72 protein-coding genes, 3 tRNA genes and 1 riboswitch (1 of these 76 only partly in view) are annotated in these 90,374 nt (G+C 45.1%); of the genes, 6 read left to right on the forward strand and 69 right to left on the reverse strand.

Annotation, left to right across the window (positions count from 1 at the left end; genetic code table 11):
• The 15 genes from HMPREF1039_RS00980 to HMPREF1039_RS01050 all read right to left on the reverse strand — a co-directional run.
• A protein-coding gene (locus tag HMPREF1039_RS00980; RefSeq protein ID WP_007390564.1) for a PolC-type DNA polymerase III crosses the window boundary here: on the reverse strand, window positions 1-2,162 show its 5' portion. 1,438 nt of this gene lie to the left of the window's left edge; only the first 2,162 of its 3,600 coding nucleotides appear in the window; it begins with the start codon at window positions 2,160-2,162; the stop codon falls past the left edge of the window.
• 31 nt (window positions 2,163-2,193) lie between these two features.
• Entirely contained in the window at window positions 2,194-3,207 is a 1,014-nt protein-coding gene (gene holA / locus HMPREF1039_RS00985; protein WP_007390578.1) for a DNA polymerase III subunit delta, read from the reverse strand.
• Complete coding sequence (locus HMPREF1039_RS00990; protein ID WP_007390502.1) at window positions 3,204-5,324, reverse strand: ComEC/Rec2 family competence protein; 2,121 nt, start codon at window positions 5,322-5,324, stop codon at window positions 3,204-3,206. The genes holA and HMPREF1039_RS00990 overlap by 4 nt, the downstream gene beginning before the upstream one ends.
• Window positions 5,321-5,857, reverse strand: coding sequence for a helix-hairpin-helix domain-containing protein (locus HMPREF1039_RS00995; RefSeq protein ID WP_007390542.1), 537 nt, complete (start codon window positions 5,855-5,857; stop codon window positions 5,321-5,323). The genes HMPREF1039_RS00990 and HMPREF1039_RS00995 overlap by 4 nt, the downstream gene beginning before the upstream one ends.
• 146 nt (window positions 5,858-6,003) lie before the next feature.
• Entirely contained in the window at window positions 6,004-7,458 is a 1,455-nt protein-coding gene (locus tag HMPREF1039_RS01000; protein WP_007390506.1) for a TrkH family potassium uptake protein, read from the reverse strand.
• Between the two features lie 8 nt (window positions 7,459-7,466).
• A complete protein-coding gene (locus HMPREF1039_RS01005) occupies window positions 7,467-8,915 on the reverse strand; it encodes a TrkH family potassium uptake protein (protein ID WP_007390526.1) in 1,449 nt (482 codons plus the stop codon).
• A gap of 1 nt (window position 8,916) precedes the next feature.
• Window positions 8,917-10,263, reverse strand: a complete 1,347-nt coding sequence (gene trkA, locus HMPREF1039_RS01010) for a Trk system potassium transporter TrkA (protein ID WP_039891620.1) — start codon at window positions 10,261-10,263, stop codon at window positions 8,917-8,919.
• A 191-nt stretch (window positions 10,264-10,454) separates the two neighbouring features.
• A complete protein-coding gene (locus tag HMPREF1039_RS01015; RefSeq protein WP_176603327.1) occupies window positions 10,455-12,362 on the reverse strand; it encodes a heavy metal translocating P-type ATPase in 1,908 nt (635 codons plus the stop codon).
• An 82-nt stretch (window positions 12,363-12,444) separates the two neighbouring features.
• Window positions 12,445-12,696 (reverse strand): cation transporter, encoded by a 252-nt coding sequence (locus HMPREF1039_RS01020; RefSeq protein WP_007390459.1) that lies wholly within the window; start codon window positions 12,694-12,696, stop codon window positions 12,445-12,447.
• Window positions 12,697-12,830: 134 nt separating this feature from the next.
• Window positions 12,831-13,028: a cold shock domain-containing protein gene (locus HMPREF1039_RS01025; RefSeq protein ID WP_007390535.1), complete on the reverse strand. Its 198-nt coding sequence runs from the start codon at window positions 13,026-13,028 to the stop codon at window positions 12,831-12,833.
• A 134-nt stretch (window positions 13,029-13,162) separates the two neighbouring features.
• The gene (locus HMPREF1039_RS01030; protein WP_007390525.1) at window positions 13,163-13,660 is read right to left on the reverse strand and encodes a dihydrofolate reductase; all 498 of its coding nucleotides are present in this window, start codon (window positions 13,658-13,660) and stop codon (window positions 13,163-13,165) included.
• Window positions 13,660-14,451: a thymidylate synthase gene (locus HMPREF1039_RS01035; protein ID WP_007390474.1), complete on the reverse strand. Its 792-nt coding sequence runs from the start codon at window positions 14,449-14,451 to the stop codon at window positions 13,660-13,662. The genes HMPREF1039_RS01030 and HMPREF1039_RS01035 overlap by 1 nt, the downstream gene beginning before the upstream one ends.
• Window positions 14,444-16,258, reverse strand: coding sequence for a DNA helicase RecQ (recQ, locus tag HMPREF1039_RS01040; RefSeq protein ID WP_007390581.1), 1,815 nt, complete (start codon window positions 16,256-16,258; stop codon window positions 14,444-14,446). Before recQ ends, HMPREF1039_RS01035 begins: the two co-directional genes overlap by 8 nt.
• Window positions 16,259-16,331: 73 nt before the next feature.
• Window positions 16,332-17,519, reverse strand: coding sequence for an aminotransferase-like domain-containing protein (locus HMPREF1039_RS01045; RefSeq protein ID WP_007390576.1), 1,188 nt, complete (start codon window positions 17,517-17,519; stop codon window positions 16,332-16,334).
• A gap of 371 nt (window positions 17,520-17,890) precedes the next feature.
• Complete coding sequence (locus HMPREF1039_RS01050) at window positions 17,891-18,325, reverse strand: RrF2 family transcriptional regulator (RefSeq protein WP_007390574.1); 435 nt, start codon at window positions 18,323-18,325, stop codon at window positions 17,891-17,893.
• A gap of 240 nt (window positions 18,326-18,565) precedes the next feature.
• On the opposite strand from HMPREF1039_RS01050, the gene HMPREF1039_RS01055 reads away from it, so the two are divergent.
• Window positions 18,566-20,161, forward strand: a complete 1,596-nt coding sequence (locus tag HMPREF1039_RS01055; protein WP_007390485.1) for a peptide chain release factor 3 — start codon at window positions 18,566-18,568, stop codon at window positions 20,159-20,161.
• 106 nt (window positions 20,162-20,267) lie between these two features.
• On the opposite strand, the gene HMPREF1039_RS01060 is transcribed toward HMPREF1039_RS01055, so the two are convergent.
• The 32 genes from HMPREF1039_RS01060 to secA all read right to left on the reverse strand — a co-directional run bounded on the left by HMPREF1039_RS01060 (window position 20,268) and on the right by secA (window position 55,861).
• Window positions 20,268-20,654: a RidA family protein gene (locus HMPREF1039_RS01060; protein ID WP_007390471.1), complete on the reverse strand. Its 387-nt coding sequence runs from the start codon at window positions 20,652-20,654 to the stop codon at window positions 20,268-20,270.
• An 81-nt stretch (window positions 20,655-20,735) separates the two neighbouring features.
• Window positions 20,736-21,131, reverse strand: a complete 396-nt coding sequence (locus HMPREF1039_RS01065) for a hypothetical protein (protein WP_007390579.1) — start codon at window positions 21,129-21,131, stop codon at window positions 20,736-20,738.
• A 123-nt stretch (window positions 21,132-21,254) separates the two neighbouring features.
• A complete protein-coding gene (nth, locus tag HMPREF1039_RS01070; protein WP_007390515.1) occupies window positions 21,255-21,899 on the reverse strand; it encodes an endonuclease III in 645 nt (214 codons plus the stop codon).
• A gap of 68 nt (window positions 21,900-21,967) precedes the next feature.
• Complete coding sequence (locus HMPREF1039_RS01075; RefSeq protein WP_007390565.1) at window positions 21,968-22,339, reverse strand: hypothetical protein; 372 nt, start codon at window positions 22,337-22,339, stop codon at window positions 21,968-21,970.
• Window positions 22,340-22,402: 63 nt separating this feature from the next.
• The gene (gene queF / locus HMPREF1039_RS01080) at window positions 22,403-22,903 is read right to left on the reverse strand and encodes a preQ(1) synthase (protein WP_039891608.1); all 501 of its coding nucleotides are present in this window, start codon (window positions 22,901-22,903) and stop codon (window positions 22,403-22,405) included.
• Between the two features lie 165 nt (window positions 22,904-23,068).
• The gene (lepB, locus tag HMPREF1039_RS01085; RefSeq protein ID WP_007390577.1) at window positions 23,069-23,629 is read right to left on the reverse strand and encodes a signal peptidase I; all 561 of its coding nucleotides are present in this window, start codon (window positions 23,627-23,629) and stop codon (window positions 23,069-23,071) included.
• A 104-nt stretch (window positions 23,630-23,733) separates the two neighbouring features.
• Window positions 23,734-25,527, reverse strand: coding sequence for an aspartate--tRNA ligase (gene aspS / locus HMPREF1039_RS01090; RefSeq protein WP_007390552.1), 1,794 nt, complete (start codon window positions 25,525-25,527; stop codon window positions 23,734-23,736).
• A gap of 3 nt (window positions 25,528-25,530) precedes the next feature.
• Window positions 25,531-26,799 (reverse strand): histidine--tRNA ligase, encoded by a 1,269-nt coding sequence (gene hisS / locus HMPREF1039_RS01095; protein ID WP_007390544.1) that lies wholly within the window; start codon window positions 26,797-26,799, stop codon window positions 25,531-25,533.
• Complete coding sequence (hemZ, locus tag HMPREF1039_RS01100) at window positions 26,799-28,250, reverse strand: coproporphyrinogen dehydrogenase HemZ (protein ID WP_007390555.1); 1,452 nt, start codon at window positions 28,248-28,250, stop codon at window positions 26,799-26,801. Before hemZ ends, hisS begins: the two co-directional genes overlap by 1 nt.
• Window positions 28,243-28,758 (reverse strand): Fur family transcriptional regulator, encoded by a 516-nt coding sequence (locus HMPREF1039_RS01105; RefSeq protein ID WP_007390468.1) that lies wholly within the window; start codon window positions 28,756-28,758, stop codon window positions 28,243-28,245. Before HMPREF1039_RS01105 ends, hemZ begins: the two co-directional genes overlap by 8 nt.
• Window positions 28,745-29,824: an AI-2E family transporter gene (locus HMPREF1039_RS01110; protein ID WP_007390561.1), complete on the reverse strand. Its 1,080-nt coding sequence runs from the start codon at window positions 29,822-29,824 to the stop codon at window positions 28,745-28,747. Before HMPREF1039_RS01110 ends, HMPREF1039_RS01105 begins: the two co-directional genes overlap by 14 nt.
• A gap of 3 nt (window positions 29,825-29,827) precedes the next feature.
• The gene (locus HMPREF1039_RS01115) at window positions 29,828-30,469 is read right to left on the reverse strand and encodes an MBL fold metallo-hydrolase (protein ID WP_007390516.1); all 642 of its coding nucleotides are present in this window, start codon (window positions 30,467-30,469) and stop codon (window positions 29,828-29,830) included.
• Window positions 30,470-30,499: 30 nt separating this feature from the next.
• Window positions 30,500-30,949: a D-aminoacyl-tRNA deacylase gene (dtd, locus tag HMPREF1039_RS01120; RefSeq protein ID WP_007390580.1), complete on the reverse strand. Its 450-nt coding sequence runs from the start codon at window positions 30,947-30,949 to the stop codon at window positions 30,500-30,502.
• Window positions 30,946-33,147 (reverse strand): RelA/SpoT family protein, encoded by a 2,202-nt coding sequence (locus tag HMPREF1039_RS01125; RefSeq protein ID WP_007390513.1) that lies wholly within the window; start codon window positions 33,145-33,147, stop codon window positions 30,946-30,948. Before HMPREF1039_RS01125 ends, dtd begins: the two co-directional genes overlap by 4 nt.
• A gap of 13 nt (window positions 33,148-33,160) precedes the next feature.
• Entirely contained in the window at window positions 33,161-35,137 is a 1,977-nt protein-coding gene (recJ, locus tag HMPREF1039_RS01130; RefSeq protein WP_007390551.1) for a single-stranded-DNA-specific exonuclease RecJ, read from the reverse strand.
• 365 nt (window positions 35,138-35,502) lie between these two features.
• Window positions 35,503-36,615 carry a 4-hydroxybutyrate dehydrogenase gene (locus HMPREF1039_RS01135; protein WP_007390509.1) on the reverse strand — a complete coding sequence of 371 codons (1,113 nt, stop codon included), beginning with the start codon at window positions 36,613-36,615 and terminating at the stop codon, window positions 35,503-35,505.
• Window positions 36,616-36,639: 24 nt separating this feature from the next.
• Complete coding sequence (gene ade, locus HMPREF1039_RS01140; RefSeq protein ID WP_007390584.1) at window positions 36,640-38,376, reverse strand: adenine deaminase; 1,737 nt, start codon at window positions 38,374-38,376, stop codon at window positions 36,640-36,642.
• A 166-nt stretch (window positions 38,377-38,542) separates the two neighbouring features.
• Window positions 38,543-39,394, reverse strand: a complete 852-nt coding sequence (gene htpX, locus HMPREF1039_RS01145; protein ID WP_007390519.1) for a zinc metalloprotease HtpX — start codon at window positions 39,392-39,394, stop codon at window positions 38,543-38,545.
• Window positions 39,395-39,488: 94 nt separating this feature from the next.
• A complete protein-coding gene (locus HMPREF1039_RS01150; protein ID WP_007390537.1) occupies window positions 39,489-40,028 on the reverse strand; it encodes a hypothetical protein in 540 nt (179 codons plus the stop codon).
• Between the two features lie 11 nt (window positions 40,029-40,039).
• Window positions 40,040-40,666, reverse strand: a complete 627-nt coding sequence (locus tag HMPREF1039_RS01155) for a site-2 protease family protein (RefSeq protein WP_007390553.1) — start codon at window positions 40,664-40,666, stop codon at window positions 40,040-40,042.
• Between the two features lie 97 nt (window positions 40,667-40,763).
• Entirely contained in the window at window positions 40,764-41,636 is an 873-nt protein-coding gene (locus tag HMPREF1039_RS01160) for a MurR/RpiR family transcriptional regulator (protein WP_007390480.1), read from the reverse strand.
• Between the two features lie 26 nt (window positions 41,637-41,662).
• Window positions 41,663-43,072: an NADP-dependent phosphogluconate dehydrogenase gene (gene gndA, locus HMPREF1039_RS01165; protein WP_007390540.1), complete on the reverse strand. Its 1,410-nt coding sequence runs from the start codon at window positions 43,070-43,072 to the stop codon at window positions 41,663-41,665.
• Window positions 43,073-43,094: 22 nt separating this feature from the next.
• Window positions 43,095-44,642: a gluconokinase gene (locus HMPREF1039_RS01170; RefSeq protein WP_007390543.1), complete on the reverse strand. Its 1,548-nt coding sequence runs from the start codon at window positions 44,640-44,642 to the stop codon at window positions 43,095-43,097.
• Between the two features lie 165 nt (window positions 44,643-44,807).
• Window positions 44,808-46,079 carry a S41 family peptidase gene (locus tag HMPREF1039_RS01175; RefSeq protein ID WP_007390510.1) on the reverse strand — a complete coding sequence of 424 codons (1,272 nt, stop codon included), beginning with the start codon at window positions 46,077-46,079 and terminating at the stop codon, window positions 44,808-44,810.
• A 10-nt stretch (window positions 46,080-46,089) separates the two neighbouring features.
• Complete coding sequence (locus HMPREF1039_RS01180) at window positions 46,090-47,337, reverse strand: murein hydrolase activator EnvC family protein (RefSeq protein ID WP_007390473.1); 1,248 nt, start codon at window positions 47,335-47,337, stop codon at window positions 46,090-46,092.
• A gap of 3 nt (window positions 47,338-47,340) precedes the next feature.
• Entirely contained in the window at window positions 47,341-48,219 is an 879-nt protein-coding gene (gene ftsX / locus HMPREF1039_RS01185; protein WP_039891615.1) for a permease-like cell division protein FtsX, read from the reverse strand.
• Entirely contained in the window at window positions 48,209-48,895 is a 687-nt protein-coding gene (gene ftsE, locus HMPREF1039_RS01190) for a cell division ATP-binding protein FtsE (protein ID WP_007390587.1), read from the reverse strand. Before ftsE ends, ftsX begins: the two co-directional genes overlap by 11 nt.
• 28 nt (window positions 48,896-48,923) lie before the next feature.
• Window positions 48,924-50,057, reverse strand: coding sequence for a polysaccharide pyruvyl transferase CsaB (gene csaB, locus HMPREF1039_RS01195; RefSeq protein WP_007390486.1), 1,134 nt, complete (start codon window positions 50,055-50,057; stop codon window positions 48,924-48,926).
• Window positions 50,050-50,247 carry a DUF5693 family protein gene (locus HMPREF1039_RS08310; protein ID WP_235720014.1) on the reverse strand — a complete coding sequence of 66 codons (198 nt, stop codon included), beginning with the start codon at window positions 50,245-50,247 and terminating at the stop codon, window positions 50,050-50,052. Before HMPREF1039_RS08310 ends, csaB begins: the two co-directional genes overlap by 8 nt.
• Window positions 50,156-52,105: a DUF5693 family protein gene (locus HMPREF1039_RS01200; protein ID WP_007390501.1), complete on the reverse strand. Its 1,950-nt coding sequence runs from the start codon at window positions 52,103-52,105 to the stop codon at window positions 50,156-50,158. Before HMPREF1039_RS01200 ends, HMPREF1039_RS08310 begins: the two co-directional genes overlap by 92 nt.
• A 54-nt stretch (window positions 52,106-52,159) precedes the next feature.
• Window positions 52,160-53,294, reverse strand: a protein-coding gene (prfB, locus tag HMPREF1039_RS01205; RefSeq protein ID WP_407635198.1) for a peptide chain release factor 2 whose coding sequence is annotated in 2 segments (ribosomal slippage) — window positions 52,160-53,221 and window positions 53,223-53,294 — 1,134 coding nt in all. Because the reading frame shifts where the segments join, the coding sequence is not laid out codon by codon here.
• A 104-nt stretch (window positions 53,295-53,398) separates the two neighbouring features.
• Window positions 53,399-55,861, reverse strand: a complete 2,463-nt coding sequence (gene secA, locus HMPREF1039_RS01210) for a preprotein translocase subunit SecA (RefSeq protein WP_007390530.1) — start codon at window positions 55,859-55,861, stop codon at window positions 53,399-53,401.
• Window positions 55,862-56,070: 209 nt separating this feature from the next.
• On the opposite strand from secA, the gene HMPREF1039_RS01215 reads away from it, so the two are divergent.
• The gene (locus tag HMPREF1039_RS01215; RefSeq protein WP_007390489.1) at window positions 56,071-56,394 is read left to right on the forward strand and encodes a YnfA family protein; all 324 of its coding nucleotides are present in this window, start codon (window positions 56,071-56,073) and stop codon (window positions 56,392-56,394) included.
• Window positions 56,395-56,449: 55 nt separating this feature from the next.
• Here HMPREF1039_RS01215 and rplS read toward each other — a convergent pair whose 3' ends face one another.
• The 3 genes from rplS to thiC all read right to left on the reverse strand — a co-directional run bounded on the left by rplS (window position 56,450) and on the right by thiC (window position 61,927).
• Window positions 56,450-56,791 carry a 50S ribosomal protein L19 gene (gene rplS, locus HMPREF1039_RS01220; RefSeq protein ID WP_007390464.1) on the reverse strand — a complete coding sequence of 114 codons (342 nt, stop codon included), beginning with the start codon at window positions 56,789-56,791 and terminating at the stop codon, window positions 56,450-56,452.
• Window positions 56,792-56,971: 180 nt separating this feature from the next.
• A complete protein-coding gene (locus HMPREF1039_RS07640; protein WP_007390538.1) occupies window positions 56,972-60,154 on the reverse strand; it encodes an ESPR-type extended signal peptide-containing protein in 3,183 nt (1,060 codons plus the stop codon).
• A gap of 471 nt (window positions 60,155-60,625) precedes the next feature.
• Complete coding sequence (gene thiC / locus HMPREF1039_RS01230; RefSeq protein ID WP_007390570.1) at window positions 60,626-61,927, reverse strand: phosphomethylpyrimidine synthase ThiC; 1,302 nt, start codon at window positions 61,925-61,927, stop codon at window positions 60,626-60,628.
• A gap of 56 nt (window positions 61,928-61,983) precedes the next feature.
• Window positions 61,984-62,081, reverse strand: a riboswitch (TPP riboswitch).
• A 126-nt stretch (window positions 62,082-62,207) separates the two neighbouring features.
• Between thiC and HMPREF1039_RS01235 the strand changes: the two genes are divergently transcribed.
• The gene (locus HMPREF1039_RS01235) at window positions 62,208-62,900 is read left to right on the forward strand and encodes an SIMPL domain-containing protein (RefSeq protein WP_007390499.1); all 693 of its coding nucleotides are present in this window, start codon (window positions 62,208-62,210) and stop codon (window positions 62,898-62,900) included.
• 185 nt (window positions 62,901-63,085) lie between these two features.
• On the opposite strand, the gene HMPREF1039_RS07890 is transcribed toward HMPREF1039_RS01235, so the two are convergent.
• From HMPREF1039_RS07890 to HMPREF1039_RS01285, 10 genes are all read right to left on the reverse strand, one after another.
• A complete protein-coding gene (locus tag HMPREF1039_RS07890; protein ID WP_007390588.1) occupies window positions 63,086-66,508 on the reverse strand; it encodes an ESPR-type extended signal peptide-containing protein in 3,423 nt (1,140 codons plus the stop codon).
• A 273-nt stretch (window positions 66,509-66,781) separates the two neighbouring features.
• Complete coding sequence (locus HMPREF1039_RS01245) at window positions 66,782-67,294, reverse strand: methylated-DNA--[protein]-cysteine S-methyltransferase (RefSeq protein WP_007390461.1); 513 nt, start codon at window positions 67,292-67,294, stop codon at window positions 66,782-66,784.
• Window positions 67,294-67,497 carry a twin-arginine translocase TatA/TatE family subunit gene (tatA, locus tag HMPREF1039_RS01250; RefSeq protein ID WP_007390520.1) on the reverse strand — a complete coding sequence of 68 codons (204 nt, stop codon included), beginning with the start codon at window positions 67,495-67,497 and terminating at the stop codon, window positions 67,294-67,296. Before tatA ends, HMPREF1039_RS01245 begins: the two co-directional genes overlap by 1 nt.
• 68 nt (window positions 67,498-67,565) lie before the next feature.
• Window positions 67,566-68,309: a TIGR03943 family putative permease subunit gene (locus HMPREF1039_RS01255; protein WP_007390559.1), complete on the reverse strand. Its 744-nt coding sequence runs from the start codon at window positions 68,307-68,309 to the stop codon at window positions 67,566-67,568.
• Window positions 68,310-69,905 (reverse strand): permease, encoded by a 1,596-nt coding sequence (locus HMPREF1039_RS01260; protein ID WP_007390492.1) that lies wholly within the window; start codon window positions 69,903-69,905, stop codon window positions 68,310-68,312.
• A complete protein-coding gene (locus HMPREF1039_RS01265) occupies window positions 69,902-70,828 on the reverse strand; it encodes a CobW family GTP-binding protein (RefSeq protein ID WP_007390532.1) in 927 nt (308 codons plus the stop codon). Before HMPREF1039_RS01265 ends, HMPREF1039_RS01260 begins: the two co-directional genes overlap by 4 nt.
• A 159-nt stretch (window positions 70,829-70,987) precedes the next feature.
• Complete coding sequence (locus HMPREF1039_RS01270; RefSeq protein ID WP_007390585.1) at window positions 70,988-72,415, reverse strand: S-layer homology domain-containing protein; 1,428 nt, start codon at window positions 72,413-72,415, stop codon at window positions 70,988-70,990.
• 344 nt (window positions 72,416-72,759) lie between these two features.
• Window positions 72,760-74,238 (reverse strand): S-layer homology domain-containing protein, encoded by a 1,479-nt coding sequence (locus tag HMPREF1039_RS01275; protein WP_007390505.1) that lies wholly within the window; start codon window positions 74,236-74,238, stop codon window positions 72,760-72,762.
• 330 nt (window positions 74,239-74,568) lie between these two features.
• The gene (locus HMPREF1039_RS01280; RefSeq protein ID WP_007390528.1) at window positions 74,569-76,002 is read right to left on the reverse strand and encodes an S-layer homology domain-containing protein; all 1,434 of its coding nucleotides are present in this window, start codon (window positions 76,000-76,002) and stop codon (window positions 74,569-74,571) included.
• Window positions 76,003-76,331: 329 nt separating this feature from the next.
• Window positions 76,332-77,747 (reverse strand): S-layer homology domain-containing protein, encoded by a 1,416-nt coding sequence (locus HMPREF1039_RS01285; protein ID WP_007390488.1) that lies wholly within the window; start codon window positions 77,745-77,747, stop codon window positions 76,332-76,334.
• A 392-nt stretch (window positions 77,748-78,139) separates the two neighbouring features.
• Here HMPREF1039_RS01285 and HMPREF1039_RS01290 point away from each other — a divergent pair.
• The 3 genes from HMPREF1039_RS01290 to HMPREF1039_RS01300 all read left to right on the forward strand — a co-directional run bounded on the left by HMPREF1039_RS01290 (window position 78,140) and on the right by HMPREF1039_RS01300 (window position 78,385).
• Window positions 78,140-78,216 (forward strand) — tRNA-Pro (locus tag HMPREF1039_RS01290).
• A 10-nt stretch (window positions 78,217-78,226) separates the two neighbouring features.
• A tRNA-Gly gene (locus HMPREF1039_RS01295) sits at window positions 78,227-78,300 on the forward strand.
• An 8-nt stretch (window positions 78,301-78,308) separates the two neighbouring features.
• Window positions 78,309-78,385: transfer RNA gene (locus HMPREF1039_RS01300), tRNA-Arg, on the forward strand.
• A gap of 151 nt (window positions 78,386-78,536) precedes the next feature.
• On the opposite strand, the gene HMPREF1039_RS01305 is transcribed toward HMPREF1039_RS01300, so the two are convergent.
• From HMPREF1039_RS01305 to HMPREF1039_RS01350, 9 genes are all read right to left on the reverse strand, one after another.
• Window positions 78,537-79,508, reverse strand: a complete 972-nt coding sequence (locus HMPREF1039_RS01305; protein WP_007390524.1) for a G5 domain-containing protein — start codon at window positions 79,506-79,508, stop codon at window positions 78,537-78,539.
• A 684-nt stretch (window positions 79,509-80,192) separates the two neighbouring features.
• Entirely contained in the window at window positions 80,193-82,202 is a 2,010-nt protein-coding gene (locus tag HMPREF1039_RS01310; protein WP_007390470.1) for an LTA synthase family protein, read from the reverse strand.
• 192 nt (window positions 82,203-82,394) lie between these two features.
• Entirely contained in the window at window positions 82,395-83,438 is a 1,044-nt protein-coding gene (locus HMPREF1039_RS01320) for a glycosyltransferase family 2 protein (RefSeq protein ID WP_007390567.1), read from the reverse strand.
• A 32-nt stretch (window positions 83,439-83,470) separates the two neighbouring features.
• Complete coding sequence (locus HMPREF1039_RS01325) at window positions 83,471-84,433, reverse strand: glycosyltransferase family 9 protein (protein ID WP_235720015.1); 963 nt, start codon at window positions 84,431-84,433, stop codon at window positions 83,471-83,473.
• 169 nt (window positions 84,434-84,602) lie between these two features.
• On the reverse strand, window positions 84,603-85,475 hold the full coding sequence (locus HMPREF1039_RS01330; protein ID WP_007390566.1) for an ATP-binding cassette domain-containing protein: 873 nt from the start codon (window positions 85,473-85,475) through the stop codon (window positions 84,603-84,605).
• The gene (locus HMPREF1039_RS01335) at window positions 85,468-86,412 is read right to left on the reverse strand and encodes an ABC transporter ATP-binding protein (protein ID WP_232217203.1); all 945 of its coding nucleotides are present in this window, start codon (window positions 86,410-86,412) and stop codon (window positions 85,468-85,470) included. Before HMPREF1039_RS01335 ends, HMPREF1039_RS01330 begins: the two co-directional genes overlap by 8 nt.
• Before the next feature lie 64 nt (window positions 86,413-86,476).
• Window positions 86,477-88,045, reverse strand: coding sequence for an ABC transporter substrate-binding protein (locus HMPREF1039_RS01340; protein ID WP_007390507.1), 1,569 nt, complete (start codon window positions 88,043-88,045; stop codon window positions 86,477-86,479).
• A gap of 23 nt (window positions 88,046-88,068) precedes the next feature.
• Entirely contained in the window at window positions 88,069-88,971 is a 903-nt protein-coding gene (locus HMPREF1039_RS01345; RefSeq protein WP_007390560.1) for an ABC transporter permease, read from the reverse strand.
• Window positions 88,938-89,975 carry an ABC transporter permease gene (locus tag HMPREF1039_RS01350; RefSeq protein ID WP_083811852.1) on the reverse strand — a complete coding sequence of 346 codons (1,038 nt, stop codon included), beginning with the start codon at window positions 89,973-89,975 and terminating at the stop codon, window positions 88,938-88,940. The genes HMPREF1039_RS01345 and HMPREF1039_RS01350 overlap by 34 nt, the downstream gene beginning before the upstream one ends.
• Between the last annotated feature and the right edge of the window lie 399 nt (window positions 89,976-90,374).

Consider the following 90,374-nt stretch of genomic DNA (forward strand, 5'->3'; position numbering starts at 1 on the left):
TTCAAATCAATATCCGGAACTTTATCCCCATCGAAACCTAAGAAAATCGCAAAAGGTATATTATGCCCATCTTTATGTAAAGAAGCACCGCAATGCGGGCATTTTTTATGAGGCAAATCAAAACCGCCCCCCACTTCACCCTTGATAAAAAACTCGCTGTACTGACAAGAGGGGCATACATAATGCGGCGGCAACGGATTCACTTCCGTAATATCGGCCATCGTGGCTACAAACGACGAACCTACCGAGCCTCGCGATCCTACCAGATAACCGTCGTCATGCGAATGCTTAACCAATTTATGCGCAATATAATATAGCACACCGAAACCATTTCCTAAAATAGAAGTAAATTCTTCTGTCAGACGATCCGCAACAATCTTAGGCAACGGATTGCCATATAGTTTATAAGCCTTATCATAACACATTTTTTTCAACGCTTCTGAAGAACCTGCTATTTTCGGAAAATACAACGTTTCTTTCGGAATAGGACGTACGTCTTCAATCATTTCATTAATTTTGTTGGTATTGGTAATCACCACTTCGCGAGCCCGTTCTTCTCCTAAATAAAAAAATTCTTTTAACATTTCATCGGTTGTATGAAAATATAAATCGGGCTGATATTGAGCATCTTCAAAACCTTTACCGGTCATTAAAATTTCCCGATAAATTTTATCTTCCGGATTCAGAAAATGAGCATCTCCCGTAGCAACCGTTAATTTTCCCAGTTCATCACCGATTTTTAACACTGTGCGATTTATATTACGCAACCCTTCTTCATCTTTTACCAAGCCTTCCCGCACTAAAAAACCGTTATTGGATATAGGCTGTATTTCTAAATAATCATACCACGAAGCAATCCGTTTCAACTCTTCATACGGTAATTTTTTTTGTACCATAGAACGAATTAATTCTCCGGCTTCACATGCCGAACCCAAAATTAACCCTTCCCTATATTCATTTAATATGGCTCGGGGAATCCGCGGTCGTCCGCGATAAATATATTTCAAATGGGAAATACTCACCAATCTGTACAAATTACGAATACCCACCTGATTTTTCGCCAAAATAATAATATGATACGAACGATCAATCCGATCGTCAAATAAATACCCTTCCATGCCATAAATAACTTTTACCTGATTGGACTTATCCGTAGAAATTTCCTGTAATAACGGAAAAGATTGCACCACTCCGTGGTCGGTGACCGCCACTGCCGGATGGTGCCATTTTTTTACCGTTTTAATTAATTGTTTAACCGTAATCAACGCATCCATATCACTCATAACCGTATGCAAATGAAGTTCTACACGCGGGGTCGGATTCGTATCTTCACGAACGACCGTTTCATCGTCGGCAACTAAAATATCCTGTACATTCAATACATAATCATTTTGATACGTATCATATTGCACATCGCCACGTACGGAAACATACGAACCGACGGACAATTGTTTTTGTAATCTTTCATACGCCTCGGGGGAAATGCTTTGCTTCTTTTTAAACTTACTGTTGCCCTGATTCGCAACTTCCAAAAAACGCTTAGCCGAAATCCCGTTAGTTTTATCGGCCATTTGGAATGTTAATAAAATTCTTTTTGATTTTAACAGACGAAAATCAACATTAACAACTTTCCCCTTAAAAATCACTTGATTACGCTCTTCTCCCAGCACGCTGTTAATAGCAACGGGATCGCCGGTAAAAAATTTACCGTACAATACCTTACTGTTTTGTCCGGTCTTATTGCCCTTACCGCTGCCGGAATCCGGGAGTCGTTCCGCCGCCCGACAAGCTTTTCGATATGTTTCATCATATATATCGGGCGTTTCTTCATATAACGCTTCATAACAATCTTCATGCGGAATGTCGTATCCCTCTAAATCATCGGTATAAAAATCGGCTACAGACTGCAGTACTTCATCCGCCTCCGTTGCCGCTTCTTCCGGCATTACCGTCGCTTCTATGGTTACCGTCCCTTGCAGGCCCAATGTACGGCATACTAAAAGACGTAAGGTCTCCATATCGGTAACAGGATGTGCGGATATAGTATGCACCTGCCAGCGCGGTTCCGGTGACTGCAAACATATTTCAGTAATGCGCACTTGTTCCTTCCCCGTATTTTCTACCCATATTTCGTTTTTAGGAACAATATGCCAAACGTCCATCTTCTCTATCCCCTTTCAATGCCGACTGTCCCTATCGTTTGCCACTGCTGTATAAGCATAATAACGGCCCCATATCCGCTTCTTTGGCAATCCCTCGACGAAGATTAACCTGCAACTTAAAAATGGCGGCAATAAGTTCTCTCAGCTCTTTTATTGTCCAATACTTTTCCTTTTTTTTCAAGTGCCATACGATTCCCTTTACATTACACCCCTTATTAATTTCCTGCATAAGCGCTACAGCTTGCCGTTCACTCATTCCCATAGCCGTCAATTCTTTATATTCCAACAATATATGCAATTGGGTCAATATAGCACCGACACTTTTTAAAAATACTTTAGGGTTAAAAAGACCCGGAAAAAACGATACAATTTCCGCCGTTTTACGTGAAAAAAAGAAGTCTAAAAAAGAAAATATATTTTTTTCCACCGCCCCCGAAAACATGCCCTGCAAATCCGCTACATCCAATACCGCTTCCGCCTCCGCTTGTAAACATATACGCTGAATTTCTGTATAAATATATTGCAACGAAATATCCTGCCAAGTAGCGAATAAATTTTGTAAATATTGCGTACCTTGTGCCGTCAACGTATGTCCCTGCTCCTGAAAAAACGCGTTTACATACCGCATGATTTCCTTACTGCTTACAGGCGGACAATACCAAACCGTTGCCAACGCGGACAATGCGCGAAAAAAAGGATCTTTTTCATCCAACATACCCTCCCTATAAAAAAGCAACCCGTTTTCTTCAGGAAAATGCGCCAACCGCTGTAAAAACCATTCTTCTTCCGCCGTCATTTTTTTGCGGGAAGCCCCTTTATGTTTACCGCGTAATAATGTATCTTCCCGACAAATCGTCACGGCAGCCCGACAAAATAACCCGGTTTCTCCTATCATTTCCGCCAAACGTGACAGGGAGATATCTCGTTCCGCCGTTTGTATATCCATATCCGCCCCTGCCCGTTGTCGACAAGCTTGTAAAAATTCCCGGCGATGCCGCTCCCGCAAATACGATTCCGTACCGTATATAATAGCTATTTGCTTCATTCTCTTGCTCCTTTATAAGTTTCCCAAAGCCACCGGTTGCGTACATAAGTCATCCGCACGCGTCCGTCCGTTGCCGGCGCAAAACAGTATACGCCCTTATACGCCGCCGCCTGTTTCCATGCCGCACAAGCTTCCCGCCCCTTATAAGGACAATGCACAATCCATGCGCAAACGCCCTCCGGCATAGTAAAAAACTCTGTTTTATCCGCTTTAAAAACTTCCACACAAGCCCCTGCGGGAAATCTATCTTCCTTCCGTCCCCAGCTTAAATAATACGGCTGACGCCCGGAAAAAACAGTACATCCGGGAGGTCTGCCGAAACACTGTCGCACCTTTCCCGCAGTCAAATACGGCGCCAATTGGCGGGCCGTATTTTTCGTATCTTTGCCGCTTACAGTACAGGCATCCAAAGCAAAAATTCCTTCATATTGTAAAGCGGGGATAACCGTATACGATATATCTTCCCCTGAACTGAAATTTTCTTTATTATACCACAAGCGAACCCGATTATCTGCGGTTACGGCACAAACCGCACTGTCTCTTCCGAAATCAAAGCTATACACAGTAATCGCCGGTGCCGTCAGCCAAGCGACCATTTGACCGCTTACCCAAACGACCGAACTTAGTCCCGCGGCAATATACCCTTGCCGTTTTTTTAAAAACACCGCCCCGGCAGCAATATACCAAGCGGCTGCGGTCGTCACGGATAGTGCGCCGTGCCAATAACGACTATACGGGAAAGCCGCCAAACAGGCATTTCCCTGTATGGCCCAAGTTAATAACCATTGCAGCGGATATAAGAATATATCTCCCAACGGCGTCCATATACTGCCCGTTATGACACTTCCCAACCCTAAAAGAATGACCAAATCCAACACCGGTGCAACCAATAAATTAGCAATAAAGGAATATACAGGCAACGCTTGAAAGGAAGCCAACACCAACGGCATCACCAAAATTTGTGCAGACGCACATAACGCCAAACTTTCCCGCAAAAAGGAAGGGAACCGCTGCAAAATAAATTGAAATTTGGAATACCACAAAAGAATTCCCGCCGAAGCTCCGCAAGACAAACGAAAACTGAGATCAAATACCATAAACGGATTATATAACAACATCCCCGCTATTGCGATTCCTAAAGCTTGACACCCCATATACCGACGCTTTAAAACCACCCCGTATGCACTGATAAGCCCCATAATAAGGGAACGTACTACAGGCGCTGCAAACTCGGACAAGGCGCCATAGGTACATACAATGCCTACTAAAAAAATAAACCGCACGCGTTGAGGCCATCCCAAACGTCGACCGATAACTTGTAATGCCGCAAATAATAAAGCCATATGAGAACCGGAAACCGATAAAATATGAATCAAACCGGTAGCGGCAAACTGGCGAATTAACGCAGGCGGCAACTCATCATAATGCCCTCCGAACAATAAACTGCTTAAAATTCGCGCCTTCTCTGTCGGTAATACCCGACAAAATCGGTGATACAGCGTTTCCCGCACACGCTGTACGTAATATCTGCGTCCCTTGCCGTTCTGTAACAATTGCATATCGGCTATTTTTTTTACCCGTAACCTGCCGACGATATTACGTTCCCGATCTTTATGAAACCGATCATACGTACCGGGATTCATCGTATACGTCAAAGGACGCAATACCCCGGCAACTTGAACGGTACTGCCGATACCGATACGGGGAGAAGAGGGCAAAGTCACATATATATTGCCGCCGTTTCCGGAAGCATACGGCACTTCTCGCCCGATTCCCACCTTCTCCGCCTGCATAATATAGGTGACCATCGATCCCCGTTCATCAATATAAGAGGCACGCTTTTCGAGTATAGTTCCCATGACTTGCAACGGTTTACCGAACCGATTTTCCCATTCTTTACCATACGCATCGCCCACTTGTCCCATTCGCAACATACCGATTGCCATAGCAAGAATAGTCACCGTTACATACAAAAACAACGAGCGACGAAAGAGCACACTGCCTACGCAACCTATCCCCAATACCATCCAACCGCCTATATACGGAATTGTCATCCACGCATATCCCAGCATACCGACGGCGGTCCCGACAGCCGCTACAGGTCCCCAATATATCATACGCGTATTTTATCTTTCAGCTCTTCATATTTACTATCTCCGATGCCTTTAACTTGCCGCAAATCTTCTCCTTGCATAAACGGACCGTGTTGGTTGCGATATTTCACAATTTTTTTTGCCGTAGCCATACCGATTCCCGGAAGCGTCGCCAATTTTTCCGCCGAAGCTCCATTAATATTAATCGTATCTTCATTTTCCGGAGGCGCCGTCGGTACTCCCGTTAACGTATACGGAATATGAATATGCATACCGTCTTTAATACGAGCTGCCAAATTTACCGCATGCACATCGGCATAAGCAACAACACCGCCGGCCGCCTGTACCGCTTCCCCTTGTCGTACGGTTTCAGAAAAAGAATATAAGCCGGGATGCCGTACAGCTCCGGTAACGAATACATACACCGGCGCATCTTCCGGCACCGTCATTTGCGGCACCGGTTGTGCCATACTCTCTGTAACGTTCCACCATCGTACAGTGCCGAAAATAATTCCGAAAAACACGACGACACCGAGCATAATATTACGTGCCACCATAAAAAAGACCTCCTTCTTCATTTGCTGTTACTCTTATTGTAAGAAGAAAGAAGGTCTATGACTATAAAAATAAGACGATATTCATTTTATCATCACATAAGACTGAAAAAAATAACATTTCATGAAACGACATATGCTATGTTTCATTACCACCCCTTACGTCGCTGCCAAAAAGACGGCATCAATAATGCCAACACGGTAAATGATTCCAACCTGCCCATCAACATGGATACACAAACAATGACTTTCCCGAAGGCCGGTAACGCGGCATATGTGCAAGTTGCGCCGAAAATACCGAAAGCCGGACCGCAACTTCCCATCGTGGAAATACTCACTCCCAATGCCGCAAATAAAGGAACGCCGTTCCAAGTCAACAAGATGGTCCAAAGCAAGTCCAACATGACATATACAAAGAAAAAACGGGCTACACCTAAAATAAGATCCGAAGAAACTTCGCTGTGATTAGAACGTACTTGCACAACAACCCCGGGATGTATTTTCTGCCGTACCGCTTCCCGAATCATATGACATAGCAACATCACCCTCGTTACTTTAAACCCGCCGGCAGTAGAACCGCCGCAACCGCCTATAAACATCAATCCCAGAATAACTAATTTAGAAAAAGAAGGCCACGTATCAAAGTCGGCAGATACGAAACCGGTAGAAGAAGATAATGAGACAGCTTGAAAAGCGGCCTGTCGCAGCGCCGTCGGCGGCGCCATGCCCATTTGCCATATTAAATTCAAGGTGATAGCAATAGCCGCCGCTACTACAATCCCCAAATAACAGCGAAATTCCGTATCCTGTAACAGTACTCGTATACCTCGCTGTCGTACCGCCACATAGATGCCGAAGTTAGCACTGGACAACAGCATAAACACGATTAAGACGCCTTCGATAAGGGGACTGTGAAAATGAGCCGCGCTGTCATTATACGGAGAAAAACCGCCCGTAGCAATCGTAGAAAAAGCATGTTCCAAAGCCGCTAAAAAAGACAGTCCGCAACACTTTAACGCCGCAAAAGCCAGCATCGTAAGCCCTACATATACCCGAAAAAGCGCCCGTGCCATCTCTTTAATCCGCGGCAACGCCCGTGCAGAAGAAGGACCCGTGCTTTCTGCGTTAAACAAATGAATCGTTCCTCGACCCATTTGCGGAAATAAGGCAATAAAAATTACAATAATGCCCAATCCTCCCAGCCAATGCGTTTCCGCCCGCCAAAGCAAAATACCGGCAGGTACATGTGTCAAGTCATTAAACACGGTTGCACCCGTACCGGATAAACCGGAAATACTTTCCAATATGCCGTCCAATATAGATAAATACCCGCCGACGGTATACGGAAGCATTCCTAAAAATGTAACTAAAATCCACCCTAATGTCGTAATTGCCAGGCCCTCACGCACGGTTAAATCGGCGGTTGCGGCGCGGCCATACCGCCGTAACAGACTGCCCGTCACACCGGCTGCCGCAATCGCCGTCAAAAAAGGAGCCAAAGCCTGTTCTCCGGAACCGATTGCCGCCCCCAAAGGCAATAGTAACGCCAATGCGACCGCCCATGACAATTTCCCCAAAATATATGAAATCACTTTACTATCCATTTTTGCTCCTACCACCGCCGTCTAATGTAGCCTATCCCGGATTGCAATATAATCAAGAAAGAAAAAATTTCCATTTTTCCCACGATCATAACCAAGGCGCAGTATACTTTCGTCCAGGCCGGTAACGCCCGGATCGTTATATTCCCGAAAAGATGTGCCGTTGTCCCGCTGCCGGACAACGCGCCCGCCGCCAATCCCATAGCCGTCAACGGCTGCACACCGCTGCCGGCAATAACGACGGCCGAAATAAAAAACACCCCTATAAATAAGAAAAAATATCCGGTAATACGACTGACAATCTTTCTGTCTACAGGCACGGAATTAACTTTTAAACAGGTCACCATCTGCGGATGCAACGTACGTTTCATCTCCTGTGCCGCCAACTTAAAGAGAATAATACCGCGCATAATCCGTAAACCGCCGGCAACCGAACCGATGCAACCTCCTACTAAAGAAGATAAAAACAAAATAAATTTAGAAAAATCCGGCCACTGCTGTATATTGGTGACAAAAAAACCGGCAGTAGATAAAAAAGAAACAACTTGAAAAAAACTGTATCGTAAAGCTAATCGCAAGGTATAGCCTTGATGACAACACAAATCGGCAGTAATAAGTAATGAAAGAATCGCCAAAATACCGACAAAAACCCGACTTTCCACATCCGTATATACCGCTTTAAGGCAATGGAGAAATCCGCCTTTACTGTAAAGCAAAAAATTTCCGCCCCCCGCCAACATGCCTGCGATCCCGACTATTTCTACAGAAAACCGATGGTAATACCGAAAATCCGCCCCCGTATCACCGCCGCCCGTAGATACGGTTAATAAAGACTGATACAGTGCCTGTTGCCACGATAATCCCGCTTGACTATATAACCAAACCAATACGAGAGAAAAAAACGCATACACGAATGCCAAACGCCGTGCCCTTTCTTCCATTTGATGAATTACAGGACTGAAACTCATTCCTTGACGTGCGGACAAAAATAGCCCGAAACACCCGCTGACTTGCGGCACAACCGTCACCAATAAAATAATAAAATGAAGCCCGCCCAACCACTTCAACATACATTGCCAAGTAAACAGACACGGCATTTGTTGCCATAAATCAGGATATAAAGATAATCCCGTCGTCGTACAGGCAGATACACTTTCAAAAAATGCGTCGCTGATAGAATACGCACCCGTCAAATAAAAGGGCACCGCTCCCAGTATACTCATAATAAGCCATAGAAAAGCCATGTAAAAAGCGCTTTCCCGCACGTGAATACTACGACGATGCCGTCGGGAAACATACTGCAATATACCGGCACTTCCCAACGCCACTAACGCGGGAATACATAAATACACGGCGTGCGCCTGCCGAAACCCTTGTGCCGCCAGCCAAGTAATGCCGAACACGCCGCCGTCCACCCATAACATGCGTCCTAAGAGAAATGAAAACATCCTGCCGTTCATCTTAGTCCCTACCTTTAAAATATGCCATAACTTTTTTAGAATGTGCCGTTTCCGTGACAATAATAGCTCTATCGCCTTCCTGTAAAACAGAATTCCCATTAGGAATGTACGTTTGTCCCTCCCGTACATACGCACACACCAAACACTCTCGCGGTAAAGAAATATCCATTAATCGCCGATTAACTACAGGCGCCCCGGCACGTACCAATACCTCGACAGCTTCAGCTTTGGCGCCTTCCAATAAAGAAACGGAAATAACGCCCCCTTGCCGTGCCAAAGCCAATACTTCACTGGCCGATAACAATCGGGTAGATAATACCACATCGACGCCGACTTTTTCCATCAAATCGCTGTATTCCGTTCGCGACACACGAACAATCGTTTTTTTGGCCCCTAAATGTTTCGCAATTAATGCCAACATTAAATTAAGACGATCATCATCGGTTACACAAATCACCGCATCCGCTTCGGCAATGCCCTCTTGCTCCAACAATTCAATATCCGTACCGTCTCCGCAAATCGCCATACTGCGGGATAATTTTTCCGCTACCAACAAACTGCGTTCCTTATCTTTATCCAGTATCTTCACATATACATCCTGCTGATCCAACATAGGCGCTAAAAATCTTCCGGTACGACCGGCCCCGATAATCATTACGCGTTCCATTCGCTTCGCCTTCTTTTGCATAAAGGCCTTGCTGAATTTTTCAATTGCCTTGGGATTTCCTACAAAATACGCATTATCTTCAGGTAACAACCGATCCTCTCCGTGAGGAATCAACATTTGATGCGACCGAAAAATCATGGCGACTAAAATATCTTTAGGAATTTCCAAATCTTTAAACGGAATATGTATTAAGGAAGATTGCCCGGACATTTTCGTTTCCAACATACGCACTTTACCATTGGCAAAATCTTCTACATTTAAAGCCGCCGGCGTCATCAAAATACGATTGATTTCTTTCGCCGTAATTAATTCGGGATTCAACAAACGATCAATGTCAAAATTTTCTTTTAAATAATCTCGCGCTTCCGACAGAAACTGCATGTCGCGAATGCGGGCCGCCGTGTACTTTACGCCATGCTTTTTAGCTAAAATACACGCTACCATATTCACTTCATCAATCGCCGTAGCCGCTACCAACATATCGGCTCCCCGAATATCCGGGTCATTCATCGTAATCGGACTGGCACCATTGGCGGCAATCGTCAACACATCCAAATTATTTTTTACTACTTCCAGTCGTTCTTCATCATGATCCACAACAACTACATCAAATTGTTCATTCGATAATAACTCGGCAATGCTGTACCCGAGTTTTCCGGCGCCGATAATGACAATACGCACAATAATCACCTCAAAAAAGGACCTATCCCCTATACTCATACTGTAATATACCACAAAGGAAAAAAAGTGGCAATTTTCCCCGAATTACGTTCCTAAAAACATCGGCAGAATCGGGTTCTTACCGATTCTGCCGATGTTTTTTTGAAAAAGTAATCTACATATACTATTTACAAAGTACCTTCTGTTTTTCTTTAATTTTCCCAATCAATATACAAATATTGCTTAACAAACAACGCCCGCGTTGCATTTAAAATAGCAATAATCATTACGCCTACATCCGCAAAAATAGCCAGCCACATATTAGCAATCCCTAACGCCCCCAACAGTAAACAGAGCAATTTAATGCCGATGGCAAAATAAATATTTTGATACACAATACGCAAACATTTCTTAGCAATATTGATCGCTGACGCCACTTTACGAGGATCATCATCCATCAGCACCACATCGGCAGCTTCTATGGCGGCATCCGACCCCATAGCCCCCATGGCAATCCCTATATCGGCACGCGATAAAACAGGAGCGTCATTAATCCCGTCGCCGACAAATGCCAATTTTCCCTTTCCGTTTATGTGTTGTAAAAGGTCTTCCACTTTACGCACCTTATCTTCCGGCAATAACTCACTGTATACTTCATCCAGCGCCAAAACCCGTGCGGTTTCTTCCGCAACCGGCCGAATATCCCCTGTAAGCATAACTGTTTTTTTAACCCCGGCCTGTTTTAACGCGTCTATAGCCATTTTCGATTCTACCTTTATCGTATCGGAAATAACAATGTGTCCGGCATATGCGTGCCGAATTGCCACGTGAATAATAGTGCCTATACTGCTGCAAGCAATCGCCTTAATCCCCAATGACTGCATAAGCTTTTCATTACCGACGGCAACGGGAATCCCGTCTACTACCGCCTGTACCCCGTTACCGCTCAGTTCCTTAATATCCTTCACCCGCTTCGCATCTATTACTTTGCCGTAAGCTTTTTGCAAACTGCGACTGATAGGATGGGAAGAAGCACATTCGGCTAAAGCGGCAAATTCCAATATTTTTTCTTCTTCCAACGTCGTATGGTGTAACGCTTTCACTTCAAACGTACCGGCCGTCAAAGTCCCTGTTTTATCAAATACGGCGACTTCCGTTTTGGCCAAGGTTTCCAAATAATTGGAGCCTTTAATTAAAATACCGCCCCGACCGGCACCGCCAATTCCGGCAAAAAAGCTGAGCGGTATACTGATCACCAAGGCACAGGGGCAACTAATAACCAAAAACGTAAGTGCCCGATAAATCCATTCTTCCCATAAAGGCGTCATACCCAATATTCCCCAACGAACGAGGGGCGGAATAACGGCCAATGCTAACGCTCCATAACAGACAGCCGGCGTATATACACGGGCAAATTTAGAAATAAATGCTTCCGATTTCGACTTACGTGAACCGGCATTTTCCACTAAATCCAAAATTTTAGACGCCGTAGATTCCTCAAATTCTTTCGTCGTCCGGATTTTTAATACCCCTGTTAAATTAATACAGCCACTAATGACCTCTATTCCTTTTTCAGCCAGCCGCGGCACACTTTCACCGGTCAAGGCTCCGGTATTCAGCGTCGAAGTACCTTCTTCCACGACCCCGTCAATAGGAATCTTTTCTCCCGGTCTCACTATAATGATAGAACCCGGAGCCACTTCATCCGGATCTACTTTTACCGTATGCCCGTCCGCATCTTCTATATTGGCATAATCCGGCCGAATATCCATGAGTTCACTAATATTTTTTCTACTCTTGCCTACCGCATAATTCTGAAACAAGTCGCCGATTTGATAAAATAACATAACGGCGACCGCTTCCGTATAATCCCCCACTTTATAGACGGCAAGAATAAACGCGCCTATCGTAGCCACCGACAAGAGAAAATTTTCATCAAATACTTGTCCGTTCCGAATTCCCTTCCAGGCTTTACAGACAATGTCGCCCCCGATAATCACATAGGGAATCCCGTATAAAAGCAATCGTATCCATCCGTTCGCCGCCACTTGTGAAAGCAGCACTAATAATACGGCAGTTACTATAATACGCAATACTCGTATTTTCCGTTTCTTATTCATTGCAATCTCCTTTATCTTAATCATATGAGTATCTGTTCATATATATAGCGGAAAAAAAGGCGACATAAGCCGCCTCCATATGCTACATCAAGATTTCCCCGTCCGATGTAGCCTTCTTACAGTTCGCAATAGCGAGCGACATTACCTCTTGCGGATTCATACCGTCTTCAAATTCCACTTTCAATTTCAAGGTCATAAAATTTAATACAGCATCTTTTACACCGGCCGTATTTTTTACGGCATATTCCATCTTGTTCGCACAGTTTGCACAGTCCACATCTACTTTATACGTTTTCTTCATACTACCTACCCCTTCCGTAATAATGATAATCATGTTCAAATGAACATATGATTATGTGTTCATTTGTTGTTTATAATATACCGGAATTCTTCTATCTTGTCAATATATCCGAAAAAAAAACCGGCACCCTAATAGGAACCGGTTTACTGGTTTTATTCCAAGTATTCTTACGCTTTTACTACATTAGCAGCTTGCGGACCGCGTGCGCCTTCCTGCACATCAAATTCCACTTCTTGACCTTCTGCTAACGATTTGAAACCGTCTTCTTGGATAGCTGAAAAATGTACAAATACATCGCCGCCACCATCTTTTTCAATAAAACCGTAACCTTTTTCTGCGCTAAACCATTTTACTTTACCGTGCATGACAAATCCTCCTAAAAAAACATTTCCAGCTATCTTGTAGCTCTTGATTCAGTGTACCATACTCATTGTATAATGTCAAACGAATGTATATAAATATAATACACCTTTATCCTTGCATTTATGTAAAAGAGCTTTTATTTTCTTGCTTTTCGTTCATACCGAACAAAATCAAACGCATATTTATGTTTTTTATCCGCGTCATGATGAAACCGCTGCGTTTCTTTCCACGTATCCGGTACAATAGGCGGAAAAAATGCATCCGCTTCCGGCAACGCATCTATTTCCGTAATCCATAAGACTTGCGCCAGCTCCATACATTCTTTATATACCATAGCACCGCCGATGATAAAACAATCCGCATGACTTTGTATATATTTTTTTAATTCCCCCAAAGAAGCACATACGGTAATAGCCGGAAATTTTTTTTCATATGCAAGGTTACCTGTCAGCACCACATGATGACGTCCCGGCAACAGCCCCGGAAGACTTTCAAACGTATGACGTCCCATAATAATAGTATGACCGAACGTCAGTTCTTTAAATCGTTTTAAATCATCCGGTAAATGGCAAAGTAACCGATTATTCTTACCGATACCGCCATTTTGGGTGACTGCCGCAATGATTTGCACCATTATACTGCCACCTCCATAGGAAGTTTTCCTAAATGTTTATAATGAATTAATTGTATATCTTCCGGCGTAAACGCATAAAAATCTTTAATATTTTTATTTATTTCCAACGTAGGTGCGTCCGGCGCCAACGCCTTCCTGGCAAGTTGTGTTTGTAATGCTTCTACATGATTCTCATAAATATGTGCGTTATTAATAACATGTGTAAATAATCCCGGCGTAAGCCCCGTCACCTGCGCAATTAAATGTACCAATACGGCATATTGTGTCATGTTGAAAGGTACGCCCAATCCCATATCCCCGCTGCGCTGAATCAACAAACAATTTAATCTCCCGTCATTCACATCCCATAACGTTTGATAGGCACATGGTTCTAACGCCATGTCCGGCAAATCTTCTATATTCCACAACGATACAATCATTCTTCTATTTTGCGGATCCGTTTTTAAAGTGTGTAATAATGTATCCGTTTGCTTATATTTTCGTATTTGATATCCGTAAGCCTTTCCTATCGTACCGTCCGGACGCATCCACTCATCCCATACATGGCAATTCATCGCTTGTAAATCATGTACATTATTACTCTGTAGTTGCCAAATCCATAATAATTCTTTAACCGCCGTTTTAAACGCAACAAACTTCGTCGTCAAGATGGGAAATTCCTCCGCCAAATCAAATTGCATCACTTGATGAGGTAATTTATAGGTCGGAATTCCCGTACGATTATCCGCATAATACCCATTCTTTAAAATATTTTCTACGATGGTTAAATATTGTGTATCCGCTTTACTCACTGCTGTCACTTCCTTTGTTGATATAAGTCTGTATAACACGTATGAAATACTTGCCGTATTTATTCAACTTAAAGGTTCCCACCCCTTTAATCGTTCCCAAGGTCGCAACGGTTACGGGACGCTCATGTGCCATTTCCCAAAGCGTTGCATCCGAAAAAATGACAAAAGGCGGAATGTGAAATTTTTGAGACAATTCATGACGACATTGACACAATTGCTCAAACAATTGCTGATCCGCTTTATATACAATCGTTTGCGAATCATGAGCGGAGTTCACTTTTCCCGTTCCCCGTCGTATAGGCACGGCCCGCGACTGTCCCTGTAAAAGTTTTCTCCCTGCCGCAGTTAAAGACAAGGTCGGATACCTTCCTGCCGCTTGACGAATATACCCGTTCTCTATTGCCTGTTGTACCATATCTCGCAACTCTTCCGCCCGTATATCCGCCAACAGCCCGAACGCCGCATTGTGTTCAAATCCATATTGAAGCACCTTTCGCGTCGCATTGCCGGCAAGAATCAGGCACACCATAGTACTGCCGAACCGCCCTTTCAACTCATCTATACAAAGACAAATATTTCTAAGTTCCGGCGTGCGGTCTTCCTCAACCGTCTCTTCTTGACAATTGCCGCACCGTTCGCAGCGTTGCCACGACACGTTTTCTCCAAAATAATCCAGTATGGCATGCCGCAAACACCCATGCGATTCCCCGTACTGTACCATACGTTGCAAATTATACAGCTCTTTTTTTTCTTTCTCCGGTGTATATCTCCCTTGTTCAATTAAATACCGTTGAATCATCACATCTTGTCGGTGAAAAAGTAAAATACACTCACTCGGCGCACCGTCCCTGCCGGCACGTCCGGCTTCCTGATAATAGGATTCCAGATTTCCCGGTATTTGATAATGAATGACAAACCGCACATTACTTTTATCAATTCCCATGCCGAAAGCATTGGTCGCCACCATGACCGATATCCGATCATACGAAAAATCTTCCTGCATCCGTTTTCGTTCCTCGTCTTCCAAGCCTGCATGATATCGCCCCGCCGCATATCCTCTGCTTTTCACTTCCGCATATACCCGTTCCGCTTCTTTACGAGTGGCAACATAGATAATACCGCTTTCTCGCGGATGATTTTGCAAGTACGAAATAACAAACCGCAATTTATCCTGCGATTTTACCACTCGAAAATATAAATTGGGGCGATCAAAACTTCCTCTAAAAATACGCGGTTTATCCAAGCCCAACAATGCCAACATATCCGTTTTTACCTTTTCCGTCGCCGTCGCCGTAAAAGCGCTGATAATCGGTCGTTCCGGCAGCTTATCCACCCACGCTTTAATCATCCCGTACCCGGGACGAAAATCATGTCCCCACTGCGACACACAATGCGCTTCATCCACCACTACCTGAGCTACCGGCAAGGTTTGCATAAAATTGGTAAAAAATTCATTTTGCAACCGTTCCGGTGAAACATACACCAACCGTACACGACCGGAACGAATAGCCCCCAACCGATATTTTAAGTCTGCCAACGTGCATTGACTATTAATATATACAGCAGGAATGTGCTGTGCCGTTAACGCATCCACTTGATCCTTCATCAGAGAAATCAACGGAGAAATCACTAACGTCAAGCCCTGTAATAATAACGCGGGAATTTGAAAACAAAGAGATTTTCCGGCTCCTGTAGGCATAATCGCCAAACAATCCCGACCGGATAGAATGGTTTCAATGACCGCTTCTTGCCCCGGGCGAAAAGACGGATACCCGAAATACTTTTGCAACACCTCTACCGCCTGCACAACGAACTCCTTTCCGAGAACACGAAAACGAGGAACCGTACCCTTGGCGGTATCCTCGTTTTATCCGTACTCCCTATGCATCCAATGCAGCGTGTAACACTTCTCCCAGCCGTTTTACACCTTCTACAATACGTTCTTCCGGCATATTGGAATAATTTAACCGAAAATGATTACGCCGCCCTCCGTTGGGATAAAAAATACCTCCGGGCACATAGGCTACATTCCTTGCCAAACATTTCGGCATCAACGCGGTAGCATCTACATGTTCGGGTAATGTAACCCATGTAAAAAGTCCGCCCTTGGGATAGGTGAACGTGACACTGTCGGGGAAATACTTGGCCATCGACGCACACATGATATCCCGCCGTTTGCGATACAAATCGGTAATCTTCCGAATATGTGCTTCCATATCATACATATTGCAATAATACGCCGCCTGCCGCTGACCGAAAGTAGATGTCCCCAAGTCTACAGCTTGTTTAAATTTAACAAACTTATCTATAATTTGCGGATTGGCCACAATCCATCCCAACCGCAATCCGGGTAAAAAGATTTTGGAAAACGAGCCCATGTACACCACTTTTCCCTGTGTATCCAGCGATTTTAAGGAAGGGATGCGTTCTATATCATACCGAATTTCACCATACGGATTATCTTCCAATACGGTTACATCATATTTATTAATTACCTCTATAAAAGCTTTCCGCCGTTCTAAAGACCACGTAATGCCGGTAGGATTTTGAAACTCCGGAATGACATAAATTACCCGAATGGAATCATCGGCCGCCAAAATTTTATCCAATTCTTCCGGTATCATCCCCGCTTCATCCGTCGGTACTTCCGTATATTTAGGCCAACGAGGATTAAATGCCATAATAGCGCCCATATATGACGGACTTTCCATCAATACCGTCTGCCCTTCATCCAACAGCAACTGCGATAAAATAAATAGTGCCTGTTGCGATCCGGTAGTGACCACAATATCTTCCGTCGAACAGTCTACAAAAAATTTATCTTTCATTCTTTTTTGCAACTGTTTACGAAATTCGCCATACCCTTCCGTAAGACCATACTGCACGGCCTTACTTCCTTCCGTTTCATAAATAGCCGTATCAACGGATTTCATTTCTTCAATAGGGAATAATTCCGGTGCCGGTAAGCCGCCGGCAAACGAAATCACTTCGGGCTTTTCCGTTAATTTCAACAACGCCGCAATATCCGAAGCTTTTAAGGTCTGTGCAAAACCGGAAAGTCTCGTCATTCAAAACACCCCTTTAAATAATACATACATTTTAATGAATGTTTCAATTATATCATTTTTACGGCAATGAAACAATAAAATATATAACAAATCATCGGCGTTATTCTTAATTATTAATACCTATATTACACACACGAAATAAAAGCGAATCTTCGCCCCCTGTATATAGAGAATATGCCAACCTTTACCGCTATATGCGGAAAAGCAAAACTGTGTGCCGTCAAAAACTGCCGCCCGCAGACAATCGCACCGCATCTGTGCCATGCCGCGCCTCTTTGTATAAAAATCGACGTAATCAGTAGGGATACTGTTTACGCCGATACAGGTAACAACCGCAAATCTTCAATAAACAACGCGAAATAGTCATTTATTTATACAGTTATTTTTTTACGTTTTCGACCTTTTTTTAAGAAAATAAGATCATGAATCGTCAGAGTTTTCAAATATTTAGTGATATGCGATTGTACTTGACATAGCGAAGTATGCATAATACACCCCTCATTCACTTCCCTGTACATACAATAAAAATCTTCATTCATACAGGACGTTACCATATTTTCCCGATCTGTAATCTGAATAATTTCAAACAACGTAACCGCATGTAAATCTTTAACTAAGCGACAGCCTCCGTGGGGACCGCGAATAATTTCTATACAGCCGGCATGATCCAATTTTTTAGCAATTTTATAGGCGAATTGCAAGGGAATATATTCCGTATCACTAATTTCCCGAATGCTGCTGACATCTTTGCCCTCCAATGCACGCAGAATCCGAATCGCATAATCCGTTTCTCTTGTAATGATCAACCATACCACTCCTCTATAAAACATGACATAAAGGCTCTACTTTAATAGTATAAAAAAAGCCTTATTTTGTACATATTTCCTATGTTCATATTATTTATTATACACAATTATCAGCATTTTTCCACTATTTTTTCTTTTTTCTCTTCCCTTCTCGCCCGTCTTCTCCGGCTTGCATAAGAGAAAAAAAACTTATATAATTACTACTATGTATGTTTTCTTTATGTAAAAACGAGGTGTAATATGTCTTTTATAGATGCCATCACTCATCGTCGCACATTCGCGATTATTTCTCACCCGGATGCGGGTAAAACAACCTTAACGGAAAAACTTTTACTGTACGGAGGCGCCATTCATTTAGCCGGGTCCGTAAAAGCCAGAAAAACCGCAAAACATGCGGTGTCGGACTGGATGGAAATAGAAAAACAGCGCGGAATTTCCGTAACCAGTTCGGTCCTTCAATTTGATTATGAAGGCCATCACATCAACATTTTAGATACACCGGGACACCAAGATTTCAGTGAAGATACGTATCGCACCCTCATGGCTGCCGACAGCGCCGTAATGCTCATTGATGTTGCCAAAGGCGTGGAAGCGCAGACCAAAAAATTATTTAAAGTATGTAAAGAACGCCATATTCCCATCTTTACCTTTATCAATAAAATCGACCATTTCGGGCGTAATCCTTTCGATCTGATGGATGAAATTGAATCCGTTTTAGGCATTCATGCCTATCCGATGAATTGGCCCATCGGTTTAAACGGCAATTACCAAGGAATTTATGATCGCCGTTCCGCCTCTATTGAACTATTTGCCAAAGATACATCCCACGGCCAACAAAAATTGTCTTCCACCAAAGGTTCCGCCGCCGATCCGCGCTTTAAAGAACTCTTGGATGACGACGTGCATAAAAATTTGATTGACGATATTGAGTTGCTGGATATGGCCGGGGACGCCTTTTCTGCAGAACAAGTCGCTAACGGCGAATTGACACCGCTTTTCTTCGGTTCCGCAATGACCAATTTCGGCGTCAAGCCTTTTTTGGAATCGTTTTTACAAATGGCCCCGCCGCCACAACCTCGCCATGCGAAAGAAGGAATCGTGGAACCTGCGGACGAAGAATTTTCCGCCTTTGTGTTTAAAATTCAGGCCAATATGAATCCGCAACACCACGACCGCATGGTCTTTATGCGGATTTGTTCGGGAAAATTTACCAAAGGAATGAGTGTAACCCACTGCCAATCGGGAAAAACGGTGCGACTGATGCAACCGCAACAATTTTTAGCCACCGAAAGGACCGGAGTAGAAACTGCCTATGCAGGAGATATTATCGGTATCTTTGATTCCGGTACCATGGGGGTTGGCGACACCTTATACACCGGCAAGAAAAAAATAACCTTTAAAGATTTTCCCACTTTCCCGCCGGAACTTTTTGCCCGCATTCGTGCCAAAGATTCACTCAAACGCAAACAATTTCTCAAAGGCATGACGCAACTGGCGCAAGAAGGAGCCGTACAAATTTATGAAAATATGGGCTCTTTGGAAAGTTACATTGTCGGCGCGGTCGGGCCCTTACAGTTTGAAGTGCTTTCTTATCGCTTACAGCATGAATACGGCGTGACCTTGGAAATGAATCGTCTTCCCTATACGGTCGCCCGTTGGCTTGCTCTTCCGGATACGATGGCCTACAGTGATTTAAAAAACATAGATAGTGCCATGGCTGTAAAAGACCATAAACAACGCCTCGTGTTGCTCATTACCACTGACTGGCAAACGAATTGGATTGCCGAACGCAATCCGGAGGTCCTCTTTTGCAGTACGCCGGATGAATTGCCGTAACCTGTAAAAAAATATTTATTCCCCATAAAAAAATACGCAATCCGTTTATCGGATTGCGTATTTTTTATCCCGCTTGGAAGCTACCGCACTTATCGGTTATATTCTATTACTTACCGCAATATGCTGTTACTTCCACTTCCACCAACGCGCCCTTGGGTAAACTGCAAATTTCTACACACGAACGAGCCGGCAACGTGTTTTTAAAATATTTCCCGTAAATTTCATTGACCGTTCCGAAAAAGTCAATATTTGTAATATATACAGTTGTTTTCACTACATGATCAAACGATAACCCGGCGGCGCTTAAAATCGCTTCTACATTTTTCATACATTGTTCCGCCTGTCCGGCCACGGTAGACGCTACAATCTTACCTTTTTCCGGATTGATTGCAATTTGTCCGGAAGCAAAAAGAAAATCTCCCGCTTTAACCGCTTGTGAATACGGCCCTACCGCACCGGGGGCTTTATTCGTATTAATAACTTGTACTGCCATATACATCATCTCCTCAGTATTCTTAGTATTGCTTGTTTATTATGACGTATCTCCGCCACTTTGGCAATAGGTAAAAAAAAGTTATGCCAGCCGCATGCCTTCAAAGACATAATTTTTTCCCATATGCACAACTAATGCCCGTTCCCCGAAGAGCATACACGTATTAAAAAAAATATCAAACCCGTGAGCATAGGTGGCATGTACGGAAGTAATGTGTTGTAAACAATGTTCCACCTCTTGCAGCGATACTTTCGGTTCACCTGCGGATAACCATTTAGTATTTTTCATTTCCACTAATGCGGGAGCATAGGCCAGCACTTGTTGCCGATGCGCCAAAATCCATTGCCAAATGTCCCGGATATATTGTCGCGCTTCCCTTTCCTGTCCCGCAGCCAATCCTTCCAAAATAAATAATACCGGTCGATCATTCCATTCTATTTCATCAAGGTAACTGCCTTTTACATATTGTAAATGCATAGCCGCAACATCTCCCGCTCTTTGTATCTCCGTACGAACACTGTTAATGTTACCTTTGTTTTACATATTTGTCAATATTTTCATTACAATTTTGCATAGTCATACATAGAGTATCCCCATCGCTCAAGCCTTAGTATGCGTTGCTCCCGCAAAAGGACACAGATCCGCCAGAAAGCATTGATCACATAAGGGTTTTCTTGCCTTACAGACCTTTCTTCCATGCCAAATCAACCAATGATGCGCTCTGCTCCACCAGGGCTCGGGAATCACTTTTTGCAGCCCTTTTTCCACTGCCAACGGCGTCGTACCTACGGCCAACTGTAAGCGATTGGATACACGAAAGACATGCGTATCTACCGCAATAGCCGGGGTTTGAAATAAAATACTGATAAGTACATTTGCCGTTTTACGACCGACACCGGGCAACGTCACTAATTCTTCAAACGTACGCGGCACACACCCCTGATACTTTTCACATAACACCGCACAGGTTGCTAAAATATTTTTAGCTTTATTATGATATAATCCGCATGTATGAATTTTTTCTTCCAGCCCGGTTAATCCTAATGTAAGCATGCGTTCCGGGGTTCCATATTTCGGAAACAATCCTGCCGTAACACTATTTACCCGTTCATCGGTACATTGCGCCGACAACACCACGGCCACCAATAATTCAAACGGCGTCGTATAATGAAGTGCCGGCTTTAATATGCCGTATCGGTCTTGAAATCGTTGTAATATTTGTTGTTTTACCGCTTTTGTAATCATTCTGTATACCTTTCTTGTAACGCATAAGAGAAGAAGGAAAACGCTTCCTCAGTCGAGGAAGCGTTTTTTTAATGCCCTAAATGTTGCATAAGCATTTCCGCCATATGAGCCCGTGCTTTAATCGTGGCATTGCCCGTACGCACAGATTCAGGATAAAAGGTGCTTTCATACTGATGTGTCGGAGTTTTTGTCACCATTCGCTGCAATTGAATCGTTTGTTCCGCCGCATTATACACATACGTACAATAGGAAATAGAGTCTTCCGCCGTTTCTACGGTTCGAAACGTCAAAATTTTTTCGCCGCTTTTATACGACACTTTTGCCGATTTCATATCAATTTGTGTGTTGGCATCATATTGCCAATAGGTACCGGAAGCGCCGACCGCCGCCGTCATTAAAACAGAAAAAAATAAGGCTGTTGCTATTTTTTTTACATGCATACGCTATCCACCGCCTTTACTCTTTTGTTTCATTATACCACGTATATAAGAATCCCCCAACTCTTACCGATTATTTACCGTTTCCGGATATAAGTCATGCTGCGCCAACCGTTGCCACGCCACATTTTCCCACGGTGTATGCGGCTTACCGTAATTGCAATAGGGATCAATGCTGATACCGCCACGCGGCAGGAATTTTCCCCACACCTCTATATATTTAGGATCCAAAAGGGCACATAAATCTTTCATAATAATATTAATACAATCTTCATGAAAATCGCCATGATTGCGAAAACTGAACAGATACAGTTTCAAAGACTTGCTTTCCACCAAGCGTAGATCCGGCACATATGAAATATAAATAGTCGCATAATCCGGCTGTCCTGTCTTAGGGCATAAACTGGTAAATTCGGGGCAATTAAACTTGACAAAATAATCATGATCCCCATGTTTATTGGCAAAACTTTCCAGTACGGACGGATCGTACGTACCGGTATACGTCGTATGCTGATTCCCCAAATGTTGTATCTGTTGCAATTCATCTTTTGTTCTACTCACGGTCATTCCCTCCCAACACGCTTCCGTTGCGGTCACCGCCGCAATCTACTCCGCAGTACCTCAGTTGCAGAAAAAAGCGAGTCCGCTCTTCGCCGACTCGCTTCCTGTATGTTTCTATATCGTTTCCGAATGGTATTTACCGACAGGATGGCTTGCGAACGATCCGAGTCCTTACCAAATAACACGTCCCAATACATGATCCAAAGGAACCGGGCCGATAAACCGACAATCACTGCTGTGATTACGATTATCGCCCATACAAAATACATACCCGTCAGGAATTTTAATTTCTTTTGTACTGCTGTATTCCATAGGTTCATTAATATACGGCTCTGTCAACGCCTTACCGTTGCGCCACACTTTGCCGTCATGAAAAGCTAACGTATCGCCGGGGCGCCCGATAACCCGCTTTACCCAAACATTGTGCGTTTGTAAATCGGCATTGAAAAAAGCAAAATAATTGTGCATTGGTTCAGCCGCATCATCTTTCCACGAACGGGCATACGCCACCCGGCTGTCAATAATAACAATTTGTCCGTATTGCGGAACTTGTCGCAATACATGCGGCCACTTTGCTACGACCAAGTATTCCCCGTTATGCAACGTCGGAACCATCGACTCACCGGACACCCGTGTCGGCTGAATGAAAAAAATATGAATAACCAAAGCTATAGCCAAGGCAATAATAATAGAATAACCCCATTCATACACTTCATGTAAAAAGGTGCGCACACATAACCCTCCTAACGTACGTATCTATTTTAGCAAAGCCTATGTGCAAAAGCAAAAATGCTTGCCATAACAGGTTCCGGTAAAACCGACACCTGCCCGCCGGCTTATTTGGAAACCAGTTCTTCTTCCGTTTGAATATGTAATTCATGCAACTGCTTCCGCGTAACAACCGAAGGTGCTTCACTCATGGGATCGATCGCATTCTGTGTTTTCGGGAAGGCAATAACATCACGAATAGATTTACGCTTCAACATAAGCATGATCATACGATCCAAGCCGAAGGCCAAACCGCCGTGCGGAGGTGCGCCATATTCAAAGGCCCGCATGAGAAAACCGAATTTTTGTTCCGCTTCTTCCGGAGTCAGGCCAATCGCTTTAAATACCCGTTGTTGAATGTCCGGCTGATAAATACGCAAGGAGCCGCCGCCTAATTCAATGCCGTTTAAAACCAGGTCATACGCTTTAGCATACACATGCCCCGGATCCGTTTCCAACTTATCCAAATCTTCTTCCCGCATAGCGGTAAACGGATGATGCATTGCAACATAGCGTTTTTCTTCTTCACTGTATTCAAACATGGGGAAATCAACCACCCAAGTAAACGCGAATTGATTTTCGTCAATCAGGTGCATACGCCGTGCCATTTCTTTACGCAACTCACCCAAAGCGGCCGCCACAACCGCCGGTTTATCCGCAATCATAAGAATTAAATCGCCCGTTTCCGCTCCGCAAGCGGCACCTATTTCCCGCAATTTTTCTTCACCGAAGAATTTTTTAATTTGTGATTTCAAATTGCCGTCCGCCGTAAAACCGATCCAGGCCAGCCCTTTAGCGCCATAGTGAGAAACATATTCCACCAAGCCGTCCAATTCCCGACGCGGAATATCCGCATCCCCTTTCACATTAATCGCTTTTACTCGACCCCCATTGTCAATCACACTGCGGAAAACTTTAAAATCCGTATCTTTTACCAACTCCGTAACATCGGTAAACTTCATATCAAACCGTAAATCGGGCTTATCGGAGCCGTAATTTTCCATGGCATAATCCCAAGTCATCCGCTGAATGGGCAGCGGTAATTCATATCCCAAGGTTTCTTTGAAAATGTACTGCATCATTTCTTCCGTCAACGATAAAATATCCTCTTGATCCATAAAGGACATTTCCATATCCAACTGCGTAAATTCCGGTTGCCGATCGGCACGTAAATCTTCATCGCGGAAACAACGAGCAATTTGATAATACCGATCCATCCCGGAAATCATCAATAATTGCTTAAAAATTTGCGGTGATTGCGGTAACGCATAAAATTTACCTTCATTGACACGACTGGGTACCAAGTAATCTCTCGCACCTTCCGGCGTACTCTTACATAATTCAGGCGTTTCAATATCAATAAAGCCGTGCGTATTTAAAAACGACCGCATCGCATGTTTTACGTGATGACGCATGATAAGATTATGTTGCATTTCCGGCCGACGTAAATCCAAATAACGATATTTTAAACGAATTTTTTCATCAACATCAATATTATCTTCAATATAAAACGGCGGAGTTTTTGAAGAATTTAAAATTCTTAATTCATTACACCGCACTTCTATCGTACCTGTTTTCATTTTCGGATTGACGGTTTCCGCATCTCGCATACGTACCGTTCCGCGAACAACCAATACATATTCTGTCCGCACTTGTTCCGCTTTTTGAAACGATACCGTTTCATAATCCGGAGCTGCGACTACCTGTACAATACCCGTACGATCGCGCAAATCGATAAATATTAAGCCGCCATGATCACGACGACGTTCCACCCAACCGCATAACACCACTTCTTTTCCCTGATCCGCTTCACCGACTTCTGCACAATATTGCGTACGATGCAATCCTGCCATTGTATCCATTCTTCAATCATCCCTTCTATTGCTTTCCATATAGGTAACCAGCTCATTCATAGGCACGGCAATTTGTTCTTTTGTCATCATATTGCGAACTTGTACTTCCTGTCGCGCCAACTCTTCTTCGCCTATAATAACCGTATACCCGGCACCGGCTTTATTCGCCGCCTTCATTTGTCCCTTCATACTCCGTCCCATAAGATCGATTTCCGCCGCAATTTGTCGTGCCCGCAATGCTTGCTGTAATACAAACGCTTTGGCTCTTGCCGCTTCTCCCAACGCGACAATAAAAATCGGCGGTACTCCGACAGGTACGGTCAACAATCCCTGTTCTTTCAACGTCAACAGCAACCGTTCCATACCGACGGCAAAGCCGATTCCCGGCGTAGACGGACCGCCCACTTCGGCAATAAGTCCGTCATACCGACCGCCGCCGCACACCGTACTTTGAGCTCCTAAAGGCGCATACATGATTTCAAAAGCCGTATTAGTATAATAATCCAAGCCGCGCACCAGTCGCGGATCCTTCACAAACGGAATACCTACGGCTTGCAAATACTGTTGCACTTGTTGAAAATGAGATTGACAAGACTCGCATAAGTGCTCCGTAATAAGAGGCACTCCCATGTTCATCATTTTTTCACCGTCTGCTTTGCAATCCAATACACGTAACGGATTTTTTTCCAATCGTTCGCGACAATCGTCACACAACGATTCTTTTTTATCCGCAAAAAAATCCAATAATTTTTGTCGATATATAGGCCGACAAGACGGACATCCGACAGAATTCAAATGCAACACTAAATCATTCAGCCCCAATTCCCGAAACAGTTGAAAGGCTAACGAAATAATTTCCGCATCCACCGCCGGATCCTTGGAGCCAATCGCTTCCACGCCGAATTGATTGAATTGCCGATAACGTCCCGCCTGCGGGCGATCATGTCGGAACATGGGGCCCATATAATAAAATTTATGAACCTTCTGTTCGCCATACAATTTGTGTTCTAAAAAAGAACGTACTACAGATGCCGTATTTTCGGGGCGTAACGTCATGCTTCGACCGCCGCGATCGACAAATGTGTACATTTCTTTAGTCACTACATCCGTCGTTTCCCCGATACCGCGCAAAAACAATTCCGTGTTTTCAAATAAAGGGGTACGAATTTCACCAAATCCGTACAGTGCACAAATACGACGAATTTTCGCTTCCAACATTTGCCATTCCGCGGTTTGTTCAGGCAAAAAATCCTGCGTTCCTCGTGGTGCAGTAATGGCCATTATGTATCCTCTCCTCCATATATCCGGGCACACATGCGGTGCCTTTCCTGTATTTTATCCGGTAACGCCTGTATATAGGCGTCAATATCTTTCGGTTCATACAATTTAGCCAACGAATAAGGGCCTGTCAAAAACTTAGTGGCGCCTCCCGGTCCGGCCGCCAACACCGTCTGTCTTTCTTCCATCATTTCAATATTATATGTACTTATCGTCCCAGGTCGTGCATATCCGATATTAGCAAAATTCGTCGCCATATATTTTTGACGATACATATAATAAGGAATATAGCCGTTATGCCGCAAATATTGTCGACAAATTGCCAGCATCTTCTCCACTGTCGCCGCCTCCGGGATATACTGACGCAACGGATGTTGAAATAAGGGAGCACTTTTTTTTAAAGCTAACGTATGAATTGTAACATTTTCTGCCTGCAGTTGGCAAACAATTTTCATATTTTCTTCCATATCGACCACGGTTTGCTGCGGAAGTCCGGCGATAAAGTCCATATTAATTACGGGAAATCCCAACTGCCGGCAATGTTCATACATGTCGTATATATCTTCTACACGATGATTTCTCCCTAACCGATCAAGCAAAGATTGTTGCATCGTTTGCGGATTTACACTAATGCGATTGACGCCGCAGCGACGTAACAAGGTTAATTTTTCCAAGGTTGCCGTATCCGGTCTGCCGGCCTCTACCGTCCATTCCCCGGCAGAAGAAAAATGCTGTTGCACAACTTGCAGCAGCGGTTGTAAAAATTGCACGGATAAACACGTGGGCGTGCCGCCTCCTATATAAATCGACTGCACCTGCAAATCATATTGCGCACATAACGCCGCCCAATCTTCCACATCCTTTACCAACGCTTCCGCAAACCGCGATAATCGGGAAACAGGTTCATGCGTCACCGTACGTGAAGGAAACGAACAATATAAGCAATGTCCGGAACAATAGGGAATACCGATGTATAAAGCCGCGCGTTTCGGTTGTACCGCAACATATGGTCGCTGTAACCGTGCCATGTTCACCAAAAACCTTGCCGTTTCTTTTGCCACTTCATATTCTTCTTGTAAAATATTCTCGATAGTCTCTTCCGAGTACCCTTGATCCCATAATCGATGTACCAATTTGGTCGGTCGTACACCCGTAAGAATCCCCCAAGGGCCGCGTGTCTTCCCTTGCCATTGATCATACCAATGCAATAATTCCCGTTTTACTTGTCGCGGTATATCCGTCCCCTTCACCGTGGCGGAAAAATGCTGTGCCGTATGTCCGTTTCCATATGTACATTGCAGAAAAAAACGGCGGTTTTCTTCACGGAGTAAAACCGCCGCACCTGTCGGTGCCGGCCGATGACCGCCGACAAATCCCAAGGAAGCCATAATTTGCCCCACTAACGAATGATATGCTGCAGGGCCGCTATACCGATACGTATATATATTACTCATTTCCCGCCTGATTAACCGATTTTTTAGCTTCTTCCGCTTGCCGTTTCGTTTCACATTCTTCGCAATATCCATATACTTTTAACTGATGATCCACCGTGCGAAAATGCAACCGTTTTTGTAAAATAGATTCCAAAGTTTCCAGTAAATCATCTTTACATTCCCATACTTTTCCGCATCCTAAACAAATTAAATGATGATGGAAATGCCCTTCATTTTCCCGATCATTCAATTCATACCGACTGCACCCGTCGTCAAAATCCAATTTTTTCAACAAATCCATTTCCGTAAATAAGTCCAGCGTTCGATAAATCGTAGCCAGACCGATGTCCGGAGAAGTCTTTTTTACCAATTCAAATACTTCTTCCGCACTCATATGACGAATCGTGCTTTCTACAAACGCCCGCAAAATAACTTGGCGCTGCGTGGTCATCTTATACCGCTTATCTTTAATTTTTTCTTTCATTCGTTTCATCATAACTTCCATTAATTCCGCCTTATCTCTTTCCATGTACATCCATCTCCTTATCTTTATATAATTCATAAAACCATAAATGACTGCAAAGAATTTGCAGTACCGCCGTGATCGGCACCGTTAAAATCATTCCCGCCACGCCCATTAATGTGCCCCCGATAAGTAAAGAAATAATAATGACTACCGGATGCAAACGAATGACCGCCCCCATAACCTGCGGCATAATAACATGGCTGTCCATTTGTTGCACAATCACATAAAAAATTAAAACTTTAAGTGCCAGGGAACCGCTGACAGTAGCACCCAATAAAATCGCCGGAACCGCTCCCACAATAGGGCCTACAATGGGAATCCATTCCGTAATCGCCGCCAACAACCCGATAACCATCGGATACGGTACGCCCATAATCCACATACCGCAAAAAATAACGCCGGCAATAATACAACTCAGTATAATCTGTCCTCGAATATACCGACTCAACACCCGATGAATTTCTCCGGCAATCCCCTCCAAGCGAGGGCGATAGGTCGGCGGAAATATAGATATGAAAGATTGTACCAAATGGGCACCGTCTTTCATAAAATAAAACGTAATAAAGGGAACAACACAAAATTCCACCACCGTACCGGCTATAACCACTACGGATTTGACAACATTAGTAATACTGTCCACGCCGTAATTTCCGGCTTTGACCAACGCCTCATTAATGAGCTGCTTTACTTGCTCCGGTATATATACATGAGTTTGGTCATTTTCTAAATGATTCACCAACACGGACATTTGTAAAACAATCGTATTAAAATTGGCCGCCAATAAATTCAGCTGGTACAGTAAGGGGCGCAGAATAACATTCGCCACGCAGGCAAGAATAAGAATCAATATGACAAATGAAAAACCGATAGCCAAATTTTCCGGTAACCGGCACTTGCATATGCCATATACCAAATAACGCAATCCGTCACGAATCGGAATTAAAATAAACGTAAAAATCAGGGATACTACCAACGGCCAATACACTGCATGAATGGAAATGAACAACAGGACCGCCAAAATCACTAACGCCGTGCGCAACCAAAACTGCGTATCCTTCCCCCAAATCATAGCTTACCAGCCTCCATCCCCGTCCAAATAGGGATTTCCCGTACGTTCTTCCCCGATCGTGGTAGCCGGACCGTGTCCGGGCAAGACTAACGTACTGTCAGGTAATACCATAAGTTTATCATTAATACTCTGCAAGAGGGTTTCCCACGCTCCCCCATATAAATCCGTACGCCCTACAGAATAACGGAACAGTGTATCTCCCGAAAACAGGGTCCGACTTCCATACAGACATATTCCTCCCGGCGTATGTCCCGGCGTAGTAATCACTTTGAACTGCAGCTTCCCGACAGCAATAATATCCCCGTCCTCCGCAATATAATCCGGTGAATCGCATACAATTTCTTTGCCTACAAACAGCGACATATTATTGCGCGAATTGGTTATTAAATCCTTATCTCCGGCGCCGACATATACGGGAACCTGATACCGCTGCCGCAAATCCTGCAAAGCACCGATGTGGTCGGCATGCCCGTGGGTCAAAACAATGCGTTTCAACGTCACTCCCAACCGCTGTAAATTCGCGGCAATTGTCTCACAGCTCCAGGATGGATCAATCACCATCGCTTCCATCGTTTCCGTGTCATACACAATATAACAATTGGTCATCACCGGTCCTAAAACGGTAACATCATACTTCATACTCATACGTATACTCCTTACGCTCCTCCATAGAAGCTAAAATCCTTTTTTACTGTCCAACAAAATAGTTACCGGGCCGTCATTTTCCAGACTGACGACCATATGGGTTTGAAACCGCCCCGTTTCCACCGGAATGCCGGTAGCGCGCAACGCCTCCACCACGTTGTTATACCACCTGTCCGCCATTTCCGGCGACGCCGCCGCAGTAAATCCCGGACGCCGCCCATGACGTAAATCCCCATACAAAGTAAACTGTGAAACTACCAGTAAAGAACCGCCTACATCTTGTACGGAACAATTCATTTTTCCCGCTGCATCTTCAAAAATCCGCATGTGAATTAATTTATCCACGATGTATTGCAAATCTTTCTCCCCATCATCAGGGGCAATCCCCAAAAGAACGGTCAACCCTTTGCCGATACTTCCGGTTTGCACGCCTTCCGAAGTCACGCTTGCCGTGGCCGTGCGTTGTACTACTGCTCTCATATGCCGCCTCCTGTATACCGGGCTACCGAATACACATCTTTTAACCGTCTGATTTTAGTTGCCACAAATTCAAACTGTGCCAAATCTTTGATATGTATTCCCATATGAATCGTCGCGGTTTTCGTATCGCTTACTTTAGCATTCATACTGAGAACGGAGATTTTCATTTCCGCCAATACAGCCATGATTTCCGCCATAATTCCCGTGCGATCATACGCAATAATCTCCATGTTCACTTCAAACATTTCCTGCCCGGTGTATTCCCAATCCACATCAATTAAACGTTCCACATTTCCCTTCGCCTGCCCGATATTGGGACAATCCGCCCGATGCACAGAAACCCCGCGACCTTTTGTAATAAAGCCGATAATCGGATCGCCCGGTACGGGACTGCAACATTTAGCCAAACGAATAAGCAAGCCGGCTTCCCCTTTAACTAAAATCCCGGAGCCATATTGTTTTTCCGTCTTATGCGATTTGACCGGCGCCATGGGCACCGCCGGTTCCGGCTTATCTTTTCCCGTAACTTCTTTTTTATGCATTTTAATAAGCTTGATCAGAATCGTATTGACAGCAAAACCGCCATAACCGACTGCCGCCACCAGGTCATCTTCCGTGCCGGCATTCAATTGCCTTGCTACCCTTGCCAACCGTCCGTCCGTATGTACTTCTTTCCATTCATACCCTAATCGCTTACACTCTTTCTCTAAGGCTTCCAGACCTTTTTCTAAATTTTCTTCTCTATTTTCCCGTTTGAACCAATTGCGAATTTTGGTTCTGCTTTCCGAACTACCTACAATTTTCAGCCAGTCCATGCTGGGCTTACCGACTTTGGAGGTAATAATTTCTACAATGTCGCCGTTTTTTAACGGATAATCCAACGGTACAATCTTACCGTTTATTTTAGCTCCTACACAACGATGCCCCACATCCGTATGAATGCGATACGCAAAATCAATCGGAATAGAACCTTGCGGCAAATCAATCACATCGCCGCGCGGCGTAAACACGAACACTTCATCCGAAAACGCGTCCAATTTCAACGCATTCATAAATTCTCTCGGATTCGTCGTATCCTGCCATTCCAATAAATTGCGCAACCACCCCATTTTTTCATCAAATTCATTCGCTCCCGCATTGGCGCGACCTTCTTTATACCGCCAATGCGCCGCTACGCCGTACTCCGCCACACGATGCATTTCCCACGTACGAATTTGAATTTCTACCGGTTGTCCCCGCGTCCCGATAACCGTTGTATGTAAAGACTGATAGTTATTCGGTTTCGGCATGGCAATATAATCTTTAAAGCGATACGGCAACGGTTTCCATAAACTGTGAACAATCCCCAATACGCCGTAACAATCCTGCACCGTATCGACAATAATGCGAATCGCATATAAATCATATACTTGACTCAAATCGCGATTATCTTTTTTCATTTTTTTATAAATACTGTAAAAATGCTTGGGCCGACCATTGATTTCAAATTGAATGTGCGAGGCGGTCAACGCCTTGCGAAGGACTTCAATGGCTTCATTGACAATTTCTTCCCGCACATGGCGTTTTTGCTTCATTTGATCGACTAAATCATAATATTTATCAGGTTCCAAATACCGAAACGATAAATCTTCCAATTCCCATTTAATATTAAAAATCCCGAGACGATGTGCCAACGGTGCAAAAATTTCCAGCGTTTCCTGAGAAATACGCTTTTGCTTGTCGCTGCGCATAAATCGCAAAGTCCGCATATTATGCAAACGGTCGGCCAATTTTATGACCACCACGCGCACATCTTTAGCCATGGCCAAAAACATTTTCCGCATGCTGTTAATTTGCTGATCTTCTTTTGTCCGATAATCCAAACGATTTAATTTGGTAACCCCGTCCACTAAAAAGGCCACTTCTTTGCCGAACAATTTTTCAATATCGTCCAACATATACGCCGTATCTTCCACCACATCATGTAAAAGCGACGCCGTAATTGTAGTGGCATCAATTTTCATATCCGCTAAAATCTGAGCTACCGCCAAAGGATGAACAATATACCATTCACCGCTGACACGACGCTGATCTTTATGTGCATCCGCCGCCAAGAGAAACGCTTTTTGTAAATCCGAATCCGGCGCATCGGGCTGATACGAATGAATCGTAGCTACCAACTGTTGAAATTTTTCTTCTATTTCTTGTTGTCCTTCCACGGTATCCCTCCTTTCAGGCGGATGTATATTTGCAGTATGCAGGAGAATTTTCCAACTGCATTTTTTCTTTTATCACCGGCAAATAATACACCAACCCGCCGGCAGTATTTTCCGTTCGCAGCACGCCGATTTCCGTCAATACTTGCAGGGCCGCATAGAGAACATGCCCGTCATACCGATTTTCCAACTGCCGCAAAAGCCGCTGTTGCACTGCATAAACAGAAATTTTACATCGTTGTAAAATCACCCGTACTGCCGTATACACGTCAACCATAGTAGCACGATTCAGGTGTACGGACACTTCCGGTGCATGAATATCCTGCACCACTAATTGCGGCATTACCTGTCCGCGAAATTCATTTCGTTCCAATTGAAAAGCCAATCCTACCTGATCGCCGTCCAATAACGATCGCGCCGCTTCACTCATACTCCAGCCGATAGCCGTCAACTCCCGCTGCGGCGTATCTATGACCAGACGCAAATGCCGGTTTCCCGCACCGATGGGCTGAATGTGCTGTAATACGGCTCGCGACAGCGAAAAAATCGGTCGACTGTTTCCCATCCCGTACGGCTCCAGACAAGATAATTCCTGAATCAGTTCCAGAGAAATGTCCTGTATATCCAGTTGCATATCAATCGCCAATCGCGGAATATAGTCATCGGGACATAATTGTTGCGCCGCATATTCACATAACCGACGACGCAACGCCTCTATATTTTCAACCCGTACGGAAAACCCCGCCGCCATCGTATGACCGCCATATTGTAATAAAAGGTCTTCCGCAAATTGTAAGGCTTGATACATATTAAATCCCGGAATACTCCGACACGATCCTTTTCCGATACCGTTCTGTATACTGATGACCAACGCCGGACGATAAAATTTTTCAACTAACCGTGAGGCGGCAATGCCGATCACACCGGGATGCCAATCTTCCCCATAGGCAATAAGGACTCCGTCTTTTTCCCGCCCTTGTGCCGAGATTTGTGTTGCGGCCAACTGCGCAATGTCTTGTTCCAGCCGTTGCCGTTCTTGATTTAACGCCGTCAAACGCGCCGCAATCGTGCGCGTTTCTTCCCGGTCGTGAGACAGCAAAAGCTGTACCCCCTGCTTCGCATGACTAATCCGCCCGGCCGCATTTAACCGCGGGGCGATCGTATACGCAATACGACCGGCCGTAATTTTTTCCGCTTCTATACGGGCCTCCTGAAACAACGCTTGTAATCCCATATTGGCACCTTGCCGCATACGCTGCAGCCCGGCACGCACCAGGGCTCTATTTTCTCCCGTCAGCGGCACTAAATCGGCAATCGTACCCAAGGCGGCAATTTCGGCATAGTTTTCCAACGGTGTATGCCGTCGTTTTTGCCATAATGCCCGACATAACAAATAGGCCACGCCGGCACCGGCCAATTCTTTATACGGATAAGAGCAATCGACCTGTTTCGCATCCAATACGGCATATGCCGGCGGCACTTTCGGCGGCGGCTCATGATGATCGGTAATAATAATATCCATCGCCGTATTAAACCGGGCCACTAAATCATGCGAAGCAATCCCGCAATCTACGGTAACCAACACCTGCGTTCCTATTTGCTGTAAATATTCCAGGGCTTCTTGATGCAGTCCGTACCCTTCACTTTGCCGTTCGGGAATATAAAACTCCGGAGCGGCTCCCAGATCCCGCAGGACGGCACACATAATAGCCGTGGCCGTAATGCCGTCGACATCATAGTCCCCATAAATGACAATCCGTTCCTGTTCGTCTATGGCTTTATCCAGCCGCAATACGGCCGCTTCCAACCCTTTCATCCTATACGGATCGGCACTGTCCGCGATCGTATCCCGTAAAAAATGACGTCCTTCTTCTACCGTAGTAATACCGCGATTGACCAACATTTTGGATAATACGGGGGAAATATGAAGTTCTTTCGTAAGCTGCGCCTCCGCGGTCGGCGCCCCGGCCTGTAATTGCCATCGTTTAGTCATGCCTGCTCCCGGTTCTCATGAATAATCAGTATCAATAATTTACCTATATTCTACCACGTTGTATTCTCAAAATCAAAGAAAATATTAAAAAATATTAAAAAAAATGTGTTTATTTTATTTTTTCATCTTATCCATGCCCGTTAATCATACCCTATACTGCGTATCTTTCTTCTCCCGGCGTCCTGCCGCACGATTTTATAGTGAGTAAAATTTATACGTTTATTCGTTTCTCCTGTTTCCCTTCCCGAGCCCCACAACTTGTAAATCGTTTTCTTATATATCCTTGCCATGCGAAAACCGCCATGAAAAACACGACGAACCTCCGTTTCGGAGGCTCGTCGTGTCGTACTGACCAACGCTGCCGTTTAGAATAAATTTTTGTAAATACGATACACGTCTTCGGCTTGCAACGTAACAAAATTATGTGCCATTAACCGGCCCTGATTTTCCATAACAGATTGCGTAAAGGTCTGCAAGTCCGCTTCTGTAACGCCATATTCATGTAAGGCTTTTTGCGGCAATATACGTGCCAACAACGCATCCAATTCTTCATATACCTGCGCCGCATTACAAGATAACAACTCTGCCAAAAAGGCATTTAATACGGCAATTTCTCCGTCCTGCCGCTTTTGGAAATAATATTTTAAAACTCCTGTAAAAATAACATAATTCGATTCTCCGTGTACCACATGATAGGCACCGCCGAAGGGATAACTCATAGCATGCACGGCGGCACATCCGGCATTACCGAAAGCAATGCCGGCATAATTACTGGCAGTCAGGAAATCTTTCGTATAGCGAAAACGGGTATCCGCCCCCTCGGCGGCTACCGCCCGATAAGCGCGTATAATTTTTTCTATTGCCTTATAACTGAACATCCGGGTAATTTCATTGGCATCCGGCGATAACGCGGACTCTACTGCATGTACCAACGCATCAATAGAGCTGGTGGCAAAAACTTTATACGGCAACGTTTTTAATAATTCGGGAATCAACACCGCTTCGTCGGCATATAACGCATCTACCGCCAACCCTTTTTTCGTATGCCGTTGCAACAACGCCAACACGGAAACATTCGTCACTTCACTGCCGGTACCGCAAGTCGTAGGCACAACAATTAATTTTTTCCCTTTTTCCGGCACAATCTTGCCGTCAAATACATCCAATACGGGACGACTTGTTTTCAACGCATATAATTTAGATAAATCAATTATAGTCCCGCCACCCACTGCGATAACGCGTTGCGGATTTCCCGGAATCGACGCAAATAAAGCTTCCGCCATTTCATCCGACGGCTCTCCCAACCCGAATTCTTCCTGATATACAACCCGGCAGGGGAGATGGAGATCCGCAAAGTACGGTTCATAAATATAGCGATTGGTGATCATTACATCATCCGCCGTCACCCTACAAGCCGCTACAAATTCCCGACATGTTTCATACATTTTAATCTTCGGTTTTACCATAAATTCTTCCATATCCATACCTCCTGTACCTATTTTTTATTCCGCTTCCAAAGAAAGAAACCTGAATTTTTCTACATCAAACAGACCGGTATCCATCAACTTAATTTCCGGAATAACCGGCAGGGACATAAAACACAGGGTCATGACCATATCCACCGTATCCGGAATGCCCCATTCACGCCCAACGGCATAAAATTCTTCCATCCGTGCCGCAACCCAATCCCCGCTGTGATCACTCATCAATCCTGCGATCGGTAACGGAATGGTACAAACAACCTGTCCGTCACAAACTGCGGTCATGCCGCCGCGACTTTTTATTAACGCACGCACTGCCGTATCCATATCCGTATTATTGGTTCCGGCGACAATAATATTATGCGAATCATGCGCAATAGAAACTGCCACTGCGCCTTTTTTTAAACCATAGCCGCGTAATAATCCCAACCCCATATGGCCGGTGCCGCGATGGCGTTCCACAACCGCCACTTTGACAATATCTTCTTGCGGATTATAGATAAAATCGCCCTGTCCGTCGCGCTGTATCGTAGCCCTGCCTTTACGTGTAACCACACTGCCCGGCTGAATATCAATCGTATGAACAAGCGAAGATTTCACCTGCAGGGCAAACCGTTCCGGCGATAAGTCCCCTACCTGTACGGAACTGCTCACTTCCGTATACGGTTGACGTATAACCGGCCATAAACAAGCCCCGTTTACCGCTGCTTCTTCACCGCCGATAAGCGTCTTGGCAACATGAAAATTCGCCAAGTCGTCAAATAAAACAATATCCGCCCGTTTTCCCGGGGCCAATGCGCCCCGATCATGAAATCCGTAACATTCCGCCGCATTTAACGTAGCCATAGTCAACGCCGCTTCCGGAGAAAGACCGGCAGCCACACAAAGCCGTAACGATTCATTCAAATGTCCTCGTTCCCGAATCGTACGGGGATGTAAATCGTCGGAACACAACAGAAATCTTCGCAACGTTGCCGGCGTAACGGCCTGAATTAAACGTGGCAAGTCATGACATGCCGAACCATACCGCAATAATACATACATGCCGGCAGCCACTCTTTCTTGCGCTTCCGCCGCCGTATGACATTCATGATCCGTTTGTATCCCCGCGCCGATGTACGCTTGCAAATCCGCCCCTTGTAACCCGGGGCTGTGTCCATCTACCGGTTTACCGCTGTCGAACGCTTGGGCCAACTTTTGTAAGACATCTTTATTTCCGGCCAACACACCGGGAAAATTCATAAACTCCCCCAATCCCGATACGTTATGTTGTCGCAAAGGTCTTTCCATGTCCGCCGCCGTCAATCCCGCACCGCTGTGATCAAACGGCGTAGCCGGCACGCAGGAAGGCAACATCCAGGCAATATGCAGCGGTGTAAGCCGTGAAGCTTGTTGCATATACTGCAACCCCGCAAGACCGCAGACATTAACAATTTCATGCGGATCCGCAACAACCGCGGTAGTGCCGTAAGGAACAACCATACGGGCAAACTCTTCCGGACTCGTATAGGAAGATTCCACATGAATATGACTGTCTATCAAACCGGGGGCCGCTATATACGCGCCGGCATCCCATTCTTTTTTTCCTTCATAAGGGCCGCCTATACCGGCAATATACCCGTCCGCGCCGACAATATCGCCACGACAAATGGTTTGTGTATATACATTGACAAATCGACAATTTTTTAATACCCAGTCTCCGGGAATTTCTCCCCGTCCTACGGAAATTCGCTTTTGCAGTTTCTCTACATATGACAAAGGCGTTCTACCTCCTGTATTCTTTACCCTACTGTCGCTACTATTGTACCATAAATAAAAAGAGTACAAAATAAAAATCGGCGCCGCGTATAAAAAGATACCCCCGCATCCGAGTCGCTTACGACCCGGATGCGGGGGATACCGATATACGATATAAAGGTTTCGCTTATCCGTGCAATTCTCTATCTAACGCTTCCAATCGGGCAATTCGTTTTTCCGTAGGCGGATGCGTACTGAATAAACTCATTAACCCGCCGCGGATCCCGGCAAAGGGATTGATAATACATAAATGTGCCGTTGCTTTAGAGGCTCCGGGCATAACCCTATAATGAGCATAATTGTCTATTTTGGCCAAAGCTCGTGCCAACGCCAACGGATCATCGCATAACCGCCCGCCTTCGTCATCCGCCATATATTCCCGCGTCCGTGAAATCGCCATTTGGATTAAGGCCGCAGCTAAAGGTGCAATGATAATTGTCGCCAGTAATGCCAAGGGATTACCGCCGTCATCCTCATCACCGCGCCCGAAAATAGCCGCCCATTGCGCAATATTGGCAAGCATTGTAATAACACCGGCAAAACAAGCGACCACCGTGCTGATGAGAATATCCCGATGCAACACATGCGACATTTCATGGGCCAGTACGCCGCGCATTTCCTCTTCATCCAACATATCCATAATCCCGGCGGTAGCGGCGACGGCGGCATGAGAAGGACTTCTTCCCGTCGCAAAAGCATTCGGCACCTCCGTCGGAATAATATATACCCGCGGCATCGGCAATTCGGCACGTTCGGCCAATTCCGCCACCAACCGATACAGGCGATGATTTTCATCCACTTCTTGGGCACGATACATTTTCAAAACTACAGAATCGCTGAACCAATACGAAAAAAAATTCATACCGATCGCAATCAACAGCATCAGATACATCCCCTGCCGTCCTCCGAAAACGCTGCCGATAGCCATCATAATACAGGCCAAGAGAGTCATTAAAGCGGCTGTCTTTACACTGTTCATAAGATTCCTCTTCTTTCTTGAAATCAAAAGTCAAAAAGTAAAATTTTATACTTTTATTATACGCAATCCACTTATTCCTGTCAATGCGCAACCTCTATTGCTTCAATTCCTTATTGTTATATCTCCGTAGAATAACGGTATATAAGCCGCTTTCATCTTTTGTTCGGGAAATAGTGACCGTTACCTCTCCGGCAACCCACGTCACGGTACTGTCTGTTTGCTTAACCGGATAGCCGTCCATATTCGCATATAGCGTTGATACCAATCGCGTATACGTAGTCTTTGCCGTTTTTTTATCATTTGTCTTAAAGTAATTTTCAAATGCCAAGACACGTCCCTGCGTGCTCCCGTCGGCAGCTTGTACCCGTACTCCCTCCACAATGGTTACACCATTACGGGTAACCCTGCGTTCCGCCCGAGATTCCTGCGCGGACAGACGCTGCATGACCCAATCGGGAAGAACCGAAAAATTTAACGAAAAATCTTTTTGCGGCATACCTAAATACAACGTTTCATACGCTGTAAGAGGATGTTCCGCCACTTCATCAATAGACACTTTGTAATCAAAAGCGCCTGCCGACCCGACTGTACAAACAGCCGCCGCGACAGCACAGATAAAGGATTGCCACTTCATCGTATCTTCTCCTATAATAAAGGACTCAATATAAACATATATGCGGTTAACACCAATTGTTGCAGCGGCAACAACACATACGTCACTACAGGCGTTGCTAAAAAAATAATTAAAATAATAAAAGAATACCGTTCCCATGCCGCCAAACGATATTGCCAGCGCAACGGCAATATGGCGGTCACCACGCGCGAACCGTCCAAAGGAGGTAACGGAATAAGGTTAAACACGGCAAAATTTATATTGTATAACACAATCATCTGTAATACCCTATGTACTTGTGTAGTAGTAAACAAATCATAAGTTATAAAAAAAATTTCCGCCACAAGAAAAAGAAATGCCGTAAACAAATTGGCCGCAGGGCCGGCCAAAGCCACGCTAATTTCCCCTTGTCGCCAATGCCGAAAATTGCCGGACTGAATAGGCACCGGTTTGGCCCAACCGAACTGCACAGTCAACAGCAAAATCGTACCGATCGGATCCAAGTGAGAAAAAGGATTTAACGTCAATCTTCCCGCCAACTGCGGCGTCCGATCTCCCATTTTAACAGCAACCAGGGCATGCGCATACTCATGAACGGCCATCGCCAATAACAGGCCGGGAATCCCCGCAACCAAGGTAATAAAATCCCAATGAAACATGTACTGTCCTCCCTATGATTCATATAATTAGATAGTAATATAGGCCTATAAAAAAGTCAATGCACGGCACATCCGCAAAAGGACCGAAGCCTTCGCTTCAGTCCTTTTCGTCGGAATGTATTCTTTTTTTACGTATTTCACGTCGCATTTTTTTCATATTTTTTTGAAAAATTTCCGATCGGGTCATGGCCAATCGCGTGTACAAAAGATCCCCTAAGGCCATATGAATTAATCGCGAAGCACCGGCTTCAGACGAATATTTTACTTCCCGCCCCATGCCGCAAAGACACACATCCGCCAAAGCCGCCAACGGTGATCGGGAATGACCGGTAATCGCAATAACGGCTGCCCCATTTTTTTTAGCAGTCTGTACGGAATGAAGCAATTCTGCCGATGCGCCGCTGTGTGATACGGCAATAACCGCATCACCGGGCTGCAGCAAGGCCGCCGCCGTAACTTGCATATGCGCATCACTATACGCTTGAATCCAAAGTCCCAAGCGCATGTATCGCGTCGCAATATCCCGACATACAGTAGCCGAATTGCCGAATCCGTACACTTCCACCCGCCCGGCTGCGGACAAAATGGAAACCGCCCGATCCACGGCCGCCGGAACAATTAATCCGGCCGTATCCTGCAATCCTTCTGTCAGATTTTTAAAAATCTTCCACATGACCGTATACGTAGAATCGTCACCGTGTATATCATGATACGTATCGTGCGCTGCCGTAGAAAGCCCGGCCGCAACCTGTAATTTCACCTCTTGTAAACCGGTACAACCCACTTTTTTACAAAACCGCGATACCGTAATTTCCGAGCTGTCCGTTTGTCCGGCAATATCGGCAATGGTTTGCTCCATTACCGTTTCCGCATGGGCTGCAATATAGTCGGCAATGCGCCGTTCCGATTTGGTCAACTCCCCGTATACACTGCGTAAAAAAGGAAATTTTTGCATACCTTCCCACGTCATTACCGTCACTCCTTATGCCTTACGGATTATCTTTTATAATGCTCCCGCCATACATGATGGAAATTGCCTTCTTTATCTGTTCGACGAAACGTATGGGCGCCAAAATAGTCCCGCAACCCTTGAATCAAATTGGCACCGACACAAGGACCGGCATACGCATCCAAATACGTCAATGCCCCGGCCATAGCCGGTACGGGAATGCCCGCCGCCAGCCCCAAGGCCGCCACTTGACGCAAACTATGTTCGCCTTCTTTTATTTTACCTGTAAAGAAGGGATGAAACAAGAGATTTTCAACTTGCGCATCTTCCGCATACGCCGTACTGATAGTATCTAAAAACTTCGCTTGTATAATGCAGCCGGCACGAAAGATTTCCGCAATACGTCGATAGTCCAATTGCCACCCGTACGTCTGTGACGCTTTTTGATATAAGGCGAATCCCTGCGCATAGGCTACTATTTTTGCCGTATATAAGCTCTTACGAACCGCTTCTACAAAATCGGCGGCTTTCACCTGTCCCCGTTCCGGTCGGGGAAACACAATCTGTGCCCGCCGCCGTCCGGCAACTTGGGAAAGCACACGCGCGTTGCAGGCGGCGATGATCAACGATACATCCACGCCTTCCGCCAACGCTTCTATGCCGGTCCAGCGCCCGGTTCCTTTTTGTTCCGCCCGATCCGCAATCATGGACAACACGGAACCGCCGTCTTCCGTTTCCGCCAAGACATCGGCAGTAATACCGATTAAATAACTGTGCAATTCGCCCGTATTCCAATCATGAAAAATATCGGCCAATTCCGCATGCGTATAGCCGCCCATTTCTTTTAACAGTAAATAGGCTTCCGCAATTAATTGCATATCGGCATATTCAATACCGTTATGTACCATTTTCACAAAGTGCCCGGCGCCATCCGGTCCCACATGTGCGCAGCACGGCTTGTCATCGTCGGCTTTAGCCGCTACCGCTTCATAAATATGACGGATTTTTTCATACGCCGTCGACTCGCCGCCGACCATAACGGCAGGACCGCGTCTGGCACCGGTTTCGCCGCCGGAAATCCCCATACCGACAAAAAACACCCCTTTTTCTCGGCACACTTGAGTACGACGTTGCGTATCTTTAAAAAATGAATTTCCTCCGTCAATAATAATATCGCCCGCGTCCGTCAAAGGCAGGATTCGCGCTATCATTTGATCTACCGGCTCACCGGCCACGATCATGAGCATGATTTTGCGCGGTTTTTCCAAAGATGCAATAAATTGCTGCAAGTCATAATAGGGAATAATATTCGCATGCGCATGGTCACGAACAAAATTTTCCGTCGAACGCGGCGTATGATTATATACGGAAACCGTATAGGCATGATCCGCTATATTCAATGCTAAATTACTGCCCATAACTCCCATGCCTATAATCCCTATATTTTGTACTCCCATAATATATCCTCCTGTATGTAGCTTAATGTTTATTTTGATAAGCGGTTATAACGGCAAATTCTTCTTGTAAATGTGCGTATAAATGTTCAAAAATTTGATATAATTCCTTATACGTCGGAACTGTATCCGCCTGCGGCCTGTACACTCGTTTCGGATGAACCAAATGCGCCGTATCCGCAATGCTCTGTAACGTACCGTCCGAAATAAACCCTAGTACGGCCGCTCCGAATGCGGCGCCTTCACTATTGTCCGGCAACGTAATCGGTTCATTCAATATATCCGCCAACATTTGCAACCATACATTGGACTTCGTAAAACTGCCGCTCACACGAATATCCCGAATCGGTCCGAATTCCCGCAACGCCGCCATAATACTGTTCAAACTATAACAAATTCCTTCCATAACGGCACGAATCATATGCGAACGACTGTGATTTAAAGAAAGGCCGAAAAACATACCGCGCAGTTCCGAGTTCCAATACGGTGCCCGTTCACCCGTAAAACAAGGCAAACAAATCAGACCGCCGGCACCGGGACCGACATGTTCGGCTTTCATGGTCATCAAATCATACGGATCAATATCCAAACTTTCCAAGGCACTGCCGCCGTAATGACAAATCTTATCCCGCAACCACCGTAGAATCATACCGCCATTGTTGATGGCGCCGCCGGCAACCCACATGTCATCAACCAGATTATAGCACCATGTCCGCATTTGTGCGTCTACCCGCGGTTGCGCCGTCAACATCCGTAAGGCGCCGCTGGTACCGATGGTACCGCTCAACTGTCCCGGCTGTACGGCGCCTATGCCCACATTGACCAAAACCCCGTCCGTAGCGCCGATAACTACCGGCGTACCGCTCGGCAACCCCAGCGCGACCGCCGCTTTTTCATGCAGCCGACTCCGATACGTAGTGGCTACCACCGGCGGCATATGCGCTTCGGTAAGCCCTGCATAGCGTAAAATTTCTTCATCCCATTGCAAAGTATGTGCGTTATACAGACCGCTCGTGCTGGCAGTGGATTTATCTACCGCCCATTCGCCGGTCATTTGATAAAAAATATAATCTTTTAACGACCCGACATAGCACATTTGTTTAAATACTTCCGGCTGATTGCGACGCAACCAAATCACCTTGGCCAACGGATAACATGCATGTACGGGGCAACCGGTCCGTTCATAAAACGCCCGAACCGAAGACGCATCCCGCTTCATCTCCCGTACAACGGAGGCGCTCCGACTATCCGCCCAGGTCTGCATATCCATTAACGGTTCTTTCGCCGCATTCAAACCGGCAAAACTGTGCATCGCCGTACTGAGCACCAAGCCGCAAATTATTTTATTTTTATAACGCAATTCTTGCGCTGTATGATGAACTACTTCTACCACCGCATCATATATTTGTAAAGGACTTTCTTCCACCCAATCCGGACGCGGTGTCAACAAGGGATAAAAAGCTTCCGACGCACATACTTTTGTACCTTCCGCCGTATACGCAATAGCGCGAACACCGGTAGTGCCCACATCCACACCGATCCAAACACGTGTACTTAGGGTCTGTCTATTCATAAGTCTCCATCCTTTCCGCCATGTTCATGCTTGTATTATACGAATAAAAGTCGCTACATGCAACATTGTTTTCATTTTATTATTATAGTATTGATACGATGACATCAAAAAATGAGGGTCTTCTTATGAAGACCCTCATTTTTATGATACCGCACGCCCCTTAGCTCAATCCAAAGGAATCGCCGTTACAGTACCGCTCTTTTTATATGTCGGATCCAACCACTGTAACGCGGCATCAAAGGTTTCATCTACCACTGCTTGCGAATGTTCCGGCACCGCCTGATCCGGAATAATGCCGGTACCGTCAATTTCACGTCCCGAACTGGTATGATATTTCGCAATCGTCAATTTAATAGCCTGTTGCGAAGACAATTCATACATATTTTGCACCGTTCCTTTGCCATAAGAACGAGTTCCGAATACCTTACCCAAATGTAAATCCTGAATATCACCGGCAATAATTTCCGACGCACTCGCCGACTGCCGATTAATTAATACTGCAATGGGCAAGGTCCGGTCCGTCCCCGCCGCTTTAAAACGCTGTTGCTTACCGCCGGTAGTAGTAAACGAAATAATCGTACTGTTTTTCGGTACAAAATTCGTCGCCACGCCTACCGCCTCTTCCACTAAACCGCCGGGATTATTGCGCAAATCCAAAATAAGTTTTTTCATCCCTTGTTTCCGTAAAGACGCGTACACTTGTGTAAAATCACGTGCTGAATTTTCACTGAATCCGTAAATCCGAATATACGCCACTTCTGAATGCGGAATCATGCGCCCTTTGACCATTTTAATTTGCAAATTTTGTCGTACCAGCGTAACTTGTCGGGAAACGCCGTCACGAACTATCGTTAACACTACTTTAGAGCCCAACGGTCCGCGAATTTTTTCCGCAATCGTTTCCAACGAGTCTTGCGCTGCCGAAACGCCGTTAATCGCCGTAATGCAATCCCCTTTACGAAGATGAGCCTGTTGTGCCGGCGAAGGGGTTTCCGTATCCAGCAACATTTGTATAACAACCGCACCGTCATTATTTTTTCCTATCACTACCCCTACACCGGCATAAGAAGCCCCGATTTGCTGCTTAAATGCCGCCAAATCCTCCGCATTCATATACGTGGAATGCCGATCTCCCAACGAAGCAACCGCCCCGCTTAAAAGCCCGTCAAACAACTTTTTTTGTGCCACTGTACCGGCATATTGTGTACGCACCAATTCCATCGCCTTATACAGACGAAACATCGCCCACGGCGTTGCAAAAAATACGTACGAAATCAAGCCGGTGAGAACTACAAAACCGCCTACAAAAGTTACCGAAAAACGCAATATGCGGGAAATATACGTATGTTTTTTCACGGCTGCAGTCGTCGACACGTCGACCCGTTTTTCCTCGTGTACCTGCCGCCATAACGAAAATAATCTGAACTTACCTTTCATACACTATCACCTACAAAAATGATAAGGGATTAACGGGCGTACCGTTACGCCGTACTTCAAAGTGAATGTGCGGTCCCGTTACATTGCCGGTAGCCCCCGAGCGTGCCACCACCTGTCCTTTAGCCACACTTTGTCCGGCATGAACCAATAAAGAACTGTTATGCGCATACAAGGTGGAAATACCGCCGCCATGGTCAATAATAACCGCATACCCGTACCCGCTTATCCAGCCGGCGGAAACGACAATTCCCGCATCCGCCGCATGTACGGGCGTGCCGGTTCCGACGCCGATATCAATACCGCTATGAAAGATACGCCGTCCGAAAATAGGATGAATACGATACCCGAACGGCGACGTAATGGGGCCGGACGCGGGCCATCCCAATCGTCCCGTACCGGCCGGCACCGGTGCCGGCGGAATATAGACACTGCCGCTCTGTTTACTGCCGCTGCGAGCGGCCGCCGCCCGTCGCGCCGCTTCTTCCGCCATCCGTTTACGCGCCGCCGCTACGGCAGCAGCCGCCGCCCGATCCGCCGCACGTTTCCGTAACATTGCCCCGATTTGTGCCGATGAAGCCTCCAGTTCTTGATACGCTTTATCGGCCACCGCCTTGTCATGCTGTGCCTGATATAAAACCGCCTGTAATTCTTGTTTATGCTGTGCTATTTCCTGTTTTTTCTTAGCGGCCGCCGCCTGCAAAGAAAGTTGTCGCGCCCGTTCCGCTTCCAACTCGCTTTTCGCCTGATGAATAGCGTCGCGATGTACCCGAATGGAAGAGATAAGCTGCATATCGGACACCACAATCCGCCGCAATAATTCTACCCGGGTAGCAAAATCATTAAAATCCTTGGCGCCTAAGACCACATCCAAATAATTCAATTGCCCATGCATATAAATTTCACGAATACGGCGTTGAAATACCGTTTCCCGTTGATCCAATTTCCCCTGTTCCTGTACTAATTTCGCCTGCGTAGTTTGAATATTTTTCTCAGTTTGTGCCAACTGTGCAGTAATATCCCGTTCTGCCGTTTCGGCGGCCGCCAATTGATCCTGAATCGTTTTCAACTTGGCAAACACATCGCCGATAACCGCCTGTGCCTGTTGACTTCGTTGCGCCTGTACCTGCATTTGACTTTTCACATTAGACAACCGATTATGCAAATCTTCATCAACGGCAAACGTCGTAATACACGGTGCCAGAAGAGCGGCCGTTACACAGGCGACAATATATTTTTTTTGTGCCTTAAACTCTATCATACCTTACACCTTCATATACCGTTTTAATGAAATTGTACTGCCCACAGCGCCGATAATCATACTTAAAAGCAACAACCCTATACCGACCTGATACATAAAAGGATTCATTCCTACAAGCGGTAAAAACGCCAGGGAGTGATGAATTTCGGAAGTCACAAAGCGATAAAATTGCACTAATGCCGCATCGGCAATAACTCCGCCGATAAATCCCAGTAATAACCCTTCCAGCAAAAAGGGCCACCGAATAAACCAATTCGTTGCTCCCACATATTTCATAATACCGATTTCCTTACGCCGTGCAAAAACGGTCAGACGAATCGTATTGGAAATAATAAACAACGTGGCTACGGTCAGTAATACAATCAGCGCCATCCCGCCCCAGCGGATGACCCGCGTTATATTTAAAAGCTGTTCAATAATTTCCTGTCCGTAATGCGAACTTTCCACTTCCGGATAGGTCGCTACAATTTGTGCCGCTTTTTTAACCGCTCCCGCCTGGGTAAAGGTAATTTCATACGAAGTAGGTAAAGGATTTTTTCCTTCCAAGGCTTCCAAAATGCCCGGCTGATCCTTCATCCGTTCTTTTAATTCCGTCATCGCCTGATCTTTATTGGTAAACTTGATTTGTCGTACTTCCGGAAGGGCTTTTAAGCGTTTCCCGACGCCCATTACCTGCTCCGTCGTTAAACCGTCTTTTAAATACACACTGATTTGTACTTGATTTTCCAAATTATCGGCAAAATTATCCAAATTCGCCACCATGATGGCAAAAATTCCCAATATAAAAAAAGAAAGAGCAACCGTCACAATGGATGCAATAGACATAAAGCTGTTACGCCAAAACGATTTACAGGCTTCCGACATAAAATACCTAATCTTCATTGCTGTAGCCCCCCCGTAATTCATCTCGAATAATAGCGCCGTCCACAATTTCTATGACCCTTTTATTCATCCAATCCACCATTTGTTTATCATGTGTCACCATGAGAACGGTGGTTCCCGTGTGGTTAATTTTTTTAAAAGTATCCATAATCCCTTTCGAAGTTTCAGGGTCCAAATTTCCTGTCGGTTCATCCGCAATCAATAACAACGGACGATTGACAATCGCTCTGGCAATGGCCACCCGCTGCTGTTCCCCGCCACTGAGTTTTTTGGGCAACATGTCCGCCTTTCCCAACAACCCGACCAGATCCAATACGGTACGCACCCGCTCTTTAATAACCCGACGGGAAGCCCCGATCACTTCCATGGCAAAGGCTACATTTTCTTCAGCCGTTTTGTTCGGCAATAAACGGAAATCCTGAAACACAATGCCCATTTTTCGCCGCAAATACGGCACCTTGCTTTTCGGGAGAGAATTTACTTCAATCCCGTTCACCAGTACGGAACCGTCAGTAGGCACTTCTTCATGAGATAATAATTTAATCAATGTGGATTTACCGGCGCCGCTGGCCCCGACCACAAAAACAAACTCCCCTTTACCGATATGCAGGGACACCCGATCCAATGCGACAGAACCGTTATCATATGTTTTTGATACATTTTTCAACTCAATCATACGCAACCTCTCTTTTTCTTATGCCCGCTTATACCAGACGACACCAACGCCGCCACGCCTTCCGCACGCCTTCTTTTCCTACCAACAGCCGGGCCGCTAAATACGTATTTCGCAACGATTGGCGACGCACATGCTGCAAGCGTTGCTGCACTGCCGGCGTCAAGCCGCCTTGCTGTAACTGCCGCCGTACATTACCGATTACATCCGCCGCCTCGACCCGTTCCACCGTACCGCAAATTCCGGTACCGATCCCCGTCATAAAACTGTCAATTTTCGGATCATACGACACCGCCGTTACCGGAACATGCACCAGCGAGGCAAATACCAACGCATGTAATCGATTGGCAATAACCGCATCCATACAAGCCATAAGGGACATAAATTCGGCCGTATCATAAGCCTCCCGCAAAACCAATGCCGGCGTTTTCATCAAAGCCGCCACGGCTTCTCCCGCCTGCACATCCGCCGGATATTGCATCGGCACAAATATAATTTCCACATTTTCTTCCGTCTGCAACACATCCGCTGCCGCAGCAACGGCCGTTTTATATTGTTGTACGCCCCGCCATTCCCGCAACGAAATACCGACACGCCGGCGTGTGCCGTCACTGCCGGCACGGCGCAAAATTTCTTCCCCCGCTGTCGCCGTAACCGTCGGCATGGATAATACCGCATCGGCAGTCACGTGAATCGGCGGCACCGTAACGCCCATGGCCGTCAAATCACGTTTGGATTCCCGATCCCGCACACTAATCATCTGCACATGCTGTAACAACCGGCGAACCGCTTTTCTTGCCATACGACGACGTACGGGACCGATTCCCTGCGCATATAACATGACGGGCTTTCCCAATGCGACCGCCAATCCCATAATACTTAAATAATAATACAAACTGCGGGAACTGGTCACATCCTGCAATAAACTGCCGCCGCCGCTGATTACTAAGCTGCAGGCGGCCAAACTGCGCACAATGGCGAAAAAGTCGGTTCGTTTGACAGCCCGCACCCGGTGCCGAGTCGCCGTGGCGGCACAATTGCCGGTAATCACCGTAATCTCCGCTTGCGGATCCAATTGTCGCAACGTGTTGATAATAGCAGTCAACATCGCCTCATCTCCGGCATTGGCAAATCCATAGTATCCGGAAATAACAATCTTATTCACCCTGATCCACCCGCTTTCCCAACCACGCCGTAAAGCGTGCCAGAACAGCTATGGCAATAATTAGGATCACACCGATAATCATCCCCATAATCCACCCGTTAATCCCGCGAATTACAGACATCATAAGAGGCGTACGAATATGTGCAAACGTTTCTACCAGCGAACCGACGCCGATCGTTGCCGCAATCACGGCAAAAAAAATGCAATAATTGCGGCCACCGTCTATACAAAGCACCCACCATAATAAAAAATGCCGGATGGCCGATAAGAAATTCCTTTTCCCGCGGTCTGGCATACAAAATATTTTCTAAAAACCGCCGCATAGCCACTTCCATCCCCGGCACGGGAACCCCTGCCGTATGACCGCTGCGGCCGACAAAAACATACGCAAATACCCCCAGTATTGCAACAATGATCAAGGTACTCATGCGCACGGGCAACTGTAAAAAATCCCGTATAAATTGTTTTCCTTCCTGCGGCGTGGCCAAACTATGCCCATACAACGGGAAGCGGCGCAAATAGCCGACAGCTACCAACAGCAGCGGCAGCACAAAGGTCAATTTCACTCCGCGATATACATCAAATTCCATAAAAAAGCGAATATTTCCCAACATACCGGCAATATATAAACCGCCTATAAATGCCAGTGCCACGGCTGCGGACACGCCGAGAATGCTGTCACGCAAAACATACCGGTAACCGCGTTTTTGCCGAATCGGTCGTTGCCGCCAATAATCCAATATTATCAGCATCGCTGCGACCGGTGCCGCCACCGCGCATCCCAGCGCCATGACCTGTAAAAACAGAGACCCCTTCGCAATCGCCGCGCCGCCGCAACCGAAAAGAATCCCCAACGCCGACAGCATATAATTATACCGATCCGCCAACGGCACCAGCAAATTCAACACCAGGACAAAGCCGCAGCAAGCCGCCGCCGCCACTGCCGCCAATAGGAGCCGATCGGGATAGTAAGGCGGCATGACGGATGCCCGTCCCAACGTATACCCGCGAGCTTGTAATTTTTGTGACACCGTGTGAATATAATCTAAATTTGTTTCCGTTAAATTTTTACCATGTAACGGCTTTTTATATAACGGATATAAATTAAAGCGTACATTGCGTTCCAAATCACTGATATAATACCGCATCGAAGCTTCCCCCGGCTGAATCTTATCCAGCTCGTCTTTAGACATGGCATAGCCTCGTACCGTGTGATATTGCAACAAATCGGCCAATTCATACATGCCGTCTTGCGGTTCATATTGCAGCTGCGTAGTCGCTTCAATCATATAAAACGGCAACTTTTCCTGTTGCATTCGCTTCGCCGTATGCTGCAACATACGATGTTCCGCCGTCGCCAGCGGAGTATACCCGAGCACGTCTTTACCTACAAACATAATACCCGATGCCCGTTTTACCGCCTGTGCCCGTGCAAAGAAGTGATCCACCTGTGCAGGCACGGGATCGCCGTAATTAACAGGCCGCAAAACAACATAAAAACCGTGCTGATTAATAACGGCCGCATCGGCACTTAAAATACCCAAATTGACATCGCCCAATTCGGGCATAACCCCGCGAACACCGGCAATACGATACGCCCCGTTACTCAGGTCCTTCGCATTGCCTGCCCCCAGACGCACTTGCAAATCCGACAATACTTCCGCAAAATACGGATCATTTTCCCGCTGCGGCTTGCCGATCACATAGTAATCATAGGTATGATCGGTAATCCCCAATTGAGGATAATATAACTGCGACCCCAAGCGGGTAACCACGGAAATATCGCCTCGCTGCGCCAATTTATTCAACGTCGCGTCATACAGTGTAAAAGAGGTAATGCCGGCTTGCCGGCATGCAGCAAACATCGCTTCCATATCATACCCGTCATTGCGTGCCATACGTACTACGGCATCATAATCCGCCGCCTGCTCAATCGTACGACTGTGTATTTCCACCTCATGACGCTGTACACACAATATAAGGGCACATACCAAGCCAACCAACACGGCTATTATCATAAAATATTTGCTTTTTTTATTCTTTACCATATACTCACCTGTTTATTTTCCGCCTTGACGATTAAAAAAAACCGCCTTTGCGCCTTACCCGTTATACGGATCTTGTCCTGCCGCCTTCCGATTCTTTTCCCGCTGCAAAAACCCTTCAATAAACTTATCCAACTCGCCGTCCATGACAGCTTGGGTATTCCCGGTTTCCACATCGGTGCGATGATCTTTAACCAAATTATAAGGATGAAATACATACGAACGAATCTGACTGCCCCACTCAATAGCCTGATGGGTGCCGCCGATTTCAGCCTTAAGCTGCGCTTTCTTTTCCTCTTCCAACTCAAACAACTTGGCACGCAAATATTTCAAGCACATTTCTTTATTTTGTAACTGCGAACGTTCATTTTGGCACTGTACTACAATCCCCGTCGGCAAATGTGTCATACGAACAGCGGAACTTGTTTTATTTACATGCTGGCCGCCGGCGCCGGAAGCCCGAAAATAATCGACCCGCACCTCATCCATATTAATTTTCACGTCCACATCATCGGGTAATTCGGGCATAACATCCACGGCAGTAAACGAAGTATGCCGTCGTGCCGCCGCATCAAAAGGGGAAATACGAACTAAACGATGCACCCCTTTTTCCGATTTCAAATACCCGTACGCATACTCGCCGTCAACAGAAAACGTCGCACTTTTTACGCCCGCTTCATCGCCCGGCTGTAAATCCATAAGCCGCATAACATATCCGTTTCGCTCCGCCCACCGCGTATACATGCGAATCAGCATTTGTGTCCAATCTTGCGCCTCCGTACCGCCGGCGCCGGCATGAAACGTCACAATCGCATTACACCGATCATATTCGCCGGAAAGAAGCAATCGAATTTCCCGTTTTTCCACTTCTCCCGCCAACGCCTCATACTGCTTTTCAATGTCCGCCGTCAAAGAAGTATCCTTTTCTTCCATGGCCAACTCCAAATATTCACGTAAATCAGCCACCTGTTCCATCAGGGCCCGATGCCCCTGCACTTCTTCTTTCAACGCCGTCGCTTCTTGCGAAATGCGACGTGCCGTATCCGGATGATTCCAAAAATCGGGATCACTCATTTGTATATCCAAGTCCATAATCCGCTCTTCTTTACGAGCTAAGTTAAAGTGAATCCCCGATTTCTTGTATTCTTTGTTGTAATTCCTCTAAAGGTTTTCGTAATTCTTCCAATAACACAAGTCTCACCGTCTTTCCGCTTTTCTCACATAAAAATAAACGTATTTCTCGCTGTATATAAAATGAGATTAGACCCGTCTAATCTCATTTTATGCACACTGCCGTCAGGCATTCGGCTCCGCGGCCCCCTGTACCGCATCACCGTTGGCGACAGCCGCTTCTTCATGCACTTCCTGTGCTTCCTGCAGGCGATCTTCCGCCTGCTGTACGGGGGCACTATATGTAATTTGAATATGATACAAGAAAGTAACCACTGTTGTTTTAATGGCCTCTATCATTTCTTCAAACATTTCATACGCTTCAAACTTATATTCCACAATCGGATTTTTTTGCCCATATGCCCGTAAATTGATGCCTTCTTTCAACGCATCCATCGCATCCAAATGATCCATCCATTTACTATCTACAACACGCAGCATAATCGCTTTTTCCAATTGCCGCATCGTGTCGCTGCCGATTTCCGCTTCTCGTGCATCATACAAGTGCACGGCAATCGCTTTCAACTTATCTTGCACTTCCGGCCGACTGAGATTTTCCAATTCTTCAACGGTCACACTGCCTTTAGGCACAAAATACTGTTCCATTTGTTGCAATAAACCGGCAAAATCCCATTCTTCAGGATATAATTTTTCATTCGCATACTTATTTAATGCGCTTAAAATAATATCATCCACCATATTTAAAATGGTATCCCGCAAAGAATCGGCAACCAACACCTGTCGCCGCTGTCCATATAAGACTTCCCGCTGCTGATTCATTACATCATCATATTCCAGCACATATTTACGGATTTCAAAATTATGATTTTCCACTTTTTTCTGGGCCTTTTCAATCGACTTGGTAATCATGGAATGCGTAATCGGTTCGTCCTCATCCATGCCCAAGCGATCCATAAACTTGGCAATATTATCAGAGCCGAAAATACGCATTAAGTCATCTTCCAAAGAAAGGAAAAATTGCGTTGTCCCCGGATCCCCCTGCCGACCGGCCCGGCCGCGCAACTGGTTATCAATCCGCCGACTTTCATGACGTTCCGTGCCGATAATCATTAACCCGCCCAAGGCCGCCACACCGTCACCCAATTTAATATCCGTACCGCGGCCTGCCATATTCGTGGCAATCGTGACCATATCCCGTTGCCCGGCATTTTTAATAATTTCCGCTTCCATTTCATGAAATTTTGCATTCAATACATTATGAACCACATGCTCTTTATTTAACAATTGACTCAAAATTTCCGATTGACTAATTGAGGTCGTCCCTACTAAAATCGGTTGCCCCGTGGCATGCCGTTTCAGTACTTCCCGAACAACCGCCCGATACTTCGCATTTTTCGTCTTATAAATCACATCCGGCAAATCCTTACGAATCGCAGGTTTATTCGTCGGAATAACATAGACATCCAATTTATAAATCTTATTAAATTCATCTTCTTCCGTCTTAGCCGTACCGGTCATACCGCCCAACTTATCATACATACGAAAATAATTTTGGAACGTAATCGTTGCCAATGTCTTACTTTCGCCCTGGACCTTAACATTTTCCTTCGCTTCAATCGACTGATGCAACCCGTCACTGAAACGCCGCCCAAACATTAAACGCCCCGTAAACTCGTCAACAATCACGATTTCTCCGTTTTTAACCACATAATCTTTATCTCTATGCATCATAAACCGGGCCCGCAACGCCTGAATGACCAAATGGTTCAACTCCAAATGCTCCTGGTCGAACATATTCTTGACGCCCAACATTTTTTCTACCTTGGCAACGCCGCTTTCCGTCGGGGCAATCGTCTTTTGCTTTTCGTCCATAGTATAGTCGTCTTTTTCCAAACGGGCGACAATCCCTGCCAACGTCGAATATAATTCCGTCGATTTTTCACCGGGACCGGAAATAATCAAAGGAGTACGCGCTTCATCAATTAAAATACTGTCTACTTCATCGACAATACAATAATGCAGCGGTCGCTGTACCATCTGTTCCTTGCTGACCACCATATTATCCCGCAAATAATCGAAGCCGAACTCATTATTAGTACCGTACGTAATATCCGAATTATATGCACGACGGCGTTGTTCATAAGACAAATCATGCACAATCAGACCGACACTCAAGCCGAGAAACCGATAGACTTGTCCCATTTCTTCGCTGTCACGAGTTGCCAAATAATCATTGACCGTAACCACATGAACGCCCTTACCGGTCAAAGCGTTCAAATATACCGGCAACGTTGCCACCAACGTTTTCCCTTCGCCGGTACGCATTTCCGCAATATTCCCGCGATGAAGTACCATACCGCCCAGTAATTGCACGTCAAAATGACGCATCCCCAACACCCGACGCGAAGCTTCCCGCACCACAGCAAATGCTTCGGGCAACAAATCATCCAACGTTTCTCCGTCTGCCAATCGCTGCTTAAACTCCGCGGTCTTTGCTTGCAGAGACGCATCACTTAATCCGGATACATTGTCTTCCAACGCATTAATTTGTCGTACAATGGGCCACATTTTTTTCAATTCCCGTTCTGTATTATTACCGAGCAATCGCTGTACAAATTTATTAATCACTGCTACGAGCCCTCCAATTGAAAATTTCTCTCTCCTTACTTATATCAATTATACATTCTATCAAACTAACCCTGAAATGACAAGTAAAATCCCCTGTTACAATAGTCCGGCCATCTTATTTTCTTGCCCGTACGCCCCTTTTCATTCGTGCAAAAACGCTATAAAATAAAAATGACATTATTTATCAACTGATACAGAAAGGATATAGTATGATTCGTTCCATTTTATACTTTATATTGGCCGGAATTTGTGAAATCGGCGGCGGCTATCTCATTTGGCTGTGCCTAAAAGACCATAAAAGCCCTTTATATTTTATTGGCGGCGCCGTTATCCTCATTCTCTACGGAATGGTGCCCACGCTCCAACCGCAAACCTCTTTCGGCAAAGTCTATGCCGCATACGGCGGTATCTTTATCGTCTTGTCCCTTCTGTGGGGCTGGCTGATTGACGGCATGCGCCCGGACGCTTTCGATATAGCGGGCGGCATCGTTTCCCTGATCGGGGTGTATATTATCATGTATGCCCCGCGCTGACAACATAAACATAAAAAAAGGGCCGAAATAACTTCGACCCTTTTTTATCCCTGTATTAGCGACGTTCACGAATACGAGCGGCTTTACCGGTCAAGCCGCGAAGATAATGCAGCTTAGCCCGACGAACAACACCGTGTCGAACGACTTCAATCTTTGCCAAACGCGGGGAATGTACTAAGAACGTACGTTCCACACCGACCCCGTACGAAATCCGGCGAACCGTGAAAGTTTCCCGTACGCCGCCATTTTGACGACCGATGACAACCCCTTCAAACACCTGAATACGTTCCCGATTGCCTTCGACAACCTTCACATGCACCTTAACCGTATCCCCCGGACGAAATGCGGGAATATCCTGTCGAAGTTGTTCTTGTTCCAATACGCTGATAATGTTCATCTTTCTTTTCCTCCTGTAAGACATTCTTGCTCATCGCCGTTGCTCACACTATCCAACGGTCGCCCTGCGAACAGAGGACTGCCTAGAATAAAAAAGAGCTCAAACGCACTTGCGTTGCACTCTACATACGTAGATTAGTATAGCACAAGACAAGGTCACTGTCAAACCGTCCGCTTACGGTTACCGTTTTACCTGCGCTAATGCCTGCAACACTTCCGCCAACTTGGCATCCCGCGCTTTATTTTCCCGTTCCAACTGTCTAATCCGTTCTTCTTGTTGATGAATCACTATATTTTGCTGTTTTACCGCCGTTGCCAAAGCCGTCTTGGTTAACAACATACCGTTTCCGCCCTTACCGACGCGGAAAGATATACCCGCATTCATGACGTTTTTATCCTTGCCGAATGCGCCGCCCACACTAATCAACGTATTTTCATCAGGATGATAAAACATACCTAACGCCGCCGCATTCGCATCACCATAATGTCCCACGCCGACAGCCGCTTCCAGCTTATCATCCGGATCAAATTCCAACGGATGCAAGGCCGCCAAGGCCGCATTCCCCGCACCCATACTATTCATATGTTTCCCTAAAGCCGCCATACGGGTCTGCATTCCTTGCGACACTTGTTCCAATTGTGCTGCAGTGATCCCGTTGGTGCCGTCTTTTCCTTTCAGAGAGGCTAAGAAGTCGCTTTCCGACTTACCTTTATTCGGCTGTGCGCCGTTCACATCTTTATGTTCCTCCCATACTTCATACGCCGATTTACCGTTCGTTCCGTTAGTGCCGTCTTTTCCTTTTAGAGAGGCTAAGAAGTCGCTTTCCTTCTTTCCTTTATTCGGTTGTGCGCCGTTCCCATCTGTATATTCTTCCCATACTTCATACGCCGATTTACCGTTCGTTCCGGCGGAAGAACTGCCGCTCAACTGTGTTTTCAATTTATTGATATCCAGCGTATACGTAACAACATTATCCTTATCCGTTACGCTGATACCGTCACCTACGGCTTTAAATGTTTTGACCGCCGGTATATCCGCTTTCTTGGCATACGTATCTCCCAGTTTTTGTTCAATAACGTCTCCTAATTTGTCCGTCGGCGTGTACTTGCTGAGATCAGCAGCCGCCGGTATATCCGTCTTCTTGGCATACGTATCTCCCAGTTTTTGTTCAATAACGTCTCCTAATTTGTCGGTCGGCGTATAATTGCTGAGATCAACAGCCGCCGGTATATCCGCCTTCTTGGCATACGTATCTCCCAGTTTTTGGTTAATAACGTCTCCTAATTTATCGGTCGGCGTGTACATTGCTGCCAACGCCTTTAATTGTTTTACATTCACTGCATCCGTATCTGCCGCACCGCCGGCAACGTGAATAATGCGACGCGTTACTTCCGCCCGGGCACCGCTGAGATCGCGACCTAATGACAACACGCCATTATAATCGCCATTCCAATCTTCCTTCGTCAAATACGATTGTTTACCTTGTTGTGATAATGTTAAATTCGCAATACTTCCTTCTCCTAAGGCAATAGAATTTGACATAGGGGCTTCCGCATTCGAACCGATAGCAATAGAAAAAGTATTTCCCGTTGCAGAGGCCTTATTCCCGATAGCAATAGCATCTTTTCCCCCGGCTATGGCATTTATGCCGGCGGCAAATAAGCCGCTATAACCTTTTTGTTGATCAAAGGCGACACTCCCCTCTCCCAAAACGATATGTTCCCCTTTTAAATCGTTGTTATATCTTTGTTCGGTAACATATACGCCGGTACTACTCTGTGGTAATTTGCTCGTATCCAGCGTATACGTAATAACATTATCCTTCTCCGTTACGCTGATACCGTCACCTACGGCTTTAAATGTTTTGACCGCCGGTATATCCGCCTTCTTAGCATACGTATCTCCCAATTTTTGATCAATAACGGGTCCTAATTGATCCGTCGGCGTGTATTTGCTAAGATCAACAGCCTTCGGTATATCTGTTTTCTTGGCGTACGTATCTCCCAGTTTTTGATCAATAACGGCCCCTAATTGATCCGTCGGCGTGTACTTACTGAGATCAACAGCCTTCGGTATATCCGTTTTCTTAGCATACGTATCTCCCAGTTTTTGGTTAATAACGTCTCCTAATTTATCCGTCGGCGTGTACATTGCTGCCAACGCTTTTAATTGTTTTACATTCACTGCATCCGTATCTTCCGCACCGCCGGCAACGTGAATAATGCGACGATTCACCGCAGGTTGAAGCTTCCCAAAATCATCCGTGTAAGCTTCTTTTCCGAAAGACACAAAACCATTATCTAATAAAAATGTATCCTTGTCTAATAAATAAGCTTGTTTTAACTTATTTTCACCTATAGCAGGCACATGAGAATCCGCGCCAATTGCCACTGAATTCGGCAATTCTGCCCAACTATGATACCCATACGCTATACTGTTCTTACCATCAGCTCGCGCTTGTGTTCCCGTAGCAATACTATCATCCCCCAAAGTAACAGCGCAATCACCAATAGCAATTTGTCTTTCTTCATACTCCGGATCTCTTCCTATCGTATGTGCGGCATAACCAATAGAAATATTTTTTTGTCCCCAAGTCTGCGCTCCGCTACCGATGGCAATCGCCCCGAGTGACACGTTTTTAGGCGCATATTCATAAAGCTTAGTACCATACCCACTCTGATACCCGCCGGTTTCCGCACGTTGATTTGGGTTCCTCCTACGTAATTGTTTTAATAAATCCTGAATATAATTTTGTTCTTGATCTCCAACGTCATTAAAATCACTCCCAATCGCAATAGCTCCCGAATTAGAAGCAGTAGCACCACGACCAATAGCAATAGCCCATGTGTCATGTTTTACTCCCACAATAGAAGCGCCATCATTATGGTAATTAGATGCATATGTGTATTGATCGCCTAAGACATCAGGAGTTTGTTCCGACTCATCTCCGGAAACCGATACATAATGAATGGCTTTCGTAGAACTTTCAGATGGCGAATTATAATCAGAATTATTATACATAGCGGACATAAAGTTCATGGGAAAAATCACCCGATCCGTCAATTTCTTTAATTCTTCATTGGAGAAAACCGGCGTTTCCTCTTTTTTCGCTTTGCCGTTATCTTTCGTAAGCGCTTGTCCCTCTGCGGTCCGCACTACCTGATTGGTTGCAACAATAGTACTGCCCTGCGCCATACTGAAAGCAGGAATCCCCGTCAATAATCCGGCCGCCGCCACTGCCACCCAAGTCGCTTTAGCCGCAGATTTACTGCTGTGCTTATAATGTGACCGTGCAACCGTCTCGGCTACTGCCATATAACAATGACGCACACGGCTCCAAATAACTTGATATACTTTATTCATAACTGCTCCTCTCCCGGTACGAACTATCCATACCGCTACCTGTATACATATTAAAATCATTCATATTTCATTAACGATTTTAATAATCATTTTTATTTTAATACATCTTTACAATATAATCAATACATGATTATATTGGTTTCTATATATGCTCTATATTACTACGTTTTTTATGAATCACCTCCTCGTTATTGTTCACCTATATAAACCGAACCGTACGCTCGCTAACAAAAAAACAATTGTACACGGTACCCTTGCCATTAGAGAATCCAAATGTCCGAAATTCAACGGCAATCCGTGTCCGACGATCGAAATTGCAAAATTCCGCAGCCGAACTGAATGCGAATCAATACGACTGCCGTAATTGCCGTCCGCCGTTCTTTTTAGTCTTGTCCCCTTATTACTAGTAAAAACGTAATATATTTATTACAAAAAAAAGACCTTGTCTACACAAGGTCTTTTTTCGACGTATTATCGTATAGAAACGTCTTCGCCGTTTAAAATTTTCTTCATCGTCCGTGCCGGACACATTTTCCCGCACATCGTGCAAGTTCCTTCACATTCCGGTTTACTTGATTCGTAATAATTCCTTGCTTTTTCCGGATCGATAGACAAGGGAATCATCGTATCAAAATCAACTGCCGCCCGGGCTTTACTCATGGCATCATCCCATGCCTGCGCACCGGGAATCCCCTTCGCCAAATCGGCGGCATGTGCCGCAATACGTGCCGCAATAATCCCTTCTTTAACGTCCTGTACATCAGGCAGTCGCAAATGTTCCGCCGGCGTTACATAACACAAGAAATCGGCACCGCAAGAAGCGGCAATCGCACCGCCGATAGCACTGGTTATATGGTCATATCCCGGCGCAATATCCGTCACCAAAGGACCTAATACATAAAATGGCGCCTCATGACACAAGCGTTTTTGTAACCGCATATTCGCCGCAATTTCATTTAACACCATGTGGCCCGGTCCTTCAATCATTACTTGTACATTGCGTTCCCACGCCCGTTTGGTAAGTTCTCCCAGCGTAATCAGTTCTTCAATTTGCGCCGCATCCGTCGCATCATGCGTACACCCCGGCCGACACGCATCCCCCAAACTCAACGTAACATCATAGGTTTCACAAATATCCAAAAGACGATCATAATATTCATAAAACGGATTTTCCCGGTCATTCATTTCCATCCACGCAAATAACAACGAACCGCCGCGAGAAACGATATTCGTCAACCGAGGGTTGCGCTTTATGCGTTCCGCCGTCTTGCGATTCATGCCGCAATGTATTGTCATAAAATCCACGCCGTCTTCGGCATGCTGTTGCACGACGGAGAAAAATTCGTCAACACTGATGTCTTTTAAATCTTTGTCCAACATCCCCACCGCATCATACATCGGTACGGTACCGATCATGGCTGTGGACATGGCTACCAATTTGCGCCGAAATTCCCGCGTTTTACCGAAATTACTCAAATCCATAATAGCTTCCGCTTTTAAGGCGATGGCATTTCGTACTTTTTCCAATTCTTCTTCATGATTATTGTGTTCCGGAGACACCCCCAAATTCACATTGATCTTCGTACGACAGTCTTTCCCAATCGCTTCCGGCGATAAACTCGTGTGCCTTTTATTGGCAGGTATGGCAATCTTGCCTTCCCCGATTAACTGCATAAGTTTTTTTTCATCCATGTGTTCTTTTTCCGCCACGATTTTCATTTGCGGTGTAAAAATACCTTTACGTGCCGCATCCATTTGTGTTGTATAATTCATTCCATATACCTCCTGTTTCCGGTAATAAAAAAAAGCTCACCCCCGCAGGTGAGCCGAACGGATTCGTGAAGCTTTCCTACGACGGCATTACCCGCATCAGGTACAAGGGTCAAATCAATATTTTCTCAGCCCGAAGGCTCCCCTAGCTTTTCAATCTTTTTTCATTATATTTCATTTTCTTGTAAATTGCAATAACCCGAAAGGCTTTTCCGCACTTGCTGTCAACAATTTACTAATGTTATACTTAAATTGTTATCATACCGCTATTAAGGAGGTTCCTATGAAAATCACAAGGTTTATGTTTCGTTTCTTTTGCACATTACTAATCCCGGCAGCCCTATATACGCTCTCTCCGGCAGTCGCCGCGGCGCCGCCGGCCACCTTGGAAGTAACCGGTTATGCGGAAACACAAATCGTTCCGGATACTGCCTATATATCCATCGGCATGGAAACCGCGGCGCCGACAGTCAGTATCGCACAAACCCGCAATAACCGCGACATACAAAAAATCCGCACGGCTTTACAACATGCCGGCATAGCTCCGGAAGATATAAAAACCACGGATTTTTATGTATCTCCCAATTATGATTCTAAAAATGATACCATCATTTCTTATACCGTAACGCATATGTTGCGCTTAAAAATTCACGACTTACAACGCCTCTCGGCCCTCTTGGATACCATCGCGCACTATGCGCCGAATAAAATACAAGATCTGACCTTTGTCGGTGAACATATTGAAGGAACGGAGCGCCAACTTTTGCAACAAGCCGTACAAAACGGGCGAAACACCGCGGAAATTACCGCCGCAGCCGCCGGTAAACGGTTAGGTGATATTAAAGAAATCACCATCCCCGCTGCCCCCTCCTATAGAGGCACCGTACGCAGTGTGAATCTGACCGCCGCGACTCCCGTTGCCGTAGGCACCGCAACCGTCCGGCGACAAGTCCATCTGGTTTTTTATTTACAATAATCCACTGCAAATAGTGTTCTCAAATATTGCATATAAACTAATATATATAATGTAACATAATGTAACAAAATCTACTAAAAATTTTCACAAAATATTACCGTACAAAAATAACATAAAAATACTTTATCCGATAACAGATAAAATAAAAAATCTCAGCGCTATATAGCACTGAGATTTTTTATCATTTATTTTTTTTGTCCATTTTGTAATGCCTGTACCCATGCAGTTAATTGTCTGATTTGTTTTTCTTGTTGAACTATCATATTTCCTTGACGAATTAATGCTTGTACCATAGCTGCTTTACTCATAGGAATCGGCATATGCCCTTGGCCTACACGCAGAGAAACCCCTGCATTAATAACATTATGTTCTTTGCCAAATGTACTTCCTAAACTAAATGTCATATTTTCATTTGGATGATAGAACATCCCCAATGCTGCCACATTTGCTTTTCCATAACGACCAAAACCTGCAGCTACATCTAATTTATTTTCCGAATCAAACGCTTGTGCATGCAAAGCTGCCAATGCTGCCGCCCCTGCAACCCCATTATCCGTATGGTCTTTCGCCGATACAAATTTTTCGTCTATTGCCTGACCTATATCTTGTAATTGTCCTACCGTCACGGCATCCGAACCTGCAACGCCCTTTTTTAAACCGCTCAATTTAACATTATTAAGTACCAATGCTTGTCCTTCCGCGGTCATCGTTACTCCTTTTACAATTTGTTTTGAACCATCTGCTGAAGGAACTGTTACAACCTTCCCAATCGTCACCTGTCCTGTAGCACCATCTAACCATATCCCCTTTCCGGCTTTTCCCACAACCATAAAAGAACCATTTTTAGGTATATCTTCTTGGGCTTCTCTGGTTTGAATTGTCGGATCTACTTTTCCTACTACTATATCAGGAGATAATGATGCTATAATATTACCTTGTCCATCTTTATATTTTACTTGTATTGAAACGCCTTTCTGTCCTTGTATAACTAAAGAGTTAATCGAGGAAGAGTTCATATTTCCCTGGGCATTCGCATATTGTAATTTCAAAGACGTCCTATCTCCGGATGTAGGAGAAATTCCTAATGAATGTTTTAATTCGTCTGAATGACTCTGAACATATTGATTTACTTGTTTTGGAATATCAGACTTCTTGGCAAATTCATTCACATTCGGAATATCCGACTTCTTGGCAAATTCGTTCACATTCGGAATATCAGACTTCTTGGCAAATTCGTTCATATTCGGAATATCAGACTTCTTGGCAAATTCGTTCACATTCGGAATATCCGACTTCTTAGCAAATTCATTCACATTCGGAATATCCAACTTCTTAGCAAATTCATTCACATTCGGAATATCCGACTTCTTGGCAAATTCGTTCACATTCGGAATATCAGACTTCTTGGCAAATTCGTTCACATTCGGAATATCCGACTTCTTGGCAAATTCGTTCATATTCGGAATATCCGACTTCTTGACAAATTCGTTCCCTATATTCTGTTGAATTAATTGGCCTATTTCTGATTTTTTTACAAAATCATTTGTTATATTATTTTGCAATGCTTTTAATTGCTGTACATTAACTGCATCCGTATCCTCAGCTCCTCCGGCAATATGTGAAATACGACGAATTATCGAGCTGTTTCCAAAAGATACCCAACCATTGTCCGGTGAAAATTTATCTTTTTCCCCTATTAAAAATGCTTTTTCCGAATACTGCGAAGAATCATCATAATATCCGGCTTGAGAATTCTGTCCAATCGCAATAGAGCCGGGAGTATCTGCTACAGCAGATGATCCCAATGCAATACTATTATTATCTCGTGCCCAACTTCCTACCCCTATAGCAATAGCTCTTGAAGCATCTTCATCAACTAATGAGTCCATACCAATAGCGATCCCAAAATCAGCCCCTACATAAGCTCCCGCTTGATTCACTCTTATTGGCCTCTTAGTATCTGAATCAAATCGATCAACTTGTTCTTTAATATCATCCGGATTACCTATTAAATTAGAATTTCCGGTACCGATAGAAATTGCTGATAAAATTCCATTTTTCACCGATGCTCCGGGTCCGATTGCAATAGATTTAACAGCTAAAGATGCCCCGTCATTTTTATAATTCTTAATATTTGTAAAATTTTCCGGCGCACCGATAGAAATAAAGTGATTATTCGGAAGCGTTCCCTTTGGCCAAATTTGTTCTTTTATCCACTGTTTATTAAGTCCAATTTTCGGGATATTATTTTCATCATACCCTTGTTGCATTAATCCGTCCCCTAAAACAAATGGAGCATTCGAATTTACTGACGTTGAAGTAGCGGATGAAGATTGACCGGTGCAGTTAAAACGGATTCCGGCTTTCGTTAATTCCTCTTTTAATTCATTTTTTTTAATATACGTATGTCTTATTTTGTTATCCAATGATCTTAACTGAAATACATTAACAGCATCAGCTCCTAATACCCCCCCTGCTACATTACTAATCCGACGATGAATCATTATTCCCGACCGAAAATATTTATCCTTTTTGCTACCGGTATTTTTATCATCAACTGTACCGCCGTTATTTATATCGTCATCAGGAAAATGTCCAGCTCGACCTACTGAAATCCATCCCCACGCAGGATCAAAAGGATCTACTTTAGCTCCATTCACATTCTTTATTTCCCCTGTCAAATACGCCGGTTTTATAGCCATTTTATATATTGGGCTATTTTCACTATATCCACCGACAGAAGCGCGCCCTAAAGCAATAGAACCCGCTGATAACGTAGATGCATCATTACCAATCGCAATAGAGTGTTGACTACCGGGGTCTTGTAATAACTGTAAAATAGTTTTACCCGGTGCTTTATCCATTGTATGTGCATTAAATCCTATACTAATGCCCAATGTTCCCGCCATAGCACCAAAACCGATAGCCGTACTGCCGGCTCCTCCCTGTGCACCAGTTCCTAAAGATGTACTATATGAACTTGCACAAGAATCACTCCCAATCGAAATTCCATAAGGGCCATTTACATTAGCCCCGATAAAATTCACACCCTTCTCATTTAAGGTTTCATCATTTGCTATATTAAATGAGCCTATAGCAATAGCACCTATTGCCTTCGGAACAGTTGTCGCTTGTACCCCAATAGCAATAGAATTTTGTCCTTTAGCCCCATCATTAGCATAATTAGGAGCATCCCCTCCAGGCAATTTTTCTGTATCAGATATTGAAAAATAATGTAATTCACCGGGAAGCGCTTTTAAACTATATGTAATAGTATTATTTTGATTTGTTACCTGTAGTCCTTTACCGGCCATAAATAAAAAAGAAGTATTCTCAGAACTATTTTTAGTTATTTCTACTGCCATTTTTTTGTTCTTTGTACTTTTTTCCTGTTTTTGAATATTTTTTTGTATCGCTACTTCATTTTGATTCTGAGCCATTCCTACTATTGGCATCCCCGTTACTATGCCGGCTGTTACTATGGCAGCTAACGTAACTTTTCCCCATTTTTTTTGTTTACGACAAAACCGCTTATTTCCATCTAATTCTGATACAACAACCCAAGTATTTCGAACATAGCTCCAAACTATCTTAAAAATTTTATTCATATTCCCCTCCTATTAATAGTATCCCCTTAATGAATATAAATGAAAATAACAATCATAATTATCTTAACGTATGTATTATAATATACTTTACACTTTTTGTAAATGAATAAACTTTATTTTTATCATTTTATCTTTATTATACGCTAGTAATATATACCTTCGTCTTACATTCTATAAATAAAACCTTCTCAACACCTACTATAAAAGACGATTTCCCGACTTTTACAGTTCAGCGAAATCGTCTTCTGTATTCTTCCTTATGTAACTTCTTTCTTATTTTAACCGCCGTGCATCAACGCCTTCGCTATACAAAAGCCGGCGTTTCCTTTCTGTCCCGGCTGCATATCCGCCTAATGCCCCTCCGGTGCCGATGACCCGATGACAGGGAATGATGATCGCCAACGGATTACAGCCCACTGCCGCACCGACCGCTTGCGGAGATACGACGGTGCCGGTCGCGTTTTGCAACAAGTCCGCCAAACCGGCGTAAGTTTGCGTACGCCCATACGGAATTTGACATAAAGTTTGCCAAACCCGCCGCCGAAACATCGTTCCCGCCGGATTTATGGGAACTTGCCAAGGTCCCGGTTGCCGTCCGGAAAAATAGTCGTCCAACCACCGCACTCCTTTTTGCAACACCGCATTGGCACCGACCTGAAAATCTTCTTGCTTATACGTGCCGAAATAATGTTTCTGCCCCACAAACCACACGCCGAGCAGCAAGGTATCCGTTGCCGCCAAGGTCATTTCTCCTAAGGGCGACGCGTACGATGTCCAATAATACATTACGTTTCTCCATCCTTTTTTGCCGTCGTTTCTTCGTCCCCCGTTTTTACCGTCGCAGTTTCCGCAGTCGGCTTGTTTACTTCTTCTTTAAACTCCCGTAAACTGGTGCCCAATGCCCGCCCTAAACCGCTGACTTTTTTACCGCCGAAAAGAATTAACACGATAATCAGAATAATAATTAATTCCTGTGCTCCTAAATGCATCTGCGTACCTTCTTTCTCCGAATTTTCTTTGTTTATTGTATCACGGTGCTCCCCGGAAAAAAAAGCCCCTATGGATAAATATAGCCTTCCACCTTACGTGCCGGCATGATTTCCTGCACCACAATAATCGGTTGCATCAACCCGTGCCACGGTCGTTTGGAAACCGTACCTTTCACCGCTACCCATTGAAATTCCGTCCATCGCTTGGTACCGTCATATTGGCAGGTCAAACCGAAAGGCGTAATATCATTGATACAACAAAACATTAAATAGCGGGCAATGGTAAAATCATTGCCTTTCAGCATTTCATCGTCATAGGAAACAAATCCCAGCGCATATACCGTATAGCCTTGATATTTTTCAATATTTTTTGTCAATTCCAAATCATTGGCATAATAATTTTTCGTATTCATAATAATGACCCGGTGTTCTTCATCAATGCCCGGACCGCTCAAGCCGTCAAAATCAATTCCGAACGGATGCGTAGAAGCTTGCGGTTCGTCCATCATTTCCGCCGCCGCATGGCTGGAGAATCGTTGTCCGCCGAAACACACCGGTCCCAACAGCAGTACCGCAGGAATGAGCATAATCAAACAGTTCCGATACCGCTGCCGATACGTAGGCCGCCGTCCTAAAAACAAAGTGACACCGCCCCAAAGCAAAAAAAATACAACCGCCAAACTCAAAAAGGGAAGCAATCGCGGCGCAATAAACAAGCGATACGTTCCGCTCCCCATGAAGATCAGCCAAACAACCGCCAGTACGATAAAGGAAACCCCTTCCGCCAACGCCTGCCGATTCACCTGTTTCATTTATATCACCACGCTTCCCGTCGCAAAGGCAAAAATAAACGACGCCGCAAAACAGGCCGCCACCAGAGAAATAACCAATCGATAGACGAAAGGTTTGGGAAATAAAGAAGAAAGAATTAAAAAATTCTTTAAGTCCATCATAGGTCCAAAAATCAAAAAGGCTAAAATTCCCGGCAAAGGTACATTGGAACTTAAATTTCGGGCAATCATCGCATCGGCCGTCGAACAAATGGACAGAATAAAAGCTAACGCCAACATTAATTCAATGGTCATCGATAAATTTCCCGTCAAGGAATAGTACTTCAGCAAATTGCCGCTATATCCTTGAAATAACGCCACTAAGAAGGAAGCGCCCACAATATAGGGAGCCATCCGATAAAAATCATTTTTGGCATGTTCCAAAAAAAGAATCACCCGATCCCGCCGCGTGGTAATCTTCCCCACTTCCACGGAGCTGCACGCCGAAACAGCGACCGCCGGCATCCCTGCCGTCAACGCCTCCGCGCCGCAGTATTTGCGAAAAGAAAGACTGACCGTCAAGGCAACCGCCAACCCCAAAATAATTCGTGCCGCAGCAACCTGACTCATTCCTAAAAACGCATACCAAGTGGAAATAATGACCACCGGATTGATGATCGGGCCGGACAACATAAAGAGCAGGGCCGCCGGAATCGGTACGCGCCGACTGATCAAACTGCGAAACATGGGAATCGAAGCGCAATCACAAACGGGAAAAATAAACCCGCCCACTAATGCCCACGCCATAGATTTTGCCAAATTCCCGCGCAGACGATTTTCCAGAAAATACGGCGGCACGAATACTTGCAACGCCGAAGAACAGGCAATGCCCAAGATTAAAAAAGAAAAAGCCTGCAGCACCGTAGCCAGCCAAAGCGCCGAAACCACATGCCAAGTGGCCGCCGTGGAAGCTTGCGAATGACATATGATCGTATACCCGGCCGCAAACGCAATAAAGCCCGCTGTAATCAGGCGTGCCGTTCGCGTATGTCGCACCGTCACTTCATGTGCCACCGTACGGGCATCCGTCAGGGACGAAGCCGTAATAAAACGAGCCTGCGGACAAAGTCGTTGCAACTGCCGTTTTACCTGCATTTCCGCCAAGGCATCGGCATGCGCCTCTTCTCCCGGCAACCGATCCAACAGAATAATCGTATCGGCATGTGACAACTGGGTATATACAGCATTGCCCGTTTTTCCCAACAGCTGCCGGCAATACGGGACCGTCGTCACAAAAAACACTTTTTTTAGTCGGAACACCTGATTCAACGAGGTTTCCAAAAATAATTTTTCCAATACTGCAAAGGGAACCATGCCGTTGGCTTCAAGCCACAATTCGCGAATCCCCTTGCCCTGCACCTGCCGCAATAAAGAATCCGCCACTTGTGCCGCATTGGTTTCCGTCACCGGCGGCAACGTATACACCGGCGTCGAAGCCGGGGTCATGCCTTCTTCCATGGCCGCCCGTCCTACAACTCCCGAGCGATGCGAAAGTATATGATTAAGCACCGTCGTCTTACCGGTACTTAAAAATCCGGTAACCACATACACCGGAATGGGCTCAATAATTCGACTCATACTTCCTCCCATAACGCACGCCACCGTTTTTCTTGTAACGACGTGCCGATACATGTCAACGAACGCCCCGGCACCGTACTGTCCGCACAGGTCAACGCGCCGCCGTTATATTGCACCTGTATATATCCTGACGGGGTCGGCAAAATCCCTTTTACGCGCACCAATGCGGCACCTTCCAGCGAAATCCCCGCCCGGATCACCTGTTGCCAGGCCGCCGCCGACCGCGGTTCTTTCGCGTATAGCGTACACGTCACAAAAGGAGCCGCATGATCATGAGCATGGTCCTGATCGCAAGACGGTTCTTGCACAGGCGAACCGGACAATTCAATGCCGGCGGAAGCCGAAAATACAAGGTCTCCTAACGGCAACTTCTCCCACGGTTCGGCATATATACGACAGGTCGGATTGTACGTCCGTACTGCCGCCTCGGCCGCCGTTACGGCCTGCGGATTTTCATCTACATGGCTGAGGAACACGACTTGACTGTGAGAAATTTGATCCTTATAAAACTCGCCGAAATTGCGCAAATACAACGCACACCGTTGTACATCCACCACCGTCACACACTGACGCAGCGAAAGTTTATCCGCCAATTCCGCACTCTGACAAGCGGCAATAATATCCGATAATTTTCCCACACCGGACGGTTCAATAAGAATCAAATCCACGTCCCGCCCGCGCAAAGCCGCTTGCAAGGACTGCTTAAAATCTCCCGCCAATGTACAGCAAATACACCCCGACGTCAATTCTTGCACCTGCACGCCTGCCGACTGTAACACTTGCGCATCAAAACTCACTTCACCGAAATCATTTTCTATAATCATGACCCGTGCTTTTCCCGCCATTTGTGCCAACAAATGACGAATACACGTAGTTTTTCCGGCTCCTAAAAAACCGGAAATAATATATACAGGTATCTGCATAAAAAAGCCCCCTTACTTCCTATGTCGACTCATTGTAGCACACCTATATAAAACAATGCAACGGTTCTCTCAAAACGCCTTGTACTCGGGACTCATTTCCCGAAAAAAATGAAAAAAAAGAGACCACCGTAGTGATCTCTTTCCTCTTACTCGTGTATCTTAGAATACAAATACGAGCTGTGCTTTGGTCTGTTCGCCCAATTTTGTTTTCACAACTGCATTTTCTTCTTTCTTTACTTTCGAAGCAAAGGATTGTTTGAACTGAAGTTTGGCGTTCTTGGCAAAGGTGTAGTCTACACCGATCCCCCAAGATTTAACGTTGCTCTTCAAATTGCCGCCTCTCCAGGTACCGCCGTTTACAAAATCAAACTTGTCGGCATTCAAGTAATCTACCCATACATCCCAAGATTTCGGCGTCGCAAAATCCGCTTTGCCGTACGTTACCTTACCGTACCAGGAAGCCGGTTTAGAAGTCGTTACCTTATTTTCCGTGTCATATACCTTATATTTTTCGTAGCTTACTAACGCCTTTACTTGATCGGCTACTTTCGCCTGTACGGAAGCCCCGTATGCATGTGTACTCGTATTCGCTGCGCCCGTTACCACATTGGCAAAGTAAGCACCTACCGTGGCATAATCGCAAACTGCCGCCTGCGCTTGCACATACCCCACTTTATAGGATGCATCCGCTTTTAATTTCGCATAGCCGCCCTGCACACTGACTTTGTCCGCAGCCACTTGTGCTTCTACACCGTCTACTACATCGTCATAAATATAGCCCTGTCCCAAGGTCAAATCATGACGACCGGCCAATACGCTGACCTGATCGGCAACCTTGGCCTGTACATTGGCCACATTTACATGGGCATATGCAGAGTTAGCTTCATGGACATCATTAAATTGCCCCTTATATTTGAAGCCGATGTTCGCTTTTACATTTTTACTTACCTTTGCCGTAGCTTTAAGTTGTGCTGTATACGAATAGGAGTCATCTCCCGTAACGGCGCCGGATTTATAGGCATCAGCATCCGCCTTCAAGGTTCCATACGTATTATCTTTAGTATACTTTTTATCTTTGTTTTCTTTTACGGTTTCCCCGGACTGCCAGTTAGCCGGTTTCATCGTGTAGTTTTGCGTTTTATCAACTGCTACATCCTTATAATTGGCTACATCATAGTCTCTGGTAGATGCCGCTTTATGATTGTAATCCACCTTGAACGTACCGGAGAATTTCACCGTGCCGACTTGATCTTCCAAGTTGGCAACACGTACGCCCAAGTTATTCAATTCGCCGGCAAATTCATTGGCCAATTTGTTAATGACCGCCCGTTGCTGTGCATTGGCACGATCGGCATGTGCCATAGCTTTAGCCGTAATTTCCGCCGCTTCATAGCGGGTAATGTTGCGGTTCCCTTGGAAATGCGTGCCGTCCACACCCTGAAGAATACCGGAGTTAGCCAAGGTAACAACCGATTTGTACGCCCAGCTGTCTGCCGGTACATCGGCAAACGGATTGGCTGCAAAGGCGCAAGTGGCGCCTACCGCCATGGTGGCCGCGAGAGCGGCGAGAATCTTTGTCTTTTTCATACTGCATGACCTCTTTTCCCAAAATACTGAAACTGATTTTAGGAACGCTGAAATCGCTTTATCGCCCCGCCTGTCTCCAAGTTGTCCTTGTTGCCTTGCAGATGCCGTGTCGACGCTGTCGATTGCCGCTGTTCCCGAATGATTCCCATACTTTATGGGAATCTTGTTGTCGTTGTATCATTTTATACATCATTTTGTCAATAAAATACTAAACCTCCATGTTTTAAGCCGTTTTTCTACGTTTTTATTAATATTTATCAATACTGTTTGTTGAATAGTCTTCCTTCCCCATCTTTTATAATAAAAAAAGGAATCACCGCCGTGATTCCTTTTCCGCCTGTCGTTTAGAACAAAAATTCAAGTTGCACCTTGGTCTGTTCGCCTACTTTCGTTTTAACCGCTGCATGCGGTTCGTACTTCAATTTCGAAGCAAACGATTGTTTAAACTGAACTTTGGCATTTTTGGCAAAAATATAATCCGCACCGATCCCCCAAGATATAATATTATCCGCCAAATCGCCTTCCCTCCAAGTACCGCCATTTACGCCGCCGGTTTCAACACTGAAGGCAAACGAATCAGCATTCAAATAATCTACCCAGACATCCCAAGATTTCGGCGTAGCAAAATCCGCTTTGCCGTATGTTACCTTACCATACCGGGCAACCGAATTGTCACGCGCTTGTTTAGCTGTGCTGTCATATGCTCTAAATTTTTCATAACTTGCCAGCGCCTGCACCTGCTTGCCTACGTTCGCCTGTACGAAAGCGCCGTACACCTGGGTGGAGGCATCCTTCGGTTCATTGGGTACCACTACATGTCCATAGTACGCGCCTATGCCGGCAACATCGCTCACCGCCGCCCGGGCTTGTACATACCCTACTTTATAGTCTGTAAAATCTTTTGCCTTTAATTTCGCATAGCCGGCCTGCACACTGACTTTGTCCGCAGCCACTTGTGCTTCTACACCGTCCACTACATTATCATAAATATACCCCTGTCCCAAGGTCAACGTATGACGACCGGCCAATACGCTGACCCGATCGGCAACCTTGGCCTGTACATTGGCCACATTTACATGAGCATAAGCCTTGTCGGCGCCGGCGGCGTCATTGAATGTCCCTTTATATTTGAACCCAATGTTCGCTTTTACGTTTTTACTTACCTTTGCCGTAGCCGTAAGTTGTGCCGTATACGAATACGAAGCATCTCCCGTAACGGCGGCCTTTTTAGCCGTCTCAATATATTCGCCGGCATTTTTCTTCACCTCACCGTACGTACCTTCGTTACTATACTTCTGTTCTTTATCTGCACTTACGGTTTCCCCGGACTGCCAGTCAGCCGGCTGCATCGCGTGGTCATGAGTGTTATTCTTAATATCATCTTTTATGCCTTTATAATTGGCTACATCATAGTCTCTAGTAGATGCCGCTTTATGATTATAATCCACCTTGAACGTACCGGAGAATTTCACCGTGCCGACTTGATCTTCCAAGTTGGCAACACGTACGCCCAAGTTGTTCAATTCGCCGGCAAATTCATGGGCCAATTTATTAATGATCGCCCGTTGCTGTGCATTGGCCCGATCGGCATGTGCCATGGCTTTAGCCGTAATTTCCGCCGCTTCATAGCGAGTAATGTTGCGGTTACCTTGAAAATGCGTGCCGTCCACGCCCTGAAGAATCCCGGAGTTAGCCAAGGTAACTACCGATTTGTACGCCCAGCTGTCTGCCGGTACATCGGCGAACGGATTGGCTGCAAAGGCGCAAGTGGCGCCTACCGCCATGGTGGCCGCGAGAGCGGCGAGAATCTTTGTCTTTTTCATACTGTATACCTCTTTTCCCAAAATACTGAAATGTTTTCAGGAATAAAAAATAAGTGCGGTGACACATCCCGTCTCCAAGTTTGCCTCGTTGCCTTGCAGAGCCTTATGTCGCTACACGTACTTCCTATATTCCCGCATGATTCCGATTGTTTATCAAAATCATGTGGTCATTCTATCATTTTATACATATTTTTGTCAATAAAATGCTTGTTATATGTGTTTTAAGCCTTTTTTCTATGTATTTATTAATATTTATCACTTTTTTTATGGTAAGTTATCATTTTATACAAAAAAAAGGAATCACTGTCGTGATTCCTTTTTTGGTATCGTTTAGAATACAAATACGAGTTGTGCTTTTGTGGTTTCAGCAAATTTAACTTTTGCTCCCTGTACGGGTTCCGTTTTCTTCTTAGAAGCCAACGTCTGTTTTATTTCCAACTTAGCATTCTTGGCAAATACATAATCTACCCCGATCCCCCAAGAAGTAGACGCATTATTTTTTAAATTATAAATACGCCAATCTCCCGAAACAGGAATGCTGAATTTATCCGTATTCAAATAATCTACCCAAATATCCCAAGATTTCGGCGTGGCAAAATCCGCATTTCCGTACATTACCTTGCCGTACCGGACAGCAGCGCTATCCGTCGTTTTCTTATTGTTCGTATCATATACATGATACTTTTCATAGCTTACCAACGCTTGTACCTTATCGCTTACCTTCGCCTGTAAAGAAGCGCCGTACACCTGAGTGGAGATCTCCTTCGAGGCACCGGGTACCACTACATGTCCATAGTAAGCGCCTACAGCGGCACGATCACAGACCGTCGCCTTAGCTTGTACATAGGCCAGTTTATAATTCTTTGCTTCTTTTAACTTGGCATAGCCGGCACTGAAATCCGCTGTTTTGCCGGCATACTGTACTGCCGCACCTTCCGCCACGTCATCATAAATATAGCCCTGTCCCAAGGTCAACTCATGCCGCCCTGCCAATACGCTCACCCGATCAGTTACGGCAGCTTGTACATTAGCCACATTTACATAGGCATGAGAAGCTTCCGCCTGCTCGCTGTTTTTAAACTCATCCGTATACTTAAAACCGAAAGCCGCCTGAATCTTATCGCTTACTTTTGCCGTCGCTTGTAACTTAGCTTCATACGAATACGAAGCGTCTCCCTGTACTGCCGTGTTTTTGTCTCTCTTCTTTTCCACATTATCTGTGGCGCGTCTTACAGAAGCTGCATATTTCGGATCGGTTAACGTGTCTTTTTTTGCATAAATATCTTGCACACTCATCCATTTTTCCGACTCTTTCGGTGCAGCGGCAGGTTTTTTGTAATTATTTATATCCAATTCGGTCGTATTCGCCCCATGATGAATATAAGTACCTTTAAAACCTCCGGAGAATTTCACCGTGCCGACTTGGTCTTCCAAATTGGCAACACGTACGCCCAAGGTATTCAATTCGCCGGCAAATTCATTGGCCAATTTATTAATGATCGCCCGTTGCTGTGCATTGGCCCGATCGGCATGTGCCATGGCTTTAGCCGTAATTTCCGCCGCTTCATAGCGAGTAATGTTGCGGTTACCTTGAAAATGCGTGCCGTCCACGCCCTGAAGAATCCCGGAGTTAGCCAAGGTGACTACCGATTGGTACGCCCAGCTGTCTGCCGGTACATCGGCGAACGGATTGGCTGCAAATGCGCAAGTGGCGCCTACCGCCATGGTGGCCGCGAGAGCGGCGAGAATCTTTGTCTTTTTCATACTGTATACCTCTTTTCCCAAAATACTGCAATGTTTTCAGGAATAAAAAATAAGTGCGGTGACACATCCCGTCTCCAAGTTTGCCTCGTTGCCTTGCAGAGTCTTATGCCGCTACACGTACTTTCTATATTCCCGCATGATTCCGATTGTTTATCAAAATCATGTGGCCATTCTATCACTTTATACATATTTTTGTCAATAAAATACTTTGTTTATATATTTAAAGCCTTTTTTCTGTGTTTTTATTAATATTTATCAATATTGTTATTAATAGTTATCATTTTATACAAAAAAAAGGAATCACTGTCGTGATTCCTTTTTTGTACACCTTAAAATACAAATACAACTTGCGCTTTTGTCTGTTCCCCCAACTTGGTATTTATAACCTTTATATCGGACTTTTTCTTCGATGCAAAACTTTGTTGTAATTGGAATTTGGCATGTTTAGCGAACACATACTCTACACCTGCACCCCAAGATTTCACATCTTTTTGTAAGTTACCGCTTCTCCAGGTGGCGCCGTTTACCATAGCGAAATCATCCGCCTGCAAATAATCCACCCAAATATCCCAAGATTTCGGCGTGGCAAAATCCGCATTTCCATACGTTACCTTGCCATACCAGGAAGCCGGTTTAGACTTCGTTTCATGTGTGTCCGTTTTATATTCCTTATACTTTTCATAGCTTACTAACGCCTTTACTTGATCAGACACTTTCGCCTGTACGGAAGCCCCGTATACCTGCGTACGCAAATTCGGTTCACCCGTCATGACCTTTCCGAAATAAGCGCCTACAGCAACCCGATCACAGACCGCCGCCTTGGCTTGTACATACCCTACTTTATATGTCGGATAATCAGCTTTTAATTTGGCATAGCCTGCGCTGAGCTCTACTTTTTTACCGCCATACTGTACTTCCGCACCGTCTACCGTATCATCATAAATATAGCCCTGTCCCAAGGTCAGGTTATACCGACCTGCCAAGACACTGACCCGATCGGCAACCTCGGTCTGTACATTGGCCACGTTTACATGAGCATAAGCCTTATCGGCGTCGCCGTTTTTGACGAATTCACCTTTATATTTAAAGCCGACAACCGCTTTTGTCTTATCACTTACTTTTGCCGTCGCCGTAAGTTGTGCCGTATACGAATACGAGTCATCTCCCGTTATTTTCTTCACTGCAGCATCACGACTATTGGCAGCTGCCGCGGCTCGCGTCACCGAAGTCCGTTCAAGCAAATTCGGTTGCGGAATGTCGGCGGCGGCTTTCCATACGGGAGTCTTCTTTACTTTTTTTGCTACGAGGAACGTTTGATAGTTAGCTGTATCAATTTCTGTTTTTTGTGCACCTTTGTAATTATACTCCGCCTTGAAGGTACCGGAGAATTTCACCGTGCCGACTTGGTCTTCCAAATTGGCGACACGTACGCCCAAGTTGTTCAATTCGCCGGCAAATTCATGGGCCAATTTGTTAATAACCGCCCGTTGCTGTGCATTGGCCCGATCAGCATGTGCCATGGCTTTAGCCGTAATTTCCGCCGCTTCATAGCGAGTAATGTTGCGGTTACCTTGGAAATGCGTGCCGTCCACGCCCTGAAGAATCCCGGAGTTAGCCAACGTAACTACCGATTTGTACGCCCAGCTGTCTGTCGGTACATCGGCGAACGGATTGGCTGCAAAAGCGCAGGTGGCGCCTACCGCCATGGTGGCCGCGAGAGCGGCGAGAATTTTTACCTTTTTCATACTACATGACCTCTTTTCCCAAAATACTGTTACTACTTTCGAAAAGCACCGGCGACGCAGTATACATTTGCGCTGCAAGGTTCTCTGTTATCCTGCCGCTACACATACCCACGCCGAACGGCTTTTCTTATGAACTTTGGCTGTCGCAAAATTCCTAGTTGTATAGTATCACTTTATACATTTTTATGTCAATATTATTCCATTTATGCAAGTAATTATCGTTTTTATCGTTTATAGCAATAATTATATACATTTACTCATCATTATTTATATTCAAACCAACTGCTTAGTGCTCCGGAATAAAAAAAACATAACTATATACTCCCTTTTACGGGTTTTAACGAAAACCATTTGACAAAATCCGCCAAGCACGGTATAATTCATTTTGTTGGCGGGGCATAGCGCAGTTTGGCAGCGCACCTGGCTTGGGACCAGGGGGTCGCAGGTTCAAATCCTGCTGCTCCGACCACACGAGAAATGCGGGTGTAGCTCAATGGTAGAGCGCCAGCCTTCCAAGCTGGTTACGTGGGTTCGATTCCCATCACCCGCTCCATTTATTATGACTCAGTAGCTCAGCTGGATAGAGCAACAGCCTTCTAAGCTGTGGGTCTAGAGTTCGAATCTCTACTGGGTCACCAACTATAACCTCGTTCACTGAACGAGGTTTTTTTATGATTCCCGCCTTTTAAATACAAATAAGCCGGTATACGACTATCCTGTCCGTATACCAGCTTATTTGTATTTTCTTTTGCTATGCGTAAAAGCTTACCGCACTGTCCGCACAGCGACTTATTCCAAAATATACACGGGCACGCTGCGCCGCCCGAAGCTCATACAAGAATTATAATCTTCCATACATAAATCAATACGATTCCCTAATATGGCTCCGCCCGTATCTTCTGCAACAGCCACGCCATAACCGGGAATATACACTTTGGTTCCCAACGGGATAACCCGCGGATCTACCGCAACAACACCGCGACGGGCGCGGGTTCCCATACGCGTTAACCCTTTGCCGTTGCCGTCTGTCGGCAAATATGCCGTTGCCTGCATGGAAATCACTTGCTTATACCGCGATAATGAGCCTGTATTAATCACTTGTTTCGTCCCTACATGACGAATAAGCGGCTTCATTTCCGTAAGTAATTTCGTCGATACCGGTTCTTGTGAAACAACCTTTCCTTCCATGGTCACAATTTTAACCGTTACCCGTTTACTGCCATTTTGGCCTTGTTGTACAATTTTTTCCTGTCCCTTGGGCAGGCTTTCATCAGGAATACTTTCAATAGCATACGGAAGTACTTGATCTTCCGTCAATGTTTTTTCGGTGAACGTACCGATCGTAATGGTCATCCCCTTGACTACCGGTCGGTCCGGATTGCCGAAGGGGCGGTAGCGATCACGGCTATACCCATATTGGCTTGCCGCATCCCACGCCGTTTGCTTGGCGGTCATGACGGTTCGTTTCACCCCGTTACAGACCAGGGTGACAGGAACGGCACGTCGCAATACTACGGTAGAACCGTCCTTTAATGCCGACGTCGACATGACCAATTCATCATATGGCCCTACGTTAATTTTTTGCTCACGCATAAGTGCGTCTTTATTAATTGCATGCGTATATACAGTCTGACTGACACCATCGGCTTCGATAACCACGGTTTTTCCTTTTTCCGCAAAACCGGCCAACGAAACAACTAAAATCAAAGCGATAATGGTAGCATACATACGAGTTACGGGCCCTTGACAGCGTTTGTTCATCAAATCCCTCCTAACTGACGCATATTCTACCAAAGGCGGACACGAGTGTCAATTATTATGAGTTTACAATAAAGCCAAAAATACGTATTATGCGTATTTGTAATAGAATTGTAAACATATGTCCGACTTTTAAAACACCAGATACCGTGCCGTATGCAATAATTATGATAACAAAAAATATTTTTCCCACTTTGTTTTTAAATTTATTTTAAATTTATATTTTTATATCTATTTTCATTCGTTTTACAGGTTATATTTCTTCATCTTCTCCCACTTATATTTTCTCCATATAAAAAATATATAAAAAAATTTATAAAATCGGCATTTATTTGTCTTTTTACAGTAGACAGTATACATATTATACTTATTTTCACCTTGCCATTCTTATTTACAAAAATTTTCCCGCATCTCTATAATATTTTCCCTATATATACTGATTTTTTCGCTTATACACGCCAATTGTAAAAAAAGATATTCCCGACCTTTTTCTCTGTATACATAAAAAAAGAAGAGAAAAACTTTTTTTCTCTTCTCAATCAATAGGAAAAACATTTGTCATATAAAACAACCTATAAAAAGGGACCGATATACATGTCGGAGTAAGAACCGGCAGACATACTTCCCATCTTTTCTTACCCTGAAAAACGACTTATGTTTCGCTCCCGACATATAGAACCGACTTTTTTAATCCCCTACGTGCCGCCATAATTCGGGATGTCGAATAATCCATGCAGTAAATTCGCACCACGCCGCTCTTTCATTAGAAAAACATGTAGTTCCCTGCTGTATTTCCGGTCTATACGTATCCAGCGCTTCCGCCACTTCATCCCCGTAATACCCTACCCGCTCTTGCGTCAACCAATGGAAGGGAGTAACGACTCGATCCAAGCAGTCGAAAAAGGAAGGAACTAATGAATAATACGAAAAGCCCTTCGGCGCAATCGCTTCCAGAACGGTTGGCATAATATTCATATGCCCGCCAATGTGCAGTTGCGGAAACATGGAACGTTGTAAGTCCGGATGGTGCATCGCAAAGGAGGTACAATATTTTTCACGTACACTCGGCTCTTTTTCCGAATACATTTGTGTGTGAAAGGGAATAATCAACCGCGAATGATCGCCTGTAACCAAAATAAAACTGTCCGGATCCAATGCCTGTACTTTACGAATAAACTCACTCATGTAATAATCCGCATACCAATACATGCCTAAATTATTGAGTAACTTGCGGTTTTTACGTATGTCCGGAGTTAAGTCCGGCATAATACGGTCCGGATCAAAGCCGTACTTCTCTACCGGTATCGTATACGGAGGATGGTTGGAAGTGGTATAAATAAGATGAAACATAGGTTCATCCGCCGGCAATGCACATAATTCTTTATATAATCCTTCAAAAAATATGTGATCGTAAATGCCCAGCCACGTAGTCGGCGAGTGAGGCGGACAAAATTCCGGCGCCCCTTTGCAAATATCAAATCCCTGTGCCTTACCGAATCGTCCCAAACTGGCCCATGCCGTATTACCGCCATACCAATATGCCGTAGTATAACCCAATTTTTTTACCTGCCCCGCGAAAGCCGTAGGCAATTGCTGTTGTTGAAAAGCCGGCATTTCATTAATTTCAAAATTGGCATCAAATATACCGGAAAACAAACTCGCCAAAGACGGTTGGGAAATCATCCCGGCCGATAAAAAATTCGGTATAGAAAACGTATGTGCCGAGGCTCGAAATTTCTTTCCTTCTTCCACTAAATGCAACGCTTGATAGTGGTCATCAAAAGGCACTTGTGTATAACTTTCACCGACAATAAAATAAATATGTTTCGGTTTACGTATACGGGGTCCCTCGGCTTGCCGCAAAAACGGACGCCATATATCCTTCGTCTCCCGTACCCGCACAACAGGAGCCATGATTTTCACGGCTTCTTCTTCCGAATGGTTTAGAATACGCTGTTCCTGTTGTTTCAATACTAATTCAATGGCGATGCAGTCATCGACCACCGCTTTAGAAAAAAATATATCGTTCTTCAAAATAGTCGGCATGTTATTGCGTGACGGTTTAAATAAATGAGATAAATGCCCGCCATACCGTATATAGTAAAACAAAAGAACGGCAATGACAAAAAAGGCCGTATTTACCGCATAGGACATGCCGGGCATGAACCATTGCGGATACGGAAAAACAGGCGTTTGTAAAAGAAAATGTGTAAAACCTGCCGTAACGCCTAAATACGGAATTAATCCCAATACCATCCAACCGCCGTGATATTGAAAAAAGAAGATATCAAAAAAATTTCCCTTATCCGCATGTTTTCCCAACAACATAGTTTGGTTGTAAATATCATGAAACTCTCCGTAAAATATCATCTTTCCCATAAATACAACATACAGGCAAAGTGCATATACGGCAACCAACAGTATGCGTAATATACCGGCATACATCCTATATTCGGAAAAGAAGACGCCGGGAAGGGTAATGAAAACCAAAGACACTAAATACACATACGCATGAAAGTCCAAGCCCCATAAAAAGCCGAACCGTAAACATTCCCGAACTTTTTTCCCGTACTCTCCGCTGTCCCGCTGCGGACCATATATTTTTATAAAGGCCAGTCTGAACAATAAACAAATAATAGACGGAATAATAATTAATTTTAAATCTTGCTGTGCCCCTAAAAAAAATACTTCAAACATTACTCTTTCGTTCCCTTCTTTTCCCTTTTGTCGTTTTCCCCTATCTCGCCATTACACGTACAGATACCTCCCCTACACGCTTTATGGACTAAAAACAATACGCCGTATACGATATTATGATTATCATTCACATTATATACCGGCGCCTCATTTATTCGCAACAAAAATTTCCTGCAGTACCCTTTATAGTCACTAGTTTTCTGTCGTTTTTTCATACTGCCATATACCATATTTTTTCCAGCGGCGCTTTCTGAAATATGTCCGCAGCCGAAAAGACAGGATCATGATTTTTCCCATGCCCCCGATAATCCCCCGCCAATGATGTCGAACACAATACTGCTGAAACCGCTTGACTTTCGATAACCCGTCAGTAGGACACGTTTGAATAAACGCATACACTTCCCGTTCTTTATGCCTGTCTCTTTCCTTCACGCCCGTACAATACAACAAATAATGTAATCCGCACATACTAATCTGTTTTTGACATATCGCCTGCGCTTCTACATAACCTAATTGCTTGCAAAATTGCAATTTCTCCTGCCAAGCAACAAACCCGCTATACATTATATCCAGACGATCTTTAAGATGAATCCCGTTAGACAAACTCTCCGGATTTTCTTTACTGTAACAATAATATGCCGTCGGCACAATACATGCTTTACGAGCACGCAAATATAACTTAGGCATGACAAACGCATCTTCGATTAAATATCCCACAGGAAAACGAATGCCGTCAAATAAGGCCTTTTTTATTAATTTACTGGCAGCCATATTTCCATATCCGCTTAAACTCTGCCGTCGTATAGTTTCAATGTTATTTTCATAAACGGCATCTTTATCGGTAGTAATCATGCGATTATTTTTTACACTTACCGAGTGACCGGTCACAATATCATACGTACCGTTTTCTGAATAAGCCAGCAAGGAAGAAAATTCTTCGGGTAACAAAAAATCATCAGAATCCAATAAATAAATCCATTCCCCATGCGCCATGGATAAACCGGTGTTTCTCGCATCGCTTAATCCCCCGTTCGGTTGATGCCGCACAACAATCCGCTTATCCTGCTGCGCATAGCGATCGCATATTTCACCGCTATGATCGGGAGAACCGTCATCAATAAGAAGGATTTCCCAATGTGTATAGGTTTGCCCCAGCACGCTTTGCAAGCACCGATCCAAAAATTGTTCCGTTTTATATACAGGAATAATGACGGAAATTAACGGGTTATATGTCATAAGTACCATTCTCCTTGTCTTAAAAAGTTCTTCTACAAGCACCATTTTTTGCCTGCACGCCAAATATCATCCGCTTTAAAGGCCTGTTCATGACTGACCGTTACGGCACGATAAAAAGATTTCGGCGCCCATCGTCGCAAACGATACGGCTCATTTCGATAAACCACAAAAACCAACGGCACATTTACGGTTAACGCCAAATGCGCCGTCCCTGTATCCGCACTGATCAAAAGCCGAGAAGCGGCTAATAAGGCCGCTAATTGCGGAATCGTCGTGCGATTGGAAAAATTACGCAGAATGTTTCCGGTTTCCGGCGGTAAGGCGTCATAATAGCGAGTCGCCGCTATACCGCAGCCCACCATTCCCGGCGTATACCCTGCACGGTCTATTTGCTGTGCCAAGGCCGCAACCAGCGACAAAGAGAAATCTTTTTTCTTATTTTTCGTCAACGGATTAATGAGCACCAACGGACGCCCTTCATGTTGTAACAGCTTCTTCACATATGCCATCGCTTCGTCCGGTATATGATAGCGTATTTTCATGCTTTCCATAGGCATATGGGAATACAATTCACTTAAATACGCCATCTTATCTTGCACGTGTACCCAATGTTTAAAATCAATGGCCCCGTTAGTTAAAAAAAAACGTTGCCACAAGGCACCCGGCTCGGCATATATCTTCTTGGCCCCCCAGAACTTCGCCGCCAGGGCCCCGAAAAAATTTTTCCACATAATAAACGCCGCATCAAACACATACCGCCGCTCATATTTTTTCAAAAATGTATATTTGCTCCATACACTTCGGTCGCTTCCCTTTTTATCCAGCGGCCACACCTCATCTACTCCGTTCAGGTAGCGCGCCGCATCGGCAAACGGCTTATTGACGACAAACACAATATAGCATTGAGGATACATGCGTTTTAAATTCATACATAACGCGCCGGTCATTAACGTATCCCCGAAATAAGCGGCGGAAAAAATCAAAAAATGTTTCATTCTCCTCTCTCCTGTTGGATAATCGCATAATTTATACCGATTTATACCGTATATTTATTTATTATACAACCGAACACCTATATTGACAACAAATTGCAAGAGCTATGACAAGCTATATACCGCTGCAAAAAAAGAACAAGGCATATAGGCCTTGTTCTTTCCCCCTTTTTCAAATTTCACGACGCACATAATGTCCGGGTCGTATTTCTTGTAAGCAGCCGGCCGCGGAAATGTCTTTTCCCCATAAATGAGGCGTCATCGCAATAGATTCTTTATGCGGCTTCGCCGGTAAAATAGAGTCGGACAACAATTGAGTATACACATGGGCGGGATGGGTAAACAGGTCTTCCGTCGGTCCGATTTCCATGATTTTTCCCGCCAACATCACCAAGGTCCGATCACTGATATGACGTACGACCGCCAAATCATGTGCAATAAACAACATGGAAAATTTTTCTTGTTCTTGCAAATCGGCCAGCAGGTTAATAATTTGTGCTTGAATGGAAACATCCAAAGAGGCCACCGGTTCATCGGCAATCAGCAATTGCGGGCGTGTAGCCAACGCTCTGGCAATGGCCGCCCGTTGTCGTTGTCCGCCGGAAAGCTCCGAGGGATACGCATGAACATAGCGATTTTCCAACCCTACCTGCTGCAATAATTCCGCGATCCGCCGGTTGTCCTCTCCTTGCGCTTGTCCGGATAAATATAGAGCTTCTTTTAAACTTTCCCGTACGGACATGCGCGGATCAAACGCGCTGTCCGAATCTTGGAACACCAAATGAATCGCCCGTTGCAAGTTGCGATTACGTTTTCCCGCCGGTATACACTGCCCTTTAAAATACAAGTTCCCCGCCGTAGGCGTGATCATCCCCGCCAACACTCGTGCCAACGTCGATTTACCGCAACCGGATTCCCCGATGATCCCGATCGTTTCCCCTGTCCGGACGGAAAACGACAGATCATCTACCGCTTTTAACAGCCGGCCGGACGGCAGAGTGAAATATTTTTTTATATGTTCTACACGCAATAACGGTTCATTCATCCTTTTTCCTCCCATCGGGACAACGTACTTCTTCCGGCGCTCGCGGATCCAATGTCCAAGTTGCCGCCCGATGCGTGCGCGATAAAGAAAAGAACGGCGGTTCTTCTTCATAATCAATCGCCATAGCCCGCGGATTGCGATTGGCAAACGCGTCTCCCGCCGGCACGTGCAACATATCCGGCGGCATTCCCGGAATGGAACGCAACCGCTTATGCACGCGCGCCGCAGACGGCAATGCCGCCAACAGCCCTTGCGTATACGGATGACGGGGATCGGAAAAAATTTCTTCAGTGGTCCCGATTTCCACTAATTTGCCGGCGTACATAATACCCACACGATCCGCAATGCGAGCCGCCACTCCTAAATCATGGGTCACCAATAAGACGGTCAATCCCGAATTTTTAGCCAAATTTCGCAACAGGTCGATCATTCGCAATTGTACAGTCACATCCAAGGCCGTAGTCGGTTCATCGGCAATCAGCAACCGAGGTTGCGAGGCCAACGCAATGGCCAGAGTAATGCGTTGGCGCTGCCCGCCGGAAAATTCCGCCGGCATCATCGCCAAGCGCTCTTTTCCCTGCTGTATCCCCACCTGTTCCAACAATCCGACCGCCTGCTCGTTCAGTTCTCGAGCGCCTGCCGACGTACGCCTTTTAAGTGCTTCCGCCAATTGCGTACCGATAGAAAGTACCGGATTTAAGGTAGTCAAAGGGTTTTGAAATACCATGCCGACTTCCAACCCCCGTACAGCCTGCATATCCTTTTCCGTGTACTGCGTAATATCGTGACCGCCGATGACAATATGACCGCTTTTAACGACGGCATAACGAGGCAGCAATTTTACAATAGAACGACACAATGCCGATTTTCCGCAACCGGATTCACCGGCTAAGACGACGATTTCTCCTTCCTCTAAAGAAAGAGATACACCGCGCACAGCTTTTACCTCCCCTTGGGGAAGGTAAAAGCTGACTGCGAGGTGCTGTATATCCAAAACCGTATTATTCACTGATATCCCAATTTTCTACATTCCAGAAGATACCTGCCGCATGATGCCCAAGGATACGATCCGTCGTCAATCCCGTCACCTTGTTCGTTGCAACATAATTGCCGTGAATAAACGCAATCATAATAAAGGCAGGATGTGCGCTCCATGCTTTTTGGAATTGAATGTAAGCGTTTTTACGCATGCCCACATCATAGGAATTTCTCCCTGCCGCCAAAGCCGCATCTACCGCACTGTTGCTGTAATCCGTATAATTGGCGCCGGCTCCGGTGTAGAAGAAATTATATAACCCGGCATCAGGATCAAAGGGGGTAGCCTGTCCGATAAGGCAGCACTGCATCGTTTTCCAATTAAATTTAGGCACTACATTAACTTTCATATCTACGCCTAATTTTTTAAATTGCGCCGAAGCAATTTTGGCCATATCCACCCGTTCTTCTTCAAAATCGCGGGCATCTACGCTGAAGGAAAGTTTTTCGCCGTTCTTTTCATAAATACCGTCACTTCCCAATTTCCAGCCCAAAGCCGCCATCCGTTGTTTAAAAAGTGTCGGATTATAGTCCATATGATCCATCGTCGGATCGTTATACACGGCATTTAATTGAATGGGGCTGTATGCCGCTTCCCCTTCGCCGTTCAAAACGCCGGCAATAATAGCTTTTTTATCCAACGCATATCCCAATACCGGAATCAAAGCCTGATGTTCGGGATTTTGCCAGTAAGGGTTTTTGAAATTAGGTCCGATAGCGCGGAAATCGGCAGTTTGGCAATCATATACCTTAAAATGATTGTTGTTCCGGAACGTCGCCGCATCTTTGGCATTCAACAACGCCACATCGGCACCGCCCGATTTCAACTGTGCCGCTTTGGCCGTTTCATCCGGAATAATCTTGAATATTAACCGATCAATCTTCGGTATGGTACCATAATATTTATCGTTTTTCTGAAGAATAATCGATTGTCCCTTATCCCAGCTGACAAATTTATACCGTCCGGTTCCGATCGGCTTCTGATTGAACGGATCCGTCATAATATCTTTCCCTTCCAAGCAATGTTTAGGCAAAATACCGATCGTCAAATAGTCCAACATAGCCGCACTGGGTTTGGACAATTCTACTTTTACCGTCTGCGGATCGACAACATCGACAGCCTTGATTTCTTTATAGTTGTCACTGATTTCATCATCAATATCTTTATTAAGACGCAAGGTATCCAAGGTAAACTTGACATCATCCGCCGTAAACGGTTGTCCGTCATGCCACGTTACATTCTTCCGTAAATGGAAGGTATACGTCAACGTATTTTTGTCAAAGTCATACGACGTAGCCAAATCCGGAACAGGTTTATTCTGCCCGTCATATTTCATTAATCCGGAAAAAATCAAACTCGGCAATTCATCATGTGTATTTAAGATAGAATTGAGAGTCTTATAATCCGGGCCGGCAAACGTCAACGTTTTTCCGGCATTGCCTCCCTGCGAACCGCAACCGGCAAAGGCAAACATGCACATCACAGCCATAATAAATGCGGTGATGTACGATAAAATACTTCGCTTTTTCTTCATAACTTACCTCCTGTATAAAAAATTTATAAATTACTGCTGCCGCGATTTATTTCACGACGCAGGTGATGCCCGATATGGGTAATACATAATAAGGTAATAATAAGAAAACACCCCGGAATAATAATAATCCACCAGGAGTCGGTCATTAACGCCCGCGTGGACAGCGCCAACATGGTCCCCCACGACGTAACTTCCGTGGGCAGGCCGATGCCGAGAAAACTCAACGTCGCTTCCATGGTCATAGAAATTCCGATGGATGACACCAGCATAAACAACACCGGCGAAATGAAATTCGGCAATAAATGGTGCCGCAATATATAAAAGAAACCGCCTCCCATAGCGCGTGCCGCCAAAACATATTCGCTGCCGCGAATTTGCCGTACTTCGCTACGCACAATACGGGCCAAGTTCATCCACGTCGTCACGCCGATAACCAAGGAAATGGAAATGACATGTGCTTGACCGATGCAGGCTAAAAGCAATAACTGCAATAATAAATACGGAATGCTGCACAAAATTTCCGCAATGCGCATCAACGCACTATCCAACCAATCCGGTGCCGTACCGCTTACGCAGCCGTACACCATGCCGATGCCGGAAGATACGACGGTAGCTAACACGCCGATCACCAAGGATAATCGACCGCCATACCAAAGAACGGAAAAAATATCTCTTCCCAACATATCCGTACCGAAATAAAACTCATGGTTCGGAGGTTCATTAAGATGCTGTAAATAAAACGCCTCCGGATCATGATTGGCAATGCAGGGAGCCAAGATACAGCCGAGAACGACCAGCAGCAAAATGACCGCGGAAACCCGCGGTATATCCGCGATAACCTGTCGCCACGGGGATACGGGGATGACGTCCGGTTCTTTCCGCCTCCCCGCACCTACGACGGTAAATGCCCGTTCGTTTTTGTCCATGCCGTACCTCCTTCCGTTTTCATCCGTTTGTCCAACCGGGCGCTCACGGCTTGTGCCGCCAAACCGGCGGCAATGACCACGGCACCGGTCAGCAGGACCACGAGCATCAACACATTATAATCATGATACTTTGCACTTTCCACCGCTAAATTTCCCAAACCGGGATAGGCGAAAACGGCTTCCACCACATACGTACCGCCGACAATATGATTTACGCCGATAGCCATGACACTGAAAATCGTCGGCGCCACATTACGTAAACAATGGGAAAGAACAATTTTCAACCGTCCCAACCCTTTCATTTTAGCCAATAAAACGTAATCTTTTCGTGTTTCATCCAATAATTTATTCCGAATCATATAGGCGTAATACCATACATGGCTAATTAACATGACTATCACCGGCAGAACAATATGTTCCGCTCGACTACCCCAATTTCCGGCTTCCCCCGGATCATAGGCACCGCTCCCCGGTAACCATCCCAAATTTACATTGAAAATTAAAATTAACAACAAACCCACCCAAAAGGCCGGTAAATAAAACAAAATCGTCCCCGTCTCGGAAAGCAGCGTATCCAACCATCGTCCTTCGTATAATACGCAACATACAGCCACGACAATCGCGGAAATAAAAATTAAAATATACGAAACAATCCCTAAAAACAATGTATTTCCTACAAAATCATGAATAACGCGGGACGCCGGCTCACGATACTTCAGCGACATTCCCATTTCGCCGTGCAAGCTTCGATCTACCCATTGAAAATATTGTTTATATACAGGCTGATCCAGTCCCCATCGATGTCTTGCCGCTTCATATTGTGCCGTACTCATTTGATCGACGGCATCTCCGTAATAAGACTGCAACGGATCTCCCGGAGCGTAAGAAGCTGCAAAAAACACAACTCCCGACAACACCGCCAACGATATAAAAAACACAGCAATATTTTTACCTATCGCCTTATAAGGAACTTTCATAAAATCCGCTTCCTTCTCTGTATTCATTGCATGCAACATATAATTATCGAAAATATATTACAAGAAGTATACCGAATATGTCAATATTACAGAATTAAGTATGTTGATAATTTTATCAATATCTTCCAATAAACTATCATTCATCCGGTCGCCCACTGTCTGCCGATACCTTTGCCGATAGGTCATTCACTGTTTCTTCTGTTTATTATCTTGTATAGACAAGATAACTGCTATCGTAAAAAAATACTCTCTATATAAACTTTACACATAGAGTATACATAAACAGCATATTTATTTTTAACGCGTTCTCTATTTGCATGAATAAAAAAAGGACACAGCTGTGTGTCCTTTTTTTATTTCTATGTATGTTGTAATACATATAGTTTATGTCGCCAAAATGCCGCTTCTTCCGGATCCTTAGCGATT

The sequence above is a fragment of the Megasphaera lornae genome, assembly GCF_000214495.1.
Taxonomy (GTDB): domain Bacteria; phylum Bacillota; class Negativicutes; order Veillonellales; family Megasphaeraceae; genus Megasphaera; species Megasphaera lornae.

What these genes read in the sequence shown, in the direction of transcription:
- HMPREF1039_RS01345 (WP_007390560.1), bottom strand. Translation starts at nt 88,971, where the DNA reads ATGGACAAAAACGAACGGGCATTTACCGTCGTAGGTGCGGGGAGGCGG.
- aspS (WP_007390552.1), bottom strand. Translation starts at nt 25,527, where the DNA reads ATGGATACAATGGCAGGATTGCATCGTACGCAATATTGTGCAGAAGTC.
- HMPREF1039_RS01060 (WP_007390471.1), bottom strand. Translation starts at nt 20,654, where the DNA reads ATGGCAGTACAAGTTATTAATACGAATAAAGCCCCCGGTGCGGTAGGG.
- HMPREF1039_RS01030 (WP_007390525.1), bottom strand. Translation starts at nt 13,660, where the DNA reads ATGGTGCAAATCATTGCGGCAGTCACCCAAAATGGCGGTATCGGTAAG.
- HMPREF1039_RS01305 (WP_007390524.1), bottom strand. Translation starts at nt 79,508, where the DNA reads ATGAACAAACGCTGTCAAGGGCCCGTAACTCGTATGTATGCTACCATT.
- HMPREF1039_RS01110 (WP_007390561.1), bottom strand. Translation starts at nt 29,824, where the DNA reads ATGATTTGGGGGAAGGATACGCAGTTTTGGTTGCGCACGGCGTTAGTG.
- HMPREF1039_RS01135 (WP_007390509.1), bottom strand. Translation starts at nt 36,615, where the DNA reads ATGGAAGAATTTATGGTAAAACCGAAGATTAAAATGTATGAAACATGT.
- HMPREF1039_RS01270 (WP_007390585.1), bottom strand. Translation starts at nt 72,415, where the DNA reads ATGAAAAAGACAAAGATTCTCGCCGCTCTCGCGGCCACCATGGCGGTA.
- HMPREF1039_RS01055 (WP_007390485.1), top strand. Translation starts at nt 18,566, where the DNA reads ATGTCTTTTATAGATGCCATCACTCATCGTCGCACATTCGCGATTATT.
- HMPREF1039_RS01320 (WP_007390567.1), bottom strand. Translation starts at nt 83,438, where the DNA reads ATGACATATAACCCGTTAATTTCCGTCATTATTCCTGTATATAAAACG.
- HMPREF1039_RS01280 (WP_007390528.1), bottom strand. Translation starts at nt 76,002, where the DNA reads ATGAAAAAGACAAAGATTCTCGCCGCTCTCGCGGCCACCATGGCGGTA.
- ftsX (WP_039891615.1), bottom strand. Translation starts at nt 48,219, where the DNA reads ATGAAGATTAGGTATTTTATGTCGGAAGCCTGTAAATCGTTTTGGCGT.
- thiC (WP_007390570.1), bottom strand. Translation starts at nt 61,927, where the DNA reads ATGAATTATACAACACAAATGGATGCGGCACGTAAAGGTATTTTTACA.
- HMPREF1039_RS01245 (WP_007390461.1), bottom strand. Translation starts at nt 67,294, where the DNA reads ATGTATTATTGGACATCGTACGCGTCGCCCTTAGGAGAAATGACCTTG.
- HMPREF1039_RS01340 (WP_007390507.1), bottom strand. Translation starts at nt 88,045, where the DNA reads ATGAAGAAAAAGCGAAGTATTTTATCGTACATCACCGCATTTATTATG.
- HMPREF1039_RS01160 (WP_007390480.1), bottom strand. Translation starts at nt 41,636, where the DNA reads ATGACGTGGGAAGGTATGCAAAAATTTCCTTTTTTACGCAGTGTATAC.
- HMPREF1039_RS01175 (WP_007390510.1), bottom strand. Translation starts at nt 46,079, where the DNA reads ATGAAAGGTAAGTTCAGATTATTTTCGTTATGGCGGCAGGTACACGAG.
- HMPREF1039_RS01150 (WP_007390537.1), bottom strand. Translation starts at nt 40,028, where the DNA reads ATGAAGTGGCAATCCTTTATCTGTGCTGTCGCGGCGGCTGTTTGTACA.
- nth (WP_007390515.1), bottom strand. Translation starts at nt 21,899, where the DNA reads ATGATTACAAAAGCGGTAAAACAACAAATATTACAACGATTTCAAGAC.
- HMPREF1039_RS01000 (WP_007390506.1), bottom strand. Translation starts at nt 7,458, where the DNA reads ATGGATAGTAAAGTGATTTCATATATTTTGGGGAAATTGTCATGGGCG.
- rplS (WP_007390464.1), bottom strand. Translation starts at nt 56,791, where the DNA reads ATGAACATTATCAGCGTATTGGAACAAGAACAACTTCGACAGGATATT.
- recJ (WP_007390551.1), bottom strand. Translation starts at nt 35,137, where the DNA reads ATGACTAAACGATGGCAATTACAGGCCGGGGCGCCGACCGCGGAGGCG.
- hisS (WP_007390544.1), bottom strand. Translation starts at nt 26,799, where the DNA reads ATGGCCATTACTGCACCACGAGGAACGCAGGATTTTTTGCCTGAACAA.
- HMPREF1039_RS00995 (WP_007390542.1), bottom strand. Translation starts at nt 5,857, where the DNA reads ATGGTGGCACGTAATATTATGCTCGGTGTCGTCGTGTTTTTCGGAATT.
- HMPREF1039_RS01020 (WP_007390459.1), bottom strand. Translation starts at nt 12,696, where the DNA reads ATGATTATCATTATTACGGAAGGGGTAGGTAGTATGAAGAAAACGTAT.
- HMPREF1039_RS01310 (WP_007390470.1), bottom strand. Translation starts at nt 82,202, where the DNA reads ATGTTTGAAGTATTTTTTTTAGGGGCACAGCAAGATTTAAAATTAATT.
- hemZ (WP_007390555.1), bottom strand. Translation starts at nt 28,250, where the DNA reads ATGAGTAATATATATACGTATCGGTATAGCGGCCCTGCAGCATATCAT.
- HMPREF1039_RS01065 (WP_007390579.1), bottom strand. Translation starts at nt 21,131, where the DNA reads ATGCATTTACAATATGTAAAAGGCAGTTACCTTGATGAAATAGAATGG.
- tatA (WP_007390520.1), bottom strand. Translation starts at nt 67,497, where the DNA reads ATGCATTTAGGAGCACAGGAATTAATTATTATTCTGATTATCGTGTTA.
- HMPREF1039_RS01325 (WP_235720015.1), bottom strand. Translation starts at nt 84,433, where the DNA reads ATGAAACATTTTTTGATTTTTTCCGCCGCTTATTTCGGGGATACGTTA.
- dtd (WP_007390580.1), bottom strand. Translation starts at nt 30,949, where the DNA reads ATGAGAGCAGTAGTACAACGCACGGCCACGGCAAGCGTGACTTCGGAA.
- HMPREF1039_RS01155 (WP_007390553.1), bottom strand. Translation starts at nt 40,666, where the DNA reads ATGTTTCATTGGGATTTTATTACCTTGGTTGCGGGGATTCCCGGCCTG.
- HMPREF1039_RS01260 (WP_007390492.1), bottom strand. Translation starts at nt 69,905, where the DNA reads ATGAGTCGAATTATTGAGCCCATTCCGGTGTATGTGGTTACCGGATTT.
- queF (WP_039891608.1), bottom strand. Translation starts at nt 22,903, where the DNA reads ATGACCGTGAGTAGAACAAAAGATGAATTGCAACAGATACAACATTTG.
- HMPREF1039_RS01105 (WP_007390468.1), bottom strand. Translation starts at nt 28,758, where the DNA reads ATGGAAAGAGATAAGGCGGAATTAATGGAAGTTATGATGAAACGAATG.
- HMPREF1039_RS00990 (WP_007390502.1), bottom strand. Translation starts at nt 5,324, where the DNA reads ATGATATATTGGGGACCTGTAGCGGCTGTCGGGACCGCCGTCGGTATG.
- HMPREF1039_RS01025 (WP_007390535.1), bottom strand. Translation starts at nt 13,028, where the DNA reads ATGCACGGTAAAGTAAAATGGTTTAGCGCAGAAAAAGGTTACGGTTTT.
- HMPREF1039_RS01005 (WP_007390526.1), bottom strand. Translation starts at nt 8,915, where the DNA reads ATGAACGGCAGGATGTTTTCATTTCTCTTAGGACGCATGTTATGGGTG.
- htpX (WP_007390519.1), bottom strand. Translation starts at nt 39,394, where the DNA reads ATGAACAGTGTAAAGACAGCCGCTTTAATGACTCTCTTGGCCTGTATT.
- HMPREF1039_RS01075 (WP_007390565.1), bottom strand. Translation starts at nt 22,339, where the DNA reads ATGCATGTAAAAAAAATAGCAACAGCCTTATTTTTTTCTGTTTTAATG.
- HMPREF1039_RS01285 (WP_007390488.1), bottom strand. Translation starts at nt 77,747, where the DNA reads ATGAAAAAGGTAAAAATTCTCGCCGCTCTCGCGGCCACCATGGCGGTA.
- HMPREF1039_RS01045 (WP_007390576.1), bottom strand. Translation starts at nt 17,519, where the DNA reads ATGACGAGACTTTCCGGTTTTGCACAGACCTTAAAAGCTTCGGATATT.
- HMPREF1039_RS01275 (WP_007390505.1), bottom strand. Translation starts at nt 74,238, where the DNA reads ATGAAAAAGACAAAGATTCTCGCCGCTCTCGCGGCCACCATGGCGGTA.
- HMPREF1039_RS01180 (WP_007390473.1), bottom strand. Translation starts at nt 47,337, where the DNA reads ATGATAGAGTTTAAGGCACAAAAAAAATATATTGTCGCCTGTGTAACG.
- HMPREF1039_RS01235 (WP_007390499.1), top strand. Translation starts at nt 62,208, where the DNA reads ATGAAAATCACAAGGTTTATGTTTCGTTTCTTTTGCACATTACTAATC.
- HMPREF1039_RS07890 (WP_007390588.1), bottom strand. Translation starts at nt 66,508, where the DNA reads ATGAATAAAATTTTTAAGATAGTTTGGAGCTATGTTCGAAATACTTGG.
- HMPREF1039_RS01265 (WP_007390532.1), bottom strand. Translation starts at nt 70,828, where the DNA reads ATGCAGATACCTGTATATATTATTTCCGGTTTTTTAGGAGCCGGAAAA.
- HMPREF1039_RS01330 (WP_007390566.1), bottom strand. Translation starts at nt 85,475, where the DNA reads ATGAATGAACCGTTATTGCGTGTAGAACATATAAAAAAATATTTCACT.
- gndA (WP_007390540.1), bottom strand. Translation starts at nt 43,072, where the DNA reads ATGGGAGTACAAAATATAGGGATTATAGGCATGGGAGTTATGGGCAGT.
- HMPREF1039_RS01200 (WP_007390501.1), bottom strand. Translation starts at nt 52,105, where the DNA reads ATGGTAAAGAATAAAAAAAGCAAATATTTTATGATAATAGCCGTGTTG.
- holA (WP_007390578.1), bottom strand. Translation starts at nt 3,207, where the DNA reads ATGAAGCAAATAGCTATTATATACGGTACGGAATCGTATTTGCGGGAG.
- HMPREF1039_RS07640 (WP_007390538.1), bottom strand. Translation starts at nt 60,154, where the DNA reads ATGAATAAAGTATATCAAGTTATTTGGAGCCGTGTGCGTCATTGTTAT.
- HMPREF1039_RS01170 (WP_007390543.1), bottom strand. Translation starts at nt 44,642, where the DNA reads ATGAATAGACAGACCCTAAGTACACGTGTTTGGATCGGTGTGGATGTG.
- HMPREF1039_RS01350 (WP_083811852.1), bottom strand. Translation starts at nt 89,975, where the DNA reads ATGAATACAGAGAAGGAAGCGGATTTTATGAAAGTTCCTTATAAGGCG.
- HMPREF1039_RS01115 (WP_007390516.1), bottom strand. Translation starts at nt 30,469, where the DNA reads ATGAGTATGAAGTATGATGTTACCGTTTTAGGACCGGTGATGACCAAT.
- HMPREF1039_RS01015 (WP_176603327.1), bottom strand. Translation starts at nt 12,362, where the DNA reads ATGAATAAGAAACGGAAAATACGAGTATTGCGTATTATAGTAACTGCC.
- HMPREF1039_RS01215 (WP_007390489.1), top strand. Translation starts at nt 56,071, where the DNA reads ATGATTCGTTCCATTTTATACTTTATATTGGCCGGAATTTGTGAAATC.
- ftsE (WP_007390587.1), bottom strand. Translation starts at nt 48,895, where the DNA reads ATGATTGAGTTGAAAAATGTATCAAAAACATATGATAACGGTTCTGTC.
- HMPREF1039_RS01255 (WP_007390559.1), bottom strand. Translation starts at nt 68,309, where the DNA reads ATGAAACAGGTGAATCGGCAGGCGTTGGCGGAAGGGGTTTCCTTTATC.